A 112,415-nucleotide genomic window follows, 5' to 3' on the forward strand; every position below is an offset into this window, starting at 1 on the left:
GTGATCCCGGGCACCGGCTTCCTGCTCAACAACGAGATGGACGACTTCTCGGTGAAGGCCGGCGTGCCGAACGCCTTCGGCCTCGTCGGCGACGACGCCAACGCCATCGCGCCGGGCAAGCGCCCGCTGTCGTCGATGACGCCCACGATCGTCGTGGGCGACGACCAGATCGCGGTGCTCGGTACGCCGGGCGGCAGCCGCATCATCAGTATGGTGATCCAGGGCGTGCTGGCGCTGGATGCCGGTGCCTCGGCGCTCGAGGCTGCGGCCGAGCCGCGCGTCCACCACCAGTACCTGCCTGATGAAGTCTCGATCGAGAAGGACGCGCTGTCGCCGGAGCTTCGTGCCGGCCTCGAGGGCCGCGGCCACGTCATCAAGGAAGAGCCGCGCACCTGGGGGAACATGCAGGTCGTGACCTGGGACCTCACGGATGGTGATGTCGAAGCCGGCGCCGACCCGCGCTGGAAGACCGTCGGCAAGGGCAGCACGCAGGACGGAGGCATCTTCCGGTGAGTGCGACGAACGGCATCCGTCTTTGGTCGATCCTCGGCAATTCGCAGCGCCTCGACGGCGGCGCGATGTTCGGCAACGTGCCGCGGGCGATGTGGTCGCAGTGGATCGCGCCCGACGAGCAGCACCGCATCCCGTTGGCCTGCCGTGCGCTGCTGGCCAAGGGCCTCGCCGGCAAGACCGTACTGTTCGAAACCGGCATCGGCGCCTTCTTCGAGCCGAAGATGCGCGAGCGTTTCGGCGTGGTGGAACCGCAGCATGTGCTGCTGGATTCGCTGGCCGAGGCCGGCGTCTCGCATGAGGACGTCGATGTCGTCGTGCTCTCGCACCTGCACTTCGACCACGCCGGGGGCCTGCTGGCGCCCTGGGCCGAAGGCCAGCCGCCGCGTCTGCTGTTCCCGAACGCGACGTTCGTCGTCGGCGCCGCGCACTGGGCGCGGGCGAAGACGCCGCATCCGCGCGACCGCGCCAGCTTCATCCCGGAACTCGGCGCCCTTCTCGAAGCCAGCGGCCGCCTCGAAGTGGTCGAGGGCGACCACAGCCGTGCGCTCGGCGCCGCCGTGCGCTTCCACCACAGCGATGGCCACACGCCGGGCCTGATGCTGGCCGAGATCGTCGGCGAAGGCGGGCAGGGTGGCGTGGTGTTCTGCGCCGACCTCATCCCCGGGCGGCCGTGGGTGCACCTGCCGGTGACCATGGGCTACGACCGTTCGCCCGAGACGCTCATCGACGAGAAGCGCGGTTTCCTCGACGACATGCTGAAGCGCGACGTCCGGCTTTACTTCACCCACGACCACGGCTGCGCCATGGCGCGCGTGGCGCGCGACGACAAAGGCCGCTACGGCACCCGCGACGAGCTCCCGGTGCTCACCGGCGCGCCTTTGCCCCATTGACCGTTCCTCCCACCCAAGGATTCCCCATGCGCACCGCTCCGTTCCGCCTCGCCGCCGCGCTGCTGCTCTCGCTGTCCCTTTCGCCGCTGGCCTCGGCCGCGTCCTACGGGCAGCCGATGCCCGACGGTGACGCCATGCCGGTCACCGAGCTGCTCGCCCACGCAGAGCACCACAGCGGCCACACGATGAAGTTCAGCGGACGCATCACCCAGGTCTGCCAGGCCAAGGGCTGCTGGGTGATGCTCGACGCCGGCGGTACGGGCATCCGGGTGAAGACCGGGCACGAATTCTTCCTGCCGAAGGACGCCAGCGGCACCGCCGTGGTGTTCGGCGAACTGAAGCCGGTCGAGCTCAGCGCCGAGCAGGCCCAGCACTACAACGAAGAGAGCGGCGGTGGCATCGAAGCCGGTCGCGAGTGGCAGATCCTCGCCACGTCGATCGTCATCGAACCCTGATCCACTGCGGATTCCGCCCATCGAGTCTTGACCCATGCGTCCCGATCCCGTCCTCGCCCGCCGTCGCTTCCTCGCGCTCTCCGCGTCCACCGTCGGAGCTGCCGCGCTGGGGCTTTGGCCGTTCGGCCGGCTGCTCGCCCATGCGGGCCTGCCGGCGGGGCGTATCGCGGGCTTCGGCCCGCTGTCCCCAGTTGCTGATGCCACGACCGGCCTGCCGTTGCTGAAGCTGCCGGCCGGTTTCAGCTACCGCAGCTTCGGCTGGTCGACCACGCCGATGAGCGATGGACGGCCGACGCCTTCGCACCACGACGGCATGGGCATCGTGCATGCGGACGGTTCGCGGCTGACCCTCGTGCGCAACCACGAATGCGACGGTGATCGCGGCACCTTCGGCGACGCGCCGATGACCTACGACCCGGACGTCGACGGCGGCACCACCACGATGGTGTTCGATGCCGACAAGGGCGAATTGCTGGAATCCCGCGCTTCGCTGTCCGGCACGCTGCGCAACTGCTCGGGCGGCATCACGCCTTGGCACAGCTGGCTGTCCTGCGAGGAGCAGGTGCTGGACCGCGGCCGCGCCGTGTTCGATGAGCGCGTGGTCGACCTGAAGCACGCCCACGGCTTCGTGTTCGACGTGCCGTTCGACCGCGCCTCGAACGCCGAGCCGCTGGTCGCGATGGGCCAGCGCGTGCATGAGGCGGCGGCGGTGCACGAGGCGAGTGGCGATGTGTACCTGACCGAGGATGCTGATCCGTTTGCTGGCTTCTATCGTTTCGTCCCGACGGTGAAGGGTGAACTGGCCCGTGGCGGCACGCTGTGGATGCTCAAGGCCGAAGGTGCGGCCGACCTGCGCCGGGGCCATCGCAACGGCGACCGCTTCAAGGCGACGTGGGTGGCCATCGAGCATCCCGAGCGTGGCATCGGGCCATCGGGCAAGACGGACGGCAACGTCCGCGAGGGCCTGGCGAACGGCGGCAGCGCGTTCATCCGTCTGGAGGGCTGCTATGCACAGGGCGACACGATCTATTTCACGTCGACCAGCGGTGGCGACGCGAACAGCGGGCAGGTCTGGGCCTATGACGCCAAGGCCTCCGAACTGCAGCTGGTGTTCGAGTCGCCGGCGCAGGAAACCCTGTACTACCCGGACAACCTGGCGATGTCGCCGCGCGGTGGCCTGATCCTCTGCCAGGACAGCTACCGCAAGGAGGCGCAGTCGCTGTTCGGGCTGACACCGGAGGGCGGGCTGTTCCAGTTCGCCGAGAACAACGGCATCTACGAGAATTTCCACGGGCTCACCGGCGACTACTCCAACAGCGAGTTCGCCGGCGCCTGTTTCTCCCCGGACGGCCGCTGGCTGTTCGTCAACGTCTACACGCCGGGCTTCACCGTCGCCATCACCGGCCCCTGGAAGGAAGGATTGCTCTGATGATCACCGGCCTCTACGCCGCCCTGTGTGCGCTACTCATCCTCGCCCTGTCGTTCCGGATCGTCGGCCTCCGCCGTCGGTTGAAGGTGGGCATTGGTGATGGCGGCGATGCCGGGCTCGCCCGTGCCATTCGCGCCCAAGCCAACGCCGTCGAGTACGTGCCCCTGATGCTGGTGATGCTGCTGGTGGCGGAGAACAACGGCGCTGGCGTGGTGTTCGTCCACGTTTGCGGCGCGGGGCTGGTGCTCGCCCGCGTGCTGCACGCGGTGGGCCTCTCGGGTTCCGCAGGCACGAGCTTCGGGCGCTTCTGGGGCACGCTGGGCACGTGGATCCTGCTGCTGGTGCTCTCAGGCCAGCTGCTCTGGGGCTATTGGGCCGCGGTCCAAGCGAGCTGATCGCCGAATGGCATGAGGGCATGGGCCAGGCGCCTTTGCCCTCGCGTGATGTCCGGAGTGGAATAAGGGCCATCGCCGCATCGCCACCGTCCTTTGGGCGGTTCCTTCGCTGATGCGGCCGATCGAACCCGTTTCGAAGCCCCGGCCGTCGCTCGCCCCTCTCCCCCGGACCGCGTGGCGGCCGAGGCTTCGCTTTTTCCGGAGCCTCCGTGTCCCCGACCGCGCCCTCGGCCTCGCCGCCGTCCTTCCTCGCCCTCTCGCCCCTGCTGCTGTTCATCGCCTTGTTCTGCGGCGTCGGCTTCACGCTGACCGCGCTCGGCGAGGCCAACGCCTTCTACCAGCTTCCCGCCGCGGTGGCCCTGGTGCCGGCCTTGGCGCTGGCCCTGTGGCTGGCGCATCGCCGCGGCGCGCCGGCTTTCGATCGGCTCTTGGCGGGCATGGGCGACAAGGACGTGCAGCTGATGCTGCTGATCTTCCTGCTCTCCGGCGCCTTCACCGCGGTGAGCCGGGCCACGGGCGGTGTCGAGGCCGTGGTCGCCTTGGGCCTGTCGGTGATCCCGGCGGCGCTGATCCTGCCGGGCATCTTCCTGCTGGCCACGGCCATCGCGCTGGCGCTCGGCACCTCGATGGGCACGATCGCCGCCGTGGCGCCGATCGCGCTGGGCCTGGCCGATGCCGCCTCGCTCGACAAGGCCCTGGTGCTCGGCGCCGTGCTCAGCGGTGCCACCTGCGGCGACAACCTGTCGCTGATCTCCGACACCGCCATCGCGGCCGCGCGCTCGCAGGGCACCACCGTGCGTGCCAAGTTCCTCGAGAACCTCAAGTTCGCCGTGCCCGCAGCGCTGGGCACGCTCGTGCTGTTGGCCTTCGCCGGTGACGCGCAGCCCGTGCCCCCCGCCGACCCGCCGAGCGCGTGGCTCGCGCTGCCCTACGTCGCGGTGCTCGGGCTCGCCGTGCTCGGCGTGAACGTGCTGGCCGTGCTGGCCATTGGCGTGCTGCTGGCCGGCGCCTTCGGCCTCGGCTTCGCCGACTACGGCGTGCTCGGCTTCACTGCCGATGTCCACAAGGGCTTCCTGTCGGTCACCGACACCGTACTGGTCTCGCTGTTCGTCGCGGGCTTGGGCGCGTTGATCCGCGCCGACGGCGGCTTCGCGTGGTTCGTCGCCCGCATCGAGGCGCTGGCGCGTGGCCGCAAGGGCCCGCGCGTGGGCCAGCTCGGCATCGCCGGCCTCGTCGCCGGCAGCGACGCGCTGCTCGCGAACAACACGGTGGCGATCCTGCTGTCGGGGCCGATCGCCAAGGACATCGCCGCCGAGCACGGCGTGTCACCGGCTCGTGCAGCGAGCCTGCTCGACATCTTCGCCTGCGTCACCCAGAGCCTGCTGCCTTGGGGCGCGCAGATCCTGCTGGCGGCCTCGCTGGGCGGTATCTCGCCGCTGGATCTCGCTGGCAGCCTTCATTACTGCTGGCTGCTCGGCGGGCTGACGCTGGCGTGGGTGCTCTTCGAACGCCGCCGCTCAGGCGCCGAGGATCCCGCGCAGGTCGGAGAGGTACTTCTCCAGTGACCCCGTGTTGACAGCGACCACGCGCTCGCCGCGCTTCAGCAGGCCGCGATCGAGCAGCTGAGGCAGGGCCGCGAGGCAGGCCGCGCCCTCGGGGCTGATCCAATGCTGGCGCTCGCGCCATACGCGCTGCAGCTCGTCGGCAGTCTCGGCTTCGGATACCGCAATGGCTGCACCGCCACTGGCGCGGATGATCTGCAGCACTCGGAAATGCCCGACGCCGCCGGGCACGTTCAAGCCCGTCGAGATCGTCTTGCCGGCGGGCAGGGCCGTGGTGTCGTCGGCGCCCGCGTCGAACGCGCGCACGAGCGGCGTGGTGGCCTCGCTCTGCACGCAGTACATGCGTGGGCGCTTGGCGTCGATGAGGCCGAGCGCTTCGAGTTCGTCCCAAGCCTTCCACATGCCGAGTACCCCGGTGCCGCCGCCGGTGGGGTAGATCACGGCATCAGGCAGCGACCAGCGCGTGCTGTCGTCCTTGGGTTCCGCCATCTCGAGGCCGAGGGTCTTCTTGCCTTCGATGCGCCAGCCCGGCTCCTGGAAGGTGGCCACCGAGAACCAGCCCTCCGGGATGTAGCGCTCTTTCAGGAACGCACCGGCCTCGCGGATGGTCGGGCCGACCAGTTCGAGCGTGACGCGGCCCGGGTGCTTCTTCGCCGCCACGGCCACGCTGCCCATGATCGGCAGCGGCGTGTCTTCGGGCATCGCCACCACGACGTCGAGTCCGCCGGCCAGCGCGTAGCGCACCAGCGCATCACCCGCGTTGCCCTGCGTGGGCACAGCGAGTTTCTTCAGGCCCAGACGGCGCGCTTGCGCGACGGCCATGGCCATGCCGCGGTCCTTGAAGCTGCGCGTCGGGTTGCCGCCGAAGCCGGGCCAGTGCTGGCCTTCGTCCTTCAACCACAGCGACAGGCCCGCGGCCTTGGCCACCGCGTGGTCGCGGTAGTCGAGCTCGGGCGTGTGGCCTTCGCCGAGCGCGACGATGTGTGCGGCATCGTTCGGATCGGAGATGTCGAGGGCGAGCAGGCCGCCGAAGCGCCACAGGTCATTGCGGCGCGGGTCGTACCACGCGGCATCGGGTTTCTCGCGGGCGAGGCGCTCGATGTCGAGCACCATCTCGACCGGCCGACCATCGGCCGGGTCGAGATTCATCGGCACATCAGCGGAGTACTCGATTCCGGAAGCAAGGCCACGCAGGCAGCGAACGTAGGACATGACAGGGCGTACGTGGGGGAGGGCGCCAGAGTGTGCCTCAGGACGCCGACCACTCCGCGCGAAGAATCGCCGCCAGCGCCTCGCTGTCGACCGCCATCGCGTCCGCTTGCGCCGGTTGCGCGAGCAGCGCCGCGAACGCGGGCGGCACGGCGGGCGCGCTCGACAGCAGCGGGCCCACGACGTCGAGGAACTTGCTCGCGTGCGCGGTGGCGGCCACGGCCCAGTCGCGGGTGTCGCCGGCAGCGCGGAGGTCTTCGAGCACCGCGAGGCCACAGGCGGTGTGCGGGCAGGGCGCGACGCCGTGCCGGGCTTCGGCCGCGGCCACCGTCGCGCGGATGCGCGCGTCGTCGACGCGCTGCACGCGGATGAGCGAGCGCGCCGCGGCTTCGTCCCCGCCGGCCAGCCAGAACAGGCGCTCGACATTGCTCGGTGCACCGACGTCCATCGCGTTCGCCAGTGTCGGGATCGCATCGCGGCCGCGGTACGGCGCGCCGTCGAAGAACTCCGAGAGCGTCGGGTTCGCGTTGGTCGCCAGCACCACCTCGCCGATCGGCAGGCCCATCGAGCGGGCGATCAGTGCGGCCACGGCATTGCCCAGGTTGCCGCTCGGCACGATGAAGCCCAGCGGCCTGCCGTGGCGGCGCTGGAAGCGCAGCGCGTGCATGGCGTAGTAGCCCATCTGCGGCAGCAGGCGGCCGAGGCTGATCGAGTTCGCGGTGAGCAACGGCACCTCGGCACGCAGCGCGGCATCGCCCAGCGCCTGCTTCGCCAGCCGCTGGCAGTCGTCGAAGCTGCCCGCCACGCGCAGCGCGCGCACGTTGCCGCCGAACGCGCCGAGCGAATGTGCTTGTGCCGGCGAGACCTTGCCGTCCGGGTAGAGGATCAGCACGCGGAAGCCTTCGCGGCCGTGGAAGGCCGCGCCGACTGCGGCGCCGGTGTCGCCCGAGGTCGCGACGAGAACGGTCTGTATCGGCGCGTCCGGCGCGCGCAACGACGAGAGCGATGCCGCGAGGAAGCGCGCTGCCAGGTCCTTGAACGCGGCCGTCGGGCCGTGGAAGAGCTCCAGCAGGTGGTCGCCGCTGCCGCGCAGCGGAAAGAGCGGCACCTCGAAGCTCGCCGCTTCCGCGCACAGTGCATCGAGGCGCGCGGCGAGCGGGTCGTTGCCGAGCAGCGGCCGCAACAGCGCGGCGAGCGTGTCCGCAAGGCGCCCGTCGGGAATCGCCTCGATGTCGCGGGCATCGAGGCGCGGCAGGCGCTCGGGCACATAGAGGCCGCCATCGGGGGCGAGGCCGGCGCCGAGCGCGGCGCCGAAGGGCAGGGCGGGCGAGGCCCCGCGGGTGGAAACGAAACGCATCGGTCAGTCCTGGGAATCGACAAGGCCCGCGGCGGGTCCGGCCACGGGTGACACAAGAAGGGAGGTGGCGAGGCCGGCATCGGCGAAGGCGCGCTGCATGGCGGCGCCGCCGGCTTCGGCGGCCGAACGGCCGCGGAACCAGCCGAACACGCTGGGGCCGGCACCGGAGATGCTGCTGCCGAGCGCGCCGGCGTCCAGCGCTGCGCGCTTCACTGCGGCGAAGCCGGGGATCAGCGCGGCGCGCCGGGGTTCCACGAGCACATCGTCGAGCCCTTGGCGGACCAGCGCCTCGTCGTCGCGTTCGAGACCGAGCAGTAGCGCGGCGAGATGGTGCGTCTGCTTGACGATGCTCTGGATCGGGTAAGGCTCGGCCAAGGCGGCGCGGGCCACGCGCGTTTCCAACACGACGGCCGGATGCACCACGGCGGTGAACAGCCAGTCGGGTGCCCGCAGCCGCACCGGCGGCGCGCGCGCGGGGTCGAAGGCCGCGACGAGGCCGCCCAACAGCGCGGGGGCGATGTTGTCGCCGTGCCGGCTGCCGCTAGCCACGGCTTCGCCGTCCAGTGCGAAGGGGTAGAGCGCCTCCGCGGGCAGCGGCGCGTCGAGCAGGGCGTTCGCGGCGACCACGGCCGCGACGGCGGATGCCGCCGAGCCGCCCAGCCCCGAACCCAACGGAATGCCTTTGCGCAGCCGCACGGCGAAGCCGAAGGGCAGCGCCAGCGCTTTGCGCATCGCGATCAGCGCGGCGCCGGCGGTGTTGTCCTCGGCGCGCGCCGGGAGTGCGGTGACCACGCCTTCGATGCCTTCGATGCGCACCTCGGGCGCGTCGATGCGCCGGACCGTCGCGTGGTCGCGCCAGCCTTCGAGGCTGTGCCCCAGCAGATCGAACCCCGAACACAGATTGGCACTGCTGGCCGGCGCGAAGGCCGTTGCTTCGCGACGCGTCACAGCTTCGCCCCGAGATGTGCGGCGATCGCGAGGATGTCGCCGAACACGCCCGCGGCCGTCACGTCCGGGCCGGCGCCCGGGCCTTTCACCACCAGCGGACGCGTGTGGTAACGCGCCGTGTGGAAGGCGAACAGGTTGTCGGTGCCTTGGGCGGAGGCCGCCGGATGCATGGCCTCGACGGCGCGCAGCGCGACGGTGGCGGTGCCGCTGGCGTCCACTTCGGCGAGGTAGCGCAGCACCTGGCCCTGCGCCTTTGCCGCCGCGAGGCGCTCGGCCATCGGCGCATCGAACTCGCCGAGACGCTGCAGGAACTCGGGCAGCGGCACGTCGCGCAGTTGCGAGGGCACGAGGTTCTCGACCTCGACCTGGTCGAGCGACAGCGGCCAGCCCGCTTCACGGGCCAGGATGACCGCCTTGCGCGCCACGTCGGTGCCCGAGAGGTCGTCGCGCGGATCGGGCTCCGTGTAGCCGGCGGCGCGGGCCTCGGCCAGCAATTCGGAGAACGGCCGCGAACCGTCGTAGTGGTTGAACAGCCAGGCGAGCGTTCCGGAGAACAGGCCGGCGATGCTGCGCGGCACGTCGCCGGTGTCGATGAGGTTGCGCAGCGTCATCACCACCGGCAGGCCGGCGCCGACCGTGGCCTCGTAGCGGAAGCGCGCGCCGGATTTCGCACCGGCGCGATGCAGCGCGGCCAGCCGTTCGGAATCACCGCTGCCGGCGTGCTTCGAGGGCGTCACCACGTGGATGCCCTGCGCCAGCCAGCCCTCGTAGCGCTCGGCCATGTCGGCGCGGCCCGAGCAGTCGACGATCAGCGCGTGCGGGATGTGCTCGCTCTTCACGTGCTTCGCGAAGGCGTCGAGGTCGAGCGCCTCGCCGCGTTCGAGGTCGAGCGAGGCCAGCGTGGTGTCGGAACGCAGCATCTTCCGCGAGTTCGCCACCACGCGGATGCGCAGATCGAGCTGGCGCTCGCGCTTCAGGCGCGGCTGCGCTTCGAGGATCTGCCGAAGCAGGGCGCCGCCGACGTTGCCGGGGCCGATCAGGCCGATCGACACCGTTTGCGCGCTGAGCCAGAACGCCGTGTGCGCCACGCGCAGCGCGCGTTCGGCGTCGGCTTCGCGGACCGCCAGCGAGACATTGCGCTCACTCGAGCCCTGCGCGATGGCCCGCAGGCTGATGCCGGCCTTGGCGATCGCGCCGGAGAGCCGCGCGACGATGCCGGGCGTGCCGATCATCCCGTCGCCGACGGCCGCCAGCACGGCGAGGTCATGCTCCAGCGCGATGCCCTGCACGTGGCCGCCGGCGATCTCGTCGGCGAACTCCGCGCGCGCGGCGGCGAGGCCGGCCTCGGCCTGTTCGCGGCGCACCAGCGCGCAGATCGAATGCTCGCTCGAGGCCTGGGTGATCATCACCACCGAGACTCCGGCGCGATGCAGCGCGGCGAAGAAGCGCTCGGCGCTGCCGGGAACGCCCATCAGGCCCGAGCCCTGCAGCTCCAGCGCCGCAAGCCCGCGCACCAGCGAGAGCCCCTTGACCGGGTTCGCCGACGGCGCGGGGTTAGCCACCACGCGGGTGCCGGGCTTCTCGGGCTGACGCACGTCGCGCACGTTGAGCGCGATGCCGGCCGCCATCGCCGGGGCCAGTGACTGCGGATGCAGGGCCTTGGTGCCGAAGTAGGCGAGCTCCATGGCTTCCGCGTAGCTCAGCTCGGGCAGAACCACGGCCTCGGGTTCCAGCCGCGGATCGGCCGACATCAGGCCGTCCACTTCCTTCCAGATCGTGAGTTCCCGCGCCTTGAACAGCGCCGAGAACAGCGCCGCCGAGTAATCGCTGCCGTTGCGCCCAAGCGTGGTCGCGGTGCCGTCGGCGAGTCGCGCAAGGAAACCGGTGGCGACGAGGCTGGCTTGCGGGTGCGCGCGGCGCCAATCCGCCAGCGCGGCCTTCGTCGCCGGTTCGTCGAGGCGGGCGCCAAGCTCGCCATGGGTCACGACCAGCAGGCGACGCGCATCCAGCCACGCCCAGTCGCGCCCCAACACGGCGGCAAGCAATCGGCTCGACCACACCTCACCGGCGCCGCTGATACGTGCGGCCTGTCCGGCATCGGCGCGGCCGGCGCGCAAGTGCGCGAGGTCGGCTTCGAGTTCGGCGAAGTCGGCGTCGAGCAGATCGCCCGCGAGGCCGAGGGGCGCAAGCAGCGCGCGGTGCGCCGCAAGCAGGAAGGGCAGGTCCGCGTGGTCGCGGCCGGCCTGCGCACTCTTCAGCGCGGCGACCAGACGGTCGGTGGTGCCGAAGGTGGCCGAGACGATGGCGAGCTGCGGGCGCGGTGCACCCGACTTCAGCAGCGCGGCGGCGCGACGGAAGCCGGCGGCGTCGGACAGCGCGGCACCGCCGAATTTGTGGGCGTCAGGCGCGAGCGTCGCCGACCAGTGGGCGTCGGCGGGGGCATCAGCGAGAGGGGCGGCATCCATGAAGGCGACTCCTGGGAGGAGGCCGGTCTTGGATGGGAAACCCCGCGTCCGTGACCGGCGCGGGGTGGTGGATCAGTTCGGCCACCCCGGCCCTTTCGAGGTGCCGGTCGTGGTGGTGACACCCGCGACCGGCACGCGAATACCGATAACGCCGCCGAGGGCGGTCGTCGTGACGGTGAGCGTGAGCAGGTCGTGGCGCATGGCCCCACTTGAACCCGCCGCCGTTGCCTTTGTCAAGGCGGCGTCAAGCCGTTTCGTCTGAAACGACGCGATTCCGGCCGCCTTGCTTGGCGCGATACATCGCCGCATCGGCGCGGGCCAACACACCGGCGAAATCCGGATCCGCGTCGCGCATCTGCGCCACGCCGATCGAAATGGTGACACGCAGGCCGGGAACCACGTCGTCGAGATCCAAGGACTCGACACCGGTACGAAGGCGCTCGGCCACCTGCCGCGCGGCCGGCTCGGCCGTTTCCGGCAGCAGGCCGGTGAACTCCTCGCCACCGATCCGGCCCATGAGGTCGAGCTTGCGCAGCGTGCGCTGGCATTCGCGGCCCACGCGCTGCAGCACGGTGTCGCCGACCGCGTGCCCGTGCGTGTCATTGACCGCCTTGAAGTGGTCGATGTCGATGGCGAGCACGCAGAACGGTTGGGCGGTGAGCCGGGCCATCTTGAAGGCCTCGCTGCCGCGGTAGTCGGTATGGCGGCGGTTGGCGAGCCCGGTGAGCGGGTCGGTCATCGCCAGCAGGCGCAGTCGGCGGGCCTTGGCGATCTGGCGTGCCACCACGACGAGCAGGACGATCACCAGCACCACGGCCAGCGAGATCGCGGTCCACTGCCAGCGGCGTGCGGCGTTGAGGCCTTCGATTTCCTGCAGTCGCAGGGCTTCGCGGGCCTTCAGTTCGGCGTTCTCGACCTCGCGCCGCGACGCGTCGAACTGCTCGCGCATGAAGTCGGTGCGCTGCTCCGCGCGCAGGCGATCGTCGTTGGCGTGCGATTCGATGAAACGCCGCAGGTCGGCGACGGCGTCGGCTTCGCGTCCGAGTCGTTCCAGCAGCCGCGCGCGCTCGGGGAGCGCGAAGGCGAGGTAGCGGTCGTTGCCTTCCGTGGTCCATGTCGCGACCGCCCGGTCGAGCAGGGCCAGGGCTTCCGCATCCCGGCCGAGCCGGGCCATCGCTTGCCCACGCACCAGCGCCACCATGGTCGGATCTCCGGGGTCACCGGACTCGGCGAAGTCCGCTTCCGCCTGTTCGAGCGCCGCCAGCGCGCGGCGCGGCGCGCCGTCGTTGACCTCGACCCCGGCGAGCCCCACGCGGGCATACCCGCAGTCCGAATGGCTCTCTTGGTGTTGGCACAGCTCGATGGCGTCGGCGAGCATGCGCCGCGCCTCGTCATATCGCCCGCTCTCGTCGTAGAGGTAGCCGAGCTGCAGCAGGGAGACCATCTGGTACGCCCAGCGCGCGCGGATCTCCTCGTCCTCGAGGCTGCGTCGCAGGTACTCCTCCGCGCGCGCAGCCTCGCCCATGCGCCGGTAGGCGATGCCCACGTTCTGCAGGTTGGCGGCGATCGCGAACGGCTCGCCCGAATCGTCGAGCACGTCTTGGGCGGCCAAGGCATCGATCAACGACTTCGCGAATTCGCCCGAGAGGGAGTGCGCACTGGAGCGCAGTGAGAGCAGCTGCCCGAGCAACATCGGGTCATTGCTGCGTTCGGCCGCTTCCACGGCGGCGTCGTAGGCGCTCTCCACGATGGCCGTGTCCGTGCCAAGCGCGAGGTAGGCGGCGCGGCAGGCGTACAGCAGGGCGAGGCTGGTGGGGTCGGGCGAGGGTCGCGCCTGTTCGGCGGCCAGGAGCGTGTCGGCCTTGGCGAGGGCGGCCTTGCGATCGCGCTGTGCGGCACCGCAGGCCATCGCATCGAAACGGTGGCTCCGCAACGCGTCGTTGGCGGGCAAGGTGGCCCGCAGTGCTTCGACGGCGGCCGTGCCCTCCGCCGGCGTCGTGCCCATGCCCTCGCGCAACGCCTTGGCGAACGCGGCGTCGAAGGCGGCGGCCTGCGGTTGAGCGGGGCCATCGGAAGCCCACGCGGTTGCCGACGCAAGCAGCAGGCCGAGGGTCCATCCGTGGCGGAGCGTTCGGGGCATCGGTGGGCCGGCAGGATCGATGCGCGGATGATGAACGCTTCCCTCCTGAAAGCAAGACGCCCCGCGGGGGCGGGGCGTTGCATCCGGTCAATCCGCGTCCTGCGTCACGCCCTTCGGCGTGGCGCCGTGGTCAGGCGGCTTCGGCCTCGGCCAGGCGCGGCCCGTGCAGCAGGGCCTGGCGCACGGCATCGACGATCAGGTCGGACTCGGCGCTGGAGATGCCGAACACCGGGGTGAAGCGCAGGGAGTTCACGCCGCCGTGGATCACGTTGACCCCCTTCTCGCGGATGAACTCCTCGGTGCTGGTCGTGCCGTAGCACTTGAAGTGCGTGGCGATCTCGCAGGAGAACAGCAGGCCGGTGCCCTGCACCTTGGTGATCGTGCCGTGCGGCAGTTCGGCCTTCAGGGCTTCGAGCTTCGCGAGGAACTCGGCGCCGCGGGCACGGATGTTGGCGCGCAGCTCCGGCGTCAGCAGCGACAGCGTCGCGGTGGCGGTGTCCATCGCGCGCGGGTTCGCGGTCATCGTGTTGCCGTAGGTGCCGCGGCGGTAGAGGCCGGCGGTGCGCTCGGTGACGGCGAGGATCGACATCGGGAACTGCGCGGCGTTGAGAGCCTTGGAATAGGTCTCCATGTCCGGCGCCTCGAGGCCTTCGAAGCCCGGATAGTCGACGATCGAAAGCACGCCGTGGGCGCGGATACCCGCCTGGATGCTGTCCACCAGCAGCAGGGTGCCGTGTTCCTTGGTCAGGCGGCGGGCCTCGGCGTAGAAGGCCGGCGGCAGCGCGCGGCCCGGGTCGCCTTCGCCCATCACCGGCTCGATGAACATGGCTTCGAAGTACCAGCCATTGGCCTCGGCATCGGCGAAGGCTTGGCGCAGCGCATCGATCGAGTAGGGCTCGATGGTGATGAGCTGGTCGGCGTGGTGCTTGTGGCTGGCGAGGTGCTGGGCGTAGGTCTTGCGGCTGGAATCCGAGTACAGCGCCGGCAGCTCGGTGCGGCCGTGGAAGGCGCCCTTCACCGCGAGGCGCTTCACGCGCTTGCCGGCGTGGCGGCCGCCCGCGTCCGTGTGGAGCTTCGTGTTGACGTCCGCGATACGGCCGGCGAGCGAGACCGACTCCGAGCCGGAATTCAGCGCGAGGAACTTGGTGTAGGGGCAGCCGCCGCGGGTGTGGCCGATCTCGGCGCGCAGGGCGCGGTCAAGGCGCAGGTGGGAGAGGCTGGGCGTCATGATGTTCGCCATCACCTGCGGCTTGGCCATGGCCGAGAGCACGGCGAAGGGCGTGTGGCCGAAGCCGAGCATGCCGTAGCCGCCGCAGTCGTAGACCACCGCACCCTTGAGCGTGACCACCCACGGGCCGCGCGCGGCGACCGCGATGTACGGGTTCACCGCGTCGTCCGGGTAGAAGTTCAAGAAGCCGGCCTGGGCGATGCGCATCTGCTCGGCTTCGTCGAGTTCCAGCAGTTCGGGGAACTCGGCCTTGATGGCCTCGAAGGCCTCGAGCGCCGCATCGATCGCGGCGCCGAGCTGCGGGTGCGTGGCGCCGAAGCGCTCGATCACGTCGTCGGCGAGGCCGGTGGTGCGGACGTGGCCAGCGTGGGCGCGAAGCGGATGAAGGCGGGCGGCGAGGCTCATGGAAACTCCGGTCGGTGAAAAGAAAACAGCGCCGCGGCGGTGCGAGGCGCTGTTTTTCTCTTTGGGAACAACAACTTGGGTCCGATGCTAGCACCGGGCCCGAATGCCCGTAACCCCCGGTGTTTCAAACGCCTGTCACAGGCTCCGCCGCGGTGCTGGTCTCGGTGGCGACGTCCTCGTCGGGCACGAACTTCAGCACGTTGCCGTTGATGCAGTAGCGCTTGCCGGTGGGCGGTGGGCCGTCGTGGAACACATGCCCGAGATGGATGCCCGAGCTGGCGCTGCGCACTTCCGTCATCACGCCGGCGAGGCTGAGGTCGCCGTGATAGGTCACGGCGCCGGGCAGCGGCTGGAAGAAACTGGGCCAGCCGGTGCCGCTCTCGAACTTGGTGTCAGTGCGGAACAGCGGTGCGCCGGTGATCGGATCGACGAAGGTGCCGGGCCGGGTTTCGTCGAGATGCGAGCCGGTGAACGGCCGCTCGGTGCCGCTCTCGAAAGCGATACGACGCTGCTCCTCCGTCAGCAGGCGGAAGCCGAGCCATTGCCAGAACCGGGCCTTGTCGCCGTTGTATCCGGTGTAGCGCGAGACCTCTTTGCCGCTCTCAAAGAGGACGATGGTGGGCGTGGCGAAGAGGGGCTTCTCCAGCGCCCAGCCGTCGGGCTCGCGGGGGTCGAGCGTGTGCACGATCGGCACCGGCGACTGCCAGCCGTCGCTGATCTCGGCGCGGAACTTCGCGCAGAAGGCGCAGTCGGCGGCTTCGAATACGACCAGCTGGCGCGTGGCGTCGAGGTTGGCGCCGACGAGGCGTGTGGGCCGCGCATCGTTCGCGTCGGAAGGAGCGCTCGCCGCCGGAACCGCTGCGCCAAGACGGGCCAGCGCCGCGGCCGGGAACTTCACTCCGGTGCCGCCGAGGCCGCAGTAGCCGTCCGGGTTCTTCACCAGGTAGTCCTGGTGGTAGTCCTCCGCGGCGATGTAGCGCGTGAGCGGCTGGATCTCCGTGGTGATGGTGCCGTAGCCCTCGGCCGCCAGCGCCGTCTGGAACGCCGTCTTCGTGGCCTGCGCGATCCGCAGCTGGGCGTCGCCATGCGTGTAGATCGCGCTCCGGTAGTTGCTGCCCATGTCGTTGCCCTGGCGATCGCCTTGCGTGGGGTCGTGGTTCTCCCAGAAGCCGGCGAGCACGGCGGCGAGCGTGGTGGCGCGCGTGTCAAAGACAACCTTCACCACCTCGGCGTGGTTGCGCTTCTCGGTGAGCCCGAGTTTCCGCGCGCGTTCGGTGTTCAGCACGTCGCTGTAGGTGCCCGGCACCTCGCCGTTGGCATAGCCGCTTTCGACGTCGATGACGCCCGGCAGCGCGCCCATCCGGCGTTCCGCACCCCAGAAGCAGCCCATGCCCAGCACCACGGCGTCGAGATGCTCGCGCGGGACGTCCGGCTTCGGCGCCATTGCGCTGGCGAGCGCGGGCGTGACGGGGGCCTGGCCGCAGGCGGCGAGGGCGCCGGCGAGCAGGGCGGCAAGGGTGAGGCGGGTGGTGGAGGCGGTGTTCATGGTGATCCGGAGCAAGAGGGGCCGAACGTGGATTCGAAAGCCAAGGCGCCCGCGTTACAGCCAGCGGGATGACAGATGTCAGGGCATTCAGCTGACGCCCGCGACTGCGCGCGCAGCGTGAACGCGGCGAGGCTGTCGTCACGGAGGACCCTATGACCGCAACCCCATCTCCCATCGTCGCGCGCCTTGAGGGCGTCACCCACCGCTACGGCGGTCTCGTGGCGCTGGATGGCGTCGACCTCGACATCCATTCCGGGGAAGTCCTGGCCCTGCTCGGTGCGAACGGTGCCGGCAAGACGACCGCGCTCGGTTTGCTCACCGGCCTGCTTCGGCCGCAGCAGGGCCGCGTCGAGCTGTGCGGCGGGGATCCTCGGGCGGCCTCGTCCCGCCGTGCGCTGGGCGTGATGCTTCAGGAAGCCCGCTTGCCCGAGACCCTGCGCGTGGGCGAACTGGTCCGCCAGTTCAGTGCGGCTTACCCGAGCGCCCGTCCCGAAGCGGAAACGCTGGCCTTGGCCGGCCTCCACGGACTGGAGCGGCGGCCCTACGGCGCCCTTTCCGGCGGCCAGCAGCGCCGCGTGCAGTTCGCGCTGGCCATCTGCGGGCGGCCGCGCATCGTGCTCGTCGATGAGCCCACCACCGGCCTCGACGTTGAAGCGCGGCGCGCCTTCTGGGCCGTGCTGCGCGGGTTGCGGCTCGAAGGGGCGGCCCTCGTGCTGACCACCCACTACCTTGAAGAGGCTGATGCCCTGGCCGATCGCGTGGTGGTGATGCATGCCGGCCGCACGGTCGCGGAAGGCACGCCGATGCAGCTGAAGGCACGCAGCGGCGGCACGCGCGTACGCTGCCGCAGTGCCCTCGGTCTCGACGAGGTGCGGATGCTCCCCGGGGTCAGCGAGGCGCACCGCGAAGGGGAGCGGCTCGTCCTGCGCTGCAGCGATGCCGATGCGGCGATCCGTGCGCTGCTGCGCCGCGATCCAACGCTGGCCGATTTTCAGGTGGTTCCTGCCAGCCTCGAGGACAGCCTCCTCGAACTCACCCATCGGAGTGCCGCATGAGCGCGCAGGCCACATCGCTGTTTCGCCTTCAGGCCATCGAGACCGGGCACGCGCTGTTGCAGGTCTGGCGCCTGCCGGCTTTCAGCGTGCCGACGTTGCTGTTCCCGCTGATGTTCTATGCGCTGTTCGGCCTGCTGCTGCCATCGAAGACCGGGAACGCCGCGCCGGCGCACTACCTGCTTGCCACCTACGGCGCCTTCGCCGTGATCGGGCCGGCGCTGTTCGGATTCGGCGTTGGTCTGGCCCTCGACGAGGAGATGGGCTGGCTGCGCCTGAAGCGCGTGTCGCCCATGCCGATGGCGGTGCACTTCATCGCCCGCGTGCTTACCAGCATGGTGTTCGCGCTCGCCGTGGTGCTGGCGCTCAGCGCCCTCGCGGCGTTGGCCGGCGGCGTCAGGCTGGAGGCGTGGCGATGGCTGCTGCTGTGGGTGACGCTGACGCTCGGGGCCTTGCCGTTCTGCGCGATGGGGCTGCTGATCGGTTCGCTGGTGCCCGCGCGCGGGGCCGTCGCCGTGGTGAACCTCGTGTACCTGCCAATGTCGGTGCTCTCCGGCCTGTGGTTCCCGATCACGATGTTCCCCGAGGTGATGCAGCGCTTCGCCCTGGTGCTGCCCGCCTTCCACCTCGGCGATCTCGCCCTCACCATCGTTGGCCTGCGTGGCGCGAACGTGCCGCTGGGCATCGCCGCACTCGTCGGTTCGGGTGTGCTCTTCATCGCGCTGGCGCTGGCCGTGCAGCGTCGGCGCGCCCGCTAGACTGGCCGCCATGCGCACCTCATCGCCTGAAGCCACCGCCCGCGATCCCAACGCCGCCGCGCCGACGGCCACGCTCCGCGCCGCCATGGCGGCGGAGCCCGGCGATGCGTCGCAGCGCGCGTGGCGGCGCCTGAACCTCGTCTACCTGATCTTCGTCTTCCTGCCGCTGGTCTGGGTGGGCGAGGACCTGCCGCTCGCCGTCGGCCTCACTTTCGCAGCGCTGGCGGTGTTCCTGCCGATCTACTGGAAGAGTTTCCTCTTCGAGGGTCGCATGGGGCTGCTGGCGGCGCTGGCCATGGCGGCCACGGGCTTCGCGCTCACGCCCTGGAACCCCGGGGGCAACACGCTGCTCATCTACGCCTTCGCCTCGCTGGGGTTTTCGCAGCGCTGGCGGGTGGCCGTTGGGTTCGCCCTTACCCTGCTCGCCGTCTACGCCGGCTGGTTGTGGGTGCTTGCGATGCCGATGCCCTTCCTCGTCGCGCCGGGACTGATCGGCGGTGCGGTGCTGGCCGGTGCCATCCTCGGCAAGCGCGAGATGCAGCGCAACGAGCGCCTGCGGCTGACGCAGGCTGAGGTCGACCGCCTCGCCCGCGTCGCCGAGCGCGAGCGCATCGCCCGCGACCTGCACGACCTCCTCGGCCACACGCTCAGCGTCATCGCGCTGAAAAGCGAGCTGGCCCGCAAGCTGGCCGAGCGCGACGGTTCCGCCGCTGCGACGCACATCGGCGAAGTGGAGCAGGTGGCGCGCGACGCCCTGAAGCAGGTGCGCGAGGCCGTGAGCGGCATGCGCTCGGCGGAGCTCGCGAACGAACTCGTCAGCGCTCGACTGGCCGCGGTGGGGGCGGGCCTCGGGTTCGAGGCGCAGGTCGATCCGCTGCCGCCGCTCGAGGCCGCGCAGGAGAACGCGCTGGCCATGGGCCTGCGCGAAGCCATTACCAACGTGCTGCGGCATGCCCGTGCCGGGCAGGTACAGGTGCAGATCCGCCGGCAGGGGCGCGCCATCGAGCTCGAAGTGCAGGACGACGGCGCGGGAACGGTGGGGACGCCGGGCAACGGGCTCTCCGGCATGCGCGAGCGCGTCGAGGCCCTCGGCGGGCAGCTCATGGTCGATAGCGCCGTGGGTGCCGGCACGCGTCTCCGCCTGCTGTTGCCGCTGGACGGGACCGGTCGTCGAAGCTAGCGTCGCGGGATGATCCGCATCGTCCTCGCCGAAGACCAAGCCCTGCTGCGCGGCGCCCTGGCCGGCCTGCTCGCCCTTGAATCCGATATCGACGTCGTCGCCGAGGCCGGCGATGGCGACAGTGCGTGGAAGGCCGTGCAGCAGCACCAGCCCGACCTGCTGCTCACCGACATCGAGATGCCCGGCCTCACCGGCCTCGACCTCGCCGCCAAGGTGCAGGAGGCGAAGCTCGCCACCCGCGTCGTCATCGTCACTACCTTCGCCCGCGGCGGCTACCTGCGCCGCGCGCTCGACGCCGGCGTGCGTGGCTACCTGCTGAAGGACGCGCCCGTCGACAAGCTGGCGCAGGCACTGCGCGACGTCCATCGCGGCGGCCGCGCCATCGCGCCCGAGCTTGCCGTTGACGCCTGGCGCGAAGAGGTGGATCCGCTGACCGACCGCGAACGCGCCGTGTTGCGCCTTGCGGGTGACGGCCTCAGCTCGCAGGACATCGCCGAGAAGCTGCACCTCTCGAACGGCACCGTGCGCAACTACCTCAGCGAGGCGATCGGCAAGCTCGGCGCCGCGAACCGCGTCGAAGCGCATCGGCTCGCGCGGCAGAAAGGCTGGCTGTAGCGGCGCGGCGACGCGCGCCCGCCGTCAGCGCGGGAACACCACCACGTGGGCGAGGTCCGGGCGCACCTGGACGCGCTCGCCGATGGCGAAGCGGCGGTGGCTGGGCGCGAGGGCGCTGAGCTCGGTGCCGTCGTCGAGGCGCAGGCGATGGAGCGAGTCCGCGCCGTGGAAGGTGATGTCGACGACCACGGCCGGCGTGTCGCCCTCGCCGACGAGGACATCGTCCGGACGCAGAAGCAGCAGGCCTTCGCGGCCAGCATCGACGGGCAGGGCATCAGCGGGGCGCGGCACGGCCAGCGGGCCGAACGGGGAGTCCACGCGGTCCGCGTCGAGCCAGCGCACCGGCAACAGGCGGCCGTCGCCGACGAAACGGGCCACCTCGGCGCTGGCCGGACGGTGGTAGAGCTCGTAGCCCGGCGACCATTGCGCCAGCCGGCCGTCGAGCATCACGCCTACGGTGTCGGCGAAGGCGAAGGCTTCGTCCTGGTCGTGCGTGACGAGCAGCGCCGCCGTGCCTTCCGACTTCAGGAGCGCCCGGAGTTCATCGCGCAGCTTCGGGCGCAGATCGGCGTCGAGGCTGGAGAGCGGTTCGTCGAGCAGCAGCAGGTCGGGTTTCGGCGCCAGCGAGCGGGCCAGGGCTACGCGCTGCTGTTGCCCTCCGGAGAGTTCATGGGGATGGCGCGCGCCGAGGCCATCGAGGCCAGTGCGCGCCAGCAGATCGGCTACGCGGGCCTCGCGCTCTGCCCGAGGCCACGCTGAGAGGCCGAAGCCCACGTTCCCCGCCACGTCGAGGTGGGGAAACAGCGCGAGGTCCTGGAACACGAAGCCGACGCCGCGCTTCTCCGGCTTGAGGCCGGCGGCGTCGGTGCCGCGAAGGCGCACCACGCCCGCTTCGGCCGCGTGCAGGCCGGCGATCACGCGCAACAAGGTGGTCTTGCCGGTGCCCGAGGGCCCGAGGAGCGCGGCGATGCCGCCGCGCGCCAGTTCGAACGACACGCCCCCGAAAACGCGCCGGCCGCCGTGGGCGGCGGCCAGCGATTCGATCGAGAGCAGCGCTTCCGCCATCAGCGCATCTGGCTGGCGACGAAGTCCCAGTTGACGAGGTTCCAGAACGCCTCGACGTACTTGGCGCGGGCGTTGCGGTAGTCGACGTAGTAGGCGTGCTCCCACACGTCGCAGGTCAGCAGCGCGGTGTCGTTGCCCGTCAGCGGGGTGGCCGCGTTCGAGGTCGAGACCAGGGCCAGCGTGCCGTCCGGACGCTGCACCAGCCAGGCCCAACCCGAGCCGAAGGTGGTGAGTGCGGTCTGGGTGAACTGTTCCTTGAAGGCCGCGAACGAGCCGAAGGCCGCGTTGATGGCCTCGGCCAGCTTGCCCTTGGGCTCGCCACCACCGGCAGGCTTCAGGCAGTTCCAGTAGAAGGTGTGGTTCCACACCTGCGCGGCGTTGTTGAACATGCCGCCCTGCGACTTGCGGATGATGGCCTCGAGGTCGAGGGCTTCGAACTCCGTGCCGGCGATCTGCTTGTTGAGGTTGTCCACGTAGGTCTGGTGGTGCTTGCCGTAGTGGAAGTCGATCGTCTCGGCCGAGATGTGCGGGGCGAGGGCGTCGCGGGCGTAGGGCAGGGCGGGCAGGGTGATGGCCATGGGGCTCTCCGTGGGGATGGCGAACGGGCGATGCGACGGCGGGACCATCGCAAGGGCTAGAATTGTAGCCCTGCGGCACCGTCCCACGGTGCCAGCGTCGTGAAACCAGCGAGGAATCCCATGGCGGCGATGGAGCGGATCAAGGCCCAGCTCGAGGCCCATCCGATCGTGCTCTTCATGAAAGGCACGCCCGAGGTGCCGATGTGCGGCTATTCGAAGCGCGCCGTCGATGCCTTGCGCGCGGCGGGCGCCACGCGCCTGCACACCGTCAACGTCATGGCGGATCCCGAGATCCGGGCCAACCTGCCGCGCTATGCCGACTGGCCGACCTTCCCGCAGCTGTTCGTGCAGGGCGAGCTGATCGGTGGTGCCGACATCGTGGCCGAGCTGGCCGAGGCCGGCGAGTTGGCGCGCATCGTTGCCGAGGCCGAGGCCGCATGAGCGAGTTCGTCGCCTTCCCGACCGTGGCTCCGCGCCCCCTGAAGGACCGTGTGATCCTCGTCACCGGCGCCCACGGCGGACTTGGCGCGGAAGCCGCGAAGGCCTGCGCGCAGGCCGGCGCGACGGTGGTGCTGCTCGGCCGCAAGGTGCCGAAACTCGGCCGGGTCTACGACGCGATCAAGGCCCTCGGCCCCGAGCCCGCGCTGTATCCGATGGACCTCGCCGGCGCCGACCCTTCCGATTTCGAAACCCTGGCCGACACCGTTGCCCGTGAACTGGGGCGGCTCGACGGCGTACTCCATTGCGCCGCCGATTTCGCTGGCCTCACGCCGCTGGAAAACACCCCGCCCGAGCAGTTCGCCCGCCAGGTGCAGGTCAACCTCAACGCCCGCTGGTTCCTCACCCAGGCCTGCCTGCCGCTGTTGCGGAAGTCCCCCGATGCCGCGGTGGTCTTCGTGCTCGACGACCCGGCCCGCGTGCTGCGGCCTTATTGGGGGGCTTACGGCCTCACCCAGCTGGCGGGCGAGGGCCTCGTGCGGATGCTCCACGCCGAGACCGACACCACCACCGTGCGCGTCAGTGGCCTGCGCCCCGGCCCGATGAAGACGCCGCTGCGCAGCCGCGCCTTCGTCGACGAGGCCATGTTGCGCGTGCCCGGCCCCGAGGCCTACGCCGCTGCCTGCGTGATGCTGCTTTCCGCGGAGGGCGCCGCGCATCGCGGCAGCGTCCACGCGCCCACCGCCGCCGAGACGGCCACCGCCTGAGACCGCCATGCAGGATTCCAGCCTCCTCGCCGCCGCCATCCTGCTGTTCCTGATCCTCGACCCGCTGGGCAACGTCCCGGTCTTCCTGAGCCTGCTGAAGCCGGTGCCCGAGCACCGCCGGCGCCGGGTGCTGGCCCGCGAGCTGGTGATCGCCCTCGGCGTGCTGTTCCTGTTCCTGTTCTGCGGCCGCTACATCCTGGAGTTCATCAGCCTGCGGCAGGAGTCGGTGAGCATCGCCGGCGGCATCATCCTGTTCCTGATCGGCTTGAAGATGATCTTCCCGGCCCCCGAGGGCATCTTCGGCGACACGCCGGAGGGCGAGCCCTTCATCGTGCCCATGGCCGTGCCCCTGGTGGCCGGTCCCTCGGGCATGGCGGCCGTCATGCTGATGGGCTCTAAGGAGCCGGACCGCCTGCTGGACTGGAGCCTGGCCCTGCTGATCGCCTGGGCGGCCACGGCGGCCATCCTGTTCTCGGCCACCAAGCTGTACCGCCTGCTCGGACCCCGGGCCCTGACCGCCCTCGAGCGACTGATGGGCATGGTGCTGGTGGCCATTTCCGTTCAGATGACCCTCGACGGGATCGCCGCCTATCTGGGCCGCGCCGGCGGGTGATAACCCGCCCCGAACGACGGTCGCCGCGCGCCCCGCGGCGTCTCGCCGTTCAGTGAGATGACAGTCATCGAAACGTCATCTGGTCTCATTACGCTGTTAAACTGTCGTTAGGCTGTCATTGCCCATCCGAAGCCCGTCAGCAGCCGACGGCGGCCACAGCGAAGTCCTTCGCCGCATCGCGGCGGAACTCGTCATCCGGGGCGGCACGTGCCGCCATCGTCTGTCTCCGCAAGAAAAAACCAGAGCAGGTCCACACATGAATTATCGCAGCAAGGTGCGCTACTCGAAGCTCGCGCTCGGCTTGGCCATCGCCCTCGCCTCGGCGCCCGCCATGGCGCAGAACACGACCGCCAACATTGGCGGCCGCGTCACCGCGGCCAACGAGGCGATCGTCGCCGGTGCACAGGTCACGATCACGCACGTGCCGTCGGGCACGGTCTCGCAGGCCACGACCGACGCCAACGGCCGCTATGCCGCCCGCGGCCTCCGCGTCGGTGGCCCGTACCTCGTGACCATCACGAAGGACGGCCAGACCGAAACCATCGAGAATGTGTTCCTGCAGCTCGCCGAGACCACGCAGGTCAACGCCGAGATCGGCCAGGCCGAAGCCACGCTCGACACCGTCGAAGTGACCGCCGACAACCTCGGCTACTCGGTGTTCAGCTCGACCGCCGTCGGCGCCGGCACCACCGTCTCGCGCGAGCAGCTCGAGACCTTCGCCTCGATCCAGCGCAGCCTGCAGGATTACGCGCGCCTCGACCCGCGCATCTCGCAGACGGACAAGGAGCGCGGTGAGATCTCGGCCGGTGGCCAGAACACCCGCTTCAACAGCATCACCGTCGACGGCCTGAGCATCTCCGACTCGTTCGGCCTCGAAGCCAACAACCTGCCCACGATCAAGCAGCCGATCTCGATCGACGCCATCGAGGAAGTGCAGGTCAACATCTCGAACTACGACGTGACGCAGCGCGGCTACACCGGCGCGAACATCAACGCCGTCACCAAGTCGGGCACCAACGACTTCCGCGGCAGCGTCTACTACGTGTTCCGCGACGACAAGCTGTCGGGCGACCGCTACACCGCCTCGACCGACACGTACTTCGCTCCGCCGCCGTCGGAAGACACCACCGCCGGCTTCACCTTCGGTGGCCCGATCCTGAAGGATCGCCTGTTCTTCTTCGCCACCTACGAAGACACCAAGTCGACCCGCGTCGGCACCGAGTTCGTGCCGCTGGGCGCCAACGGCAGCCAGGTGTTCATCACCCCGGCCCAGATCGACGCCGTCCGCAGCCTGGCCCAGAGCCGCTACGGCATCGACATCGGCGCGGTGAACGCGCCGTCGCAGGTCGAGCTGACCGTCGAGGACATCCTCCTCAAGCTCGACTGGAACATCACCGACAACCACCGCGCCAACTTCCGCTACACCAAGACGGAAGAAAGCAACCCGATCTTCCCGGGCTTCAACACCACCAATCTCAGCCTGACCTCGCATTGGTACGCGCAGGACAAGACCATTGAAGCCTGGACGGCGCAGTGGTTCGGCGACTGGTCGGACAACTTCTCGACCGAGCTGCGCGCCTCGCGCCGCGAGTACTTCAGCGAGCCGATCAACAACAGCAACCTGCCGCAGATCGCCGTCCGCTTCCAGGGCGGCACGCCGCCGGCGGGCGTCAATGGCGGCAACCGCTTCCTGAACTTCGGTACCGAGCGCAGCCGCCACTTCAACCAGCTCGGCACCACCTCGGACGAGCTGTACTTCGCCGGCAACCTGTTCATGGGCGACCATGAGCTGAAGTTCGGCGTCGACTGGTCGAACCTCGACGTGTTCAACGCCTTCCTGCAGGACACGCGCGGCAACTACACCTTCGGCTGCCTCACGACCGCGGAGTGCGCCAACAGCTTCGAGTCGGGCCGCCCGCTCAACTACTCGGTGCAGGTCGGTCGTCCGGGCTTCGCCGTGGCTGACGGCGCCGCCAACTGGGAACTCGAGAACTTCGGCGCGTTCATCCAGGACACCTGGGCTGTCAACTACAACCTGACCATCGTTGCGGGCTTCCGCGTCGACCTCACCGGCATGCCGGCGTCGCCGGCGTTCAACGCCGCGGCCGCCGCTCCGATCGGCCCGACCGTCGTCACCTCGGGCCGTCCGCGCGCCACCGGTGGCTTCGGCCGCAACAACAGCAACACGCTGGACAGCGAGATCCTCTGGCAGCCGCGCGTGGGCTTCAACTACACCTTCGACAGCGACCGTCCGACCCAGCTGCGCGGCGGCGTGGGCCTGTTCCAGGGCGGCGCGGCCAATGTGTGGCTGTCGAACCCGTACTCGAACACCGGCGTCGTGACCCAGGTCATCGGTTGCGGCATCACCGGCTTCGCGGCCTGCCCGACCACCGGCACCGGCATCTTCACGCCGAACACCGGCGCGCAGCCGACGAGCTTCGCCGGCGCGGTGCCGGCTTCGAACGTCGACTTCCTGGACGAGAACCTCGATCAGCCGTCGGTGTGGAAGGCCAACCTCGCGCTCGAGCATGAGCTGCCGTGGTGGGGCGCCGTGCTGTCGGCCGAAGCGATCTTCACCCAGGTGGAAGACGGCTTCTACTACGACCACATCAACCTCGGCGCCCCGACGGCGACCGGCCGCGACGGCCGCCAGCTGTTCTGGAGCCCGGGTGGTTACAACACCGCCTGCTGGAACAGCAACGGTGGCTCGATCGTGGGCGGCACCTGCACCACGGCGGGCGGCGTCGTGTCGCGTTGGCAGAACAACGCCAACTTCGCCAACGTGCTCGTCGCGAAGCCGACGGACAAGGGCGGTGGCGAGAACTACACGCTGGCCATCAGCCGTGGCCGCCAGAACGACGCCTGGTCGTGGTCGGTCGCCTACAGCTACACCGATGCCACGGAAGTCAGCCCGCTGACCTCGTCGGTCGCCAATTCCAACTGGAACGGCACCAACGTGTTCAACCCGGGTGAGAACGTCGAGAGCCGCGCGAACTACCTGATCAAGGATCGCCTGATCGCCACGCTTGGCTTCCGCCACTACTTCTTCGACGGTTACGCCACCGACTTCGGCCTGTTCTACGAAGGCCGCAAGGGCAAGCCCTACAGCTGGACCTACATCAACGACCTGAACGGCGACGGCGTGGGCGGCAACGACCTGATGTACATCCCGACCGCGTTCGGTTCGGGTGAGGTCGTGTTCCGCGGCGGCGCGGCGGAAGAGCAGGCGTTCTGGAACATCGTCAACCAGTACGGCCTGAACCGCTTCGCTGGCAGCGTCGTCGAGCGCAATGTCGACTTCGCCCCGTGGGTGAACAACGTCGACATCCGCATCAGCCAGCAGCTGCCGGGCTTCATGAAGGACCACCGCACCGAGATCTCGTTCGACGTCCTCAACGTCGGCAACCTGATCAACAAGGAGTGGGGTCGCATCGAGGAAATCGGCTTCCCGCTGAACCGCAGCTTCGTGAACTACCTCGGTACGGACGCCTCGGGCCGCTACATCTACGGCCTCGGCACCTTCGAGAACGCGATCGTCCGCCAGAACCGCGGCGAGTCGCAGTGGGCGGCCCAGCTGACCCTGCGCTACCGATTCTGATCCATCGCTTCATCGCGTAACGCAAACGGCCGGGGAAACCCGGCCGTTTGCTTTGGTGCCGCCATCGATGCGAAGCCCGAGCGCCGCAGGGCTCCGGGCAAGCGCCTCAGGCGAAATCGGCGTCCAGCACGATGCGGTAGCGAGCCTTGCCGCTGTGCAGGCGTTCGAAGGCGTCGTTGATCTTCGACATCTGGAAGCGCTCCACCTGCGGCGCGATCTCGTGGCGCGCGCAGAACTCCAGCATCTGCGAGGTCGTGGCCGGGCTGCCCAGCGGCGATCCGCTCACGGACTTCTGCCCGCCGATCAGGGCGAACGCTGGCACGGGAACGGGCTCGAGCACCGCGCCGACGAAGTGCAGGCGACCGTTCGGCGCGAGGGCGCCGAGGTACGCGCCCCACGGCAGGGTGACGTTGGCGGTGACGAGGATGAAGTCGAACTTGCCGGCCTCCTTGGCCAGCGCCTTCGCGTCGGTGCTCACCACCGCGCGGTGCGCGCCGAGGCGGATGGCTTCCTCGTGCTTCGATTCGCTGGAGGTGAAGGCCGTGACCTCGCAGCCCCAGGCATTGAGGAACTGCAGGGCGAGGTGGCCGAGGCCGCCGATGCCGACCACGCCCACGCGGTCGGTGGGCTTGATGCCGAAGTGGGCGATCGGACCGAACACGGTAATGCCGCCGCAGAGCAGGGGGCCGGCGCTTGCGGCATCGACGCCCTCGGGGATGGGCGTGGCCCAGACCCAGTGCGCGCGCACGCGCTCGCCGAAGCCGCCGTAACCGGAGACGATCAGGCCGCTCGATTTGCCGCACACGTTGTGCTGGCCGGACAGGCATTGTTCGCAGGCCATGCAGCTGCTCTGGTACCAGCCGATGCCCACGCGGTCGCCGACCTTGACGCGCTTGGCTTCCGGTCCGACCGCGACGACGCGGCCGATGGCTTCATGGCCGGGCACCAGCGGGTAGCGGGCATTGCCCCAGTCGTTGTTGACCATGCTGAGGTCGGAATGGCAGAGGCCGCAGTGCTCCACCTGCACCTCGACGAATTCCGGCGGCAGTGGACCGGCGTCGTACTCGAAGGCCTGCAGGGCGCCCTTGGAGGCGGTGGCGGCGTAGGCACGGATGGGCATGGGCGTCACTCGTTGTGGGGACACGCGGGAGTCTGCGCCTCGCCGATGGCAATGCAAGCGACCCCGTGCCCCAGCTTCCGGCACTGGAGCCGTCGGGGCCGTCCGGTGACGCTTGTCGGAGTACCGCTGTTTTCCTTTTCGGGAGCCATGCGATGAAAATTCTGTTGGTCATGCTGGGCGTTGGCTTGGTGCTTCTGGTGTCGGTCGTCGTGCTGGCGAAGCGGCGAAGGGCGCCGGCGTCCCAGTCCGGCGGGCAGGCCGATGCCTTGCCAGCGATCGGCGCGACGAGTGCGTCCTGCGGCCGCGGAAGCGATGGCGCCTGCAGCGGCGACGGTGATGGCGGCGGAGGAGGCGGCGGGGACTGAACAGCGGGCGCGGCCCGGGCACGATGCCCCGCAGCCGCGCGTACAATCACGCCCCCGCGCCGCGAGGCGCCCGCTGGAGGGCCGGCCTGTCAAGCCGATCCGATGAAGAAGTCCGATTTCCATTACGACCTGCCGCCGGAACTGATCGCGCAGGCCCCGCTGGCCGAGCGTTCGGCCTCCCGCTTGCTGCACGTGCCCGCGTCGCCCGCCGCACTGGTCGACCTGCACGTGCGCGACCTGCCGTCGCTGCTGCAGCCCGGCGACCTGCTGGTCTTCAACGACACGCGCGTGATCCCGGCGCGCCTTTACGGGAAGAAGGCCACCGGTGGGCGCGTCGAGGTCCTGCTCGAACGCGTGACCGGCGCGCATGAGGTGCGTGCGCAGGTTGGTGCGAGCAAATCGCCGAAGCCCGACAGCACGATCACGCTCGACGACGGCACCGTGGTGACGGTGCTCGGCCGCGACGGCGAGTTCTACCGCCTGCGTTTCGAGACCACCGAGCCGCTGGAGAAGGTGCTGCTGCGTGCCGGCCGCATGCCGCTGCCGCCCTATATCCAGCGCGAGGCGGACATCAGCGACGACGAGCGCTACCAGACCGTGTTCTCGAAGCACGTGGGCGCCGTGGCGGCGCCGACCGCCGGCCTGCACTTCGACGAGTCCTTGCTCTCGGCCTTGCAGGCGCGCGGCATCGAGTTCGGGCACATCACGTTGCACGTGGGCGCCGGGACGTTCCAGCCGATGCGCGCCGAGCACGTGAAGGACCACGTGATGCACCGCGAGTGGCTGAATGTCGGCGCGGAACTGTGCCAGCAGATCCGCCAGACGAAGGCCCGCGGCGGCCGCGTGATCGCCGTGGGCACCACGGTGATCCGCGCGCTGGAGACGGCATTCCGCGACGGTGAGGTGCTGCCCTTCGCCGGCGACACACAAATCTTCATCACGCCGGGGCATCGCATCCGCTCGGCCGACGCGCTGTTCACCAACTTCCACCTGCCGGAATCGACGCTGATGATGCTGGTCAGCGCGTTCGCCGGCTTCGACCGGATCATGGCGGCCTACCGCCACGCGGTGCAGCAGCGCTACCGTTTCTTCAGCTACGGCGATGCGATGTTGCTGTGGCCTTCGGCGGAGGAGGGCGCATGAGCCGCATGACGTTCCAGAAGCTGGGCTCCGACGGCACGGCACGCCGCGGCCGGATCACTTTCCCGCGCGGCACCATCGAGACGCCGGCCTTCATGCCGGTGGGCACCTACGGCACGGTGAAGGCCATGCGGCCGGCCGAGGTCGAGGCGCTGGGTGCCGAGATCATCCTCGGCAACACCTTCCACCTGTACCTGCGGCCCGGCCTCGAGGTGATGGAAGCCCACGGCGGCCTGCACGGCTTCACGAAGTGGCAGAAGCCCATCCTCACCGACTCCGGCGGGTTCCAAGTGTTCTCGCTGGCGCACAAGCGCAAGATCACCGAGGCCGGCGTGACCTTCGCCTCGCCCGTGGATGGCCGCAAGGTCTTCCTTGGGCCCGAAGAGAGCATGCACATCCAGCGCGTGCTGGGCTCGGACATCGTGATGATCTTCGACGAGTGCACGCCGTACCCGGCCACCGAGAAGGTGGCCCGCGCCTCGATGGAGCTCAGCCTGCGCTGGGCCGAGCGCTCGAAGAAAGCCCACGAGGGCAACGACGCCGCGCTCTTCGGCATCGTGCAGGGCGGGGTTTACCCCGAACTGCGCACGCGTTCGGCGGAAGGGCTCAAGGCCATCGGCTTCGACGGTTACGCGGTGGGCGGCCTCGCGGTGGGCGAGCCCGCGGCCGAGCGCGAGCACACGCTGGAGGCCATCTGCCCACAGTTGCCCGAGGACAAGCCACGCTACCTGATGGGCGTGGGCAAGCCGGAGGACATCGTCGAGGCGGTGGCCCGTGGCATCGACATGTTCGACTGCGTGATGCCGACGCGGAACGCCCGTAACGGCCACTACTTCACCGATTTTGGCCAGGTGCGCATCCGCAACCAGAAGTACGAACACGACCTGCGCCCCATCGAGCCCGGCTGCGACTGCGCCACCTGCACGGGCGGCTTCACCCGCAGCTACCTGCGCCACCTCGACAAGTGCAACGAGATCCTGGGTTCGATGCTGGCCACCACCCACAACCTGCGCTACTACGTGCGGCTCATGGAGCGGATCCGGGTGGCCATCGAGCAGGGGCGGTTCGCCGAATTCCGTGAAGGCTTCTACCGCGCCCGGGAGGCCGGTGAGCCGGCCTGAACGCCCGCCGTGGCATACTTCGCGGCTGTTTGGCCTTCTGGAAGCCCCAAGCCCATGTCCCTGCTCGACCTGCTGATCCCCGCCGCCCACGCCCAAGCCGCCGCCGGTGCTCCCGCCCAGCCGAGCCCCTGGCCCAGCGTCATCATGCTCGGCGCGGTGTTCGTGCTGATGTACTTCATGATGATCCGCCCGCAGATGAAGCGGCAGAAGGAACACCGCCAGATGGTGGAAAAGCTGGCGAAGGGCGACGAGATCGTCACCAGCGGCGGCATCGCCGGCCGCATCGACGACGTCGGCGAGAGCTTCATCACCGTCGAGATCGCCGAAGGCACCAAGGTGAAGCTGCAGAAGGGCGCCATCAACGCCGTCCTGCCCAAGGGCACCTTGAAGTCCCTCTGATCGCCCCCATCACGCCGGCTTCATGCCGGCTTTTTGGTCGGCGCCCCGCCGGCCTGAAGTGACGCCATGCTCGAATACGCACGCTGGAAATACGTCGTCGCCCTGATCGTGCTGCTCGCCAGCACGCTTTACGCGCTCCCCAACCTCTACCCGCAGGACGCGGCGGTGCAGATCACCGCGAACCGCGGCTTCGCCGTCGACGACGCGCTCGACGCCCGCGTCGAGGCCCTGCTGAAGGACGCCGGGGTCGCGACGAAGTCGGTGCAGAAGGAAGGCGAGAGCCTGCTGGTTCGCCTCGATGCCGCTGACCAGCTGCGCGCCGCCGAGCTGCTGCGCCCCGCGCTGGAGCAGGGTTACACCGTCGCGCAGAACCTCGCGTCGACCGTGCCGGATTGGCTCGACATGTTCGGCGCCAGCCCGATGCGCCTCGGCCTCGACCTGCAGGGCGGCGTGCACTTCCTGCTCCAGGTCGACCAGAAGGCCGCCCTCGAGAAGCGCGAGAACAGCTACGCCGAACAGATCCGCGTGGTGCTGCGCGAGCAGAAGATCCCGTCGCAGGAAGTCACGGTTCGCCCGAACGACATCCTCGTGCGCCTCTCCCGCGCCGAGGACCTGTCCAAGGCGCTGAGCGTTGTCGCCGTGGACGCCCCCGAACTGCAGCTGCAGCCGCTCCGTGGCAGTGCCGGCCCAGGCTTCACCGCCAGCATCGCGCCGGCCGCGCTGCAGGCCCTGCTCACCGAGACCATCAACCAGAACGTTTCGATCCTGCGCAATCGCATCAACGCGCTGGGCGTGGCCGAGCCGATCGTCACCCGCCAGGGTGATTCGCGCATCGTCGTTCAGCTGCCCGGCGTGCAGGACACGGCCCTGGCCAAGCGCCTGATCGGCTCGACGGCGACGCTGGAGTATCGCGCCGCCCTGTTGACGGCCACCGACGCGATCGAAGCCGAACGCAGCGGCCGCGTGCCGCCGGAAGGCCGCATCTACTACATGCGCGAGCGCAATCCGGACGGCAGCCGCATCCCGGTGGTGCTGGCCAAGCGCGTGATCGCCGCCGGCGACCAGCTCGTGGCCGCCACCTCGATCACCGACCCGGAGTCCGGCACACCGGGCGTGTCGGTCACGCTGAACGCCTCGGCCGGCCAGCGCATGTTCGACTTCACCTCGCAGAACGTCGGCAAGCCGATGGCGGTGGTGTACATCGAGCGCGTGCCGGAAGTGCGCATCGTCGATGGCCAGGAAGTGCGCGGCACCAAGGTGACGGAAGAGATCATCAGCCTCGCTTCGATCCGCGGCGTGTTCAGCCGCAACTTCCAGACCACCGGCCTCGAGAGCCCGCAGGAAGCCCAGCAACTCGCCCTGCTGCTCCGTTCGGGCGCGCTGGCCGCGCCGATGGAGTTCGCCGAGGAGCGCATCATCGGCCCGTCGCTGGGCGCCGAGAACATCGCCCGCGGCCTCGAGTCGATCGCCGCCTCGTTCGTGCTCGTGCTCGTGTTCTTCGTCATCTACTACCGGATGTTCGGCGTCATCACCAACATCGCGCTGCTGCTCAACCTGCTGATGCTGGTTGCGGTGATGTCGATCGTCGGCGCCACGCTGTCGCTGCCCGGCCTCGCCGGCATCGCGCTCACCGTCGGCCTGTCCGTCGACGCGAACGTGCTGATCAACGAGCGCATCCGCGAGGAGCTTCGTGCCGGCAATACGCCGCTGAACGCCATCGCCACCGGCTACGAGAAGGCCGCCGGCACCATTGCTGATGCCAACGTCACCGCGCTGCTCGCTGGCATCGCGCTGTTCGTTTTCGGCACCGGCCCGGTGAAGGGCTTCGCCCTGTCGCTGATCATCGGCATCCTGACCTCGATGTACACCGCGGTGTCGGTGTCGCGCGGCGTCGCCACCCTCATCTACGGCCGCCGCCGCAAGCTGGCCGGCCTGGCGATCTGACCGGAGTTTCCCCGTGTTCCGACTCATCCCGTTCGATACGAACTACGACATCCTGCGCTGGCGCCTGCCGTCGCTGGCCATCGCCCTTGCGCTGATGGTCGCGGCCCTGGTGCTGATCCCGATGAAGGGCTTCAACTTCGCGCTCGACTTCACCGGCGGCACCGTCGCCGAGCTGAAGTTCGAGAAGGAACCCGACCTGGAGCGCGTCCGCGCGGCCCTCGAAGGCGCCGGCTACAGCAACCCGGTGGTGCAGACCTTCGGCGCGGCCAACGACATCGTGGTGCGCCTGCAGCCGCGCGAAGCCGAGGCGGGCGAAGCGGCGCTCCAGGAAAGCGCGGCGGCGACCGGTGGCGCGATCGCCGACCTGCTCGGCGAGCCCGGCAACAGCGTGACGGTCGTGCGCTCGGATTTCGTCGGCCCGCAGGTGGGCAAGGAGCTGGCCGAGAACGGCGTGTTGGCGATGTTCTTCGTGATCGTCGGCTTCCTCGTCTACATCACCTTCCGCTTCGAGTGGAAGTTCGCCGTGGCGGCCATCATCACGACCCTCCACGACGTGGTGCTGGTGGTGGGCTGGTTCGCGCTGACGCAGCACGAGTTCGACCTGATCGTGCTGGCCGGCGTGCTGTCGGTGATGGGCTACTCGATCAACGACACCATCGTGGTGTTCGACCGCGTGCGCGAGAACTTCCGTGGCCTGCACCATGTCAGCGCCAATGAGGTGCTGAACCGCTCGATCAACCAGACCCTTTCGCGCACGATCATCACCTCGGTGGTGGCGTTCCTGACCGTGCTGGCGCTCTACCTGTACGGCGGTGCGAGCCTCGAGGGCATGGCCGAAGCGCAGATGCTCGGCATCATCATCGGCACGCTGTCCTCGATCTTCGTGGCCTGCCCGCTGTTGATCTGGCTGAACGTCACCAAGCAGGACCTGCTGCCGAAGGCGAAGGACGACAGCGAGCTCGATCGCCGTCCCTGATTCGTTGCATGGTTTCGCATTCGAAGGCCGCGGAGCGATCCGCGGCCTTCGTCGTTCCGGGTACAGTGACGCCCTCGGCGCAGAGGGGAGCGAGGATGACGGGACGCTCGGCGTGGTCAGGTGGTTCGGAGCGATGGGGCGTGGCGCGGCGCTTGCCCGCGTGGCGGCATGCGCTCCGTGGCCTGGTCCTCGCGTTCGGTCTCATCGGCGTTGTTCCGTCGGTCTCTGCGTCGGTGGCCCCGGCGGCCCCGCTGATGTTCGAGCGCGTCGGCGACGTCGAGCAGGTGCCGGAAGGGGTCGTGACCGGCCTCGCGCAGGACGGGCAGGGCCTGCTGTGGATCGCCACCACCGGTGGCCTCGTGCGTTACGACGGCTACCGCTTTCGCCTCTACCAGACACAGCCCGACGACCCGTCCAGCCTTCCGGGCAACGTGGTGCGCGTGGTGCACCGCGCCCGCGACGGGCGCATCTGGGTGGGCACCGAGTCCGAGGGCGTGGCACGGTATGACGCCGCGACGGATCGCTTCGAACGCTTCGGCGAGGCGGAAGGCGTTCGCCTGCTGCCCATCCGTGCGCTGGCCGACGATGCCGAGGGCGGAATCTGGATCGGTTCGACGGGCGGCGGTCTGACCCGGCTCGATCCGAGCACGCGCCGCTCGGAAGTCTGGCGCCACGACCCGACATCGTCGATCTCCTTGCCCGATGACCGCATCTCGGCGATGCATGTCGATCGCGACGGCCATCTCTGGGTGGGGACCTGGCGGGGCCTCGTGCGACGCCGAGCGGGGACGGAAGTCTTCGAGCGGGTGCTTTCCGACGAGGGCGATCCACTGGGCTTCGCCAATGCGCGCATCCGCGCCATCGCCCAGATCGCGTCCGGTGACCTCTGGGTGGGGGCGCAGCAGGGCCAGGTCGCGGTGCTGCCCTACGCGGTGGTCACCGCTACCGGGGCGCCGTCTCCGGGGGTAGTGCGGCGCTGGTTGGGCACCGGCATCAGCTCGGTGGCCGAGCCGCTGCCGGGCGAGGTGTGGGTGGGTCACCCCGGCGGCATCGATGTGCATGCGGCGGAGGACGCGCGCTTGCTGCGGCCCATCCGCGCCGTGCCGGGCCAGGCCCTCGGGCTGGATCCGGCCGAGGTGCGCGCGCTGCTGGTCGACGACTCCGGCCTGCTCTGGGTGGGCAGCTTCGGTGGCGGCGTGCAGCGCACCGATCCGCGACCAAGGGGGCTGCTGAGCCGGCGCTACCAGCCCGGGGTCGATCCCGCGATGGCCCAGTTCAACGTGCTGACCATGGGCGAGGACAACGACGGCGGGCTGTGGCTCGGCTTGGCCGGCGTGGGCGTGGTGCGCATGGGCGCCGATCTCGCCTTGCGCGAGCTCCTGCGGCCGGGCGGCTCCGAGGCTGGTGCCTTCGAGGGCGACCAACCGTCGGGCGTGGCGGCCGGGGTGGATGGCAGCCTGTGGGTCGGGACCGAACGCGGGCTCTTCCTGCGTCGCAGCGGCAGGTCGGAATTCCAGCGCGTGGCGGGCCCCGAGTTCCTCGAGGGTTCGGCGGTGCGTCGCTTGTGGCCGGCTGCGGACGGCGGCCTCTGGGTGGGCACTGCCGATGGCCTGTTCGCCGTCGATGCCCAGGGCGGCACGCCGCAACGCATCGGCGACGCGGACGATCGGCGCGTCGAAGGCAGCGTCGAGGCAATGGCCTTCGATGCCGGCGGAGCGTGGGTCGGCGGCAGTTCCGGCCTGTTCTGGCTGGATACGGTGCAGCGGACGCTGCGCCGCGTCGAGACGCGCTTGGACGGCGAGGCGCACGCGTTCGACGTCAATGGGGTGCTCGTCGATCGGCAGGGCCGGCTCTGGGTGGATGCCGACGGACTGCACCGTGCCATCGGCCGGGCGGACGCTGCCGTCGATTTCGAGGCCATCAGCGCCCGCCACGGCGAGGGCGGCGTGAGCTTCGGCGCCAACCTGCTCGACGATGCGGACGGCCGGATCTGGAGCCAGCGCGCCCTCTACGATCCGGCCACGGACCGGTTCCGTCAGCTTTTGCCGATCGATGGCGCGCAGGTGGGCACGGGGTGGTTCCGCTCCTACGCCCGCTTCGGCGACGGCCGCCTGGCGTACGGCGGCCGCGAGGGCGTGCTGGTGGTGAGGCCGGAAGCCTTCGTGCCGTGGTCCTTCGCGCCACCGGTGGTGGTGACGGATGTCTACGTCGATGGCCGCCGACAGCCGGTCGGTCCGATGGCCGGCGAGTTCCGCGTTCCGGCCGGCGGGCGCGGATTCACCATCGAGTTCGCCTCGCTGGACTACAGCGCCGCCACGCGAAACCACCATCGCTATCGCCTCGAGGGCGTGGACCGGGAGTGGGTGGAGGCCAACCATGAGAGCCGCGTGGCCGCGTACGGCAACCTCTGGCCGGGGCGCTACCGCTTCTTCGTTCAGGGCGGCAATCGCAGCGGCGAGTGGAGCGAGGCACGGGAAGCCTTGACGATCGTCGTCGAGCCGCGCTGGTGGCAGACGCCCGCATTCGTGCTGCTCGCCTTCGCCCTCGCGGCCCTCGCGACCACCCTGCTGGTGCGCTGGCGCACGCGGGCCCTCGAGCGGGCACGCATGACGCTGGAGCAGGAAGTGGAGCGGCGCACGGCGGAGCTGCGTGTCCTGTCGGAAGCGCTACGCGTGCGGACCCGCGAGTTCGAGGAGGCCAGCCTCACCGACCCGCTCACGGGCCTGCGCAACCGCCGCTTCATGTCGCTGCAGATGGCTTCGGAGATGGCGCTCTGGGTCCGACGGAAGGCGCACCCGCCCGCCACCGAAGCGGCGAACGACATGGTGGTGTTCCTGATCGACGTCGATCACTTCAAGGCGGTCAACGACCGCCACGGCCACGCGGCCGGCGACGAACTGTTGCGCCAGTTCTCGGAGCGTCTGCGCGCCGTGTTCCGGTCGAGCGACCACCTGGTGCGCTGGGGCGGCGAGGAGTTCCTCGTGGTCGCTCGCGACACGCAGCGTGAGCGTGCGGCCGAGTTGGCGGAGCGGGTCCGCGATGCCATCGCCGGGGAGCCCTTCATCCACAACGGCACGCCACTGCCGCTCACCGCGAGCATCGGCTGGGCGCCGCTGCCGTGGGATGCAGCCTCGCCGCAGGCGCTGGGCTGGGAAGCGGTGGTGGCCTTGGCCGACCTCGCCCTCTACACGGTGAAGCAGGGGGGGCGGAACGGCTGGCTGGGCCTGCTGCCGAACGTCCCGCTACCGCCGGACGCCGACCTTGCGTGGGTGATGAAGCGCATGCCGAGGATGCTCACCTCCGGCGAGCTCCGTCTGGCGAGCAATCTCAACACCGACCGCCTCGCGCACCTGATCGCCTCGCAGGCGCGCTGAGGCGCGGCGCTCAGGCCGCGGCGTCGGGGTTCAGCGGCGGCGGCGCGAAGCTGGCGAGCCAGCCGGATTCCTGCACGGCCTTCTGCACGGCATCGACGACCTTCATCGAGCCGGCGATGCACTGGCCTTCGAACAGGATCTTCTCGTTGCGGCCCTTGAAGTCGCAGGCGCGGCCACCGGCCTCGCGCACCAGCAGGATGCCGGCAGCGATGTCCCAAGCCTTCACGCCGGCCTCGAAATAGCCGTCGGAACGGCCCGCGGCGACCCACGCCAGGTCGAGCGCCGCGGAACCGGTGCGGCGCACGTCTTCGGCGTCCTTCAGCAGCATCTCGATGCACTTCAGCTGCGGACCGATGCGCTTGCGCTCGCGCGGCGGGAAGCCGCTGATCAACACGGCGCCACCGATCTCGCGCTGCGTGTTGATGCGGATGCGACGGTCGTTGAGCACGGCACCGGCACCGCGCGAGGCGCAGAAAAGTTCGTTGCGCAGCGGGTCGTAGATCACCGCGTCGGTCGGCTCGCCGTTGTCCACGAGGGCGATCGAGACGCAGAAATGCGGGATGCCGCGCAGGTAGTTCGAGGTGCCGTCGAGCGGATCGACGATGAAGGTGTAGCGGCCCTTGCCGGTCTGGCCGGTTTCCTCGCCGAGGATGGCGTAGTCGGGGTAGGCGCGCTTGAGCTCGCGTATGATTTCGCGCTCGGCGAGGCCGTCCACTTCGCTGGCGTAGTCCTGGCGGGCCTTCTCGACGACGTTGAGGCTCTCGAGGCGCGACATGTTGCGCAGCAGGACGTTACCCGCGGCACGCGCGGCCTTGACCATGACATTGACGACAGGGTTCTGCATGCGCTGCCCGCCTCTTTCCGCTGGATTGTGTGAAGAACGATGGACCGGTCGTTGCCGGGCCGGCGCGGAGTTTAACCGATTCCCCGGAGGCAACCTTGCGCGCGCTTGAACGGGTCCGCATGGTGCTGGTGGGCACCCAGCATCCGCGCAACATCGGGTCTTCGGCCCGCGCGCTCAAGACCATGGGGTTCGGGGCGATGCACCTCGTGGCCCCGGAAAAATTTCCGCATCCCGACGCCTCGGCGCTGGCCGCGGGCGCCGATGACCTGCTCGACGGGGCATGCATCACCGCGACGCTGGCCGAGGCCGTGGCCGGCTGCACGCTGGTGCTGGGCAGCACCGCGACGCAGCGCGCCGTGCCGATGCCCGAGCTCACGCCTCGGGAGGCGGCCGTCCGGCTGCTGGAGGCCTCCCGTCACGGCGAGGTGGCCCTCGTGTTCGGCCCGGAACGCACCGGCCTCGAGAACGCCGAGCTGCAGCTCTGCCACGCATCCGTGTGCATTCCCACCGATCCGGACTTCAGTTCGCTGAATCTCTCGCAGGCGGTGCAGGTGCTGGCCTACGAGCTGCGCTTGGCCGCGATGGCCGAAGCGGGCGTGGACGCCGTGCGCGATCCGCTCGACGAGCGCCCGCCGGCCACGCACGACGAGATGGAGCGCTTCTTCGCGCACCTCGACGAAGCCCTACACGACATCGACTTCCACAAGGGCCGTAGCGGCATGACGGTGATGCGTCGACTGCGTCGGCTGTTCCTGCGCGCGGCGCCGGACGAGCGCGAGGTGCGCGTGCTGCACGGCATCCTCGCGGATGCGCAGCGCATGGCACGACTGGCCGGTGCCAAGAAGTCACAATAAACGTCAATCCGTGTCAGACTCGGCGGGTTACACGGTGTCAAGGCTGAGGATGGACGGGCGTAAACGGTTTCGTGCAGTCGCTGCGATGGTGTTCATGGCTTTGGCGCCTCTCGCCGCGGCCGATCCCGGCGTCCTCGTCCTCGGACGCATCAGCGACGATCCCCAACGGCATTACGACCAGCTGAAACCCTTGCTCGACTATGTCGTGCCGCGCATGGCCGACGTGGGCATCCGCGAAGGTCGCATCCTGATGGCGCGCGATACGTCGCGGATGACGAGCTACTTGCGCCACGGGCGCGTCGACTGGGTGACCGAGACCGCGGCCACCGGCCTCACCCTGATCAACCGCGCCAGCGCCCCGGTGCTGCTTCTGACTGAACGCAACGGCGTGAGCCATTACCGCTCGGTGGTCTTCGTCCGCAACGATTCGCCCATCCGGACGATCGGCGACCTGCGCGGCTATCGCCTGGCCTTGCAGAACCCGGGCTCGACAAGTGCCTACCTGCTGCCCGCGATCACCCTGCTCGATGCCGGCGTGCCGATGGAGATCCTGCCGTCGCCGACCGATCGTCCGCGCAGCGGCGGCGTCGGCTACGTCTTCGGCAACACCGAAGCCAACATCGCCACGTGGGTGATGAAGGGCGTCGTCGATGCGGGCGCGTTCAGCGACGTCGACTTCGCGGAGCTTCAGGAGCGCGATCCGCGCGCAGCCTCGCTGCGCGTCGTGGGCCGCAGCATGAGCGCGCCGAGGGCCATGGAGATCGTGCGCGCCGACCTCGATCCGCGCGTGCGCGACCGCCTGCGCACCGTCCTGCTGCAGGCCTCGGTCGACCCGGATGCCGCGCCCGCGCTGCGGCGCTTCTTCGGCACCACCCGATTCGTCGAACTGACGCCCGAGAATGCCGCGGCACTCGACGTGCTGTCCGAAGCCGCCCGCCGTACCCGGGAGGCGATCGAGTGACGTTCCGCTGGACCTTGCGCGCCCAAATGCTTGGCTGGGTCATGCTCTGCGTGGGCACGATGGCCTTGATCTTCGCCGGTTTGATCTGGCGCGAGCAGCGCAGCTTCGTGTCGATGCGGGAGGGCGGCGACGCCCTCGTCCTCGACGTGGTGCGCGATGGCTTGCAGCAGCGCGGTTCCGCGCTGGCCAACCAGCTCGCCAACGCAGTGGCCAACCCGCTGTACTTCCTCGACCTCGAGCGGATCGGCGAGTACGCACGCAACACCGGCCAGCAGGCCGACGTCGAATACGTGCTCGTCGCCGACGCGCAAGGCCGGATCGTGCATGACGGCAGCCGCGACATCGCGCGCTTCGGCGAGTCGCTGCCCGAACTCGCACCCGTGGGGGGCGCGCCCGCGGAGGCTCTGCGCGGCGGAATCGAGGCCCACTGGGCCGATGGCCTGCTGCACCTGAGCGCGCCGGTGCGCCTCGGCGAGCAGCGGGTGGGCTGGGTGCGGCTGGGGCTTTCGATGGACGAGGGCGCGCGCGCCGCCCAGGTCTGGAGCCGGACCGTGGAAACCCGGTTGGCGGAAACGCGTGCCGCCCACGTGCGCTGGCTGCTCGGCGGCCTGACCCTGATCGCGAGCTTCGGCCTGATCGGGTTGTATTCGTTGCGCCGGAACGTGCTGAAGCCGATCCGCGCCCTGGCCGAGGCGGCTCTCGCCGTCGAAGGGGGGCGCTACGCCGAGGCGCGGAACCTCGCGGCCCGCGACGACGAGATCGGCGACCTGACCAAGGTCTTCTCGCGCATGGCGGAGTCGGTTGCGCGCCACGAACGCGACATCCGCCGCATCGCCTACACCGATCCGCTCACCGGCCTCGGCAACCGGCTGGCCTTGAGCGAATCGCTGGAGTCGCGGCTGCTGACCCTGCAGGCCAGCAGTGGCGAGCTGGCGCTGATGTTCATCGACCTCGACGACATCAAGCGCGTGAACGACACCCTCGGCCACCATGTTGGCGACGAGCTGCTGGTCGACGTCGCCGCGCGCATCCGCAGCGCCTGCGCCGAGGAAGGCATCGACGGCGCGGAACTCGCACGCTTCGGCGGCGACGAGTTCGTGGTGCTGTTCCCCGAGGCGGACGTCCGCCAGCGCGCCGAGTCGCTCGCTGGTCGCATCCTCGCGGCGATCAGCGCGCCGCTCACCCTGCAGGATCGCGATCTCGTCGTCTCCGGCTCGATCGGCATCACGGTGTTTCCCGACGATGCCGCCTCGGCGGCGCAAATGGTGAAGAACGCCGACATGGCCATGTACCAGGCCAAGGCGGCGGGCAAGGGCTGCTTCCGCTTCTACTCGCTCGCGCTCGACGAGGAAGTGGAACGGCGCGTGCGCCTCGAGCACGACCTGCGCGGCGCTTGGGAGCGCGGCGAGATGAGCCTCGCGTTCCAGCCGATCTTCGACCTCACGGATGGGCGCGCGGTCGGCGCGGAAGCATTGTTGCGCTGGACGCATCCGGAGCTCGGCCTGGTGCCGCCTTCGATCTTCATCGGCATCGCCGAGGACAGCGGCCAGGTCGAGGTGATCGGCCACCGCGTGCTGGAGGAGGCGATGCGCGCGGCCACGCGCTGGCCCGTCCCGCACGGCACGCGCGCGCCGTTCGTGGCGATCAACGTCTCGCCCCGCCAGCTTTCGCTCGGCAACCTGCCGGAGACCGTGGAAGGCGCGCTGCAGCGCACCGGCCTCGATCCGAATCGCTTACACCTCGAACTGACCGAAACCGCCATCCTGCGCGACGAGGCCCAAGCCACCGCGGCGTTCACCCGCCTGCGCGCGCTCGGCGTCGGCGTCTGGCTCGACGATTTCGGCACTGGCTTCTCCGGGCTCTCGCACCTCCGCCGCGTGCCCGTCGACGGCGTGAAGATCGACCGGAGCTTCATCACCGACCTGCTGCGCGACCCGAACGACCTGGCCCTCACCAGCGGCGTCATCGCGATGGCGCATTCGCTCGGCGTGACGGTCGTGGCGGAGGGCATCGAGAACGTGGGGCAGCACGATCTGCTGCGCGAACGCGGCTGCCCGCTGGGCCAGGGCTTCTACCTCGGGCGTCCACTGCCCGCCGAGGACGTGGGCCGGCTGTTCGGCTGAGCGCCGCGACCGCCGCGCCGAAGGGCGCCGCCGCTCAGAACCAGGCGGCCACGCGCTCGCCGAAGCTGAGCAGCAGCTTGGCGACGTCGTCGACAAACAGTGCGACCAACAGCACCTCGATCACGCCGAGGGCCCACGCCATCGCCAGCGTCCGCCCATCGCGTTCGATCAGGGCCACCGCGAACACCAGCAGCACGAGGCCGAACGGGTAGTTGGTGAGCGGGATGGGCAGGGCCAGCAGCCCGCCGAGAACCACCAGCAACAGCCCACTGGTGGCCTTCGCCGCCGGGTGGTCGATCATCGCGGGCCAGCGCGGACGGCTCACGTGTTCCAGCCAGGCCAGAGGTCGCGCCAGCCGCACACGGAAGCGGTCCAGCGAAGCCGTGGACACCGGCCGCCGTTGGAGCCAGCGCGGCAGCCACGGGTGCTCGGCCTGGGCCAGCAGTTGCAGCCCGGCCAGTGAAACGAGCGGGCCGCTGATGGCACCGGCACCGGCGGGCAGCGGGAGGAAGGCAGGCAGGATGGCCAACAGCAGGAACAGCCCGAAAGCGCGCTCGCTGAAGGCGTCGAGCAGGTCGGCGAGGGGCAGGGTGCCGGGATGGTCGCGCGCGATCCGCTCGAACAGCCGCTGCGTGGTCAGCCCGTCATCCATGCGCCGCGGTCAGGCCTCGGCGCTTTCGTCGCGCTCAAGGCGCTCCACCAGCAGCTTGTCGATGCGGGCGCCGTCGCGGTCGATCACTTCGATGCGCCAGCCTTCCCAGGTGAAATGCTCGCCAGCGTCGGGGATGCGGCCGAACTGCGCCATCACCATGCCGGCGATGGTGTGGAAATCGTGGTCTTCCTCGCCGGGGAGTGCGCTGACGCGCAACAGCTCGCGCGTCTCGTCGCTGGGCAGGCGGCCGTCCACCAGCCAGCTGCCGTTATCGCGCTGCACGAGCAGCGGCTCTTCGTCGCTGGCCTCGTGCGGGGCTTGGCCGCGGCCCATCACGGCGCCGAGGAGGTCGCTGGCGGTGACGGCGCCGATCACTTCGCCGTATTCGTCGACGACGAGCGCCATCGTCTGCTGCTCTTCGCGGAAAATTTCCAGCAGGCGCATCGACTGCGTCGATTCCGAGACGAACAGCGCGGGCTTCAGCGTGGCGAACAGATCGACGCTGCCGCCCTGGCCGAGACGCCCGGTGAGGCTTTTCACTTCGAGGATGCCCAGCACCTCGGCATCGTTGCCGCGATACACCGGATAGCGCGAATACGGCGTCTCGCGCATGGTGGCGAGGTTGTCCTCGAGCGGCAGGTTGGCGTCGAGCCAGGTGATGCGCGTGCGCGGCGTCATCAGGCTGGCCGCGCTGCGGTCGCCGAGGCGAAGCACGCGGTTCACCATCGCCTGCTCGTCGGCATCGATGATGCCCTGCTCGTGGCCTTCGGCGACCAGCAGTCGGATCTCTTCCTCGGTGACGCGGTCGCCGTCGCTGCGATCGGCGCGCAGCAGCTTCAGCAGTAGCTTCGTCGACGTCGCGAGGATGAAGACGAACGGCTTGGCGACCATCGTCATCACGCCCATCGGCAGCGCGACGAGGGCGGCGATGCGCTCGGGATACAGCGTGGCGACGCGCTTCGGCACGAGTTCGCCGAACACGACCGACCCGTACAGGATCACCGCGAAGCTCACGGCGTAGGCGATCCACTCGGCCCACTTCGGGTCGAGGCCCGATTCGAGCAGCGGCGGGCGCAGGTGCACCGCGAAGGTCTCGGCGCCGAAGTGGCCGAGCAGCAGGCCGAGCAGGGTGATCCACACCTGCACCGAGGACAGGAAGCCGTCGGGATGCTCGGCCAGCTCCAGCGCCTTGCGCGCGCCGCGGCTCTCCTTCGCCAGCTGCTTGAGACGCCCCTTGCGCGAGGTCATCACGGCCATTTCGGACATCGCAAAGAAGCCGTTCGCGAGGGTCAGGACGATGATCAGCAGGAACTCGATCACGGGCGCGGCTCCGGGGTCAGCGCCAGGAATCGTCGCAAGTCAGGGTCGTCGGGCATGGTGGGGCGGGAGAGGGACGGGCGGGGAGTCTACCAATGGGGCTGGCGCCGGGCGTTACAGCAGGTCGCCGCCGGCCGAGAGCAGGCGCTCCATGCGATCGCCCTGGCCGCCGATCTCGAGGACCAAGCGGTCCAGTTCTGCGCCGTCGAGGCCGGCGTAGGGGCGGTTCTCGCAGAGCTGCAGGTAGGGCACGCCGTCAAGTTCGCCGATGGCCAGCCAGCCCACGCGGGAGTGCCAGTTGTAGGCGAGCATGCGGCGCGCGTCGATGCCGGTGATCGGCGCGATGATGGTGCTGGCGCGCAGCAGCCGGCGGCCGTCGTCGTCTTCGAGTTCGGCCAGGAACACGCTCTGGTGCCGCTTGCCGGCGTCCAGCGACAGTTCGACGCAGAGCACGTACGGGTCGTTGGTGGTGATACGGAAGTGCGACTGCACGTGGCCGCGGATCTGTTCGAAGTTCTGCATGGCGGGTTCCTTGGGTGCGGGTATCGTACCGCCATGACCATGACGACGAACGCCAAGGCCATCCTCGCGGTGATCCGCCGCATCCCGGCGGGCGAGGTGCGCGGCTACGGCGAGGTGGCTCGCGAGGCGGGCTTCCCTCGCGGTGCGCGGCTGGTGGCGCGGGTGCTCAGCGAGAACACCGACCCGGCACTGCCTTGGCACCGGGTGCTGCGCTCGGATGGGCGCATCGCGATGCCGGCGGACAGCCCCGGCTTCGCCGAGCAGTCGGCGCGGCTGCGTGCCGAAGGGGTGGTCGTGGAGAACGGGCGCGTCCGCAGCCCGCGGCGCACGGCGGCGGAAACGCTGGATGCCCTGCTTTGGGCGCCGCCGGCCGCGACGCGAACGAAACGCTGACGCCGGTATCATCCGGGCGTCTTCACCACTGCCCCGAGGGCCCTGTGCCGCGCCTGCCTCCCGTCACGCTGTACTTGTTGTGGATCCTGACCGGCACGTTCGCCCTGCAATGGCTGGTGGGCGAGCCGATGGTGCGGTGGTTCGCCCTGTGGCCGGTCGGCAGCGAAGGCTTCGGCGGCGGTGGTTTTCTGCCTTGGCAGCTCGTCACCTACGCAGCCCTGCATGACGACTTCATCCACCTGTTCTTCAACGCCTTCATGGTGTGGATGCTGGGGGCGATGCTGGAGTCGCAGTGGGGCACGCGCCGCTATGTGCAGTTCGTGCTGGCCTGCGTCCTCACCGCCGGCGCGGTGCACCTGCTGTTCGGACTCGCCGGTGTGTTCCCGCCCGGCCCGGCGCTCGGCATCTCGGGCCTCGCCTACGGCCTGCTGCTGGCCTACGGCCTGATGTACCCCAACCAGCAGCTGATGCTGCTGATCCCGCCGGTGCCGATCAAGGCGAAGTACCTGGTGATGATCCTCGCCGGGCTCGCACTGTTCATGGGCTTGAATTCGCCGGGCGGCGTGGCGCACTTCGCCCACCTCGGCGGCATGCTCGGCGCCTGGCTGGTGATGCGTTACTGGCGCGGCGATCCGCCGTTCGGCAAGCGTCGGCCGACGCTGCGCTCGGTGCGCTGAGGCAGGACAGCACGACCACGGCGCCGAAGCACGGCGTCGTGGCTTGGCGCGCTAGCGTCGCAGCAGCAGGAAATCCGGGCTGGTGATCAGCCGCACCGAGTCGAGGCGCGGGCGCGCGCCGGGCAGGGCGGCCAGCACGGCCTCGCGCTCGTCGCGCAGGGCCTGCACGTCGGACTCGCTGACGGCCGGGTTCACGCGGGCCAGCGATTCGAGGCGGGCGAGTTCGCCGCCCAAGCGCGTCTCGGCGAGTTCGGCTGCTTCGGCGATCACCGTCGCGGCATCGCGGCGAGCGCTGGTTTCGCAGGCGCCGAGCATCGGCGGCACGAGGCTGTTCATCACCTTGCGCATCGGCGAGAGGTCGAACTGGCGGTCGGACGCCTTCGCCACCGAATCGGGATCCGGCGCGAAATCGTCGCGGCGCTGCAGGCGCGTGTCGACGATGGCGCGCAGCGGCGTGGGCGGCAGGAAGCGCGCGATGTTGAGCTTGGCGTCGGTGATGCACTCGAGCACGTAGATGGCTTCGAGCAGCGCCGTGCGCGGTGGCAGCGTTTCGTCGATCAGCAGGCAGGCGTTGCCGAGCTCGGAACTCAGCATCAGGTCCTGCGCGCCGAGGATCAACGGGTGGTCGGCGCGCAGGTAGAGCAGGTCGTCGCGCGACAGGGCCAAGCGACGGTCGCAGGTGGCCTCGCGGGCGCCGCCCTTCAGCGCGTCGAAGCCGTCGACGGTGAGGTACTCCGGATCGAGCAGGAAGCGGCCTTCACCCAGTGGCTCGTTCTCGACGCCGAAGGCTTCGAGCAGTTCGAGCATGGCCTCTTGCGAGACGAGGTCGGCGTCGTCCTCGGCGAGGGCGGCGCGCAGTTCATCGGCCTCCGCACGCTGGCTGGCGCGTTCGAGCAGGCGGTCGCGGCCGCGGGCGATCTGTTCCGCGAGCTCGGCATGCGCGCCGCGGGTGTCGGCGATGAGCTGCTCGAGCGCGGGCTCGCGGCCGATGGGATCGGCTTCCGCCAGCGCGACGAGTTCATCGACGCTGCGACGCAGAAGCTCGCGGCCGTCCGGCACCACGCCGCGGAAGGCGTCGAGGCCTTCGTGGTACCAGCGCAGCAGCACCTCCTGCGCACTGCCGGTGACAGCGGCGGCGTGGATGTGCACGTCGCCGGGCTGGCCGATGCGGTCGAGGCGGCCGATGCGCTGCTCGAGCATGTCGGGGTGCAGCGGCAGGTCCCAGAGCACCAGATGCTGGGCGAACTGGAAGTTGCGGCCTTCGGCGCCGACTTCCGAGGCGATCAGCACACGCGCGCCGTCCGGGTCGGCGAAGAACGCGGCATTGCGGTCGCGCTGCAGCAGGTTCATGTCTTCATGGAAGCGCGCGACCGGCTGGCCCCAGCGCAGTCGCAGCGCCTCCTCGATGGCCTGCACCTTGGCGCGGGAGCGGCAGAGCACCAGCGCCTTCTCGCCGCCGAGCGCGTTCAGCGTCTCCAGCAGCCAGTCGAGGCGCGGGTCCTTGGCGTAGTCGTGCACCGGCTCCTCGTCGAGATCGCCGACTTCGAAGGCGAACTCGGCGCGCAGGCGGCCCAGCAGCTCGGAATCGTCGGTGGCGGGCAGCAGGTCGACGTGGGCGATGCGCTTCGGGAAACCACCGACCGCGGCGCGGCGGTTGCGCACCATCACGCGGCCGGTGCCGTGGCGGTCGACCAGCGCGTCGATGAGCACTTCGCGTGCGACAAGGTCGCCGGTTTCGATGGCGGCCAGCGTGGCGTCCAGCCATTCACGGTCGTTGGCGAACAGGTCGTTCAAGGCCTCGCCATCGGCGCGGGTGACGTCGCCGGCCTCGATGCGTTCGGCCAGCTGCGACAGCGCGACGAAGCGGTCGGATTCGGCGAGGAAACTCTTGAGGTCGGTGTAGCGCGCCGGATCGAGCAGGCGCAGGCGCGCGAAGTGCCCGCCGCGGCCGAGCTGCTCCGGCGTGGCGGTGAGCAGCAGCAGGCCGGGCACGCGCTTGGCGAGCGCCGCCACCAGCGTGTAACCGGGGCTTTCGAACTCGGGCGTCCAGATGAGGTGGTGCGCCTCGTCGACGAGCAGCAGGTCCCAGCCGGCCTGCACCAGCTGCTTCATGCGCTTGTCGTGCTCGGTGAGCCAATCCACCGAGGCGAGCACGAACTGCTCGTCCTCGAAGGGGTTGCTCGAGGGCTCGTTCATCTCGAGCGCCTCGCAGCGCTCCTCGTCATAGATGGCGAAGGGCAGGTTGAAGCGCCGCAGCAGTTCGACGAACCACTGGTTGACGAGGCTTTCCGGCGTCAGCACCAGCACGCGCTTGGCGCGGCCACTGGCGATCTGCTGCGCGGCGATGGCGCAGGCCTCGATGGTCTTGCCGAGGCCGACTTCATCGGCCAGCAGCAGGCGCGGCGTGCGGCGCGCGGCGGCGGTCTCGACCACGCGCAGCTGGTGCGGGATGAGGTCGACGCGGGCGCCCAGCACGCCCCAGCCAGGATGGCGGCGCGCGCGGGCCCGGAGGTCGAGCGTGCGGACGCGGCGTTCGAACTGGTCGTTGCGGTCGATGCGGCCGCTGATCAGGCGCTGGTCGGCCTTCGACACCGGTTGCTCGGCATCGAGCGCGCCTTCCATGAATTCATCGTTGCCGGCGCGGTACCAGACGAGGCCGGCGCGCTCTTCCACCGACTCGATGGCGATCTCCTTGCCGTCCATGCGCACGCGGTCGCCGGCGCGGAACACCGCGCGGACTAGGGGCGCGGCTTCGAGCGAGTACTGGCGCACGGTGCCGGAGGCGGTGAAGACGAGTTGCACGCTGCGGCCCGCGATGCGAAGCACGGTGCCGAGACCGAGCTCCGGCTCGGCGGACGAAAACCAGCGTTGACCGGGAACCAGAGCCATCAGCGCCACACCCCGATCGGGTTGGCGGCGCGCATCACGGCGCCCACGCGGCAGCCGTAGGTCTCGCCGAAAGCGGGCAATTGCGAGAGCGGGCCATTAACGCGGAAGGCGGCCGGCGCGTACGGCGAACCCTGCACCTCGGCGCGAAGCGCCTCGGTGGTCTGGGTCTTGGCCCAGAGGTTCGCCCAGGCGGTGAAGAAGGCCTTCTTCGTGTTGGCATCCGCCTGCGGCTGCGCCTTGGTGAAGGCTGCCCAGGCGAATTCGAGGCCAGCGAGGTCGGCTCGGTTCATCGGCAGGGTGCGTGCGCCATCGACGCGCAGGCCCGGTGCGGCCTGGAACCCGTTGTAGAGCGGGCCGAGCGCGGCACCGCGGTTGCCGGGCGTCAGGCGCTTGGCGAGTTCGTGGCCGACCAGTGCGCCCAGGGCGCCATAGTCGGCCGCGTCCGCCGTGGTGCCGGCGTCGCCGAGCAGGGGCGGCGAAAGGGCCGCGGCCGTGATGGCCAGCGTGTCGGTGCCGGTCAGCCACTGCACGGCAGGAACGCGAGCTGGCAGCGGATCGATGGCGAGGGGGCGGTCGGCGAGGATGCGACCCTCCGCCCAGCGCCCGTAACGCAGCAGGTTGCCGACATGGTCGTCGGCGCGGAACTCGAGGCCGGTCGCGTCGAAAGTGTTTGACCCGTTGCCCGCGATGTCGAAGCGCATGGCCTGCAGGCGCTGCGCGTCTTCGGTGGCTCCGGCCTTGCCCGCCATCTCGACGGCGGCGGCGCGCACGCCTTCAGCCAGTGCCAAGGCGCGCTGGCGGCGGGCCTCCGGCGCATGGCGGGCGTTGAAGGCCGCGTCGTTCAGGCCGCCGAGCGTGCGGCGCAGCAGGGTGTCCATGTGCTCCGCGCGCGACGGTGCCGCGGGCAGGCCGCGCAGGATCTGCGCGAAGAACCCGCCATGGGCGTTGCGGAAGGTGCCGCCGAGTTCCGGGGCGAAGCGGTTGAGCACGCGGAAGCGCAGGTACCACTGCAGGCGCTTGGTGTCGCGCTCCGCACTGGCGATCTGGCCGAGCGTGGCGAAGTAGGCCGGGCTGACGACCACGAGGTCTTCGCTGCGCGCACCGAGCTGCTTGAGCAGGTCGGCGAAGCCGAGGGCGATGAAGCGGCGGTCCTGCGCCCGCAGGGTGTCGCTGCTGCGGGCCTCCGGGCCTTCGCCGACCAGTGCCTGGGCGAGCTGGGTCTCGATCTGCAGCACGGCTTCGGAGGCCGGGCTGATTTCGGCGTCGGGCAGGCCGCTGGCGCGCAGCACCGCCTCGACATAGGTGCGGTACTTGCCGAGCAGCGTCCGCACTTCGGCGTCATTCGTCGTGTAGAAAGCCGGATCGATCAGTCCGAGGGCGGCCGGCACGGCGGCCAGCGGACGGCGGCCACCGTCAGTGGCTTCAAGGCGGACGAATTCAGCCATCGGTGCCACGCCGAGGGCGTGGTAGGCGGCACCCACCTTGGCGAGGTCGCGGGGGCGGCGCAGCTGGGCGAGCGGGGCCAACAGCGTCTGCACCGCCGCGGCGCTCTGGCGCTCCAGACCGGCCTCGTCCATGCCCGCGGCCCAGAAGGCCCCCAGCGTCTTTTCCTGATCGTTCTGCGGGCTGGTGGCCGCGGCGGCCAGCAGGGCGGCCTGCTTCTGCGCGGCGCTGGCGCCGAGTTCGGCCAGGCGGCTGCGCTCCGGTTGGGCGGCCGAGGCCGGGTTCGCCAACCGCCACGCATGGTTGGCGTGGCCGTTGAAGTCGGCGCAGGCCAGCGGCGCGGCGGGTGTCCGGGCGCCCCGGTTCTGCGCCGCGGCGGGGGAAAGGGCGAGGACGGCCACCGCGAGGGCGGCGGTCAGAGCGAGCGTGCGCATGGGCGAGCCGGATTCCGTGGGGGCGCAAGTTTACGCCGGTCGAACGGAGTCTCGACTCTTCACGCGGCAAGGATCGGGGATGCCTAGAATTTCAGAAATTCCTGAAACTACGTGAACGCCATGCTCAGTCCGCTGGTCCAGCGCTTCGTCCTCCACTTCGGCGAGATGGGCAGCCGCTGGGGCATCAACCGTACGGTCGGGCAGATCTACGCCCTGCTGTTCGTGAGCCCGAGGCCGCTCAACGCCGACGAGATTGCGGAAGGGCTGGCGTTCTCCCGTTCGAACGTCAGCATGGGCCTGAAGGAACTGCAGAGCTGGCGGCTGGTGAAGCTGCAGCACCTTCCCGGCGACCGCCGCGAATACTTCTCCGCCCCCGAGGACGTCTGGGCCATCTTCCAGACCCTCGCCGAGGAGCGGCGCAAGCGCGAGGTCGACCCGACCCTCTCGATGCTCCGCGACGCGCTGCTCGAATCCCCCGCCGACCCCGCCGACCGCCATGCGCAGGAGCGCATGCGCGAGATGCACGACCTGATCGAACTCACCACGGGGTGGTTCGAGGACGTGCGCGCCATGGACCAGGAGCGCCTCGTGGAGCTGATGAAGCTCGGCAAGAAGGTGGGGAAGCTGCTGGACGCCCGTGACCGCTTCATCGGAGGCAAGAGCCATGCTTGATGCACTCGACCCACTGCTGCTGGCCCGCATCCAGTTCGCGGCCAACATCAGCTTCCACATCCTGTTTCCCACCATCACCATTGCACTGGGCTGGGTGCTGCTGTTCTTCAAGTGGCGCTTCGGCCGGACCGGCGACGCGAAGTGGATGGACGCCTACGGCTTCTGGGTGAAGGTGTTCGCGCTGAGTTTCGCGCTCGGCGTGGTGAGCGGCATCACCATGAGCTTCCAGTTCGGCACCAACTGGCCGGGCTTCATGGAGCGCGTCGGCAACATCGCCGGGCCGCTGCTGGCCTACGAGGTGCTGACGGCCTTCTTCCTCGAGGCGACCTTCCTCGGGATCATGCTGTTCGGCTTCAAGCGCGTGGGCAACCGCATCCATACGCTGGCCACCTTCCTCGTCGCCTTCGGCACCACGATGTCGGCGTTCTGGATCATCGTGCTGAACTCGTGGATGCACACGCCGCAGGGCTTCGAACTGCGCGACGGCGTGGCGCACGCGACGGACTGGATGGCCATCGTCTTCAACCCGTCGATGCCCTGGCGTTTCAGCCACATGCTGGTGGCCTCGTTCCTCACCGTCGCCTTCCTGCTGGCGGGGCTCTCCGCCTACCGCTGGCTGCGCGGCGACCGTGCGCCGGCGGTGCTGGCAGCGATGCGAACGGGTGTGTTCATGGGCGCGTTGTTGATCCCGGTGCAGATCGTGCTGGGGGATTTCCACGGCCTGAACACGCTGAAGCACCAGCCGCAGAAGATCGCCGCCATCGAGGCGATCTGGGAGACCGAGCGCGGCGTTCCCCTGGTGTTGTTCGGGTTCCCCGATGAAGAGGCGCGAACGACGCATATGGCGGTGGAAGTGCCGAAGCTTGCCTCGGTCATCCTCACCCACGACCCGGACGGTGAACTGAAGGGGCTCAACGAGTTCGAAGGCAAGCACCCGCCGGTGGCGCCGGTGTTCTGGGCCTTCCGCATCATGGTGGGCATCGGCATGGCGATGCTGGCGGTTGGCTTCTGGGGCGCGTGGGTGCTGAAGCGCAAGCGCGAGCCGACGCCGTGGCTGTCGCGCGTTCTGGTGCTGATGACCTTCTCCGGCTGGGGCGCGGTGATCGCCGGCTGGTACACGACGGAGATCGGTCGCCAGCCTTGGCTGGTGCAGGGTGTGCTCACCACCGCCGATGCCGCGAGCGCGGTGCCCGCACCGATGATCGGACTGACGCTGGTGGGCTATCTCGTGATGTACGCGGTGCTGCTCGCGGCCTACATCAGCGTGGTCTTCTACATGGCCCGGAAGGCCGGCACGCGCGCGGAAACGCCGCAGGCCGAGGGGCCGGGCGTCGTGCCGTTCGCCGACGCTTCGTCGGGCCTGACGGCGAAGGAGGCTTGAGATGGGCACGATGACGATGACGGCGACGGTGGGGCTGATTACGACCATTCCCGATCTGTCCACGCCGGCCGGCTGGCTGCCCGTGGCCTTCACCGTGGTGATGGGCCTCGCGATGCTGGCCTACGTGGTGCTCGATGGCTACGACCTCGGTGTGGGCGTGCTGATGCGGCGCGCCAGTGACGAGGACAAGGACCGCATGGTCGCGTCGATCGGTCCGTTCTGGGATGCGAACGAGACCTGGCTGGTGCTCGGCGTGGGCATCCTGCTGGTGGCCTTCCCGATGGCTCACGGCGTGATCCTGCAGGCGTTGTACCTGCCGGTGGCGCTGATGCTGCTGGGCCTCACGCTGCGCGGCGTGGCCTTCGATTTCCGGGTGAAGGCCAAGGCACAGCACAAGGCGGCGTGGAACCGCGCCTTCTATGCCGGCTCGCTGATCGCGACGCTGGCGCAGGGCTTCATGCTGGGACAACTGGTGATGGGCTTCGAGGCTGGGTGGGGGGCGTTCGCCTTCGGCGTGCTGATCGGCGTCTGCCTCGTCGCCGGCTATGCGTTGCTCGGTGCGGGCTGGCTGATCATCAAGACCGAGGGCGCGCTGCAGCAGCAGGCGGTGCGCTGGGCGCGCGGCAGCCTGTGGCTCACGGCCTTGGGCATCGCCGCGGTGTCGCTGGCGACGCCGATGCTTTCCGAGCGGATCTTCGACAAGTGGTTCGCGCTGCCGTGGATCGTGCTGCTGATGCCGGTGCCGGTGGCCACGGCGGTGCTGTTCTTCGTGGTCGATCGAAGCCTGCGGCGGTTGCCCACGCGCCTCGCGGAGGGCAACGAGTACGGCGCCTGGGTACCGTTCGGCGGCGCCATTGGCATCTTCATGCTGGCCTTCTACGGCCTTGCCTACAGTCTGTTCCCGTATCTCGTGGTGGATCGACTGACCATCTGGCAGGCTGCGGCGGCGCCCGAATCGCTGATGATCATCTTCGTCGGCGCCTGCGTGGTGCTGCCGGTGATCATCGGCTACACGGTGTTCGCCTACCGCGTGTTTGGTGGCAAGGCACAGTCGCTCGACTACACATGACCGGAGCGATGCGGCAGTCTGCCGCTCGTCCTTCCTTCTCTCCCACACCAACCGCCCACGCCATGCGCCCGACGTCCGCCGCCCTCGCCACCGCTTTCGCCCTCATCCTTTCCGGCTGCCAGGCCGAAGCGCCCGCGGCACCGACCGCTCCAGAATCGTCCCCGGCGCCTGAAGCCCCGGCTCCGGCCGCGGCGGAACCCGCGGCCTCGGCCCACGTGGGCCTGATGGCGCACGAGCCGTGGTCGCGACCGCTCGCGCCCGGCGCCACGGTGGCTGCCGGCTACATGCACCTGATGAACCACACCGCGCAGCCGGAAACCCTGGTCGGCGCGCGCGCCGAGGGCGTCGGCCGCATCGAACTGCACGACATGGCCGAGGTGGACGGCGTGATGCAGATGCGCCCGATCGACGGCGGCGTGCCGCTGGTGGTCGACGGCATGGCGGCCTTCCAGCCCGGTGGCAAGCACCTGATGTTCATCGACGTCACCCGCTCGTGGACCGAGGGCGACGTGGTGCCGGTGACGCTGGTGTTCGAGAGCGGCACCGAGGCGGTCATCGATGTCGCCGTGACGGCGTCGAAGGGCGAGTCCTCCGGCGACGAGCACGCCCACCACTGAGGCCCGGGCGCAACGCGCTCGCGATTCACGGGAATTCACCGCGGGCGGCGAGGTCTGACGCCCGCTTGACGTCCGCCGCGGGGATACTCGGGCGGTTTTGTTCCCATCGCCGCTGCCTGTGCTCCGACCTCCACGCCCATGCCCGACCTTGCAGACCCTGCGCTGCCTCGCGCTGGGCGCTACGTGGGCGTGCCTTGGGCTCGTGCTGGCGGCGCAGGCCGCCGCCATTGCCCCCGAGCCGTCCGCGGAGGCCTGGCAGACGCTCAATGAACCCCGCTTCGAGCCGGTGCAACCGCCGGGAGCCCCGCTCGAGGGTCCGATCCGCGGCATCGCCGAGGACGCCGACGGTCTGATCTGGGCCGTGTCCGGCGCCACGGTGTGGCGCTGGGACGGCTACCGGGCGGTCCGCGCGCGGCTGCGGGCCGAATCCGTGGGCGGCGTCGAGGAATCACCGGTCATGCAGACGGTGCGGGCGGACGCCGAGGGTGAACTCTGGGCGGGTGCCGCGCGCGGGGTCTTCCGCATCGACCGTCGATGGCCATCCCAGCCGGCCCTGGTGCCTGTGCCGATCGCGGGAGAGCCGCCGTCGGTGCTCTACATCGATTTTCCCAAGGACGCTGCCGACGCCGTCCGTGCCTACTTCGGCACCGTGGGCGCGGTGCTGTCCCTGCAGCGCGATGGCGGCGTGCAGTCGATGCCGATCCCCGACGCCGGCCGGAACCGCCTTCACGCCTTGCGCGTGGACGCGGCCGGACGGGTGTGGGCAGGAACGACGTTCGGCCTGTTCCGGCGGTCGACGGACGCTTCCGGGCCGCGTTGGTTGCCGCAGGTGCTACCGGTGCCCGAGGCGCGGATCGCCGCGCTCGAGGCCGATTCCGACGGGCGGCTCTGGATCGGCACGGCGCACGACGGCTTGTACTCCTTGGAACCGGACGGCTCGGTGCGGGCCTGGGCCTGGCCTGACGGCGTCCAGATCCGGCCGCGCATCTTCGCGATGGCTGCGGTGCGGCCCGGGGAATTGTGGGTCGGCACCTTCGGGCACGGCGTGTGGTCGCTCGACACCGCGAACGGGGGCTGGACGCGGCTGCAGCACGACCGGTCCCGCCGCGGCAGCCTCGATGACGACAACGTCTGGACGCTGTTCGCCGATTCGCGGGGCTTGGGGTGGGTGGGCACCGCCACCGGCCTGCAATGGGGCAACCCCGGGCAACGCCAGTTCCTGAACCTGCCACTGGCCCCGGAGACGGATGCCCCGCAATCGCGGATGCGCGCGCATGGCCTGGCGCCAGCGGGGCAGGGCCTGTGGCTGGGCACGAACGCGGGCCGCCTGCGGCATGTGGGCGTCGCGTCGCCCCGAGAGACCGAAGCGTCCCTGGCGGCCCTCTGGGGCAGCGGGAGCGGACCCGCCGGGGCCATGGAACTGGTCGCGCCCATCGGCGCGGGGCGCTGGGTGCTCGGCAGCGACTGGCGCACCGTGCTGGCGGAGCCGGGACGCGATCGTGTGCGACCGCTGCAGCCCGCGGCGCGCGGGGGCGCCACGTACACCAGTGCCGTGGCGTCGTGGGACGGGGCCTGGTGGCTGGCCGGACCCGACGGCCTCTGGCGCGTCCCGCTCACGGACGACGGCGAACCCCGGCTCGACGAGGCGCGCAACCTGCTGGCCGATGCCGTGGGAGAGCGGCGAGTGTCCAGCCTGTTGGCGACGCCGGGCACCCTCTGGCTCGGCACGTGGAGCGGGCTCGCCCGCCTTGATCTGGGCGGCGACACCGTGCGCGCGGTGCCTGTGGCCGAGCTCGACGGCCACTTCCTCACCACGATGCTGGCCGATGCGCGGGGGCGGCTCTGGGTCGGAACCTCGGCGGGCGGCGTCTTCCATGCGCCGATGGCCGAGGTGGGCGCGGCCGAGGCGTGGGGTCGGATCGACGAAGCGAGCGGACTGCCGGGCAACAGCGTGGGCGTGCTGCTCGAAGATTTCGGCGGGCGCGTCTGGGCGAGCACTTCGCGGGGCTTGGCGCGCATCGATCTGTCATCCATGCGGGTGCGCGCCTTCCGTCCCGACCAGGGCGCTGCGGCCGCGCCCTACGTCCGCCGTTCCGGCACCGTCCTGCCCGGTGGCGAACTCGTCTTCGGTGGCACCGAGGCCCTCACCGTCGTTCTGCCCCAGACAGTTGTGGACCCCAGCCCTCGCGCCTTGCCCGACCTCGTGTTGACCGACATCGCCGCCAGCGAAGACGAGCCGTCGCCGCTGTTCGACCCGGCGACGTCGGACTCGCGCGCCCGGTTGCGCGTGCCGCCGGGCGTATCCCGCATCGCGCTGGAGTTCGCGGCCCCGGTGTATGTCGGGGCCGATGGCCTTCGCTACCGATACCGCCTGCAAGGCTGGGACGAGCGCTGGTCGGAGGTGGATGCCGGACACCGCGTGGCCGCGTTCACCCGCATCGCGCCCGGCAGCTACCGCTTCGACGTCGAGGTTGCCGAACCCGCCGGGCCTTGGCAGGACCGCGGCCTGTCGATCGACGTCGACGTGATCCCGGCCTGGCACCAGCATCGTGGGTTCCACGCCGCGCTCGTCCTGGCCCTCCTGACGGTCGTCGCCGGTGCAGTGCAGTGGCGGGCCCGCCTGCTGCGCGAGCGCGCCCGTGATCTGGAGCGCATGGTCGAAGCGCGCACCGCGGCGCTGGCCACCGCGAATGCCGAGCTCGAGCAGGCCCATCGCGCGGTGGAGGAGGCCAGCCTCACGGATCCGCTGACCGGCCTGCACAACCGCCGCTTCCTCTGGCGCCACATCGATGCCGACGTGGCCCTCGCGCTGCGCAGCCGCTATGGCGGCGACGAGAGCGGACGCGACCCCAGCGACCTGTTGTTCTTCCTCGTCGACATCGACCATTTCAAGCGCATCAACGACCAGCACGGCCACGCTGTCGGCGACCTCGTCCTGGTCGAGATGGGGCGCCGCTTGCGTAGCGTGTTCCGCGAATCGGACCACGTCGTGCGCTGGGGCGGCGAGGAGTTCCTCGGCGTCGCGCGTGGCGCGCAGCGCGAGGACGGGCCGCGCGTGGCCGAGCGGATCCGTGCTGCGGTGGCTGAAAGCCCGTTTCCGCTGCCCGGTGCTGGTGAGCTCGCGGTGCGATGTTCGGTGGGTTTCGCGGCGCTGCCGCTGGTGGCGGCCGACCACCACGCGTTCGGCTGGGAAGACACCGTGGCCATCGCCGACGAAGCGCTGTACGAGGCCAAGGCCGCCGGGCGCGACGGCTGGGCCGGTTTCGAGGAATCCGGCGAATCGGTCGATGCGCGCGATCTTGCCGCCCTCCGGCTGCGCAGCATCCGGGCCACGGCGGTTCGGGGCCTGGTGCTGAGGCGTTCGGCGCGCTGATCCCGGCGGAGCGCGAAGAAAAAACGGCCCGGCGAGGACCGGGCCGTTGGAGTCCGCCGGCACGAGGAGGGCCGGCGGAAAGGGGAGACGCACTTACCAGATGGCGATGCGCTGCGGTTCCGGACGCACCATCGGGTCGCCGTCCTTGCAGCCGAACGCCGCGGCGAAGGTCGGCATGTTGCTCGGCGCTCCGTTGGCGCGGAAGCGGGCCGGGGCGTGCGAGTCGGTCACGAGGCGGACGTTGAGTTCCTTGTCGGTGTAGTTGCGACGCCACACCGTGGCCCAGTTGCCGAAGAAGCGCTGGTCCTGCGTCAGGCCGTCGACCATCGGGTCGGCATAGCCCTGGCCCTGCGCGGCGAGCATGGCGGCGTGCGCCACCGTCAGGCCGCCGAGGTCGGCGATGTTCTCGCCCAGCGTCAGGTTGCCGTTGACGTTCTTGCCGGCCAGCGCCTCGTAGGCGTCGAACTGCTCGACCAGCATCGTCGTCTTGCCCTTGAAGCCTTCGGCGTCCGCCGGCTGCCACCAGTTGGCGAAGCTGCCCTTGGCGTCGAAGCGCGAGCCCTGGTCGTCGTAGCCGTGGATCATCTCGTGGCCGATGACCGCGCCGATGCCGCCGTAGTTCAGCGCCGGATCGGCCTTCGGATCGAAGAACGGCGGCTGCAGGATCGCCGCCGGGAACACGATCTCGTTCATCAGCGGGTTGTAGTAGGCGTTCACCGTCTGCGGCGTCATGCCCCACTCGCCGCGGTCCTTCGGCTGGCCGATCTTCGACATCGCATCGGCATGGTTGAACTTCGACGCGGCGATGATGTTGCCGACGTAGCTGTCGCGCGTGGTCGCGAGGCCCGCCCAATCGCGCCATTCGTCCGGGTAGCCGATCTTCGGCGTGAAGCTGGCCCACTTCTCGAGCGCCTTGGCCTTGGTTTCCGGCGTCATCCACTCGAGCGCCTCGATGCGCGCCTTCAGCGCGGCCGAGAGGTTGCCGACCAGGGTTTCCATCTGTGCCTTGCTTTCGGCCGGGAAGGCGACGTCGACGTACAGCTCGCCCAGCGCTTCGCCGACCGTGCCGTTGACGGTGTCGAGCACGCGCTTCCAGCGCTCCTTCTGCTCCTGCTGGCCGCGCAGCGTCTTGCCGTAGAAGGCGAAGTTCTGGTCGGCGAAGGCCTTGGGCAGGAAGGGCGCGAGGCCGTCGAGCGTGTGGAAGCGGAAGTAGGCCTTCCAGTCCTCCATCGGCACCGAGGCGAACATGCCGTCGAGGGTCTTGAAGAAGTCGGGGTTCGACAGCGAGAACTGCGCCGGGCGGGCCACGCCGTTGGCGTCGAACCAGGCGCCCCAGTCGAAGGCCGGCGTGATGGCGTTGGCCGCGTCGATGCTCACCGGGTTGTAGTACTTCGAGACGTCGCGCGAGAGCTCCTCGCTCGAATACGTCACCTTGGCCAATGCGGTCTCGATGGCGAGGACCTGCGCGGCCTGCGCGGCGGCGGTCGCTTCGTCGGTGCCAGCGAGCTTCAGCATCGCGGCGATGTGCGCCTGGTAGGCCTCGCGCTCGGCCTTGTGCGTGTCGCCTTCGTAATAGCTCTTGTCGGGCAGGCCGAGGCCGCCCGGCACGGCGTAGCCGATGACCTTCGAGCTGTCCTGGAAGTCGGATTCGCCGCCGAAGCCGACGAGGTTCATGCGGCCTTGGCTGGCCGCGTTGCGCAGGTAGGCGGGCAGGTCGGTCGGCGCCGCCAGCGCGTCGATCTCGGCCAGCAGCGGCTGGACGGGCGTGAGACCCGCGGCCTCGATGGCCGCCTCGTCCATGCCGGTGGCGTACAGGTCGCCGATGAGCTTGTGCGTTCCGGTGGCGGCGCTCATCGCGGCCGCGGCTTCGACGATCTGCTTCTGCGTGTAGAGCGAGCGCTCGGCGAGCATCTCGAAGCTGCCCCAGGTGGTGCGGTCGCCCGGCACCGGATTGGCGGCGAGCCAGCGGCCGTTGACGTGCGCGTTGAGGTCAGCGCACGCCGGGGTGGCCGGATCGAGATCGGTCTGGGCGAAGGAGGCCATCGGCGGCAGCAGGCTGGCGTCGATGCTCAGGCTGGGCGCGGCGGGTTCGACCGCGGCGGCGGCCGGCGGGGCCTCGGGTGCCTTCGAGCAGGCGGCAAGGAGGATCGTGCCGAGGGCGAGCGCCAGGGGCTTGAGGGCGGGCGTTTTCATGGATGACGGCTCAGGAGCGGGCTCAGGGCCCGGAAGGCCGCCATGCTGCGCCCGCGCCTCCGGGGGGACGTGTGCCGATCGTCATGACGCACCCTTCACGTCCATGACAAGGTGCGCGGCTTGCCATCCTCCTGTAACGCAAGCGCCACAGACTCCCGCGGATTCCCGCACCCGGACGTCCCGTGATGAAGCGCTCCACCGCCCTTGCCCTGTCGTCGATGGCCCTCGCCATCAAGCTCGCCCTCGTACCCGTGCACGCCCAGTCGCCGGCCACCGGCGCGGTCGTCCAGACGCAGCCGCGGGGTGCGGCGCAGGTGTGGGTTTACGCCTACCGGGCCGGCCAGCCGGCCTCGGGCGTGGAGGCCAAGCTCGGCGCCCGCGTGTTGGGTGTGACCTCGGCGCAGGGCGTGGTGGGCGGCGCCGTGACCACCGGCCCGCAGACGCTGATCGTCCGTGATGGCCAGCGCGAGGTCGCGATCGACCTCGATCTCGCCGCCGGCGAGCAGGTCCAGATCGCCCTCCAGTTCGTGCCGGGGCGCGCCCCGGCCTACACCCTGAAGAGCTCGGTCAAGGGCACGACCACGGTCGACCTGGCCGCGCGCGAGGCTGCAGCTGCCGCCGCGGCACAGGCCGCCCCGGTCACCGCCGGTGCCGATGCCGCTGCTCCGGCTGATGCCGAGGGTGCCGCGCCAGGCGGCACGGCCACGCTCGACGCGATCAACGTCGCCGGCGAAGCCGTGCGTGTCGATGACCAGGCGGCCTACGTCGACCTGGAGCGCATGTCGGTGTCGGTCGACGACACGCTCTCCATCGAACAGATCACCCGCGCCGGCGACAGCGATGCCGCCGTCGCCCTGCGGCGCGTGACCGGCCTCACGCTGGTCAACAGCCGCTTCATCTACGTGCGCGGCCTCGGCGAGCGCTACTCCTCGGTGCTGCTGAACGGCGCGTCGATCCCGTCGCCGGACCCGACCCGTCGCGTCATCCCGCTCGACCTGTTCCCGACCGACGTGCTCGAGGGCGTGGTCGTCCAGAAGACCTACACGCCGGACATGCCCGGCGAGTTCGGCGGCGGCACGATCCAGCTGCGCACCAAGGCGATCCCGCTGCAGCCCTTCTTCCGCGCCTCGGTGACGGTGGGTGGCGAGCAGGGCACGACCTACAGCGACGGCCTGCGCTACGAGGGTGGCAACAACGACTGGACCGGCCGCGACCGCGACGCGCGTGATCCCGACACGACGCTCGACGCCGTGCGCAACGCCGGTGGCTTCTTCGCGGGCCAGAGCTTCGGCAACCCGAACGGCTTCACGCCGGCCCAGATCGAAGCCGTGGGCGAGCGCCTCGCTGGCAACAGCAGCTACGACCCCTACACGACGGAGATCGGCCCGGACCTCGGCGCCTCGATCGCCGGCGGCCAGCGTTTCGACCTCAGCGACGACGTGCGTTTCGGCATGCTTGGTTCGGTGCGTTACTCGCAGCAGTGGGACACGCAGGAGGAGACGCGCCGCTACCTGCAGGCCAGCAACGCTGGCCTCGTCATCCGCGATGAGACGCAGCTGATGGGCACCACGCGCGAGATCGACCTCTCGGCCTTCAGCGTGCTCGGCCTCGAACTGGGCAGTGACCACCGCTTCACGCTGACCTCGATGCTGCTGCGCCAGACCGAGGACGAGGCCCGCGAGGAGACCGGCACCATCGACGCGCAGCAGCTGCAGCGCTACCGGCTGGAGTGGGTCGAGAATTCGCTGCTCAGCCACCAGCTGGCCGGCCAGCACCGCATCCCCTTCTTCGCCGAGATGGCCGATTTCGACTGGCAGTACACGGATGCCGCCGCCCGCCGCTACGCGCCGAACACCCGCCAGTTCCGCTTCAACTTCGACGACAACGGCCGTCGCACGCTCTCGCAGTTCGGCGAGAGCAACGAGCAGACCTGGGCCAACCTCGACGACGACTCGCGCTCGCTCGACCTCGGCTTCAAGGCGCCGTTCGCATTCAACGAAGGCGCCACCTACGGCACGGTCGACCTCAACGCCGGACGCACGCTCCGCGACCGCGACAGCTACATCCGCCGCTACGGCTTCGGGTTCCGCTTCAATGACGGCAACCTGTTCAACCAGGTGATCGGCCTGCCGGGCCTCGGCCAGATGCTGGTGCCGCAGTACATCGGCCCGAACGGCTTCGTGCTGCAGGAAGTGACCGCCGCCACCGACAACTACGTCGCCGAACAGCGCATCGACTACGTCGGCCTCGGCGTCGACGTCAGCTTCAATGATCGTTTCCGCATCAACGCCGGTGCCCGCTACGAGACCAACGACCAGTCGGTGAGCACCTTCTCGGTGCTGCAGGCCAACCAGCGCATCGACAGCCGCCTCGACGAGAGCGACGTGCTGCCGAGCTTCGGCGCCACCTGGATGATCGACGACGCCCAGCAGCTGCGCTTTGGCTGGAGCCGCACGCTGTCGCGGCCGGACTTCCGCGAGCTCTCGCCCGCGCCCTTCCTCGACCCGGTCCTCGACATCCTGACCTTCGGCAACCCGGACCTCGAGACGGCGAAGATCACCAACATCGACCTGCGCTGGGAGTACTACTTCTCGTCCGACGAGTCGCTGTCGGTGGCGCTGTTCCGCAAGGAGTTCGACAAGCCGATCGAGAAGCTGCTGCTGCCGGCCACCGGCTCGCTGCTGCAGACCTTGGCCAACGCCGAGTCGGCCACCAACCAGGGCATCGAGATCGACTACTTCCAGCGCATGGGCTGGGCCGACGGCTGGTTCGGCGACGTCGACATGGCCAACTGGTTCATCGCCGCGAACTACTCGTGGATCGACTCCGAGATCGTGCTCGACCCGACGCGCGCCGGCGTCAGCACCAACCTCAACCGTCCGCTGGAAGGCCAGTCGCCGTACGTCGCGAACCTGCAGCTGGGCTACAGCAGCCCGGAAGGCACGCATGAGACGGCGCTGTCGTTCAACATGGCCGGCGAGCGCATCGTGCAGGTCGGTATCGACACCCAGCCGGACGTCTACGAGCAGCCGGCGGGCCAGCTCGACTTCAACTGGAAGTGGCAGTTCGCCCGCGACTGGTCGAGCCGCGTCCGCCTGCGCAACCTGCTGGACCCGTCGGTCGAGTTCCAGCAGGGCAACATCAACATCCGCGAGTTCAAGCGTGGCCGCGAGATCGCGATCACGCTCGAGTGGTCGCCGAAGAAGGACTGATCAGAAGCCGACGACGAGGTTCGTGGTGAACAGGGTGTCGGTCTTCTCGATGCCCACCGGGACCTCGGTGGTGTGGCGCAGCTCGTAGCCGGCCTTGAGTGCGAGCCTCTCGCTCATCCGGACGCGCAGCGACAAGTCGTTCTGGATGAAGGTCGACCCGGAGCCCGTTTCGACCAGCACTTCGTTGGCGATGCGGGTCGTTGGCGAAAGTCGGTGCTTGAGGGTCAACGAGCCGCGGACGATCGCGTCGGTCTCGGCATCGAACGCGGTGAGCACCGGCGGCGTGCCGACCAGCGCGTCGATCGGCTGGAAGCGGCGCGCACCCGGGCCGATTTCAGCGAGCAGCGAGGTCGCCCTGCGGTCGATCAAGCGGTAGCCGACACCGAGCGAGGCGATGCTCTGGTACTCGTACGAGGCGAAGTCGTCGCTCTCGTGGCGCAGCGTGCCGAACAGGTAGGCGCGCCGGGTGAAGTCGTAGCCGAGCTTCAGGCCGGCCTCGTAGCGGTTGGCCGAAAGCTGGTCGTCGGATTCGGCGCGCAGCGCGGAGGCGTTGATACCGTAGAACCAGCGGTCCTCCTCGCGAAGGAAGGCGAACTTGCCGTTGATGGTCTCGCTGTCGGCATTGCCGCTGGCAATGGCAAGGCCGAATTCGGCCGTTCCCGACCAGCTGCGCTCCTCCTCGGCATGGGCAGCGAAGGGCAGGGCGGCGAGCAGGGCGAGGGCGAGGGACAGGCGCATCGGGGGTCTCCGGGTGAAGGCCGGCGCAGGCTAGGGGCGGAGCGCCGAATCCCGGATGAACCCGCACCGCCGGCCTGAAGCCCTATGCAGGCCCGGCGCAGCGGCCCCCGGGGTTCACAGCGCGTCGCCGGGGAGGTAGTCTGCACGGGCTACTCAGGACTCCCATGCGTATGACGCCCCGTCTCCTGACCGTGCAACCGATGCTCCATTGGTCCTTGCACCGTCGCCCTGCCACCGCTGTGTTGTGCCTTTTGCGCCGTCGCGGTGGCGCGTCTTCCGTGGGTTTCCGTCGATCCCTTCCCGTTCTGGCCCCCTTGGCCGGTCCGCCTGTTCCCGACGTTTCCCTTCACCCACGGAGTGCTCCATGCGCGTTCTTGCTTGCGACGGTATCCACGAAGACGGTTTGACCCTGTTCCGCGACGCCGGCTGGGAGGTCAAAGCCGTCGACGCCATCAAGGACCCCGGCACGCTCTCCCGCGCGCTGGCCGATGTCGACGTTCTGATCGTCCGCTCGGCGACCAAGGTGCCGGCCGAGGCCCTGGTGCACGCCTCCCATCTGCGCGTGATCGGCCGCGCCGGCGCCGGCGTCGACACCATCGACGTCGATGCCGCCACCGACCGCGGCGTCGCGGTGATGAACGCACCCGACGGCAACACCTTGGCCGCCGCCGAGCAGGCGCTGGCCCTGCTGTTCTCGCTGGCCCGCCACGTTCCCGCCGCTGACGCTGGCATGAAGGCCGGCCAGTGGCCGAAGAGCGGCCTCACCGGTTTCGAACTCGAAGGCAAGCGCCTCGGCGTGATCGGCCTCGGCCGCATCGGCGGCACGGTGGCGCGCAAGGCGCGCGGCATCGGCATGGAAGTGGCCGCGTTCGACCCCTTCCTGCCGCCGAATGCCGCTGCCAAGAGCGCCGTGCCGCTGATGGACCTCGACGCCTTGCTGGCCTGGGCCGACGTCATCACCCTGCACATCCCGCGCACCAAGGAAACCACCAACATCCTCAGCGCCGAGAAGCTGGCCAAGATGAAGAAGGGCGCGTACGTGATCAACGCCGCCCGCGGCGGCCTGATCGACGAGGACGCGCTGCTGAAGCTGGTCAATGACGGCCACCTCGCCGGCGCCGGCCTCGACACCTTCGCCACCGAGCCGCTGCCGGAGGATTCGCCGCTGCGCGCCTGCAAGAAGATGGTTCTCGCCCCGCACCTCGGCGCCAGCACCTCGGAAGCGCAGCAGGGCGTCAGCACCATCCTTGCGCGCCAGATCATCGACTTCATCAACACCGGCGCGGTTGCGGGCTGCGTCAACCTGCCGCCGCTGACCGCCGAAGCCGCCCGCGAGATCGGGCCGTGGATGCCGCTGATGACCGCGCTGGGCAAGCTCGCCGTGCGCCTGGTGCCGGCGCCGACGCGCCTCGACATCACCTACGCCGGCCGCACCGACAAGCTCGATGCCAAGCCGCTGACGCGCCTGCTCACCGCCGCGGTGCTGGGCACGGCCTCGGGCCGCGTCACGCCGGTGAACGCGCTGGCCGAAGCCGCGGCGCGCGGCCTCACGGTGGCGGAGACGGTGGGCGGCGACGGCGACGGTTTCGACCGCCTGCTGCGCGTGCGCATCACCGGCGTCACTGATGACGGCCAGGAGCGCACGCGCGAGATCGAGGCGACGCTGCACCGCGGCCCGCGCGTGGTGCGCTTCGACGGCGTCGAGATCGAGTTCGATCCGCTCTGCCCGGTGCTGCTGATGCGCAACGAGGACCGCCCCGGCATGATCGGCACCGTCGGCAGCCAGCTCGGTGCGTCGGGCATCAACATCGTGAACTTCGCGCTCGGCGCGGCCGGCGACGGCCAGGCCCGCGCGGCGATCACGCTGGACCGTCCGATGGACGACGCCCACCTCGCCACCCTGCGCGCCATCCCCGGCGTGCTCTCGCTGCAGCAGGTCTGAGCCATGCGCGTCCTGCTTGCACGCCACGGTGAAACCCCGTGGAACGCCGAAGGCCGCTACCAGGGCCAGATCGACATCCCGCTGTCGCCCGTCGGTGAACGACAGGCGGCCCTGCTGTCCGAGCGCCTCGCCGACGTCCGCATCACCCGCGCGGTGGCTTCGCCGCTGTCGCGGGCGCGGCGCACCGCCGAGGTCGCGCTGGGCGAAGGTCGTGCCGCGATGCTGGGGCTCGATGCCGAGCTGATGGAGATCGCCCACGGTACGTGGGAAGGCAAGCTCGCCAGCGAGATCCGCGCCGAGGACGGCGAACGCCTCGCGGCGTGGCGCGAGGCGCCGGAAACGGTGCTGATGCCCGGTCCCGGTGGCGAATCGCTGCCGGTGGTGCTGGAGCGCGCGTGGCGGGGCTTCGCCCGCGCCTGCGAGGGGCTCGGCGAAGACGACACCCTGCTGCTGGTCGCGCACGACGCGGTGAATCGCGTCATCCTCTGTCGCGTTCTCGGCATTCCGCTCTCGAAGGTCTGGGGTTTCCGACAGGCCCCGACCACGCTGAACCTGCTCGAAGGTCCCAGCGTCGAGCGGTTGGAAGTGGTGCGACTCAATGACTGTGCCCACCACACCGCGCTGTTCGGCGAGGCGGTGCATCGGGCGTTGTAGTTCAACCCAACCCCGCTTCCACGACCGGCACCGCCCAGCGCGGCACGCGGTCGAGCGCCTCGGGCGGCGGCCAGCGCAGCCGCCCGGCCTCGATGACGGCCACGAGGCGGGGCGCGCGCAGCGGCTTGCCTTCGGGCACCGCGGTCGAGTTGTCGAAGACCTGGATGCCGGCCGCGTGCGGCACGAGCCGCACGAGGTTGGCCATCGAGCCGAGCCAGCGCTCGCGGATCTTCGCGGCGGGGATGTCGTGGCCACCGTGGCGCACGCGCAGCGCCACGCGTTCGAGGTGGCGCGCCACGCTGTCGAGGCCGACGTACCAGACCAGCACGTCGTGCGTGCGCGCGGCCTCGACCAGCGTCGCGGTGACGGAGCGCCCGCCCAGCGTGGTCTCGAACGCGAAGCTTTCGCCTGCAGCAATGGCGGCTTTCAGGCGGCGTTGGCCTTCTTGCCATGCATCCGCGTCGGCCGATTCGCTGCTGCGGCCGGCGGCCTGCAGCGCGCGCGACCAGTCGTCCGGGTTGAACCAGGCCATGCCGGCCTCGCGCAGCACGGCGCCACCCAGCGAACTCTTGCCCCCGCCGTTGACGCCGGCGAGGACGTAGATCACCGGCCTCGGGTTCAGAACGCGTCCCCGGCGCGCGGCGGGGTGTCGATGCGGCCCTCGCGGGCGAAGGCGCCGCGCAGGCGATCGGCGGCGTCGGGCGTGCCCAGCGCGGCCAAACGCTCGTCGAAGCGGCGGGTCAGGCTGTCGAGCAGGGCCTGGTCGGCGGCCTCGGCGCGGGCGACGAGGGCCTCGTAGGCGGCGGGGTCGAGTAGCACGGCCTCGACGCGGTCGTGCGTGGTCAGGGCGAGCACGCCCTTGGCGCGCAGCCGGTCCTTCGCGGTGGCCCAGTCGCGGCGCACCGTGGTGGCGGGCAGGGGTTCGAGGGCGTAGGACGCGGCGTGGTCGCGGACCTGGGGCTTCATGGCGGGCACCTCACGCGGCAAGGCATGCCGCAGGGCCAATTTGCGCCTATCGTGCAATATGTGCAAGTGGCGCAGAAAGCGCCATCCGGTTCGGGTCACCCCGCCGGCCGTTGCTGGGTCTGGTGCGCCGGTCAACCACGGGACGGATGGTGCGTTGGATGAGGAGATCCTCCTCTCTGGATGCCCATGCGCTTCCTCGACTCCTCCCGGCCGCGGCGGCCGCAGCCCACGCTCGTCGCGGGCTTCGTCCTTGCCCTGTTCCTCGCCCTGCTCGCGATACCCGGCAGCGGGCTTCGGGCGCAGAACCCCTACCCGGCAGGGCTGAGCGACCAGACGATCACGGTCAACGGCGTGGTGCGCCAGTTCCGGGTGCATGTGCCTGCCGGCCTCACCGCGCCGCGGGCCGTGGTCTTCGTGCTGCACGGCGGCGGCGGTGAGGGCCTGGATGTCGCGCTGACCGGCAACCACCCCCTGTCGGTGTTCCGCACCGTGGCCGATCGCGAGGGTTTCGTCGTGGTCTACCCCGGTGGATTGCCGGCGGCGGACGCCACCGGAAAAGTCGGCTGGGTGGACTGCCGGGCCGACAACGAGGTGGCCAGCAACGCCGATGATGTCGGCTTCCTCAACGCCCTCGTGCAGCGCATCGGCACCGAGTACGGCCTCGACAGCCGCCGGTTGTTCATGACGGGCGGGTCGAACGGTGCGCAGATGACGCATGCCTTCGCGTTCCACCACGCCGACCGTGTTGGCGCCGTCGCCACGGGATCGGGCAGCCTGCCGCTCACGCCCAAGCCCGGCGCCTGCACCAGCGGCCCCAGCCGCCCATTGCCGATCCTGATCCTGCACGGAGATGCGGATACGCCCATGCCTTGGGCGGGCGGCTGTGTCGCCAACGTGGGAGGTAACTGCAACCGCGGCCGGGTGATCTCGGCCGAGGCCACGCGCGACCGTTGGCTGCAGATCAATGGCCTGCAGGGCGCGGTGCCGACGCAAGCCACGGTCGAGGTTGACGCCAACGACGGCGGCCCCGCGCAGCGGTTCGACTACGCCGGTACCACGCCCTTGCAGTGGTGGCGCCTCAACGGTGCCGGCCACACCACGCCCAGCCGCACCGTGCTGGTGGCTCCGAACCCGACGACGGGCATCCAGAGCCGCGATATCGAGTTCGCCGAGGTCGTTTGGGCCTTTTTCGCCAACCAGTTGCCGATCAACCTGACGGTGCCGGCGCAGCGCGGCTTCGTCGACGTAACGCTGTCAGGCCTTCGCGCCTTGCCCGGCGTGCAGTTCGCGGCATCGTCACTGTCGGCGCCGGTGGTGGGTGATCTCTCTTTGGGTGTGGATGCGGTGCCGCAGACGCCGTGGGACAACGGGCGCGTGGGCACGGCGCACGTGGTCGGTACGATGACCGGTCGTTCGGGCTCGGCGTTGGCATGGCAGGTGTTCGCCGAGGCCACGGGCCTGGGCGGGGATGTCGACCTGTACCTTGGCGAAGACCTCAACGGCGACGGCCAGCCGTCGGAGAACGAACTGCGCTGCACCTCGGCGATGAGCGCGGCGGGCGAGCGCTGCGAACTGCTGATCACCGTTCCTGCCGGTGGCACGGGCCGGTACTGGGCGATGCTGCACAACCGCGGGGCCTCGGCACAGACGGGTCGCCTGAGCCGCTATGAGGTGCCACTGCTGTCGAGCGACGGCAGCCTGGTCACGACGGCGCCGGGCATTCTTTCAGCCGGCGCGGCCTTCCCCCTGCGGGTGCAGTGGGACGACCCGACGCTGCTCAACGGCGAATCCCGCGTGGGCTACGTGCAGATGCAGCTGTCGGGCGCCACGCAGGCGGTGTTCCCGGTGAAGCTCACGCGCAATGCGAACGACAGCAGTGCGCTGGCCCTGGTCAGTGGCGAGGACCGCACGCTCCGTCTGGCGGGAAACGGCAGCCATGAGCAGTTGTTCATCGACGTTCCGGCGGGGGCGACACAACTGGCGGTGACGACCGCGAGCGCATCGAACGTGGACGTGTATCTGGCCCGCGTGCCGGCGCCGGTGGCGGGAAGTGCGGTGCCGGGCGTGGCCTTGGCACCACCGCGGAACCAGGCGCAGGCGAGCGGGACCACGCCGGGCGGGAACGAGAGCGTGACGGTGGCGAATCCGGCGGCCGGCCGCTGGTACGTGACGCCGGTGAACATGACGGCGTCGTCGGCGACGGTGGTGGTGCGGGCGACGGTGAGTGGCACGGCCCCGGTGGTTCGGCCGGGTGGCTACTACAACACCGGCCGGTCCGGGCACGGGCTGTTCCTTTACCCGGCGGGGGGCGAGTGGGCGGGCCTGTGGTACACCTACCTGCAAGACAGCACGCCGACGTGGTACTACCTGCAGGGTCCGGCGCCGGGTAGCAACGGGATCTGGCGGGGTGGGATCTACCGTGGCACCTGGGTGGGTGGCAGCCGCTTCCTGACGATCGTGGGCGAGGCGACAGCCACGCCGACGGGCGCGGATGCCTTCACCTTCAGCTACACGCTGGACGGGCAAATGGGCAGCGAGGCGTTCAGTGCGTTTGGTCGGGGCTGCCCGAGCATCGCCGGTGCGCCGGCGGACATCAGCCAGCATTACTTCGACCCGGCGCGGAGCGGGACGGGGTACAGCGCGCAGGTGCTGACGAGCCCGGGCCCCTACGAGTTCTATGCGACGTTCGCGTACGACGCGAGGGGTGTGGCACGTTTCCTGGTGGCGGAAGACGGCCCGAGCACGGGGGGCACGGCGAGTCTGGGGCTGGACCAGCTGACGGGCTTCTGCCCGACCTGCGAGCGGACGGGTTCACCGACGCGGACGCGGGTGGGCAGCTTGCAGCGGACGATCGGCGGTGGCCGTCTGACGGGCATCACGGTGAGTGCGGCGTTCGCGAACGGCGTGCCGGGTGCGTGGAATGCCACCGACACGCTGAGCATGCTGGACAGCCAGGGGCGCACGCAGGGCTGCCAGCCCTGACGGCCGCTTGGGGCCGCACCCGCGCTCGCGCCCGAAGATCCGCCTGGTATCGACCTCGCCCGGGGGGCGGCACATGCTTGACCGCCCCCTGGCCGACAGCCTCACCATGCAGGCTGTTTGAACGTCCTCCGCGCCATGAGCCCGTCATGAATCCCGTCCTTCGCATCGGCGTCCTGGGCGCTGCACGCATCGCGGCCTCGTTCTGCCAAGGTGTGGCGCCATCTACCGCGTTGCACGTCACCGCGGTGGCCAGCCGCAGCGCCGATCGCGCTGCGGCCTTCGCGCAGGCGAATGGCGTGCCGCGTGTTCGGCCCGATTACGACGCGTTGTTGGGCGATGCCGAGATCGATGCCGTCTACATCGCCCTGAGCAACGACCAGCACGTGCCTTGGGCCCTGCGGGCGCTGGCCGAGGGCAAGCACGTGCTGTGCGAAAAGCCCATGGCGCTCAGCGTGGATGACGTGGATCGCTTGCGGGCGGCTGCCGATGCGGCAGGCCGCGTGGTGATGGAGGCATTTCCTTACCGGTTCCAGCCACAGACCCTTGACCTGCTGACGCGCGTGCGCGGCGGCCAGATCGGGCGCTTGCGGCAGCTCTCGGGGATGTTCGGCTTCACGCTGCGGCGCGACGCCGACATTCGACTGGACCCGGCGCTTGGCGGTGGCTCCTTGTGGGATGTGGGCGTCTACCCGCTGAGCCTGATACGGGCTCTAGCCGGTGGTCTTCCTGCCACCGTACAGGCGAGCGCCGCGTGGGGGGGCACGGGGGTCGATCGTGCCTTGGCCGCAGTGCTGGTCTGGGACGACGGCCTGATGGCCACGTTGCAGTGCTGGTTCGATGCGGTGCCGCACCGGCACCTGCGCATCGTCGGCACTGAGAGCACGCTGGCCAGTGGGTTTTTCAACCACGTCGGGCCCGGCCAGGATTGGGTCGAGGTGGCCGAGGGCTACGACAGCCGGCGTGAGCCGGTGCCCCAAGGCAACGGGTTTCTTCTGGAGGCCGAGGCCTTCGCGGCCTTGGCGCGCGGTGAGGAGCCAAGGCCGCACTGGCCTACCTGGGCCGAAACCCGCGACACCACGCGCCTAGCTCAGGCCCTGTTGCGCAGCGCGACCGAAGGGCGGCCCATCGCGCCTTGAATTCGTGGGCTTGTGGCCGCTCCCGATCAAGGCACCGGCTTGCCGCGCGCGGCCTGCCGCACGGCGTACCACGCATCGGCCGGCAGCGGCTGCTCCACGGCGCGCGCGGCGTCGGCCAGACGCTCCTGGCGCGTTGTGCCCAGCACGACACGGGTGGCCGGCAGGCTGGCCACCCAGCGCAGCAGCAGGCTGGCGCGGTCGAGCCCGAAATCGCCAGCAATCGCGTCCAGCGCGCGGCCGCGCTCGTCGTCGGCCAGCAGCGCACCACCGCCGAGGGGCGACCAGGCCTGAACTTCCGATCCCGCGGCCCGGCTCGCGGCGTGCGTGCCGTCGTCCAGCGCCTGCGACGCGGCGGCGCTGAGTTCGATCTGGTGGGCCGACAGCGCCAGTTTTTCGGTGAACAGCGACATCGCCGCGGTAGGGAAGTTCGAGAGGCCGAAGGCTCCGATGGCGCCGCGCTCGCGTTGCCCAGCGACCCAGCCGGTGACGGCGTCGGCGTCCAAGCGCGGATCGAAGCGATGCAGCATGAGCGTGTCCACCCGCGCCACCCCGAGGTCGCGCAAGGTGCCGGCCAGTGCGGCGTCGAGGTGGGGCGGCGAGAGGTCGTAGTGCTGCACGCGCCGGGTGTTCCCCGGGCTGTCGGCCATCACGATGCCGACCTTCGCGACCAGATGCAGGCGCGAGCGAAGCGAACGGTCGTGGGCCAGCGCCGCGCCGACCAGCGTGTTCGTCGTGTGGCCGCCGTAGATGTCGGCGAGGTCCAGCGTGTCGATGCCGAGGTCGAGCGCGGCGGCGAGCAGGCGCGCCACTTCGGCGGGCGCGAGGCGTGCGCCCCAGTCGCCGAAGCGCATCGAGCCGAGGATCAGGGGCGGGGCGGAAGAGGGCATGCGCGTCCAACACGGGGAAGCCAGCGGCGATAATGGCGGCCCGCTTCGCCGCCGTGAACCCATGCCGCTTCCGCTCTCCGACTGGCTTCTCCGCATCCAGCAGCAGCACCCGCAGGCCATCGCCATGGGCCTTGAGCGGGTGCGCGCCGTCGCGGAGGCGATGCGCCTCGCGCCAAAGCCCGCGCCCTGCGTCATCACCGTCGGCGGCACCAACGGCAAGGGCAGCACCGTCGCCTTCCTCGAGGCCATCGCCCGCGCGGCCGGCCTCCGCGTGGGTACCTATACCTCGCCGCACCTGTGGCGCTTCAACGAGCGGATCCGCATCGACGGCGTCGAGGCTTCCGATGAAGCCATCGTCGCGGCTTTCGAGCGCATCGACGCCGCGCGCGGCGACACGCCGATCACCTATTTCGAATACGCCACGCTGGCGGCCTTCGACCTGTTCGAACGCGCCGGGCTCGACCTTGCCATCCTCGAAGTGGGCCTCGGCGGCCGGCTCGATGCGACGAACCTCGTCGACGCCGACGTGGCGGTCATCACCACCGTCGACCTCGACCACATGGACTACCTCGGCCCCGACCGCGAGAGCATCGGCGCCGAAAAGGCCGGCATCCTGCGGGCCGGGAAGATCGCCGTGTTCGGCGAGAAGGACCCGCCCAGCAGCGTGCTGCGCCGCGCCTACGCGCTGGGCACCATCGCCATCCGCGGGCACAGCGATTACCTCGTCGACCGCTTCGAGGACCACTGGGTCTGGCGCGAGCCGGGCTTCCAGCTCGCCCTGCCTTACCCGGCGCTGGCCGCGCCGGTACAGGTCGACAACGCCGCCGCCGCGGTCGCGGCGTTGCGGGCCTCGCCGCTCTCCATCGCCGACGAGGCCTTTGCCCGCGGGGTGGCCGAAGCCCGCGTTCCCGGCCGCCTGCAACGCATCGGTGAGTCGCCCGAGGTGGTGGTCGATGTCGCCCACAACCCGCAGGGCGCGCGCCAGCTCGCCGCGTGGCTGGCAGCGAATCCGAAGCCGACGGTGGCGGTGTTCTCGGCGCTGGGCGACAAGGACATCGAAGGCGTCGTGGCCTCATTGGTGCCGCACATCGCCGCCTGGCACCTTGGCCCGATCACCGACGCCGGCTCGCGGGGGCTTCCGGTCGAGGCGCTCGAAGCCCGTGTGCGGGCGGGCGGAGCGACGGCGGTCCACGCCCATGGGGCCCTCGATCACGCGCTCTGGGCGGCACGCGACGCAGCAGGTGAGGGCGGTCGGGTCCTCGTCTTCGGCAGTTTCCACACCGTGGCCGCGCTGGCGGGCGCCCCTGCCTGAACCCCGGCCCGCGGTCTAGCTGGGGCAGCGGTGGGGTGACCGCCTATAATTCCGTGTCCCCTCCGTTCGGAACCTCGATGGACGTCAAGGTCAAGCAGCGCCTCATCGGTGCGCTGGTGCTCGGTGCACTGGCGGTGATCTTCATCCCCATGATCGTCATCGGCCCCGAGTCGAAAGGCGCCGCCGATGCGGCCGAAGTGCCGATCACCGTGCCGGACGCGCCGGACGGCGAATTCGTCACCCGCGAGATCCCGCTGGGCCCGCCGGTCGCAACACCGACCCCGGTGGCCGAAGGCGTGACCGCCGCCGATCCGGCCGACCCGAATGCTCTCGCCACCGTTGATGCGACGGCCAACCTCGCGCCTCGTGTCGATGCCCTCGAGGCCGCCACCGCGGTGCCGGTCGACGCCGCCACCGGCGTGCCGACGCCGGCCCCGACGGCTCCTGCGCCGACCGCGGGTGAAGCGACGCCTGCCGCCGTGACGCCCGCGCCTGCTGTCGCCACGCCCGCACCAGCACCGGTCGCACCGCCGCCGGCGCCGGCGTCGGGGCCGGCTCCGGCTCCGGCCGCCCCGCCACCTGCCCCCGTGGCGCCGGCTGCGGTCGCGGCCGGCGACTACAGCGTCACTGCCGGAAGCTTTGGCACCCGAGCCAATGCCGACGCCCTGGTTGCGCGGCTGAAATCCTCCGGGCTGCCGGCCTACACCGAAGCCACGCAGGTGAACGGCCAGCCCGCCACTCGCGTCAAGGTCGGCCCGTTCGCCACCCGTGCGGCGGCCGAAGCCGCGCGCGTGCGCACGGCCGCGATCTCCGGTTCTGCGGCGGTCGCCACCGGCGACGCCGCGCCAGCGCCAGCACCCCAGGCAGCCGCCACCGCGCCGCGTCCCGCCGCGGAGGCCCCGCGCGCCACCGTCAGCGCCAGCGGCTTCGCCGTGCAGCTGGGCGCTTTCGCCAGTCAGGGCGATGCGCAGGCGCTCGTCGCCCGCGCCCGTGCCGCCGGCTTCGCCGCATTCGAACAGCGCGTGCCGACCGCCAACGGCGCCCTGTGGCGCGTGCGCCTCGGTCCCGCAGCCGATCGCGCCGAAGCCGAGCGCATCAAGTCGGACGCCGCCGCGAAGCTCGGCGTGTCCGGGATCGTCGTTCCGCACCCGTGACCGGCCTCGACACCGCCATCCTTGTTGTCATCGGGCTTTCAGCACTCCTTGGCGCCATCCGGGGGATGTTGACCGAGGTGCTGTCGCTGCTGGTCTGGGTGGCTGCGCTCTGGCTCACCGTCGCGTTCGGCGATGTCGCGGCGGCTGAATTCACCGGCATCGAAACGCCACTGCTGCGCGCTCTGGCCGGCTACGGCGCGACCTTCGCCCTGGTCGTGGTGGTCGGGAACATCGCCGTGTGGCTGTTGCGCACCCTGCTGCATGGGGCCGGGCTCTCAGGCACCGACCGTATGCTCGGCTTCGGCTTCGGCGCGGCGCGCGGCTACGCCATAGTGCTTGCCGTGGTGCTGCTGGTGTCGTTCACTCCGTGGTCGCGGGCCACCCTCTGGCGCGAATCCGCGCTGATGCCGGTGTTCACCGTGCCCGCCGGCTGGATCGTCGCGCAGTTGCCCGACGGTTCCGAGCTCGTGGCCTTTGCCGCCCCGGCCCTCAATGCGCTGCCGTCGATGGCCAACGACGGCCATGCCGCCATGTCGGACGCTGCCGACGCGACGGGCGCCGCGCCCGCCAGCACCTTGCCGCCAATCGCCGGTCTCGATATCGCGCACGCCGCGCAGTGGCTCGGCGTGATGCCGCAGGAAGGCAATCCCATGCTTCGCCAGTGGGCGGCGCAGGCCGGCCTGGGCGCGCCGTCCGGCGTGCCCGTCGCCGGCGATGCCGCGCGGATCGCGCCCGGCACATCGACCAGCGGCGACCCCGCGCGCGTGGGCGCTTCGGCGCTCGACGCGCCCTCGAGCGACCCCGCCAACACCCAGCATCCGAACCCGGAGTCCAACTGAATGTGCGGAATCATCGGCATCGTCGGCCGTAGCGACGTCGCGGCGCGTTTGTACGACGGCCTGACCGTGCTGCAGCACCGCGGCCAGGACGCCGCTGGCATCGCCACCGTCGACGGCTCGCGTTTCCGCCTGCACAAGGGCACCGGCCTCGTCAGCGACGTGTTCGCGAACGACGGCGTGCGCGAGCTCACCGGCCGCATGGGTATCGGCCACTGCCGCTACCCGACCGCCGGCTCGGCCGGCTCGGACGAAGCGCAGCCCTTCTACACCGGCGCGCCCTGGGGCATCGCCCTCGCGCACAACGGCAACCTGATCAACACCGAGGCCCTGCGCCGCGAGGTGTTCGAGCAGGACCGCCGCCACGTCAACACCGAATCCGATTCCGAAGTGCTGATGCACGTGCTGGCGCACGAGCTGGCCGAGCGCGGCGCGCTGATGCCGGCGTCGGCGCTGGCCGCCGTGGGCGCCGTGCACCGTCGCTGCAAGGGTGGTTACGCCATCGTCTCGTTGGTGTTGGGCCTCGGCCTCGTCGCCTTCCGCGATCCGAACGGCATCCGCCCGCTGGTGCTCGGCAAGCGCGAGACGCCCGAGGGCGACGAGTACGCGGTGGCCTCGGAGTCGGTCGCGCTCGATCTGTTGGGCTTCAAGCTGGTGCGCGACGTGAAGCCTGGCGAGGCGATCGTGGTCACCGCCGACGGCCAGCTGCATGCCGAGGTCGTGGCCGAGCCGGGCCGCTTCGCGCCCTGCATCTTCGAGTTCGTCTACTTCGCGCGCCCGGATTCGATGATCGACAACGTCTCGGTGCACAAGGCGCGCATGCGCATGGGCCAGAAGCTCGGCGAGAAGATCCTCCGCCTGCGGCCCGACCACGACATCGACACCGTCATCCCCATCCCGGATTCCTCGCGCGACGCCGCGCTGGAGATCGCCAACGTGATCGGCGTGAAGTACCGCGAGGGCTTCGTCAAGAACCGCTACGTGGGCCGCACCTTCATCATGCCGGGGCAGGAGCTGCGCACGAAGTCGGTGCGCCGCAAGTTGAACCCGATCCCGCTGGAGTTCCGCGACCGCGTGGTGCTGCTGGTGGACGACTCCATCGTGCGTGGCACCACCAGCCAGCAGATCGTGCAGATGGCGCGCGAGGCCGGAGCCAAGAAGGTGTACCTCGCCTCCGCCGCGCCGCCGGTGCGCCATCCGAACATCTACGGCATCGACATGCCGGCCGCCGAGGAACTGGTGGCGCATGGGCGCACCGAGGAAGAGATCCAGCGCCACCTCGGCTGCGACTGGCTGATCTACCAGGAACTGCCGGACCTCGAGGAAGCCGTGTCGGGCCCGAAGCACCGCATCAGCGGCTTCGATACTTCCTGCTTCTCCGGCGATTACGTCACCGGCGTGGCCGAGGGCTATTTCGACACGCTGAAGGGCGTGCGCAGCGACGCGGCCAAGGCCGCGCGCGGCTGATCGAGCACGCGGCGATGGGGCAGGGCGCCACCACGGGTCTTTACGCCGCGGCGGCCGACTGCCTCGCCACCGCCGATCCGCAGGCCAAGTGCGCGAAGACCCGCGTCTACGCAGCGGCCTTCTTCGCCGGCGCGTTGCCGCCCGAAGCTGATGCGCCGCCGCCGGAACCGATTCGATTCCCCGGCCGTCCCGAGCGCCCACGGCTGGTGCATCCGAAGCACCTGCCGAAGCGCGGGCTGGGCAGCACGGCGGGCCGCGCGGCCTTCCTGCACGCCATCGCCCACATCGAGCTCAACGCCGTCGACCTCGCTTGGGATGCGGTCTACCGCTTCCGCGAGTTTCCTGCCGATGTAGCTGCGGAATTCGCCGCCGATTTCGTCGGCACCGCCGACGACGAGGCGCGACATTTCCAGCTGCTGGCCGCACGGCTCACCGAGCTCGGCCACGCCTATGGCGATTTCGATGCGCATAACGGCCTGTGGGAGATGGCGGAGAAGACCGCGCAAAGCGCGCTGGCGCGTATGGCTTTGGTGCCGCGCGTGCTGGAAGCGCGCGGCCTCGATGTCACGCCCGGCCTGATCGAGCGTCTCCGTGGTGTCGGCGATGCCGAAAGCATCGCGGTGCTCGAGGTGATCCTGCGCGAAGAGGTGGCCCACGTGGCGGCCGGCTCGCGCTGGTTCCGCTGGTTGTGCGAGCGCGACGGATTGAAGCCGTGGCCGACCTTCGCGGGTCTGGTGCGCGCGCATGCCAGCCGCGCGGTGCAGGGCCCCTTCAATTGGGATGCACGCCGACGCGCGGGCTTCGACGACGAGGAAATCGCGGCGATCGAACGCGGCGAGCTGGCGCCGGGCTGATGGCCTTCAGGGGGCATCGTCGACACCGCAACAAACACAACAAGGTTCACGATCGCACACAGGAATAGTCAAATCCGGCGCGAGGACGATGGGCACCGGCGTGCACGCGCGCTAGCCTGCACGCACCCCCCTGCCAGAGCGAGCGTTCCGATGCGCTTCGATACCTCCGATCTCCTCGCCGCGACGACCCACGCTTCGGGCGACGGCGATGCCGACACCCGTCGCCGACTCAACGACACGCTGTTCGATGCCGCCGCGGACCGCCTGCGCCGCCTGCCGCCCGAGCGTTTCGAATCACTGGAGGAACTGCGCGCCACCGCGCAGGCCATCGCCGATGAAGCGCAGGCACATGGGCTGAAGGGCATCGACCACCTGCTCAGCAACGCTGATCTTTCCGCGTTCCACGCGGTGCAAGGCGCGCTTGACGACCCGGCCGCGCTGCGCGCTTACGTCGGCCGCGCTCAGTTCCTTGCCCATGCCGCGCGCGCCCGCAGCCTCGACGCGGTGGGCGACCGCCTGCGCGATACGCGCAACAGCGTCGTCGACAGTGCGGGCGGCCTGTGGAACGGCATCGTCCGTGGCCTCGACCAGAACGGCGACGGCAAGCTGGGCCTCGACGACGTCGGTGCGTTCTTCACCCGCACGCTCGACCAGAACGGCGACGGCAAGCTCAACCTCGCCGACGTCGGCGCGCTGTTCGACCAGACCGGTGATGGCAAGTTCGGCGTGGACGATGCCGTTGTGCTCGTCGGCGGCCTGCTGGGCGGGCGCCGCCGCTGAGGGTTTCGGCGGGCATCGGTCCGCCGGTTCGCGCCGGGGCATAAGCACATGCCCCGCCGGCGTTTCCGCCGCTGGAGCGGCGTGGATTGGAATGTCGGGCATGAATGTCCGGACTTTTCTCCAAATCCTTCCTGTGGCGGCTGTCGTTCTCGGACTGTCGTTCGGCTGTCACAGGGAATCTTCGGCGGATGGTGCGCCCCTCCCGGCGACCCGGACCGTCGAATTGCTCAACGCAAGCTACGACCCCACGCGCGAGCTCTATCAGGACGTCAACGCCGCGTTCGCCGCGCAGTGGAAGGCGAAGACGGGCGAGGACCTGCGCGTCCAGACCTCGCACGGCGGCTCCGGAAAGCAGGCCCGCTCGGTCATCGACGGCCTGCGCGCCGACGTGGTGACGCTGGCGCTCTCCGGCGACATCGACAGCATCGCCACCCATGCGCGCGCGCTGCCGGCGAACTGGCAGTCGCGGCTGCCGAACAACAGTTCGCCGTACACGTCGACGATCGTCTTCCTCGTCCGCAAGGGCAATCCGAAGGGCATCCGGGACTGGGGCGACCTCGCGAAACCGGGCGTGGCCGTGGTCACGCCGAACCCGAAGACCTCGGGCGGCGCGCGCTGGAACTACCTCGCCGCGTGGGCGTGGGCGCAGCGCGCGTTCGCCAACGACGAGGCGAAGATCCGCGCCTTCGTCGGTTCGGTCTATCGCAACGCGCCGCTGCTCGACACCGGAGCGCGCGGTTCGACCACGACCTTCGTGCAGCGGCGCATCGGCGACGTGCTGGTCGCGTGGGAGAACGAGGCGTTGCTCGTGCTGGCGCAGCCCGGCGGCGACCAGTACGAACTGGTCGTGCCGTCGTTGTCGATCCACGCCGAGCCGCCGGTGGCCTTGGTTGATCGGAACGTCGATGCCCGCGGCACCCGCGCGGTGGCGCAGGCCTACCTCGAATTCCTCTACACGCCGGCCGGGCAGGCGCTGGCCGCCAAGCACCACTTCCGCCCGTCGCGCCGCGAGGGGCTCGATCCGTCGCTGCTCGCGCCCTTCAAGCCGATCGAACTCGTCGATATCGCCCACTTCGGTGGCTGGGCGCAGGCCCACACGACGCACTTCGCCGAGGGCGGCGTGTTCGACCAGATCTTCCAGCCCGGGGCGCGTTGAGTCCGATGAGTGCCGTGATCGAACGAACGCCACTGGAGACGTCGTCGCCGGCAGCCGCCGGCGGTGGCAGCGCGTCGCGCCCGCGCTGGCGCGACCCGGTGCCGGGCTTCGGCCTCACGCTCGGCCTGTCGCTGGCGTGGCTGGGCGCGGTGATCCTGCTGCCGCTGGCCGCGCTGGTGTTGCGTAGTGTCGATCTCGGCCTCGGGGGTTGGTGGCAGCTGCTGCAGAGCGAGCGCGTCCAGCAGGCGCTGTGGCTGAGCTTTTCCACGGCCTTCCTCGCCGCCGGCATCGCGTCCGTGGTCGGCACGCTGATCGCCTGGGTGCTGGTGCGTTACTCGTTCCCGGGCCGGAGGCTGATCGATGCGATGGTCGACCTGCCGTTCGCCCTGCCCACCGCCGTGGCCGGCATCGCGCTGACGGCGCTGTATTCCGGGACGGGCTGGCTCGGGCAATTCCTCGAGCCGCAAGGCATCACGGTCGCCCAGCGCCCGGCGGGCATCGTGCTGGCCCTCGTGTTCATCGGTCTGCCGTTCGCGGTGCGCACGCTCCAGCCCATCCTCGAAACCGCTACCCGCGAGTTCGAGGAGGCCGCGGCCACGCTCGGGGCCTCGCGCTGGACCATCCTGCGACGGGTGGTGTTCCCGCCACTGCGGCCGGCCATCCTGACCGGCTTCAGCCTCGCCTTCGCCCGCGGCCTCGGCGAGTACGGCTCGGTGATCTTCATCGCCGGCAACATCCCCTTCGTCTCCGAGATCGCGCCGCTGCTGATCGTGATCCGGCTCGAGGAGTACGACTACGCCGGCGCCACCGGCATCGCCACGCTGATGCTCGCCATCAGCTTCCTCACCCTGCTGGCCCTGGGCCTGCTGCAGCGGAAGACCCGCCATGGCTGATCGCGCCCTCGACGAACCGCTGTGGCTGCGGGTGCTGCTGATCGTGCTGGCGGTCGGCCTGATGGCGGCCTTGGTGCTGCTGCCGCTCGCCGTGGTGATGGTGGAGGCGTTCGCCCAGGGCGTGCAGGCCTGGTGGGCGGCCGTCGATGAACCCGACACCCGCGCCGCCATCGCGCTCACGCTCACCGTCGCCGCCATCGCCGTGCCCTTGAACGCGGTCTTCGGCCTCGCCACCGCGTGGGCGGTGACGAAGTTCGAGTTCCGCGGCAAGCGCCTGCTGCTGGCCCTGATCGACCTGCCGTTCGCGATCTCGCCGGTCGTTTCCGGCCTCGTGCTGGTGCTGCTGTTCGGCGCGCACGGTTGGTTCGGCGCTTGGCTGCAAGCGCATGACATCCCGATCCTGTTCGCCACGCCCGGCATCGTGATGGCGACGGTCTTCGTCACCTTTCCCTTCGTCGCTCGCGAGCTGATCCCCTTGATGCAATCGCAGGGTCGCGATGAAGAGGAGGCCGCCGCTTCGCTCGGGGCGGGCGGCCTGCGCCTGTTCTGGCGGGTCACCTTGCCCAACATCAAGTGGGCGCTGCTCTACGGCGTGCTGCTCTGCAACGCCCGCGCGATGGGCGAGTTCGGCGCGGTGTCGGTGGTTTCGGGGCACATCCGTGGGCTCACCAACACCTTGCCCCTGCAGGTCGAGATCCTGCACGGCGAATTCCAGTTCCAGGCGGCCTTTGCGGTCGCGTCCCTGCTCACCCTGCTGGCCCTCGTCACGCTCGTGGCGAAGGCCTGGCTCGAACACCGCCATGGCGACGCGCTCGCCGCCGGCGCGCGGCACTGAGGAGACACCCATGCAACTCACGCTCGAAGGCCTGTCGAAGCGCTTCGCCAGCACCGTCGCCCTGGACCGCGTCGACCTCGCCGTCGGCAGCGGCGAATTGATCGCGCTGCTCGGGCCCTCGGGCTCGGGCAAGACGACCCTGCTGCGGGCCATCGCCGGCCTGCTGCCGGTCGATGCCGGCCGCATCCTCTTCGGCGACCTCGACGCCACGGCGCTCAGCCTGCGCGAGCGGCGCGTCGGCTTCGTGTTCCAGCATTACGCGCTGTTCAAGCACCTGACGGTCGCCGAGAACATCGCCTTCGGCCCGGAAAGCCAGCCGAGGAGCGAGCGACCGTCGAAGGCGGAGATCGCTCGGCGGGTCGAGGACCTGCTGGAGCGCATGCAGCTCGGCGGCTATGGCGGCCGTTACCCCGAGCAGCTCAGCGGCGGCCAGCGCCAGCGGGTGGCGCTTGCGCGTGCCCTGGCCATCCAGCCGCGCCTGCTGCTGCTCGACGAGCCCTTCGGTGCGCTCGATGCGAAGGTGCGCGTCGAGCTGCGGCGCTGGCTGCGCCAGGTGCACGACGACACCGGCCACACCACGCTGTTCGTCACCCACGATCAGGAAGAAGCGCTGGAGCTTGCCGACCGCGTGGTGGTGTTCAACGCCGGGCGCATCGAGCAGGTGGGCACGCCGGACGACGTGTACCGCCACCCGCAGAGCCGCTTCGTGTTCGACTTCATCGGCCGTGGTGGCCGCATCGACGGCGAGCTTGTGGCCGAGGGTTTTCGCGTTCCCGGCATCGACGCCGTCGTCCCGGTGGCTCGCCGCATCGGCGGTGCGCTCGGGCCCGCCGGCTTACACCTCCGGCCCTACGAGCTGCGCGTGGTCGACGACGGTGCCGGTCTCCCGGCCGAAGTGCGCGGCCTGCGGCGCATCGGCGCGCGCAACACCCTGGAACTTAGCGTGGCCGGGCAGGGTGGCGTGATCGAAGTCGACCTCGATGCGGCGCAGGCTTTGCCGCGCCGTGGCGAGCACGTTCGCCTGCAGCCGATCGGCGGCGTCGCGTTCGCGGGCTGAGGGGCCGTGCCGCGTTCAGCCGGACCGACTAGGCCGGCCGGCTCAGCGCGAAGCCATCGCGATCGACGCGCAGCACCGAGCCCTGGTCGTACCAGTCGCCCAGCACGATGCGCTGGCCGGTCCGGCCGTCCGGCAGGTTCACGGAATGCATCGCCGGCCGATGCGTATGGCCGTGGATCAGTCGCCGCACGCCGTAGAAAGCCATCACGCGTTCGACTTCGGCGGGCGTGACGTCGCCGATGCTCTCGTCACGGCCGGACTGCGCCGCGGCGCTGGCGGCGCGGGCCTGTGCGGCGAAGGCGCGACGCGCGGCCAAAGGCTGTGCGAGGAAGCCTTGCTGCCAAGCCGGATCGCGCACTTGGCGGCGGAAGCCTTGGTAGGCCACGTCGTCGAGGCAGAGCAAGTCGCCGTGCATCAGCAGCGTCGGTTCGCCGTCCAGCAGGATGACCGCTGGATCGGGCAGCAGGGTCCAGCCGGCGCGTGCCGCGTAGTCGGAACCGACGAGGAAATCGCGGTTGCCGCGCAGGAAGGCTACCGGGATGCCGGCGTCGCGCAGCGTGCGCGTCGCCGTGGCCACACGGTTCGCGATCTCGCCGTCGTCGTCGTCGCCGAGGAAGGCTTCGAACAGGTCGCCAAGCAAGTAGACCGCCTCGGCCTCGCGCGCCTCGCCGGCGCAGAACGCTTCGAATTGCGCCGTCGTTTCCGGCCGCGATTCGTCGAGATGCAGGTCGGACAGGAACAGCGTCGTCATTGCGCCGTACCGGGCAGCCGCACGGCACGCTCGATGACGATGGCCTGGTTCGGCACGCGCGAAGGGAACGGGCCCTGCGCGCCGGTCTCGGCCTTGCGCATCGCGTCCACCACGTCCATGCCCTCGACCACGCGTCCGAAGACGGCGTAACCCGCCCCGATGTCGTTGGCCGGGTCCACCGGGTCGAACTGGGGGTTGTCGACGACGTTGATGAAGAACTGCGCCGTCGCCGAATCCCGGGTGTCCGGCCGGCGTGCGGCGGCGATGGTGCCGCGCAGGTTGTTCAGGCCGTTGCCGGCTTCCAGCGAGACCGGGGCGCGCTCCGGCTTGGGCTGCAGGTCGGGCGTGAAGGCGCCGCCCTGGACCAGCAGGTTGGGCACCACGCGATGGAAGATCGTGCCGTTGTAGTGGCCCGATTCCACGTAGGCGAGGAAGTTCGCCACCGTCTGCGGGGCCTTGCCCGGGTCGAGCTCGAGCACGATGCGCCCGGCGCTGGTTTCGAGCGCCACGCGCTCCATCGGCACGGCCGGCGCAGTCGGCGCGGGAAGCGTCGGCGCGGCGGCCGGCACGGCCAGGGTGAAGGCGGGCAGGGCGGCCAGCAGCAGGGCGGCAAGCATCAGGCGCATGGATCGGCCTTGGGTGTGAAGACGGGGATGTGGGGATTATGGGGCCCGCCACTCGACGTACACTAGCGCCCCTCGCGCCGGCCCCCTGCCGGCGCGTTCCCGTTTCCGACCCGGCCGCACCCATGACCTGTCGCACCCGCTTCGCGCCCAGCCCCACCGGTTACCTGCACATCGGCGGCGCCCGCACCGCGCTCTACTGCTGGCTGGAATCGCGCAGCCGCGGCGGCCAGTTCGTGCTGCGCGTCGAGGACACCGACCAGGAGCGCAGCACGCCGGAAGCGGTGCAGGCGATCCTCGACGGCATGGCTTGGCTGGGGCTGAACCCCGACGAGGGCCCGATCTACCAGACCCACCGCCTCGAGCGTTACCGCCAGGTGGCCTCGGAGCTGGTGCAGGCCGGCAAGGCCTACTACGCTTACGAGACCAAGGACGAGATCCAGGCCGCGCGCGACGCCGCGATGGCAGCCGGCATCAAGCCGCGCTATTCGGGCAAGTACCGCACCGAGAACGCGCCCTACCGTGACGACCCGAACCGCGTCATCCGCTTCCGCAATCCGGAAGGCGGCAGCGTGGTCTTCCACGACGCCGTGAAGGGCCGCATCGAGTGGGCCAATGCCGAACTCGACGATCTGGTGATCGAGCGCTCGGACGGCTTTCCGACCTACAACTTCGCCGTGGTGGTCGACGACCTCGACATGCAGATCACCGACGTGATCCGCGGCGACGACCACGTCAACAATACCCCGCGCCAGATCAACATCTACGAGGCCCTGGGCGCCAAGGCCCCGCGCTTCGCCCACCTGCCGATGATCCTTGGGCCCGACGGCACCAAGCTCTCGAAGCGCCACGGCGCGGTGAGCGTGATGCAGTGGCGCGACGACGGCTACCTGCCGCACGCGCTGCTGAACTACCTCGTGCGCCTCGGCTGGAGCTACGGCGACCAGGAGATCTTCTCGATTGCCGACATGGTGCGGCTGTTCCGCGTCGAGGACGTCAACCACAGCGCCTCGCGCTTCGACCGCGACAAGCTCGACTGGCTGAACCAGCACTACTTCAAGACCGACGATCCCGCCGCGACCGCCGCGCACCTCGAATGGCACCTGCGCGACCAGGGCATGGACCCGACCCGCGGCCCGAAGACGACCGAGGTCGTCGTGGCGCTCGCCGAGCGCTGCAAGACCCTGAAGGAAATGGCCGAGCGCGCCCGCGTCTGGTACGCGCCGCTCGCCGAGTACGACAGCGCCGCCGTCGACAAGCACCTCGTCGAGGGCGCCGCCGCGCCGCTGGCCGACGTCCGCACCCGCATTGCCGCGCAGGCCGACTGGTCGCCTGCCGCCGTGCAGCAGAGCCTCGCCGACACCGTGGCGGCGCTGGGCATCGGCATGGGCAAGCTGGCGCAGCCGCTGCGCGTGGCCATTACCGGCACCCAGGTGTCGCCGTCGATCGACCACACCGTCTACCTCGCGGGTCGCGACGAGGCGTTGAAGCGCATCGACGCCGCGCTGCAGAAGATCGCCGACCGCGCGCCCTGACCGCGGGCTTCGCGCTAGGCTGTCGCCCATGGCCACGGAACGCCCGCACGCCCACGCCGACCATGACTGCGCCCACCCCGAGCTGCACACGCACGGGGCGGGCGAGTTCGTCCTTGCCGTCGAGAAGGCCTGCCGCGAGCGCGGCCTGAACCTCACGCCGATCCGCGCCGAGGCCCTGAAGCAGATCGCCGAAGCCGGCAAGCCGGTGAAGGCCTACGACCTGTTGGAGCGCATGCGCGGCGGGCCGGGCGCGTCGGCGCCGCCGACGGTCTATCGCGCGCTGGATTTCCTGCTCGAGAACGGCTTCATCCATCGCCTCGTCTCGATCAACGCCTTCCTCGCCTGCCACCACCCGCTGGCCGGGCACGTGGTGCCGATCCTCATCTGCAAAGCCTGCGAGAGCGCGCAGGAGCTCGAGGACGAAACGTTGGCTGCGCAGCTCGATGCGCTCGCTCGCGCGCAGCGCTTCGAGCCGGCCTCGTCCTACCTCGAAGTGCTGGGCGTGTGCGCGCGTTGCGCCGGGAAGGCCGCGGAATGAGGCCGGTCACCGGAGGCGCGCTCGGCACCGCGTCGACCTTCCGTCTTCGCATCGCCGTGTTGGCCGCCCTCGCCACCCTGGCGGCGGCGATGCCGCTGGCGGCCGCGCCGCAGGATTTCCCCGCCGAATCGCCGCGCGCCGCCACGCCGGTGGGTCCGAAGCCACCGCCGTTGATCGCCGCGCCCACCTCGCCGGACGACGAGGCCACCGGCGAGCTGATCACGCCGTTCCAGATGCTCGACCGCTTCGTGCTGCCCGGCACGCGCCAGCGCCTCTCGTGGCGCCCGCCGGACGGCATCGGTCGCGGCGAGCTGCCCAGCCCCATCACTGTGCTGCACGGTGCCAAGCCGGGCCCGGTGCTCTGCCTGATCGCCGGCATCCACGGCGACGAGTTGAACGGCATCGAGGTCGCGCGTCGCATTGGCGACGAAGTGGACGCCACCCGGCTCAACGGTACGCTCGTCGTGGCGCCGATCGTCAACGTCTTCGGCTTCACCCGGAACAACCGCTACCTGCCCGACCGCCGCGACCTCAACCGGCACTTCCCCGGCACGCGCAGCGGCAGCATCGCCTCGCGGCTGGCGCACGGGTTCTTCAACGACATCGTGCGGCGCTGCGACGCGCTGGTCGACTTCCATACCGGTTCGTTCCAGCGCAGCAACCTGCCGCAGATCCGCGCCGACCTCACCAACCCCGAGGTGCTGGAGTTCACTCGCGGCTTCGGCAACACCCTCGTGCTGCACAGTCCGGGCACCCGCGGCATGCTGCGCCTCGCCGCGGTGGGCACCGGCATCCCGGCCGTCACTTTCGAGGTCGGTGCGCCACACTTCCTCGAGGAAGAGCACATCGCGCCCGCGGCCGATGCCATCCGCGCGCTGATGCACCGCATGGCGATGCTGGAGTCGGAAGAGCATGCCGGCGACGACGCCGATGCCACGCCGATCTACCAGGATTCGAGCTGGGTGCGCACCAATGCCGGCGGCTTCCTCTTCAGCGAAGTGCAGCTCGGTCAGACGGTGAAGCCGGGCCAGTCGCTGGGCTACGTCGTCGATCCGATCACCAGCCGTCGAACCGAGATCCTCGCGCCGTTCCCCGGGCGCATCCTCGGCATGTCGCTGAACCAGCAGGTTCTGCCGGGCTATGCGGCCTTCCACATCGGCAAGCTCAGCGGCGAGCAGCAGGCGGTGGCCGATGCCGCTGAAGCGCTCGCGCGCCGCCAGCCCGAAGCCGAGGACATGGACGAGGATCCGTCCGAACGCCCGGACGCCGAGTCCGGCACCGAGGAAGAGCGCGAGGAGTAAGGCGCTCGCGTGTTCCCGGCAGGATGAGCAAAGAAAAACCCCGCCGGAGCGGGGTTTTTCTTTGCCAGGTTGGCGCGGAGGATCAGAAGAACACGCGGAGGCCGGCGCTGAAGTTGCGGCCCATCAGCGGGGCCACGTCCTTCAGGAAGGACGTATGCAGGCGGGCTTCCTCGTCGGTGAGGTTGCTGCCCTGCACGTAGGCTTCCCAGCCGAAGGTCTGCGTGTCCCAGTGGTAGGCGACCTGCGCATTGACCAGGGTGAAGCCGTCCGTCGCGGTCTCGCCCGCGGCCACGTCGTCCTGCGAGCGGTAGCGCACGGCACCGAGGCCGGCGCGCCACGCGTCGAGGCTCCAGCCGAGGTCGAGGCCGAGGCGGCCCGGAGCGATGCGCGGCAGGTTGCCGCCGGCATCCAGTTCAGCGCTCACGCCGTCGGCGAAGCCGCGCAGCGTCCACGTGCCGTTCGCGGCCTCGGCCAGCGTGACGGTGCCTTCGATCTCCCAGCCGCGGAACTCGGCGTCCGCCTGCGTCCACACGCGCACCGGCAGGTCGTCGATCTCGAGGCCGGTGTCGGCGAGGTAGATGAAGTCGTCGAAGCGCGTCTGGTAGATCGCGGCGCGGCCCTCGAAGCGGTCGCCGTGCAGGTGCACGCCGAACTCGGCGCGGTCGGCCGTCTCGGTGTCGAGGAACGGGTCGCCGATCTCGTAGGTCGAGGTGGCGACGTGCGTGCCTTCGGCGAACAGTTCCTCGGCGCCCGGCGCGCGCTCGGCGCGGTCGAGGTTCAGCGTCAGGTGCCACAGCTCGGCCGGGGCCCAGCGCAGGCCGATCGAGCCGCTGTTGGTGTCGAAATCACGCTCGACGAGCCCGTCGACCATCCCGACGTCGATGCGGTCGTGGCGCGCGCCGAGTTCAAGCTTGAAGGCGCCGAATTCGCGCTCCTGCATAACGAACAGGCCGCGGTCGCGGCTGGTGCTGGCCGGAACGAAGGCCTCGTCGCCGAGGGCTTCGAAATCGCGGTCGCTGTACTGCAGGCCGACGGCGCCATTCCAGCCCCAGATCTCGTTCTGCACGGCTTCAAGGCGGGCTTCGCTGGCTTCGTTGATGAAGCGCGTGCCGATCTCGGCGCCTTCGAACTCGACGTGCTCGTACTCGTTGAACGTGGCGTGCAACGCAACCTGCTTCAGCGGGCCGAGGTCGTTCACGCCGAAGCGGACGTCCGAGCGGTCCTGGTCGAGTTCGATGCGGACGCCGCCTTCTTCCTCGCCGCCGTGGGCATGGCCGCCCGGGATGCCGTAGTCGGTGCCGTAGTTCGACAGCGCGCCGCCGAAGAAGACGCGGTCACCGATGTAGGCGAAACCACCGGCCAGCGAGCGGCTGTTGGTGGCCGAGTTTTCCAGCGTGCCGCGCTCGAAGTTCGCCGGGTTCTCGCCTTCGGCGATTTCCTCGGCGCGGTAGTCGGCGGAGTAGACGTAGTCCGGCACGTCGATGTCGGCGGTGTCGCGCAGCAGGCCATCGATGTGCCATGCCCAATTGCCGCTGCCGCCATCGAGGCGGACCAGGCCAGCCTTCTCGTCGTTGCCCGTGCCCGTGCGCAGCTCGGCGCGGCCGGAAACGAAGCGCTCGCTGCGCTCGGTCGGGATGCGGTGGTCGACGACGTTGACGGCGCCACCGATGGCGCCATTGCCGAAGAACAGGTTGGCGGGACCCTTCAGCACTTCGATGCTGTCGGCGAGGAAGGGCTCGATGGAGACTGCGTGGTCGACGCTGACGGTGGAAACGTCCAGCGTGGACAAGCCGTTCGCCAGCACCGAGACGCGCGCACCGTCGAGGCCGCGGATGATCGGGCGGCCAACGCCGGGGCCGAAGTGGCTGCTCTGGACGCCGGGCAGGGAGGCGACCGTTTCGCCCAGCGTGCCGCTGCGGCGGTCGTCGAGGGCGACGCCGGCGAGGACGTCGACCGGACGCGCGAGTTCGTCGAGCGCGGTGTCGAGCGGACTGGCAGTGACCTTCACCTCGTCGAGCTTGCGGGCTTCCTCGCGTGCGGCCTGCGTGGCATGCGGATGGGACGCGTCGGCGGCGAAAGCCGGTGCGGCAAGCGCGGCAGCGACGGACAGGGCGAGGGCGGAACGCACAAGCGATCGGGTCATGAACGGCATCCGGGTGGAGTGGGGTAGTGAAACGGGGGTTTAACCCCTGATGTTATAGTATTGCGTCTCTAGCTCAACCCGTCCCGGAAGTCATGCCGCGCTCCCTCCCTGCTACGAACCCGTCCGCGGAAGCGCGCGGGCGCTGGTACGACCGGCTTGGCGCGACGGCAGCCACCCTGTGCGCGGTGCATTGCGCCGTCCTCCCGCTGGCCATGGCCTTTCTCCCGGCACTCGGCCTCGAGTTCCTCGCCTCGCACGCGTTCGAGGGCTTCTTCCTGGCCTTCACCACCGTGTTCGCCGTGCTTTCCGTGGGCCACAGTCTTCGCGCGCACGGCCGCTTCTTTGCCTGGCCGCTGCTGCTCACCGGGCTGGCGATCCTGTTCGCGGAGCGCTTCGTCCCGGCGATTCACGACCATGCCCTGCTGCATGCGCTGACGATGACGACGGCGGGGACGCTCGTGGCGGTAGCGCACTTGCTGAACCTGCGCCTCGCGCACGGGCAGGCGGCCGAGGTCGCCTGTGAAGCCCATGCGCATGCCCATGACGCTGGTGCTACACTCCCGCCCCTTTCCGATCAACCCCACAAGCATTCAGGAGTGTCCCATGGGTAAGGGTGACCGCAAGACCGCCAAGGGCAAGCGCTACAACGCGTCCTATGGCAACGCCCGTCCGCACCAGTCGGTCGTCAAGGCCGGCACGACGGCCGTGAAGGCCGCCCCGGCCAAGGCGCCGGCCGCGAAGAAGGCCCCGGCCAAGAAGGCTCCGGCCAAGAAGGCTTCGGCCTGATCGCCACGGGCCGGGCCCCGAGCCCGGCCGGATGCGGCGCCTGCTCCTAGGTGCCGCCATGAACGCCCCGCCTCGCGCGGGGCGTTTGCGTTGAGGGGAAACGGTTCCTAAAGTCGCCGGCACCCCCCTCGCACGGAGACTGCCGATGACGCGCTGGACGATGCTTTCGATCACCACACTCGCCCTGTCCGGCCTCGTGGCCTGCGGAGGCTCGCCATCGGGCGATTCGTCGACCGCCGCTCCGGAGGCGGATGTGGCAGCCGCCCCGGCCGCCGCCGTGGTCGATCCCGAATTCGAACAGCTGAAATCGGTGACGCCGGTGGACGCCTGCGCCTGGCTGCCGGCGGAGAAGCTGGCCGCGGTCTACCCGGATCTGGTGTTCGAGCTGGTGCAGAAGGTCGAACCCCGCATCAGCGGCTACGTGTGGGACTCGCGCTGCACCTACAACGCCGGCGTCGGCACCATCGAGTTCGCCAAGAACGCGCCGACCCACACCGTGGAAATCTTCGTCGCGACGCCGGTTTCGGAGGCGAAGGCCCTCGCCAACCTGGCCTCGCGACGCGAACTTGCCGCCACCACGATGAATTTCCAGCCGCAGCCTTCGCTGGGTGAGCAGGCTTACAGCACCAGCGAAACCGGCGTGGGCACGATCTACTTCGTCAAGGGCGCGAGCGAAGTGCAGATCAACGTTTCCGAACTCCGCACGCCGAATCCCGAGAAGATCCAGAAGGCGATCACCCTCGCCCAGTCGCTCTGAGGGCGATCAGGCGCCGTTCGCGGGCACGCGGCGTCCGGCGGACCAGAGCGCCGCCGGCCTCATGGCGCCCAGCCAGTAGCAAAGCTCGGCCGGGTGCCGCACTGGCCACAACGCGAGGTCGGCGCGCAGGCCGGCGGTGATGCGCCCGCGGTCGGTCAACCCCAGCGCGGTGGCGGCGTGGTGGGTCGCGCCGCGCAGGGCTTCTTCCGGCGTCAGGCGGAAATGCGTGCAGGCCAGCGACATCGCGAGCGGCAGTGAGCGCAGGGGCGAGGTGCCCGGATTCAGGTCGGTGCTGACCGCCATCGGCACGCCGTGGCGTCGGAACGCTTCGATCGGCGGCTGCTTCGTTTCGCGCAGGCAGTGGAAGCTGCCCGGCAGCAGCACCGCCACCGTGCCGGCCGCGGCCATCGCCGCGACGGCGTCCTCGCTGGTGTATTCGACATGGTCGGCCGACAGGCCGTGGAACGCGGAGACCAGCGCGGCACCGCCGCCGTCGCTGAGCTGGTCGGCGTGCAGCTTCACCGGCAGGCCCAGCGCCCGCGCGGCCTCGAAAACGCGGGTGGTCTGCGCGGCGTCGAAGCCGATGCGTTCGCAGAAGGCATCGACGGCGTCGACGAGCCCCTCGGTCTCCAGCGCGGGCAGCCAGTCGACGAGCGAGGCCACGTAATCGTCGGCGCGGCCGGCGTATTCCGGCGGCACGGCGTGGGCGCCGAGGAAGGTAGTGCGGATCGTGATGCCGAGCACCTCGCCGATGCGCCGCGCGACGCGCAGCATTTTCGCTTCGTCGGCCAGCGTCAGGCCGTAACCGGACTTGATCTCCAGCGTGGTGCAGCCGCTCGCCACCAGCGCTTGCGCGCGTGGCAGCGATTCGCGGAGCAGCGCATCCTCGTCGGCGCCTCGCGTGGCACGCACCGTCGAGAGGATGCCCCCGCCGGCCTTCGCGATGGCTTCGTAGCTCACGCCGTTCAATCGCTGCTCGAATTCGCCCGCGCGGTCGCCGGCGAACACGAGGTGGGTGTGGCAGTCGATGAGCCCGGGTGTGAGCAAGGCCTGCTGGCCGTCGACCGGTTCGAGGCCACGATGCTCGTCGGCCAAGGCGTCGAGCCGCCCGGCCTGCGCGATGCGGCCGTCGACGACCGCGACGGCGGCGTCTTCGATGGGCGCATAGGCTCCGGTGCCGTCGAGCGTGACGAGGCGGATGTTGCGCAGCAGGAAGGTCGAATGCGCCACGATGGAGTTCGATCGATGCGGAAGTCGCGAGCATACCGGCGCAGGCTTTAGCATGTGGGCCTCCCGACGCGAGCCGATCCGATGACCCTGCTGCAGGCCGATGCGCTGTTCGATGGACGCCAGTGGCGCACCGATGCCGCGCTGACGGTCGATGTCGCTACGCATGCGGCCTGGGTGGTGCCGGGTATCGCCAACCTGCATTCGCACGCCTTCCAGCGGGCGATGGCGGGCCTCACCGAGCGCCAGCAGTCGGACGCCGACAGCTTCTGGACCTGGCGCGAGTGGATGTATCGCTTCGCGGCCACGCTGTCGCCGGACGACGTGCATGCCATTGCCCGCCAGCTCTACATCGAAATGCTGGAGGCCGGGTTCACCAGCGTGTGCGAGTTCCACTACCTGCACCACGACGTCGACGGCCGGCCCTATGCGCGGCCGGCGGCGATGGCCGAGGCGATCCTCGCCGCGGCGCAGTCCGTCGGCCTCCGCCTCACCCTGTTGCCCGTGCTCTACCAGCGCGGCGGTTTCGATGGCCGCGCGCTCTCCGAGCGCCAGCAACGCTTCGGCCATGGCACCGATGCGTTCGTGCGCCTCGTCGACGACCTGCGCCGTGCGTCATCGGCGACGCCGGGCGTGCGCGTCGGCGTGGCCTTCCACAGTCTCCGTGCCGTGACGCTACCGACGATGCGCGAGGTGCTCGCCGCCCTCGACGAGCCGGGGATGCCGGTGCACCTGCACATCGCCGAGCAGCAGGCGGAAGTGGCCGATGGCTTGGCGACGCACGGCCGGCGCCCGGTTCAGTTGCTGCTGGACGAGATGCCGGTCGATTCGCGATGGACCCTGGTGCACGCGACGCACCTCGATGAAGCGGAAGTCCATGGCGTCGCCGCCAGCGGCGCCAACGTGGCCATCTGCCCGACGACGGAAGCGAACCTCGGGGATGGCCTGTTCCCGCTGCGTGCCTTCCTTGCGGCGGGCGGGCGCTATGGCGTCGGTTCGGACAGCCATGTGTCGGTGTCGCCCATCGAGGAGCTGCGCTGGCTGGAGTACGGCCAGCGGCTGGTGGAACAGAAGCGCAGTCGCGCCCTGCTGGGCCCGGGCAGCAATGCCGAAGCCATGCTGCGCGCCGTCGCGGCCTCGGCGGCGGCATCGACCGGACAGGCCGTCGGCGTGCTCGACGCGAGTTCGGCCGTGGACGCGCTGGTGCTCGATGCCGAGGCGCCGGCGATGGTGGGCGCCACCTACGAGGACGTGCTGGATCGCTGGGTGTTCTGCGGCAACCGTCCGCTGGTTCGCGATGTCTTCGTGGCGGGGCGGCGCGTGGTGGCCGAGGGCCGCCATCCGCAGCGTGAATCGGCGGCCGCCGCTTACGCAGCCACGCTGCGCCGTCTGCTGTCGGCCTGAGCGCCGCGCACCAGCGCCTGTCCGGCGGCGATGACGTCGCTGAGCACGCCGGCAGCGGTGATGTCGGGCCCCGCGCCCGGGCCGCCCAGCCACAGCGGCCGTTCGTGCTGTAGATCGGTCTCGATGCGCACGAGGTTTTGCCCGGCGGGCAGGGTGGCGAAGGGCGAGGTGGCGTCGAGCTCGCGCAGGGCGATGCGCGCGCCCGACGCATCGACTTCGGCGAGGATCGTCCAGCGCGTGCCCGCCGCCTTGGCGCCGGCGATGCGCGCGGCCCAGCGAGCGTCCTCGGCGTCGAGATGCGCGGCCCAGTCGTCGGGATGGGTGGCGGCGCACTCGGCGAACGGCGTCACCGACACCTCGTGCGGCTCGAGGGCGAAGCCGGCTTCGCGGGCCAACACCAGCAGCTTGCGCACGAGATCGTCGGCACGCAGGTCCTCGCCGGCGTCCGGCTCGGTGTAGCCGAGCGATTGCGCTTCGGCGAGCGCGGCGGAGAAGCGCTGGCCGCCATGCAGGCGCTCGAGCAGGAAGCTCAGCGAGCCGGAGAGCACGCCCTGGATGGCGCGCACGCCCTCGCCGCGCAACGCGAGGTCGCGCAAGGGGCCAAGGATCGGGATGGCCGCGCCCACCGTCGTTTCGAAGCGATACGGGGCGCCGCTGGCCGCGGCGGCCCGCTGGATCTGACGGTAGAACGCGAGCTCGCGGGCGTTCGCACGTTTGTTGGCCGTGGCGATGCCGAGGCCGCTGGCGAGCCACTCGGGGTAGCGGGCCGCGATGGCGTCGCTCGCCGTGCAGTCCACCACCAGGGCCGGCGCCTGCCGCGGCGACTGCAGGTGCGCGAAGAGGGCCTCGATGGCGTCCTCGCGGCGCGGCTTCAGGGTGGCGTCGAGCTCCGTGGGCGCGAGGCCTTCGAGGTCGTAGGCGAACCCCCGGCGGTCGAAAGCGGCGAGCAGTCGAAGGTCGATTCCCGCGCGCCGGGCGATGGCGGCGTGCTGTTCGGCCAGGCGCCGGCGGAACGCGCTGCCCACCTGTCCCCGGGCACCGATCAGCACGAGGTCGAGACGGGAGGCCGGGCGGGTGCCCGACGGGGAGGGGAGGCGGGAGAGCGGCATCGCGGGTGCTCCAGATATCGTTCAATCAAGATGAAGCGATATATACACCTCGTCCACTGACGATTTGGCATAAGCGGCGTCCGCCCCTCGGCACGCAGGGCCGAGTCCGGTTCACGCCCGATGGACCCGGTGGTTCAAGGTCGCAGGCATAATTTTCACTTTGTTGAATGGACGGCTCGCCGTGCTCCTGCCTTTCCTCCTCGCCTCGCCCTTCGTCGCCGCCTTGTTGCTCGCGCTGATGCCGCGGGCCGGCCGCGCGATGTCGGCGGCGTTGGCCGGCGGTGGCGCGGTCCTGGGCCTCGTGGCGCTGTTCGCGCTGGCCCCGGCGGTGTTCGGTGGCGAGGTGCCGCGCTTCTCGGCCCCTTGGCTGCCGGAGATCGGCCTCGCGTTCTCGCTGCGACTCGACGGCTTCGCGTGGATGTTCGCCTTGCTGGTGCTGGGCATCGGCGCGCTGATCGTCCTCTACGCCTACTGGTATCTCGCCGACGACGACCCGCCGCAGCGCTTCTTCGCCAGCCTCGCCCTCTTCATGGGCGCGATGCTCGGGGTGGTGGTCGCCGGCAACCTGCTGCTGCTGGTCGTGTTCTGGGAGCTCACGTCCATCGCGTCGTTCCTGCTGATCGGGTTCTGGAATGGCGAGCGCGCGGCGCGGCGCGGTGCCCGTATGGCCCTCGCGATCACCGGCGCCGGTGGGCTCGCACTGCTGGCCGGCGTGCTGATGATCGGCCGCATCGTTGGCAGCTTCGAACTTGACGTGGTGCTGGCCTCGGCCGCGCAGATCCAAGCCCATCCGCTCTATGTCCCGGCGCTGCTCTGCGTGCTGTTGGGCGCGTTCACGAAATCGGCGCAGTTCCCGTTCCACTTCTGGCTGCCGCACGCCATGGCGGCGCCCACGCCGGTCTCGGCCTACCTGCACTCCGCCACGATGGTGAAGTGCGGCGTGTTCCTGCTGGCGCGCCTGCATCCGGCCCTGGCCGGCAGCGACGAGTGGTTCCTGATCGTCAGTAGCGTCGGTTTGGCCACCTTGCTCATCGGCGCCTTCATCGCGATGTTCCAACAGGACCTCAAAGGGTTGCTGGCCTACTCGACCATCAGCCACCTCGGCCTCATCACCCTGCTGTTCGGCCTGGGCACCGAGATGGCCCTCGTGGCCGGCGTGTTCCACATCCTCAACCACGCCACCTTCAAGGCCAGCCTGTTCATGGCGGCCGGCATCATCGACCACGAGACCGGCACCCGCGACTTCCGCCGGTTGAATGGCCTGGCGAAGTACATGCCAATCACCGCGGCGCTGGCCATCGCCGCGTCCCTGGCCATGGCCGGCGTGCCGCTGTTCAACGGCTTCCTGTCGAAGGAGATGTTCCTCACGGAGACGTTGAACGTGCCGACGGTCGCCGGCCTCCACCTGCTGATCCCCGGCCTCGCGGTGCTGGCAGCGGCGTTCTCGGTGGCCTACTCGATCCGCTTCATCCATGACGTGTTCTTCGGCGGCGAACCGAAGTGCGTCAAGGGCACGCCGCACGAGCCGCCGCGCTTCATGCGTGTGCCGGTGGAGGTGCTGGTGCTGATCGTGCTGGCCGTGGGCCTGCTGCCGAACCTCACCATCGGCGAGCTGCTGGCCGTGGGGGCGCAGGGCGCGCTCAACGCCCCATTGCCGGAATACAAGCTTGCGATCTGGCACGGATTCAACGTTCCGTTGCTGATGAGCGTGATCGGACTCGTGGGTGGCGTAGCGCTGTGGGCCTTCCTGCACCGCATCGGTGCGCTGCGCGCCGACCCTCGCGCTTCGTTCGGAAAGCGTGCGTTCGACGCCAGCCTCGACCTGCTCGTGGCCGGTGCCGGACCCATAACCCGCGCATTGGAGAGCGGCCGCCTCCCGGCCTACCTCGGTTGGACCTTGGCGGCGACGGTCGCTGCTGGCGCGGTGGCCTTCGCAGGCGAAGGCGCTTTCGGTGCGCGCGAGACGCTGCCCGCCGGGCCGGGCGCCTGGGCACTGTGGGTGGTGGTCGTCATCGCGACGCTCGCGGCGGCGTTCGGCTTCCGCCAGCGTCTGCTCGCGGTGCTGGTCGTCGGTGCCATCGGCCTCGCGGTCTCGCTGGCCTTCGTGTTCCTGTCGGCGCCGGACCTGGCGTTGACCCAGTTGATGGTGGAAACGCTGTCGATCCTGCTGATCCTGCTGGCCTTGCGCTACCTGCCTCAGGCCTCGCCGCCGGAGCGTGCGCCGTTGCGAAAGGGCCTCCACGCCGCGCTGGCCCTTGCGGGCGGCGGCATCGTCGGCGCGTTGGCCTACGCGATGATGACCCAGCCGGTGGCGTCGATCTCGGAGTACTTCCTGCGCACCAGCCAGAGCGAAGGCGGTGGGCTGAACGTGGTGAACGTGATCATCGTCGACTATCGCGCGCTCGATACGCTCGGCGAAATCGCGGTCGTGGGCATCGCCGCGCTGATCATCGCGGCCCTGTTGCGGAACGCGCGTCCGCAGCCCGAGGTCGCCGTCCCGGCATTGCCCGAGGCGCCTTCGCTGATGCTGCAGCTGGTGGCGCAGTGGCTGTTGCCGCTGGGCCTTGCGGTCTCGCTGTACTTCTTCCTGCGCGGCCACAATGCGCCGGGCGGCGGCTTCATCGCTGCCCTGGTGTTGGTCGGCGTGGTGTTCCTGCAGGCCATGGGCGGCGGCCGCGCGTTGGCCGAGCGGCAGTTCCGCAACGACTGGACGGCGTGGATCGGCGTCGGGCTGCTGTTCGCGGCCGTCACTGGCCTTGGCGCCTTCGCGTTCGGCCATCCCTTCCTCACCAGCAGCACGCCCTATGTCGAACTGCCGATCCCGGTCGTTGGCGAATGGTTGGGCAAGGTGCCGTTCGCCAGCGCCATGGGCTTCGACACCGGTGTCTACGTCACGGTGGCGGGTGCGCTGCTGCTGGTGCTGTTCCTGCTGACCCGCCTGCATCGCCCGGAGGGCAAGCGATGAGCCTTGAATTCCTGTTCGCCTCGGGCATCGGCGTGCTGGCCGCCGGCGGCTTCTGGCTGCTCCTGCGCGCCCGCACGTTCGATGTGATCCTCGGGCTCACCCTGTTGTCCTACGCCGTGAACCTGTTCCTGTTCGCGGCGGGGCGATTGGCGCCCGGGCGCACGCCGCTGTTGAAGGACGGCGTGGCGCCGCTGCTGGCGAACCACACCGACCCGCTGCCGCAGGCGCTGGTGCTGACGGCCATCGTCATCAGCATGGCGATGACGGCCGTGATGCTGGTGATGGCGATGCAGGCGCGCGTGGCCAATGCCACCGACCATATCGACGGCCGGGAGCCGCGCGCATGAGCGGCATGGCTTCGCACATCGCCGTGCTGCCGGTGGTCGTGCCACTGCTCACCGGCGCAACGCTCGTGGTGTTGCATCGCTCGCCGCTGGCTTTCCGCCGCGCCCTGTCGCTGATCGCGACGCTGATGCTGGGCCTCGTGGTGCTGGGCCTCGGCCTCGCCGTCGAGCACCAAGGGCTCGTGGTGTACCAGGTGGGCAATTGGCCCTCGTTCGCCGGCATCGTGCTGCTCGCCGATCGGCTCGCGGTGCTGATGCTCGGCCTGCTGGTGCTGCTCGCCTTCGCGAGCCAACTCTTCGCCGGTGGCGGCGACGATGCCCGCGGTGCCCATTTCCACGCGCTGTTCCAGTTCCAGTTGATGGGCCTGTGCGGCGCCTTCCTGACGCACGACCTGTTCAACCTGTTCGTCTTCTTTGAGGTGTTGCTCGCGGCCAGCTACGGCCTGCTGCTGCACGGGCAGGGTGGCGAGCGCCTGCGGCAGGGCCTGCACTACGTGGTGTTGAACCTGGTCGCGTCGGCCCTGTTCCTGTTCGCCGTGGGCGTGCTGTACAGCGTGCTGGGCACGCTGAACATGGCCGACCTCTCCGCGCGGATCGCCACTCTGCCCGAGGCGCAGCGCCCGCTGGTCGAGGCTGGTGGTTGGCTGCTGCTGATCGTCTTCGCGTTGAAGGCCGCGCTTCTGCCTCTGTACTTCTGGCTGCCGCGAACCTACGCCTCGGCCTCGGCGCCAGCCGCGATCCTGTTCGCGATCATGACCAAGCTCGGCATCTACGCCGTCATCCGCGTGTACGGCCTGTTGTTCGGCGCCGACGCGGGGACGCTCGCCGGCTTCGTGCAACCGCTGTTGTTCTGGGCGGGTGCCGGTACGGCCACGCTTGCCGCGCTGGGTGCGCTGGCATCGCCCACGCTGCGCGGCCTGCTCGGGTATCTCGTCGTCGGATCGGCCGGCGTGCTGTTCATGGCGCTCGGCCTCGGCACCGACGTGGCGCTGGCCGCCGGGCTGTACTACCTGGTGCATTCGACGCTCGTGGCGGCCGCGTTTTTCCTCCTGGGCGATTGGGTGCGTCGCCATCGTGACGGTGGCGATGCGCTCGGACGCGTGGCGGCAATGGCGCGGCCCGCGTGGCTGGGCGGCTTCTTCTTGGTGCTGGCGATGGCCGCCGCGGGCCTGCCGCCGTTCGGTGGCTTCCTCGGCAAGAGCCTGCTGCTCGCCTACGCCGTGCCTGAGGGCGTGACCATCGTGCTGTGGAGCGTGGTCCTCGGCACCAGCCTGCTGAACCTGCTCGCCCTAGCGCGGGCCGGCAGCCGGCTGTTCTGGCAGACGCCGGCGGTGGCGACCGCCCGCAACGCCGCGCCCCAGCCGCCGTCGCCCGCCCTCGGCGAACGCGTCGCTATGCTGGTGCTGGTCTTCGGCCTCATCGTCACCACCGTGATGGCGTCCGACCTCACGCGCTACGTGGCCGGCAGTGCGGCCCAGTTGTCCGATCCCGCCACCTATCGCGAGGCCGTGCTCGGCCGCGATCCGCTGCCCACGACGGTGCCCCGCTGATGCGCGCCTTGATTCCCCATCCCGTCAGCAGTCTTGCCGTCGCGGTCCTGTGGCTGTTGCTCAATGGCCTGTCGAACGGCCAACTCGTGCTCGCCGTGCTGTTCGCGCTGGCGCTGCCGCGCCTGTTGCCTGCGCCGGCGATTCCTTCGCCGCGCCTCGCCGCACCGGTGGTCGCCGCCAAGCTGGCGCTGGTCGTGCTCTACGACATCGTCAAGGCCAACCTCGAGGTTGCCGTCCGCATCCTCGGCCCCGAATCGCGCATCCGCCCGACCTTCGTCTGGGTGCCGCTCGACATCGCCTCGCCGCAGGGCATCGCGGTATTCGCGTCCATCATCACGATGACGCCGGGCACGCTGAGCTGCGAAGTGAGCGAAGACCGGCGCTGGCTGCTCGTGCATGCCTTCCATGCCGATGACGCTGAGGCCGTCGTTGCAGACGTGAAGTCGCGCTACGAGGCGCCGCTGAGGGAGATTTTCCGATGATCACCGCCACCGTGCTGCCCTGGGTGGGCGGCGCCTTCGCCGTGGCCCTGCTGCTGGCGTTCTTCCGCCTGCTGCGTGGGCCGTCCCTCGTCGATCGGGTACTCGCGCTGGACACGCTGTACGTCAACGCGCTCGCCCTGCTCATCGTGCTCGGCATCGCGCTGGGCGACCCGGTGTACTTCGAGGCCGCATTGCTGATCGCGGTGTTTGGCTTCGTCGGTACCGTGGCGGCGTCGCGCTACCTGCTGCGCGGGAGTGTCGTCGAATGAGCCCGATGCCGTTCTGGTTGGATGTGGTCGTTGCGGCCTTGCTCGTGGCCGGCGCGGCCTTCGCGCTGGTCGGTGCCTGGGGCCTCGCCAAGCTTCGCGACTTCATGAAGCGTCTCCACGGGCCGACGAAGGCCAGCACCCTCGGCATCGGCCTCTCGCTGATTGCCTCGATGGCTTGGTTCGCCTGGCATGGTGGCTTCACCGGCCGGGAGTTCCTGGTGACGCTGTTCGTGTTCCTCACGGCGCCGGTGTCGGCGCACCTGCTGGTCAAGGCGGCCATGCGCAGCGAACCGTCGGCGGTGCCGCCGCGGCGGCCCGAAGCGCGCGACTGAGGCGGGCCCGCCGGTCCGGTCGAGGTGGCGGGCGCGCTCGCCTACAATCGGCGCCTTGATTCCGTCACGGACGCCCGCCATGGCCACGCCCCGCCACGATCCTTCCCGCGTCATCCGCGCCCCGCGCGGCAGCGCGCTGCGCTGCAAGAGCTGGCTCACCGAAGCGGCGCTGCGCATGCTGATGAACAACCTCGATCCGGACGTGGCCGAGGACCCGACCTCGCTGGTGGTGTACGGCGGCATCGGCCGCGCGGCCCGCGACTGGGCCAGCTTCGACACCATCGTCGAGGTGCTCGAGCGCCTCGAGGACAACCAGACCCTGCTGGTGCAGAGCGGCAAGCCCGTGGGCGTGTTTCCCACGCACCCCGATGCGCCGCGCGTGCTGCTCGCCAACTCCAACCTGGTGCCGCATTGGGCCACGTGGCAGCACTTCAACGAACTCGACGCCAAGGGCCTCGCGATGTACGGCCAGATGACGGCCGGCTCGTGGATCTACATCGGCTCGCAGGGCATCGTGCAGGGCACTTACGAGACGTTCGCCGAGATGGGGCGCCAGCACTTCGGCGGCGACCTCACCGGCAAGTGGGTGCTCACCGCGGGTCTCGGCGGCATGGGCGGCGCGCAGCCGCTGGCCGCCACCATGGCCGGTGCCAGCATGCTGGCCATCGAGTGCCGCCAGAGCAGCATCGACATGCGCCTTCGCACGCGCTACGTCGATGAGCAGGCCACCGATCTCGACGACGCGCTGGCACGCATCGAGCGTTACTGCGCGGAAGGCAAGGCGCGCTCCGTTGCGCTGCTCGGCAATGCCGCCGAAATCCTTCCGGAACTCGTGCGTCGCGGCGTGCGTCCGGATGCCGTGACCGACCAGACCTCGGCCCACGATCCGCTGCACGGCTACCTGCCGGCCGGCTGGACGGTGGAGCGATGGCTCGACGAGCAGAAGCACGCGCCGGAGCGCGTCGTCGAAGCGGCCAAGCATTCGATGCGGATGCACGTCGAAGCGATGCTGCACTTCGAAGACCAGGGCATCCCGGTCTTCGACTACGGCAACAACATCCGCCAGATGGCCAAGGAAGCCGGCTGCGTTGATGCCTTCGACTTCCCGGGCTTCGTGCCGGCCTACATCCGCCCGCTGTTCTGCCGCGGCATCGGCCCCTTCCGCTGGGTGGCGCTCTCCGGTGATCCGGAGGACATCGCCAAGACCGATGCGAAGGTGAAGGAACTGATCCCCAACGACCCGCACCTGCACCGCTGGCTCGACATGGCGAAGGAGCGCATCGCCTTCCAAGGGCTGCCGGCACGCATCTGCTGGGTGGGCCTCGGCGACCGCCACCGCCTCGCGCTCGCGTTCAACGAGATGGTGCGGAACGGTGAACTGAAGGCGCCGATCGTGATCGGCCGCGACCATCTGGATTCCGGCAGCGTGGCCAGCCCGAACCGCGAGACGGAGGCGATGCTCGACGGCTCGGACGCCGTGTCCGACTGGCCGCTGCTCAACGCGATGCTCAACGTGGCCGGCGGCGCGACCTGGGTGTCGCTGCACCACGGCGGCGGCGTGGGCATGGGCTTCTCGCAGCACAGCGGCGTGGTGATTGTGGCTGATGGCACGGAAGCTGCCGAAAAGCGCCTCGGTCGCGTGCTTTGGAACGACCCCGGCACGGGTGTCATGCGCCATGCCGACGCGGGCTATGACATCGCCAAGGCCTGCGCGAAGGAAAAGGGCCTCGACCTGCCGATGCTGGGTTGAGGGCCCCGGCCCGCCGCGTTCGCGGCGGGCGGCAGCGGGCTCAGGCGCCGCGCTTCGGCGCGGCTTCGCCGTCGAGCAGCTTCTCGACGCGGGCGAACACTTCGAAGCGCGAGAAGGGCTTCTTCATGAAGTCGTCGGCGCCGATGCGCTGGGCGTAGAACTGCTCGGTCGCCTGTTCGTTGCCGGACATCATGATCACCGGGATGTCCTTGCTGATCGGGTCGCGGCGGATGCGGCGCAGGGCCTCGAAGCCGTTGATGCCCGGGAGAACGATGTCGAGGAAGATGATCTCGGGCGGATTCGCTGCGATCTTGGCGAGGCCGCCCTCGGCGTCGCCGGCCGTATCGAGCTGGTAGCGATTCTGCAGCAGCATGCGTGCCAACGCGGCCGTGACGGTGGCGGAGTCGTCGATGATCAGGGCGCGGGTGCCCTCACGCGCGTTGCGGCGGTCGTGCAACCGGCGCTCGATACCGTTGGGCACGGCGCGGGTTTCGTTTTCGAGCTCGGAGCGATTGACGGCGTCTTCTGGGTTGCCCGTCGGCGTGGACTGGGCGAGGAAGCGCTTGAGGCGGTCGATCAGGCTCACTGGGGGCTCCGCAAGATGACGACAGCAGGCTCGCACATGCGGTCGTCGGGGTGAAGCGGTCCGGGGTAGGAAAACACCCCGGCGGAGCGTCAGCGCTTGGCCTTCTTCGCGGCCTTCTTCGCCGGAGCCGCCTTCTTGGTGGGGGCCGCCTTCTTGACCGGAGCTGCCTTCTTGGCCGGAGCCGCCTTCTTGGCCGGAGCCGCCTTCTTGGCCGGAGCCGCCTTCTTGGCCGGAGCCGCCTTCTTGGCCGGAGCCGCCTTCTTGGCGGGGGCCGCCTTCTTGGCCGGGGCCGCCTTCTTGACCAGAGCCGCCTTCTTCGCGGCCGGGGCCCCGAGGTAGGCGAGGACCTCGTCGGAATGGCCGTCCGGGCTCACTTTCGGCCACACCTTCTCGATGCGACCGCTGGCGTCGACGACGACGGTCGCGCGGGCCACACCCATGTAGGTCTTGCCGTACATGCTCTTCTGCACCCACACGCCGATCGCCTTGAGCAGCGTCAGCTCGGGATCCGCGAGCAGCGGGAAGTTCAGCTGGTACTTGGCGGCGAACTTCTGGTGCGAGGCATCGTTGTCGGCGGACACGCCGAACACCGGCACCTTGATGCCGGTGAAGCGGGGGAGGTTGTCGCGGAAACCGCAGGCTTCCGTGGTGCAGCCCGGCGTGTCGTCCTTGGGATAGAAAAAGAGCACGAAGCGCTGGCCGCGCAGGCTTTCGGCGCTGACCAGTCGGCCGTCACTGGCCTTGAGCGAGAAGTCCGGGATCGAAGCACCAACGTCCAGCATGGTCACACCCTCGGGAGCGGAAACGACTCCCGATTATGCCTTGTCACGCGCCATTCAGGCACCCGTCCGGGTCAGCGGGCCGCGGCCTCGCGCACCGGGATGGGCACGTTGCACAGGTCGATGTGGCCGGCCTTGCGCAGGTACCAGGCGTCAGCGCGGTTCCGCCGGGCTTCCACCAGGGCTTCGAAGCTCGCGCTGCCGGTCTCCATCACCTGTAGGCGTGGGCGCTGTGCTTCGGGCAGGGCCGAGGCGAGGGCGATCCGGCGGATCGGGGTGCGCAGCGCGGGTTGGGTATAGAACCCGCCCGGCGCGAGGCTGCGCGGAATGGCGGACAGCCTGTGCATGCCGTCGAGCACGCGGCCCACGCTGGTGATGTTGAGGTCGAGCTGGCGCGGTGCCTGCCCGGTGACGACGTAGAGCTCGGTACCGTTGCTCGAATCCGGCGCGTTGCCGCGGCCGGCGCCGACGGTGGCATAGCAGTGCGCCAGCCACTGCGTGCCCGCCTGCGGATCGCGGCCCACCGGGAAGCCGGCGCTGAAGCCGACCTGGGGCGCCCAGCCGTCCACGTCAGGCAGGCGGGTGAAGGCCAGACCGTCGCGGATGCGGGTGCTGAACTCGGCGGGCAGCGCGGCCTTCGCCGCGCCCAGCGGCTTCGCCTTGGCCGGGTCCTCGCCGTTGGCATCGCCCCACTGCACCACGAAGTTGTCCTGCGAGCGGTTGATCGTCAGGCCGTCGAAGTAGCCCTCGCGCGCCAGCGTGCGCAGGTTCGCGACGTGCTCGGGCGCGTGTTCGGGCGAGAGCTCGATGACGACCGGGCCGGTCTCGAGCGTCATGACCAGCAGGTTGTCAGGATCGGGCGTGCGCCAGTGGTCCGACGGCGCCGCGGCGATGATCTCGTCCATGGTGCGCGGCGGTGCCGCGGGCGTGGCGGCCGTTGCCGACGAGGCCAGGGCGAGAAAAACGAGGACAGCGGTGGGATGGCGCATGGTGGGCTCGTCGACGGGGACGCGCCGATTGGGCCGCACTCCGCCGCCGGGTTCAAGCCTCGCGCAAGATCGAAAGCTGTTCGCGCCACTCGGCGAGCACGCGTTCCCAGTGCGTGCGGTCGGCGAACTGCGGGAAGGCGACGGGAAAGGCCGGGTCCTCCCAACGCCGCGCGATCCAGGCGTGGAAATGCACGATGCGCAGCGCGCGCAGCGCCTCGACCAGCGCCAGTTCGCCGCGATCGAACTCGCAGAAGCGCTCGTAGCCCACCATCAGGTCGGTGAGCTGGGTTTCGCGTCGGCGCGGTTCTGCATCGAGCAGCATCCACAGGTCCTGCACCGCGGGCCCGGTGCGGGCGTCGTCGAAATCCACGAGGTGCGGGCGGTCGTCGCGCCAGAGCACGTTGCCCGGGTGCAGGTCGCCGTGCAGGCGCCGCTGGATGGCACCCTCGGATTCGGCGAAGCGTTCCTCCACCGCTTCGAGCAGGGCGCTGCCCACGTCCTCGAAGCTGTCGTGCAGCGCGGGTTCGATCCACGAGCCATCGAGCAGGGTGTCCAGCGAGGCCCAGCCGAGGGTGTCGATGGCGAGCGCCTCGCGGTGGCGGAACGGCGTGCGCGCTCCGACGGCGTGCAGGCGGCCGAGCGTTTCGCCCAAGGCCAGACGCACGTCCGCGCGGTCCATCTCCGGTGCGTGGCCGCCCTGCAGCGGGAACAGGGCGAAGCGCAGCGTGCCGTGGGCGTGCAGCGTCTCGCCGGCGAAGTCCAGGGGTGGCACCACCGACAGGCCCTCGTCGTGCAACTCGCGCACGAACGCATGCTCCTCGCGGATCTGCGCGTCGCTCCAGCGCGCCGGGCGGTAGAACTTCGCGATGACCGGCGCCGAATCCTCGAGGCCGACGCGCAGCACGCGGTTCTCGTAGCTGTTCAGCGCGAGCACCCGGCCATCGGCCTGCAGGCCCAGCGATTCGACGGCGTCGATCACCGCTTCCGGTGTCAGCGTCCGGAAGTCGGCGGTGCCGGTCACGCGCGCTCCAGCGCCGTGGCTTGACCGGCCAAGGCCGGCGACAGCCAGCAGTGCTGACCGAGGAAGGTGAATCCCACGCGTTGCAGCGAACGGCGATAGGCCTTGGCCGGGCGGGCGATGAAGGCGTCGAAGTCGCCCTGCACATCGTCGCCGGCGGTGTCATCGGCGGTGTACGTCTCGATGAAGGCGACGCCGCCGCAGAGCTCGGCGAGGCCGGGCAGGCCGGCCTTCAGCTCGCCGTCGGGCACGTAGTGCAGCACGTCGGCGCAGACCAGCAAATCGACGGGCGGGCAGGGACGCAGCGCGGCGAGGTCACCGAAGCGTGCCCAATGCAGGTTGCGCGTGCGACCGAAGCGCCGCACCGCGTATTCGCTGCCGTCGAGGCCGAGGTACTGCAGCCCCGGGCGCATCGCCAGCAGCGGCGCACGCCAATGGCCTTCGCCGCAGCCCACGTCGAGCACCGTGCGCACGCGCCGTCCGAGGAAAACTTCAGCCGAAGCCACGGCCAGCGCGACGGTGCGCTCGAGCTGCGAGCGCGAGGCCTTGCTGCCATCGGCCTGGCGATACCAGCGGTCGAAATAGGCGCGGTCGTAGGTCTTCAAGGGGCGCTCCCTGCGCGGCGGGCCGGCAGTGTAGGGCAGGGTGACTACCGGCACATCCACTAGAGCGGAGTTGGCACTAGTGTGGCCTCAACAGTACTGAGGAGGGGCCATGACCGACCTCGACGCCCAACGCCGCAAGTTCGACAAGGAGCTCGCCACCGGCACGGTGGCCCTCGTGCTGCTGGCCATCCTTGGTCGCGACGGCGAGCCGATGTACGGCTACCAGATCGCCAAGCGCTTCGAGCAGGCCGACGAGGCCGCCCTGGCGGGCAAGCAGAGCACGCTCTACCCGGTGCTCCGCAACCTCGCCGCCGCCGGCCTGCTGGACAGCTGGATCGAGCCATCCGACGCCGGCCCGCCGCGCCGGTACTACCGCATCACCGCCAACGGCCGCCTGGTGCTCGACCAGTGGGTGGCGAGTTGGCGCAGCACCCGCCAGATGGTGGACCGCGTTCTTGAAGGGGAAGAGCAATGAGCCTGCCGACCACGATCAACCAGTACCTCGACCAGCTGCGAAGCGAACTGTCCGCCGCCGACCCGGCGCTGCTGCAGGACGCGCTCTACGATGCCGAGGAATACCTCCGTTCCGAACTCGCGGCGCACCCGCGCGAAGGGGAGGAGGCGCTCATCGCGCGCATCGCCTCCACCTACGGCCGGCCTGCCGAAGTCGCGGACATCTACCGCGACACGGAAGTCACCGTGAGCCGCGCGCTGCGTCCGCCGCCGCCGAAGCCGCGCGAGTCCTCGCTCGGCCGCTTCTTTGGCGTGGTGTCCGACCCGCGCGCCTACGCGGCCCTGCTGTACATGCTGCTGTCGGTGCTCACCGGCGTCTTCTACTTCACCTGGGCGTCCGCGGGACTGGCGCTGTCGCTGGGCCTCTCGCTGACGATCATCGGCGTGGCCTTCTTCATCCTGTTCATGGCGACAGTGCGCGTGCTCTCCCTGGTGGAAGGCCGCATCGTCGAGGTGATGCTCGGCGAGCGCATGCCGCGTCGCCCGGCCTACCCGGCGCCGTCGAACGGCATCCTCGAGCGCATCGGCCAACTGTTCACCGACCCGCGCACCTGGGGCACGCTGATCTACCAGGTGCTGATGTTGCCGCTCGGCATCATCTACTTCACTTTGGCCGCGGTGCTGCTGGCCATCGGTGTGACCTTGGCTGGCACGCCGCTGCTTGCGCTGCTGAGTGCCGGGACGATCATGATCGGGCCCTTCACCGGCGATGAGCTCGGCGCGTTGTCGATCCCGGTGTTCGCGGTGACGTCGGCCTTCGGCATCCTGCTGCTGTTCGTCACCCTGCATTTGGCCCGCGGCGTGGCCCACGTGCACGGTGCGATCGCCAAGCACCTGCTGGTGAAGTGGGGCGAGTGAACCGCGCCCCGCGACATCCGGAGCTCAGGCCGCCAGCAGCGCCTTCGCGATGCCCCAGCCGCCCTGCACCAGCAGGGCGCTGAGGGCGAGGAGGGTGATCACGAAGCCCGCGCCACGCCGCTGCGCATCGCGGGCGTACATCACGGCGTAAAGCACGCGACCCACCAGCCAGAGCGCACCGAAGCCGGCCGCCCAGGCCGGGTCGCCGTAAGCGCCGGCAAGCCACAGCGCCGGCAGGAACATCACGCTGGCCTCCAGCGTGTTCATCTGCACGCGGAACACGCGTTCGAAATCGGGATGGCCGGTCGTGGCCGGTGCCTTCACCCCATGGCGCCCACGGGCCATGCCGACGGCGAACATGCAGGCGCTCATCAGCAGGACGGTGAGCAGCGAAACAAGGGCGATCCAAGGCGACATGGCCGGCTCCGGTAGGGACGCCACAGCCTACGCGAGCTAGAGTGTCGCGCCCCTTCCGAGTGATGCCCGATGGCCGCTTTGCGCCCGCTCCGACGTCCATACGCCGATCCCGGTATCGCGCCCGTGCAGCGCCGCGAGCTCTGGGCGTGGGCGGGATTCGACTTCGCCAATTCCGGCTACACCACCGTCGTCATCACGGCCATCTTCAGTGCCTATTTCGTCGGCGTGGTGGCGGGCGATGCCGGCTGGGCGACGTTCGCGTGGACGGCGGCGCTTTCGGTGTCCTATCTGCTGGTGATGGCCATGGCGCCGCTGCTCGGGCTCTATGCCGATGCGCACGCCTGCAAGAGAAAGCTGCTGTTGGCCACGACCGCGGTCTGCAGCCTCGGCACGGCGGCGCTGTGGCTCTGCGGGCCGGGTGATGTCGCGCTCGCCTTGGTGCTCATCGTCATCACCAACACCGCGTTCGGCACCGGCGAGAACCTGATCGCGGCCTTCCTGCCGGAGCTGGCGGACGACGAGGGCATGGGCCGCCTTTCCGGCTACGGCTGGGCGTTCGGTTACTTCGGCGCGGTGCTGCTGCTGGCGGCCTGCCTGTGGTGGGTGCAGGGCGCCGCAGTGCGGGGCAGCGACACCGGCACGGCGGTGCGAGACACGATGCTGCTCACCGGGGCCACGGTATTCCTCGCGGCCCTGCCGACCTTCCTGCTGCTGCGCGAGCGCATCGTGGCGACGCCGCGGGCTTTCGTCGCCCTCTGGCGCGAATCGCGGCAGCGCTGGCGCGGCATCCTCGGAGGCGCGAGCGACCTGCCGCAGCTCGGCCGCTTCCTCGCCTGCATCGTCGCTTACCAGGCTGGCGTTGGCACGGTGATCGCCGTCGCCGCCATCTACGCCCAGCAGGCCCTCGGCTTCACCACCGCGGAGAGCATCACGCTGATCCTCGCGGTGAACATCACCGCCGCCGTGGGTGCGATGGCGTTTGGCCAGCTGCAGGACCGTATCGGGCACCGCAACGCGCTGGCGCTCTCGCTGCTGGGCTGGCTGGTGGCCATCGGCCTGTTGGCGCTCTCTGAGGCCCGCCCGGTGGTCTGGGTGGCGGCCAACCTCGCTGGCGTCTGCATGGGGGCCAGCCAGTCAGCGGGACGGGCCCTCGTGGGCTACCTGTGCCCGCCGCGACGCGAAGCCGAGGTGTTCGGCCTCTGGGGCCTCGCTGTGAAGGCGTCGATGGTGCTCGGCCCGCTGGCCTATGGCGCCATCAGCTGGGTGGCCGGCGGGCGTCACGCCCTGGCCATGCTGGCCACCTCCGGATTCTTCGTCGTCGGGCTGATCCTGCTGTATCGAGTCGACGTGGCCCAGGGGCGGCGCGAAGCCCTCGGGACCGGGCCGGCCGCCCCCCCGGTGAAAGCTGGGTGACATCGATTGCGTCCGGGGCTGTCAATTCCCGTCAAACGCGCTACATTCGATGCCGTCCATTCGCAAAAGAGGGTCGGCCATGCAGATCACGCTCCGTGGTAGCGCGCTTTCCCTCGCATCGACCGCCATGGACGACCGTGAAAACGTCCGCCTGCCCGCGCTGCCCAGCGCACGCGAACTGCGTCGGGCGCGCCTGATCCGCCACCTCTCGCGCCGCCAGCTCGGTTTCCTCGCGCTGCACATGGCACTGGGTGTGTTCGGTTGGTCGGCGCTGGCCTTGGCCGGTTGGGGCGCTTACGCACTCATCCGCTGAGCGCGCTCGCTTCGCCCTGCTGCTGCAGGGACCACATCGCCGCGTAGCGGCCTTTCGACGCCAGCAGTTCGGCATGCGTGCCGCGCTCGATGATCCGTCCGCCATCCATGACCAGGATCTGGTCGGCGTCCATGATCGTCGACAGCCGGTGGGCGATCACCAGCGTGGTGCGCCCGACGGCGATGCGGTCGAGTTCCGATTGGATCGCGCGTTCCGACCGTGAATCGAGCGCGGATGTCGCTTCGTCGAAGATCAGGATGGCGGGATTCTTCAACAACGCGCGGGCGATGGCGACGCGCTGCTTCTCGCCGCCGCTGAGCTTGAGCCCGCGCTCGCCCACCTCGCTGTCGTAGCCGTCGGGCAGTGACTTGATGAAGGCATCGATGTGCGCGGCCTGCGCGGCCGCCTCCACTTCGCCGTCGCTCGCCTCCGGGCGCCCGTAGCGGATGTTGTAGCGGATGCTGTCGTTGAACAGCACGGTGTCCTGCGGAACGATGCCGATGCTGCCGCGCACCGAGCCCTGCGTAAGCTCGCGGAGGTCGTGGCCGTCGATCTCGATGCGGCCTTCCTGCACGTCATAGAAGCGGTACAGCAGGCGGGCCAGCGTCGATTTGCCGCTGCCCGAATGGCCGACCACGGCGACCGTCTGGCCCGGGGCGATCTCGAAATCCACGCCGTCGAGGATGGTGCGGCGCGGGTCGTAGCCGAAGCGCACGTCGCGGAAGCGCACGCGGGGCTGCGTCGTCACCAGCGGCTTCGCGCCCGCGCGGTCCTGCACGTCGAGGTTCTCGTCGAGCAAGCCGAAGAGCCTCTCGATGTTCGTCAGCGCCTGCTTCACCTCGCGGTACATCATCCCGAGGTAGTTCAGCGGCGCCGACAGCTGCAGCAGGTAGGCGTTCACCAGCACGAGGTCGCCGATGGTGAGCTCGCCGGCCACCACGCCCGAGGCCGCGCGCCACATAAGCGCGGTGACGCCGATCGAAACGATCGCCGCCTGCCCGAGGTTGAGCACGCCCAGCGTCTTCAAGCTCTGGACGGTGGCTTCCTCGACGCGCTGCAGGCTGCCGTCGTAGCGCCGGGCTTCGTGCTCCTCGTTGTTGAAGTACTTGACGGTCTCGTAGTTGATCAGGGCGTCGACTGCGCGCGTGCTGCTCGCCGACTCGGCATCGATCGCCGCGCGGTAGTAGCGCGTGCGCCACTCGGTGACGCGGAACGTCCATGCGGAATAGACGACCAGCGTCGCCAGGGTGATGACGGCGAAACCCCAGTCGTACAGGTAGACCAACACGGCCGTGACCAGGACGACCTCGATGATCGTCGGCAGGATGGTGTAGAGCGTCCAGTCGAGCAGGTCGGAGATCGCCGTGCCGCCGCGTTCGACGTCACGCGCGATGCCGCCGGTCTTGCGTTCGAGGTGGAAGCGGAGGCTCAGCGCGTGCAGGTGCCGGAACACCTTCAGCTGGACGGTGCGCGCGCTGCGCGCCATCACTCGGGCGAAGACGATCTGCCGGAGTTCGGTGAACATCGTCGACGCGAGGCGGGCGCCGCCGTAGGCCAGCAGCAGGCCGACGGGCAGGGCGAGTAGCGTTGCCGGCACATCCAGGCCATCGACGATGCGCTTCATCAGCATCGGGATGCCGAGCAGCGTGACCTTCGCCGCGATCAGGCAAAGCAGGGCGGCCGCGATGCGGCGCCAGTAGGGCTTCAGGAAAGGCAGCAGGTCGGCCAGCACCTGCCGCACGGTGCCGTCGCCGCGTCGGGGGGCATCGACCGGCGCGTGGCCTTCGATCGATGGGGCGTTGTCGGGGGTGGGGGCGCTCATGCCGGCATTGTCGCGTGCGCCGGGCCGTCGTGGCGACGAAGCGCCGTAGAATCGGCCGATGACTTCGACCGCCACTGCGTCCCGCGCACGCCTCGCCTTCGTGCTCGGGGCCTTGGCCATGTTCGGCCCCTTCTCGATCGACACGGTGTTCCCGGCGTTCGGCGCGATGGCGCAAGACCTCGGCAGCACGCCGGTGGCGGTGCAGCAGACGATCAGCAGTTACCTGCTCGGCTACGGCCTGATGTCGCTGTTCCATGGCGCCATTTCGGATGCCGTGGGGCGGCGCCCGGTGATCCTCTGGGGAACGGCACTGTTC

Annotated in this window: 98 protein-coding genes (1 of these 98 running past the window's edge); 64 read left to right on the forward strand and 34 right to left on the reverse strand. The window is 70.0% G+C overall.

Features of this window, described 5'->3' with window-relative positions:
• The 6 genes from ACIQ6S_RS04430 to ACIQ6S_RS04455 form a co-directional block, all read left to right on the forward strand.
• The coding region (locus ACIQ6S_RS04430) for a gamma-glutamyltransferase (RefSeq protein WP_397607300.1) at positions 1 to 513 on the forward strand (513 nt) is incomplete at its 5' end.
• 14 nt (positions 514 to 527) lie between these two features.
• Positions 528 to 1,403, forward strand: a complete 876-nt coding sequence (locus ACIQ6S_RS04435) for an MBL fold metallo-hydrolase (RefSeq protein ID WP_397607415.1) — start codon at positions 528 to 530, stop codon at positions 1,401 to 1,403.
• 26 nt (positions 1,404 to 1,429) lie between these two features.
• Positions 1,430 to 1,858: a DUF4920 domain-containing protein gene (locus ACIQ6S_RS04440; protein ID WP_397607301.1), complete on the forward strand. Its 429-nt coding sequence runs from the start codon at positions 1,430 to 1,432 to the stop codon at positions 1,856 to 1,858.
• A gap of 34 nt (positions 1,859 to 1,892) precedes the next feature.
• Positions 1,893 to 3,287 carry an alkaline phosphatase PhoX gene (locus ACIQ6S_RS04445; protein WP_397607302.1) on the forward strand — a complete coding sequence of 465 codons (1,395 nt, stop codon included), beginning with the start codon at positions 1,893 to 1,895 and terminating at the stop codon, positions 3,285 to 3,287.
• Positions 3,287 to 3,682: an MAPEG family protein gene (locus tag ACIQ6S_RS04450; protein WP_298344862.1), complete on the forward strand. Its 396-nt coding sequence runs from the start codon at positions 3,287 to 3,289 to the stop codon at positions 3,680 to 3,682. Before ACIQ6S_RS04445 ends, ACIQ6S_RS04450 begins: the two co-directional genes overlap by 1 nt.
• A 209-nt stretch (positions 3,683 to 3,891) precedes the next feature.
• Positions 3,892 to 5,247, forward strand: a complete 1,356-nt coding sequence (locus ACIQ6S_RS04455; RefSeq protein WP_397607303.1) for a Na+/H+ antiporter NhaC family protein — start codon at positions 3,892 to 3,894, stop codon at positions 5,245 to 5,247.
• Here ACIQ6S_RS04455 and ACIQ6S_RS04460 read toward each other — a convergent pair.
• From ACIQ6S_RS04460 to msrA, 8 genes are all read right to left on the reverse strand, one after another.
• The gene (locus ACIQ6S_RS04460) at positions 5,200 to 6,456 is read right to left on the reverse strand and encodes a threonine synthase (protein ID WP_397607304.1); all 1,257 of its coding nucleotides are present in this window, start codon (positions 6,454 to 6,456) and stop codon (positions 5,200 to 5,202) included. The two genes, ACIQ6S_RS04455 and ACIQ6S_RS04460, sit on opposite strands and share 48 nt — an antisense overlap.
• 37 nt (positions 6,457 to 6,493) lie before the next feature.
• Positions 6,494 to 7,810, reverse strand: a complete 1,317-nt coding sequence (thrC, locus tag ACIQ6S_RS04465; RefSeq protein WP_397607305.1) for a threonine synthase — start codon at positions 7,808 to 7,810, stop codon at positions 6,494 to 6,496.
• A 3-nt stretch (positions 7,811 to 7,813) separates the two neighbouring features.
• On the reverse strand, positions 7,814 to 8,758 hold the full coding sequence (locus ACIQ6S_RS04470; protein WP_397607306.1) for a homoserine kinase: 945 nt from the start codon (positions 8,756 to 8,758) through the stop codon (positions 7,814 to 7,816).
• Positions 8,755 to 11,223, reverse strand: a complete 2,469-nt coding sequence (gene thrA, locus ACIQ6S_RS04475) for a bifunctional aspartate kinase/homoserine dehydrogenase I (RefSeq protein WP_397607307.1) — start codon at positions 11,221 to 11,223, stop codon at positions 8,755 to 8,757. Before thrA ends, ACIQ6S_RS04470 begins: the two co-directional genes overlap by 4 nt.
• A gap of 72 nt (positions 11,224 to 11,295) precedes the next feature.
• Positions 11,296 to 11,424, reverse strand: a complete 129-nt coding sequence (locus tag ACIQ6S_RS04480) for a hypothetical protein (protein WP_397607308.1) — start codon at positions 11,422 to 11,424, stop codon at positions 11,296 to 11,298.
• A gap of 43 nt (positions 11,425 to 11,467) precedes the next feature.
• Complete coding sequence (locus tag ACIQ6S_RS04485) at positions 11,468 to 13,363, reverse strand: diguanylate cyclase (protein WP_397607309.1); 1,896 nt, start codon at positions 13,361 to 13,363, stop codon at positions 11,468 to 11,470.
• A gap of 130 nt (positions 13,364 to 13,493) precedes the next feature.
• Positions 13,494 to 14,996, reverse strand: a complete 1,503-nt coding sequence (locus ACIQ6S_RS04490; protein WP_397607310.1) for an aminotransferase class III-fold pyridoxal phosphate-dependent enzyme — start codon at positions 14,994 to 14,996, stop codon at positions 13,494 to 13,496.
• 124 nt (positions 14,997 to 15,120) lie between these two features.
• The gene (gene msrA, locus ACIQ6S_RS04495) at positions 15,121 to 16,542 is read right to left on the reverse strand and encodes a peptide-methionine (S)-S-oxide reductase MsrA (RefSeq protein ID WP_397607311.1); all 1,422 of its coding nucleotides are present in this window, start codon (positions 16,540 to 16,542) and stop codon (positions 15,121 to 15,123) included.
• Between the two features lie 152 nt (positions 16,543 to 16,694).
• Here msrA and ACIQ6S_RS04500 point away from each other — a divergent pair, with 152 nt between their 5' ends.
• Genes ACIQ6S_RS04500 through ACIQ6S_RS04515 form a run of 4 tightly spaced genes read left to right on the forward strand, consistent with a single transcriptional unit; the run spans position 16,695 to position 20,147 of the window.
• On the forward strand, positions 16,695 to 17,597 hold the full coding sequence (locus ACIQ6S_RS04500) for an ABC transporter ATP-binding protein (protein WP_397607312.1): 903 nt from the start codon (positions 16,695 to 16,697) through the stop codon (positions 17,595 to 17,597).
• Positions 17,594 to 18,352 (forward strand): ABC transporter permease, encoded by a 759-nt coding sequence (locus ACIQ6S_RS04505; protein WP_397607313.1) that lies wholly within the window; start codon positions 17,594 to 17,596, stop codon positions 18,350 to 18,352. Before ACIQ6S_RS04500 ends, ACIQ6S_RS04505 begins: the two co-directional genes overlap by 4 nt.
• A gap of 10 nt (positions 18,353 to 18,362) precedes the next feature.
• Positions 18,363 to 19,532, forward strand: a complete 1,170-nt coding sequence (locus tag ACIQ6S_RS04510; protein ID WP_397607314.1) for a sensor histidine kinase — start codon at positions 18,363 to 18,365, stop codon at positions 19,530 to 19,532.
• Between the two features lie 9 nt (positions 19,533 to 19,541).
• Complete coding sequence (locus ACIQ6S_RS04515; protein WP_397607315.1) at positions 19,542 to 20,147, forward strand: response regulator; 606 nt, start codon at positions 19,542 to 19,544, stop codon at positions 20,145 to 20,147.
• A 24-nt stretch (positions 20,148 to 20,171) separates the two neighbouring features.
• Here ACIQ6S_RS04515 and ACIQ6S_RS04520 read toward each other — a convergent pair whose 3' ends face one another.
• On the reverse strand, positions 20,172 to 21,212 hold the full coding sequence (locus tag ACIQ6S_RS04520; protein ID WP_397607316.1) for an ABC transporter ATP-binding protein: 1,041 nt from the start codon (positions 21,210 to 21,212) through the stop codon (positions 20,172 to 20,174).
• Entirely contained in the window at positions 21,212 to 21,790 is a 579-nt protein-coding gene (locus tag ACIQ6S_RS04525; protein ID WP_297867277.1) for a superoxide dismutase, read from the reverse strand. The genes ACIQ6S_RS04520 and ACIQ6S_RS04525 overlap by 1 nt, the downstream gene beginning before the upstream one ends.
• Before the next feature lie 120 nt (positions 21,791 to 21,910).
• Between ACIQ6S_RS04525 and grxD the strand changes: the two genes are divergently transcribed.
• From grxD to ACIQ6S_RS04545, 4 genes are all read left to right on the forward strand, one after another.
• On the forward strand, positions 21,911 to 22,231 hold the full coding sequence (gene grxD / locus ACIQ6S_RS04530; RefSeq protein ID WP_297877579.1) for a Grx4 family monothiol glutaredoxin: 321 nt from the start codon (positions 21,911 to 21,913) through the stop codon (positions 22,229 to 22,231).
• Entirely contained in the window at positions 22,228 to 22,995 is a 768-nt protein-coding gene (locus tag ACIQ6S_RS04535) for an SDR family NAD(P)-dependent oxidoreductase (RefSeq protein ID WP_397607317.1), read from the forward strand. Before grxD ends, ACIQ6S_RS04535 begins: the two co-directional genes overlap by 4 nt.
• A gap of 7 nt (positions 22,996 to 23,002) precedes the next feature.
• Entirely contained in the window at positions 23,003 to 23,608 is a 606-nt protein-coding gene (locus ACIQ6S_RS04540) for a YhgN family NAAT transporter (protein ID WP_397572036.1), read from the forward strand.
• Positions 23,609 to 23,864: 256 nt separating this feature from the next.
• The gene (locus tag ACIQ6S_RS04545) at positions 23,865 to 27,206 is read left to right on the forward strand and encodes a carboxypeptidase regulatory-like domain-containing protein (protein ID WP_397607318.1); all 3,342 of its coding nucleotides are present in this window, start codon (positions 23,865 to 23,867) and stop codon (positions 27,204 to 27,206) included.
• A 106-nt stretch (positions 27,207 to 27,312) separates the two neighbouring features.
• On the opposite strand, the gene ACIQ6S_RS04550 is transcribed toward ACIQ6S_RS04545, so the two are convergent.
• A complete protein-coding gene (locus tag ACIQ6S_RS04550; RefSeq protein ID WP_397607319.1) occupies positions 27,313 to 28,326 on the reverse strand; it encodes an NAD(P)-dependent alcohol dehydrogenase in 1,014 nt (337 codons plus the stop codon).
• A 467-nt stretch (positions 28,327 to 28,793) separates the two neighbouring features.
• Between ACIQ6S_RS04550 and queA the strand changes: the two genes are divergently transcribed.
• The 6 genes from queA to ACIQ6S_RS04580 all read left to right on the forward strand — a co-directional run bounded on the left by queA (position 28,794) and on the right by ACIQ6S_RS04580 (position 37,645).
• Positions 28,794 to 29,834, forward strand: coding sequence for a tRNA preQ1(34) S-adenosylmethionine ribosyltransferase-isomerase QueA (queA, locus tag ACIQ6S_RS04555; RefSeq protein ID WP_397607320.1), 1,041 nt, complete (start codon positions 28,794 to 28,796; stop codon positions 29,832 to 29,834).
• On the forward strand, positions 29,831 to 30,952 hold the full coding sequence (gene tgt, locus ACIQ6S_RS04560; protein ID WP_397572041.1) for a tRNA guanosine(34) transglycosylase Tgt: 1,122 nt from the start codon (positions 29,831 to 29,833) through the stop codon (positions 30,950 to 30,952). The genes queA and tgt overlap by 4 nt, the downstream gene beginning before the upstream one ends.
• A 54-nt stretch (positions 30,953 to 31,006) precedes the next feature.
• The gene (gene yajC, locus ACIQ6S_RS04565; RefSeq protein WP_397607321.1) at positions 31,007 to 31,351 is read left to right on the forward strand and encodes a preprotein translocase subunit YajC; all 345 of its coding nucleotides are present in this window, start codon (positions 31,007 to 31,009) and stop codon (positions 31,349 to 31,351) included.
• 66 nt (positions 31,352 to 31,417) lie between these two features.
• Positions 31,418 to 33,295, forward strand: coding sequence for a protein translocase subunit SecD (secD, locus tag ACIQ6S_RS04570; RefSeq protein ID WP_397607322.1), 1,878 nt, complete (start codon positions 31,418 to 31,420; stop codon positions 33,293 to 33,295).
• Between the two features lie 13 nt (positions 33,296 to 33,308).
• Positions 33,309 to 34,271, forward strand: a complete 963-nt coding sequence (secF, locus tag ACIQ6S_RS04575; protein WP_397607323.1) for a protein translocase subunit SecF — start codon at positions 33,309 to 33,311, stop codon at positions 34,269 to 34,271.
• 95 nt (positions 34,272 to 34,366) lie between these two features.
• On the forward strand, positions 34,367 to 37,645 hold the full coding sequence (locus ACIQ6S_RS04580; protein WP_397607324.1) for a diguanylate cyclase: 3,279 nt from the start codon (positions 34,367 to 34,369) through the stop codon (positions 37,643 to 37,645).
• A gap of 10 nt (positions 37,646 to 37,655) precedes the next feature.
• Here the strand turns inward: ACIQ6S_RS04580 and ACIQ6S_RS04585 are convergent, their stop codons facing one another.
• A complete protein-coding gene (locus ACIQ6S_RS04585) occupies positions 37,656 to 38,489 on the reverse strand; it encodes an inositol monophosphatase family protein (RefSeq protein WP_397607325.1) in 834 nt (277 codons plus the stop codon).
• Positions 38,490 to 38,584: 95 nt separating this feature from the next.
• Between ACIQ6S_RS04585 and ACIQ6S_RS04590 the strand changes: the two genes are divergently transcribed.
• The 3 genes from ACIQ6S_RS04590 (at position 38,585) to ACIQ6S_RS04600 (ending at position 42,427) form a co-directional block, all read left to right on the forward strand.
• On the forward strand, positions 38,585 to 39,343 hold the full coding sequence (locus ACIQ6S_RS04590; protein WP_397607326.1) for an RNA methyltransferase: 759 nt from the start codon (positions 38,585 to 38,587) through the stop codon (positions 39,341 to 39,343).
• A 94-nt stretch (positions 39,344 to 39,437) separates the two neighbouring features.
• Positions 39,438 to 40,304 carry a phosphate/phosphite/phosphonate ABC transporter substrate-binding protein gene (locus tag ACIQ6S_RS04595; protein WP_397607327.1) on the forward strand — a complete coding sequence of 289 codons (867 nt, stop codon included), beginning with the start codon at positions 39,438 to 39,440 and terminating at the stop codon, positions 40,302 to 40,304.
• Positions 40,301 to 42,427 carry a putative bifunctional diguanylate cyclase/phosphodiesterase gene (locus ACIQ6S_RS04600; protein WP_397572049.1) on the forward strand — a complete coding sequence of 709 codons (2,127 nt, stop codon included), beginning with the start codon at positions 40,301 to 40,303 and terminating at the stop codon, positions 42,425 to 42,427. The genes ACIQ6S_RS04595 and ACIQ6S_RS04600 overlap by 4 nt, the downstream gene beginning before the upstream one ends.
• Before the next feature lie 34 nt (positions 42,428 to 42,461).
• Here ACIQ6S_RS04600 and ACIQ6S_RS04605 read toward each other — a convergent pair whose 3' ends face one another.
• From ACIQ6S_RS04605 to ACIQ6S_RS04615, 3 genes are all read right to left on the reverse strand, one after another.
• Positions 42,462 to 43,079, reverse strand: a complete 618-nt coding sequence (locus ACIQ6S_RS04605) for an exopolysaccharide biosynthesis protein (RefSeq protein WP_397607328.1) — start codon at positions 43,077 to 43,079, stop codon at positions 42,462 to 42,464.
• A gap of 9 nt (positions 43,080 to 43,088) precedes the next feature.
• Positions 43,089 to 44,399 (reverse strand): hemolysin family protein, encoded by a 1,311-nt coding sequence (locus ACIQ6S_RS04610; protein WP_397607329.1) that lies wholly within the window; start codon positions 44,397 to 44,399, stop codon positions 43,089 to 43,091.
• Positions 44,400 to 44,510: 111 nt separating this feature from the next.
• Positions 44,511 to 44,918 carry a hypothetical protein gene (locus ACIQ6S_RS04615; RefSeq protein ID WP_297867259.1) on the reverse strand — a complete coding sequence of 136 codons (408 nt, stop codon included), beginning with the start codon at positions 44,916 to 44,918 and terminating at the stop codon, positions 44,511 to 44,513.
• A gap of 33 nt (positions 44,919 to 44,951) precedes the next feature.
• Between ACIQ6S_RS04615 and ACIQ6S_RS04620 the strand changes: the two genes are divergently transcribed.
• Positions 44,952 to 45,311: an MGMT family protein gene (locus tag ACIQ6S_RS04620; RefSeq protein WP_397607330.1), complete on the forward strand. Its 360-nt coding sequence runs from the start codon at positions 44,952 to 44,954 to the stop codon at positions 45,309 to 45,311.
• Between the two features lie 44 nt (positions 45,312 to 45,355).
• Positions 45,356 to 45,988: a rhomboid family intramembrane serine protease gene (locus ACIQ6S_RS04625; protein ID WP_397607331.1), complete on the forward strand. Its 633-nt coding sequence runs from the start codon at positions 45,356 to 45,358 to the stop codon at positions 45,986 to 45,988.
• Positions 45,989 to 46,039: 51 nt separating this feature from the next.
• On the opposite strand, the gene rapA is transcribed toward ACIQ6S_RS04625, so the two are convergent.
• Both rapA and ACIQ6S_RS04635 read right to left on the reverse strand, forming a co-directional pair.
• On the reverse strand, positions 46,040 to 48,877 hold the full coding sequence (gene rapA / locus ACIQ6S_RS04630) for an RNA polymerase-associated protein RapA (protein WP_397607332.1): 2,838 nt from the start codon (positions 48,875 to 48,877) through the stop codon (positions 46,040 to 46,042).
• The gene (locus tag ACIQ6S_RS04635) at positions 48,877 to 50,754 is read right to left on the reverse strand and encodes a M13-type metalloendopeptidase (RefSeq protein WP_397607333.1); all 1,878 of its coding nucleotides are present in this window, start codon (positions 50,752 to 50,754) and stop codon (positions 48,877 to 48,879) included. The genes rapA and ACIQ6S_RS04635 overlap by 1 nt, the downstream gene beginning before the upstream one ends.
• 120 nt (positions 50,755 to 50,874) lie before the next feature.
• Here ACIQ6S_RS04635 and ACIQ6S_RS04640 point away from each other — a divergent pair, with 120 nt between their 5' ends.
• From ACIQ6S_RS04640 to ACIQ6S_RS04660, 5 genes are all read left to right on the forward strand, one after another.
• Complete coding sequence (locus ACIQ6S_RS04640) at positions 50,875 to 51,426, forward strand: GbsR/MarR family transcriptional regulator (protein WP_397607334.1); 552 nt, start codon at positions 50,875 to 50,877, stop codon at positions 51,424 to 51,426.
• The gene (locus ACIQ6S_RS04645; RefSeq protein WP_397607335.1) at positions 51,419 to 52,807 is read left to right on the forward strand and encodes a cytochrome ubiquinol oxidase subunit I; all 1,389 of its coding nucleotides are present in this window, start codon (positions 51,419 to 51,421) and stop codon (positions 52,805 to 52,807) included. The genes ACIQ6S_RS04640 and ACIQ6S_RS04645 overlap by 8 nt, the downstream gene beginning before the upstream one ends.
• A gap of 1 nt (position 52,808) precedes the next feature.
• A complete protein-coding gene (locus ACIQ6S_RS04650; RefSeq protein WP_397607336.1) occupies positions 52,809 to 53,876 on the forward strand; it encodes a cytochrome d ubiquinol oxidase subunit II in 1,068 nt (355 codons plus the stop codon).
• 62 nt (positions 53,877 to 53,938) lie between these two features.
• Positions 53,939 to 54,493, forward strand: coding sequence for a copper chaperone PCu(A)C (locus ACIQ6S_RS04655; RefSeq protein WP_397607337.1), 555 nt, complete (start codon positions 53,939 to 53,941; stop codon positions 54,491 to 54,493).
• A gap of 148 nt (positions 54,494 to 54,641) precedes the next feature.
• The gene (locus ACIQ6S_RS04660) at positions 54,642 to 57,866 is read left to right on the forward strand and encodes a diguanylate cyclase (protein ID WP_397607338.1); all 3,225 of its coding nucleotides are present in this window, start codon (positions 54,642 to 54,644) and stop codon (positions 57,864 to 57,866) included.
• Between the two features lie 93 nt (positions 57,867 to 57,959).
• On the opposite strand, the gene ACIQ6S_RS04665 is transcribed toward ACIQ6S_RS04660, so the two are convergent.
• Positions 57,960 to 60,059 (reverse strand): M13 family metallopeptidase, encoded by a 2,100-nt coding sequence (locus ACIQ6S_RS04665; RefSeq protein WP_397607339.1) that lies wholly within the window; start codon positions 60,057 to 60,059, stop codon positions 57,960 to 57,962.
• A gap of 185 nt (positions 60,060 to 60,244) precedes the next feature.
• On the opposite strand from ACIQ6S_RS04665, the gene ACIQ6S_RS04670 reads away from it, so the two are divergent.
• Positions 60,245 to 63,271 carry a TonB-dependent receptor domain-containing protein gene (locus tag ACIQ6S_RS04670; protein WP_397607340.1) on the forward strand — a complete coding sequence of 1,009 codons (3,027 nt, stop codon included), beginning with the start codon at positions 60,245 to 60,247 and terminating at the stop codon, positions 63,269 to 63,271.
• Here the strand turns inward: ACIQ6S_RS04670 and ACIQ6S_RS04675 are convergent, their stop codons facing one another.
• Entirely contained in the window at positions 63,272 to 64,009 is a 738-nt protein-coding gene (locus tag ACIQ6S_RS04675) for a YdiY family protein (RefSeq protein WP_397607341.1), read from the reverse strand.
• A gap of 364 nt (positions 64,010 to 64,373) precedes the next feature.
• Between ACIQ6S_RS04675 and serA the strand changes: the two genes are divergently transcribed.
• The gene (gene serA / locus ACIQ6S_RS04680) at positions 64,374 to 65,951 is read left to right on the forward strand and encodes a phosphoglycerate dehydrogenase (RefSeq protein ID WP_397595640.1); all 1,578 of its coding nucleotides are present in this window, start codon (positions 64,374 to 64,376) and stop codon (positions 65,949 to 65,951) included.
• 3 nt (positions 65,952 to 65,954) lie between these two features.
• A complete protein-coding gene (locus ACIQ6S_RS04685) occupies positions 65,955 to 66,605 on the forward strand; it encodes a histidine phosphatase family protein (protein ID WP_397572066.1) in 651 nt (216 codons plus the stop codon).
• 1 nt (position 66,606) lies between these two features.
• On the opposite strand, the gene ACIQ6S_RS04690 is transcribed toward ACIQ6S_RS04685, so the two are convergent.
• Positions 66,607 to 67,212: an AAA family ATPase gene (locus ACIQ6S_RS04690; RefSeq protein ID WP_397607342.1), complete on the reverse strand. Its 606-nt coding sequence runs from the start codon at positions 67,210 to 67,212 to the stop codon at positions 66,607 to 66,609.
• Between the two features lie 11 nt (positions 67,213 to 67,223).
• Positions 67,224 to 67,571, reverse strand: a complete 348-nt coding sequence (locus ACIQ6S_RS04695; protein ID WP_297867243.1) for a hypothetical protein — start codon at positions 67,569 to 67,571, stop codon at positions 67,224 to 67,226.
• Positions 67,572 to 67,757: 186 nt separating this feature from the next.
• Here ACIQ6S_RS04695 and ACIQ6S_RS04700 point away from each other — a divergent pair, with 186 nt between their 5' ends.
• Together ACIQ6S_RS04700 and ACIQ6S_RS04705 are read left to right on the forward strand one after the other, a co-directional pair.
• Positions 67,758 to 70,553 (forward strand): alpha/beta hydrolase family esterase, encoded by a 2,796-nt coding sequence (locus tag ACIQ6S_RS04700; RefSeq protein WP_397607343.1) that lies wholly within the window; start codon positions 67,758 to 67,760, stop codon positions 70,551 to 70,553.
• Between the two features lie 146 nt (positions 70,554 to 70,699).
• Positions 70,700 to 71,689, forward strand: coding sequence for a Gfo/Idh/MocA family protein (locus tag ACIQ6S_RS04705; protein ID WP_397607344.1), 990 nt, complete (start codon positions 70,700 to 70,702; stop codon positions 71,687 to 71,689).
• Between the two features lie 26 nt (positions 71,690 to 71,715).
• Here the strand turns inward: ACIQ6S_RS04705 and ACIQ6S_RS04710 are convergent, their stop codons facing one another.
• Positions 71,716 to 72,576, reverse strand: coding sequence for an aldo/keto reductase (locus ACIQ6S_RS04710; protein WP_397607345.1), 861 nt, complete (start codon positions 72,574 to 72,576; stop codon positions 71,716 to 71,718).
• A gap of 61 nt (positions 72,577 to 72,637) precedes the next feature.
• Here ACIQ6S_RS04710 and folC point away from each other — a divergent pair, with 61 nt between their 5' ends.
• The 10 genes from folC to ACIQ6S_RS04760 all read left to right on the forward strand — a co-directional run bounded on the left by folC (position 72,638) and on the right by ACIQ6S_RS04760 (position 82,920).
• Positions 72,638 to 73,888, forward strand: a complete 1,251-nt coding sequence (gene folC / locus ACIQ6S_RS04715; RefSeq protein WP_397607346.1) for a bifunctional tetrahydrofolate synthase/dihydrofolate synthase — start codon at positions 72,638 to 72,640, stop codon at positions 73,886 to 73,888.
• A gap of 77 nt (positions 73,889 to 73,965) precedes the next feature.
• Positions 73,966 to 75,042 (forward strand): SPOR domain-containing protein, encoded by a 1,077-nt coding sequence (locus ACIQ6S_RS04720; RefSeq protein WP_397607347.1) that lies wholly within the window; start codon positions 73,966 to 73,968, stop codon positions 75,040 to 75,042.
• A complete protein-coding gene (locus ACIQ6S_RS04725) occupies positions 75,039 to 75,881 on the forward strand; it encodes a CvpA family protein (protein ID WP_397607348.1) in 843 nt (280 codons plus the stop codon). The genes ACIQ6S_RS04720 and ACIQ6S_RS04725 overlap by 4 nt, the downstream gene beginning before the upstream one ends.
• Positions 75,882 to 77,345 (forward strand): amidophosphoribosyltransferase, encoded by a 1,464-nt coding sequence (purF, locus tag ACIQ6S_RS04730; protein WP_397607349.1) that lies wholly within the window; start codon positions 75,882 to 75,884, stop codon positions 77,343 to 77,345.
• Between the two features lie 14 nt (positions 77,346 to 77,359).
• Positions 77,360 to 78,199, forward strand: coding sequence for a ferritin-like domain-containing protein (locus tag ACIQ6S_RS04735; RefSeq protein ID WP_397572075.1), 840 nt, complete (start codon positions 77,360 to 77,362; stop codon positions 78,197 to 78,199).
• Positions 78,200 to 78,349: 150 nt separating this feature from the next.
• Positions 78,350 to 78,979 (forward strand): XVIPCD domain-containing protein, encoded by a 630-nt coding sequence (locus ACIQ6S_RS04740; RefSeq protein ID WP_397607350.1) that lies wholly within the window; start codon positions 78,350 to 78,352, stop codon positions 78,977 to 78,979.
• 100 nt (positions 78,980 to 79,079) lie between these two features.
• On the forward strand, positions 79,080 to 80,135 hold the full coding sequence (locus tag ACIQ6S_RS04745) for a sulfate ABC transporter substrate-binding protein (protein ID WP_397607351.1): 1,056 nt from the start codon (positions 79,080 to 79,082) through the stop codon (positions 80,133 to 80,135).
• A 98-nt stretch (positions 80,136 to 80,233) separates the two neighbouring features.
• The gene (cysT, locus tag ACIQ6S_RS04750; protein ID WP_397607416.1) at positions 80,234 to 81,028 is read left to right on the forward strand and encodes a sulfate ABC transporter permease subunit CysT; all 795 of its coding nucleotides are present in this window, start codon (positions 80,234 to 80,236) and stop codon (positions 81,026 to 81,028) included.
• Positions 81,021 to 81,863 (forward strand): sulfate ABC transporter permease subunit CysW, encoded by an 843-nt coding sequence (gene cysW, locus ACIQ6S_RS04755; RefSeq protein WP_397607352.1) that lies wholly within the window; start codon positions 81,021 to 81,023, stop codon positions 81,861 to 81,863. The genes cysT and cysW overlap by 8 nt, the downstream gene beginning before the upstream one ends.
• Positions 81,864 to 81,873: 10 nt before the next feature.
• Positions 81,874 to 82,920 carry a sulfate/molybdate ABC transporter ATP-binding protein gene (locus tag ACIQ6S_RS04760; RefSeq protein ID WP_397607353.1) on the forward strand — a complete coding sequence of 349 codons (1,047 nt, stop codon included), beginning with the start codon at positions 81,874 to 81,876 and terminating at the stop codon, positions 82,918 to 82,920.
• Positions 82,921 to 82,948: 28 nt separating this feature from the next.
• Here ACIQ6S_RS04760 and ACIQ6S_RS04765 read toward each other — a convergent pair whose 3' ends face one another.
• Both ACIQ6S_RS04765 and ACIQ6S_RS04770 read right to left on the reverse strand, forming a co-directional pair.
• Positions 82,949 to 83,671, reverse strand: coding sequence for a UDP-2,3-diacylglucosamine diphosphatase (locus tag ACIQ6S_RS04765; RefSeq protein ID WP_397607354.1), 723 nt, complete (start codon positions 83,669 to 83,671; stop codon positions 82,949 to 82,951).
• Positions 83,668 to 84,297 carry a peptidylprolyl isomerase gene (locus ACIQ6S_RS04770; RefSeq protein ID WP_397607355.1) on the reverse strand — a complete coding sequence of 210 codons (630 nt, stop codon included), beginning with the start codon at positions 84,295 to 84,297 and terminating at the stop codon, positions 83,668 to 83,670. Before ACIQ6S_RS04770 ends, ACIQ6S_RS04765 begins: the two co-directional genes overlap by 4 nt.
• Positions 84,298 to 84,419: 122 nt before the next feature.
• Here ACIQ6S_RS04770 and gltX point away from each other — a divergent pair, with 122 nt between their 5' ends.
• Genes gltX through ACIQ6S_RS04785 form a run of 3 tightly spaced genes read left to right on the forward strand, consistent with a single transcriptional unit; the run spans position 84,420 to position 87,668 of the window.
• Positions 84,420 to 85,829, forward strand: a complete 1,410-nt coding sequence (gltX, locus tag ACIQ6S_RS04775; protein ID WP_397607356.1) for a glutamate--tRNA ligase — start codon at positions 84,420 to 84,422, stop codon at positions 85,827 to 85,829.
• Positions 85,830 to 85,857: 28 nt separating this feature from the next.
• Positions 85,858 to 86,367 carry a Fur family transcriptional regulator gene (locus ACIQ6S_RS04780; RefSeq protein ID WP_297867227.1) on the forward strand — a complete coding sequence of 170 codons (510 nt, stop codon included), beginning with the start codon at positions 85,858 to 85,860 and terminating at the stop codon, positions 86,365 to 86,367.
• A complete protein-coding gene (locus ACIQ6S_RS04785; RefSeq protein ID WP_397607357.1) occupies positions 86,364 to 87,668 on the forward strand; it encodes a succinylglutamate desuccinylase/aspartoacylase family protein in 1,305 nt (434 codons plus the stop codon). The genes ACIQ6S_RS04780 and ACIQ6S_RS04785 overlap by 4 nt, the downstream gene beginning before the upstream one ends.
• 82 nt (positions 87,669 to 87,750) lie before the next feature.
• Here the strand turns inward: ACIQ6S_RS04785 and ACIQ6S_RS04790 are convergent, their stop codons facing one another.
• On the reverse strand, positions 87,751 to 89,820 hold the full coding sequence (locus ACIQ6S_RS04790) for a TonB-dependent receptor (RefSeq protein ID WP_397607358.1): 2,070 nt from the start codon (positions 89,818 to 89,820) through the stop codon (positions 87,751 to 87,753).
• A gap of 83 nt (positions 89,821 to 89,903) precedes the next feature.
• On the opposite strand from ACIQ6S_RS04790, the gene ACIQ6S_RS04795 reads away from it, so the two are divergent.
• From ACIQ6S_RS04795 to ACIQ6S_RS04805, 3 genes are all read left to right on the forward strand, one after another.
• The gene (locus tag ACIQ6S_RS04795) at positions 89,904 to 90,422 is read left to right on the forward strand and encodes a MerC domain-containing protein (RefSeq protein WP_397595623.1); all 519 of its coding nucleotides are present in this window, start codon (positions 89,904 to 89,906) and stop codon (positions 90,420 to 90,422) included.
• The gene (locus tag ACIQ6S_RS04800; RefSeq protein WP_297866804.1) at positions 90,415 to 90,597 is read left to right on the forward strand and encodes a 30S ribosomal protein THX; all 183 of its coding nucleotides are present in this window, start codon (positions 90,415 to 90,417) and stop codon (positions 90,595 to 90,597) included. Before ACIQ6S_RS04795 ends, ACIQ6S_RS04800 begins: the two co-directional genes overlap by 8 nt.
• Positions 90,598 to 90,742: 145 nt before the next feature.
• Positions 90,743 to 91,354 (forward strand): hypothetical protein, encoded by a 612-nt coding sequence (locus tag ACIQ6S_RS04805; protein ID WP_397607359.1) that lies wholly within the window; start codon positions 90,743 to 90,745, stop codon positions 91,352 to 91,354.
• A gap of 6 nt (positions 91,355 to 91,360) precedes the next feature.
• Here the strand turns inward: ACIQ6S_RS04805 and hutI are convergent, their stop codons facing one another.
• A complete protein-coding gene (hutI, locus tag ACIQ6S_RS04810; protein ID WP_397607360.1) occupies positions 91,361 to 92,584 on the reverse strand; it encodes an imidazolonepropionase in 1,224 nt (407 codons plus the stop codon).
• 81 nt (positions 92,585 to 92,665) lie between these two features.
• Between hutI and ACIQ6S_RS04815 the strand changes: the two genes are divergently transcribed.
• The gene (locus ACIQ6S_RS04815) at positions 92,666 to 93,985 is read left to right on the forward strand and encodes a formimidoylglutamate deiminase (RefSeq protein ID WP_397607361.1); all 1,320 of its coding nucleotides are present in this window, start codon (positions 92,666 to 92,668) and stop codon (positions 93,983 to 93,985) included.
• Here ACIQ6S_RS04815 and ACIQ6S_RS04820 read toward each other — a convergent pair.
• On the reverse strand, positions 93,949 to 95,094 hold the full coding sequence (locus ACIQ6S_RS04820) for a hypothetical protein (protein ID WP_397607362.1): 1,146 nt from the start codon (positions 95,092 to 95,094) through the stop codon (positions 93,949 to 93,951). The two genes, ACIQ6S_RS04815 and ACIQ6S_RS04820, sit on opposite strands and share 37 nt — an antisense overlap.
• A gap of 187 nt (positions 95,095 to 95,281) precedes the next feature.
• Between ACIQ6S_RS04820 and ACIQ6S_RS04825 the strand changes: the two genes are divergently transcribed.
• The 7 genes from ACIQ6S_RS04825 (at position 95,282) to hutU (ending at position 102,786) form a co-directional block, all read left to right on the forward strand.
• A complete protein-coding gene (locus ACIQ6S_RS04825) occupies positions 95,282 to 98,059 on the forward strand; it encodes a monovalent cation/H+ antiporter subunit A (RefSeq protein WP_397607417.1) in 2,778 nt (925 codons plus the stop codon).
• Positions 98,056 to 98,406, forward strand: a complete 351-nt coding sequence (locus ACIQ6S_RS04830; RefSeq protein WP_397607363.1) for a Na+/H+ antiporter subunit C — start codon at positions 98,056 to 98,058, stop codon at positions 98,404 to 98,406. Before ACIQ6S_RS04825 ends, ACIQ6S_RS04830 begins: the two co-directional genes overlap by 4 nt.
• A complete protein-coding gene (locus ACIQ6S_RS04835; RefSeq protein WP_397607364.1) occupies positions 98,403 to 99,953 on the forward strand; it encodes a monovalent cation/H+ antiporter subunit D in 1,551 nt (516 codons plus the stop codon). The genes ACIQ6S_RS04830 and ACIQ6S_RS04835 overlap by 4 nt, the downstream gene beginning before the upstream one ends.
• The gene (locus tag ACIQ6S_RS04840; protein ID WP_397607365.1) at positions 99,953 to 100,435 is read left to right on the forward strand and encodes a Na+/H+ antiporter subunit E; all 483 of its coding nucleotides are present in this window, start codon (positions 99,953 to 99,955) and stop codon (positions 100,433 to 100,435) included. Before ACIQ6S_RS04835 ends, ACIQ6S_RS04840 begins: the two co-directional genes overlap by 1 nt.
• Positions 100,432 to 100,704: a K+/H+ antiporter subunit F gene (locus tag ACIQ6S_RS04845; protein WP_297866794.1), complete on the forward strand. Its 273-nt coding sequence runs from the start codon at positions 100,432 to 100,434 to the stop codon at positions 100,702 to 100,704. Before ACIQ6S_RS04840 ends, ACIQ6S_RS04845 begins: the two co-directional genes overlap by 4 nt.
• A complete protein-coding gene (locus ACIQ6S_RS04850) occupies positions 100,701 to 101,036 on the forward strand; it encodes a Na+/H+ antiporter subunit G (RefSeq protein WP_397574133.1) in 336 nt (111 codons plus the stop codon). Before ACIQ6S_RS04845 ends, ACIQ6S_RS04850 begins: the two co-directional genes overlap by 4 nt.
• A 79-nt stretch (positions 101,037 to 101,115) precedes the next feature.
• Positions 101,116 to 102,786 (forward strand): urocanate hydratase, encoded by a 1,671-nt coding sequence (gene hutU, locus ACIQ6S_RS04855; protein WP_397607366.1) that lies wholly within the window; start codon positions 101,116 to 101,118, stop codon positions 102,784 to 102,786.
• A gap of 40 nt (positions 102,787 to 102,826) precedes the next feature.
• Here the strand turns inward: hutU and ACIQ6S_RS04860 are convergent, their stop codons facing one another.
• The 5 genes from ACIQ6S_RS04860 to ACIQ6S_RS04880 all read right to left on the reverse strand — a co-directional run bounded on the left by ACIQ6S_RS04860 (position 102,827) and on the right by ACIQ6S_RS04880 (position 106,763).
• Positions 102,827 to 103,372, reverse strand: a complete 546-nt coding sequence (locus ACIQ6S_RS04860) for a PleD family two-component system response regulator (protein ID WP_397607367.1) — start codon at positions 103,370 to 103,372, stop codon at positions 102,827 to 102,829.
• A gap of 89 nt (positions 103,373 to 103,461) precedes the next feature.
• A complete protein-coding gene (locus ACIQ6S_RS04865) occupies positions 103,462 to 104,154 on the reverse strand; it encodes a peroxiredoxin (protein WP_397607368.1) in 693 nt (230 codons plus the stop codon).
• Between the two features lie 71 nt (positions 104,155 to 104,225).
• Complete coding sequence (locus ACIQ6S_RS04870) at positions 104,226 to 105,140, reverse strand: peptidylprolyl isomerase (protein WP_397607369.1); 915 nt, start codon at positions 105,138 to 105,140, stop codon at positions 104,226 to 104,228.
• A gap of 52 nt (positions 105,141 to 105,192) precedes the next feature.
• Positions 105,193 to 106,161: a serine/threonine protein kinase gene (locus ACIQ6S_RS04875; protein ID WP_397607370.1), complete on the reverse strand. Its 969-nt coding sequence runs from the start codon at positions 106,159 to 106,161 to the stop codon at positions 105,193 to 105,195.
• Positions 106,158 to 106,763: a class I SAM-dependent DNA methyltransferase gene (locus ACIQ6S_RS04880; protein ID WP_397607371.1), complete on the reverse strand. Its 606-nt coding sequence runs from the start codon at positions 106,761 to 106,763 to the stop codon at positions 106,158 to 106,160. The genes ACIQ6S_RS04875 and ACIQ6S_RS04880 overlap by 4 nt, the downstream gene beginning before the upstream one ends.
• 109 nt (positions 106,764 to 106,872) lie before the next feature.
• Here ACIQ6S_RS04880 and ACIQ6S_RS04885 point away from each other — a divergent pair, with 109 nt between their 5' ends.
• Entirely contained in the window at positions 106,873 to 107,238 is a 366-nt protein-coding gene (locus tag ACIQ6S_RS04885; RefSeq protein WP_297866787.1) for a PadR family transcriptional regulator, read from the forward strand.
• Positions 107,235 to 108,134 (forward strand): sensor domain-containing protein, encoded by a 900-nt coding sequence (locus tag ACIQ6S_RS04890; RefSeq protein WP_397607372.1) that lies wholly within the window; start codon positions 107,235 to 107,237, stop codon positions 108,132 to 108,134. The genes ACIQ6S_RS04885 and ACIQ6S_RS04890 overlap by 4 nt, the downstream gene beginning before the upstream one ends.
• A gap of 24 nt (positions 108,135 to 108,158) precedes the next feature.
• On the opposite strand, the gene ACIQ6S_RS04895 is transcribed toward ACIQ6S_RS04890, so the two are convergent.
• Positions 108,159 to 108,551, reverse strand: a complete 393-nt coding sequence (locus ACIQ6S_RS04895; protein WP_397607373.1) for an MAPEG family protein — start codon at positions 108,549 to 108,551, stop codon at positions 108,159 to 108,161.
• 69 nt (positions 108,552 to 108,620) lie between these two features.
• Here ACIQ6S_RS04895 and ACIQ6S_RS04900 point away from each other — a divergent pair, with 69 nt between their 5' ends.
• Both ACIQ6S_RS04900 and ACIQ6S_RS04905 read left to right on the forward strand, forming a co-directional pair.
• Positions 108,621 to 109,964, forward strand: a complete 1,344-nt coding sequence (locus tag ACIQ6S_RS04900; protein WP_397607374.1) for an MFS transporter — start codon at positions 108,621 to 108,623, stop codon at positions 109,962 to 109,964.
• Positions 109,965 to 110,043: 79 nt separating this feature from the next.
• Entirely contained in the window at positions 110,044 to 110,277 is a 234-nt protein-coding gene (locus ACIQ6S_RS04905) for a hypothetical protein (protein ID WP_397607375.1), read from the forward strand.
• On the opposite strand, the gene ACIQ6S_RS04910 is transcribed toward ACIQ6S_RS04905, so the two are convergent.
• On the reverse strand, positions 110,267 to 112,099 hold the full coding sequence (locus ACIQ6S_RS04910; RefSeq protein WP_397607376.1) for an ABCB family ABC transporter ATP-binding protein/permease: 1,833 nt from the start codon (positions 112,097 to 112,099) through the stop codon (positions 110,267 to 110,269). The two genes, ACIQ6S_RS04905 and ACIQ6S_RS04910, sit on opposite strands and share 11 nt — an antisense overlap.
• Positions 112,100 to 112,157: 58 nt before the next feature.
• Here ACIQ6S_RS04910 and ACIQ6S_RS04915 point away from each other — a divergent pair, with 58 nt between their 5' ends.
• Positions 112,158 to 112,415 carry the 5' end (the start) of a multidrug effflux MFS transporter gene (locus ACIQ6S_RS04915; protein ID WP_397607377.1) on the forward strand. Its footprint extends 960 nt past the window's final position, so the window shows 258 of its 1,218 coding nt (coding positions 1-258); it begins with the start codon at positions 112,158 to 112,160; the stop codon falls past the right edge of the window.

This window comes from Silanimonas sp., from assembly GCF_044377035.1.
Lineage (GTDB): Bacteria > Pseudomonadota > Gammaproteobacteria > Xanthomonadales > Xanthomonadaceae > Silanimonas.

Coding starts and splice junctions, on each gene's coding strand:
- ACIQ6S_RS04440 (WP_397607301.1), top strand. CDS start 1,430: ATGCGCACCGCTCCGTTCCGCCTCGCCGCCGCGCTGCTGCTCTCGCTG.
- ACIQ6S_RS04445 (WP_397607302.1), top strand. CDS start 1,893: ATGCGTCCCGATCCCGTCCTCGCCCGCCGTCGCTTCCTCGCGCTCTCC.
- ACIQ6S_RS04450 (WP_298344862.1), top strand. CDS start 3,287: ATGATCACCGGCCTCTACGCCGCCCTGTGTGCGCTACTCATCCTCGCC.
- ACIQ6S_RS04460 (WP_397607304.1), bottom strand. CDS start 6,456: ATGTCCTACGTTCGCTGCCTGCGTGGCCTTGCTTCCGGAATCGAGTAC.
- thrC (WP_397607305.1), bottom strand. CDS start 7,810: ATGCGTTTCGTTTCCACCCGCGGGGCCTCGCCCGCCCTGCCCTTCGGC.
- thrA (WP_397607307.1), bottom strand. CDS start 11,223: ATGGATGCCGCCCCTCTCGCTGATGCCCCCGCCGACGCCCACTGGTCG.
- ACIQ6S_RS04480 (WP_397607308.1), bottom strand. CDS start 11,424: ATGCGCCACGACCTGCTCACGCTCACCGTCACGACGACCGCCCTCGGC.
- ACIQ6S_RS04485 (WP_397607309.1), bottom strand. CDS start 13,363: ATGCCCCGAACGCTCCGCCACGGATGGACCCTCGGCCTGCTGCTTGCG.
- ACIQ6S_RS04490 (WP_397607310.1), bottom strand. CDS start 14,996: ATGAGCCTCGCCGCCCGCCTTCATCCGCTTCGCGCCCACGCTGGCCAC.
- msrA (WP_397607311.1), bottom strand. CDS start 16,542: ATGAACACCGCCTCCACCACCCGCCTCACCCTTGCCGCCCTGCTCGCC.
- ACIQ6S_RS04500 (WP_397607312.1), top strand. CDS start 16,695: ATGACCGCAACCCCATCTCCCATCGTCGCGCGCCTTGAGGGCGTCACC.
- ACIQ6S_RS04505 (WP_397607313.1), top strand. CDS start 17,594: ATGAGCGCGCAGGCCACATCGCTGTTTCGCCTTCAGGCCATCGAGACC.
- ACIQ6S_RS04510 (WP_397607314.1), top strand. CDS start 18,363: ATGCGCACCTCATCGCCTGAAGCCACCGCCCGCGATCCCAACGCCGCC.
- ACIQ6S_RS04515 (WP_397607315.1), top strand. CDS start 19,542: ATGATCCGCATCGTCCTCGCCGAAGACCAAGCCCTGCTGCGCGGCGCC.
- ACIQ6S_RS04520 (WP_397607316.1), bottom strand. CDS start 21,212: ATGGCGGAAGCGCTGCTCTCGATCGAATCGCTGGCCGCCGCCCACGGC.
- ACIQ6S_RS04525 (WP_297867277.1), bottom strand. CDS start 21,790: ATGGCCATCACCCTGCCCGCCCTGCCCTACGCCCGCGACGCCCTCGCC.
- grxD (WP_297877579.1), top strand. CDS start 21,911: ATGGCGGCGATGGAGCGGATCAAGGCCCAGCTCGAGGCCCATCCGATC.
- ACIQ6S_RS04535 (WP_397607317.1), top strand. CDS start 22,228: ATGAGCGAGTTCGTCGCCTTCCCGACCGTGGCTCCGCGCCCCCTGAAG.
- ACIQ6S_RS04540 (WP_397572036.1), top strand. CDS start 23,003: ATGCAGGATTCCAGCCTCCTCGCCGCCGCCATCCTGCTGTTCCTGATC.
- ACIQ6S_RS04545 (WP_397607318.1), top strand. CDS start 23,865: ATGAATTATCGCAGCAAGGTGCGCTACTCGAAGCTCGCGCTCGGCTTG.
- ACIQ6S_RS04550 (WP_397607319.1), bottom strand. CDS start 28,326: ATGCCCATCCGTGCCTACGCCGCCACCGCCTCCAAGGGCGCCCTGCAG.
- queA (WP_397607320.1), top strand. CDS start 28,794: ATGAAGAAGTCCGATTTCCATTACGACCTGCCGCCGGAACTGATCGCG.
- tgt (WP_397572041.1), top strand. CDS start 29,831: ATGAGCCGCATGACGTTCCAGAAGCTGGGCTCCGACGGCACGGCACGC.
- yajC (WP_397607321.1), top strand. CDS start 31,007: ATGTCCCTGCTCGACCTGCTGATCCCCGCCGCCCACGCCCAAGCCGCC.
- secD (WP_397607322.1), top strand. CDS start 31,418: ATGCTCGAATACGCACGCTGGAAATACGTCGTCGCCCTGATCGTGCTG.
- ACIQ6S_RS04580 (WP_397607324.1), top strand. CDS start 34,367: ATGACGGGACGCTCGGCGTGGTCAGGTGGTTCGGAGCGATGGGGCGTG.
- ACIQ6S_RS04585 (WP_397607325.1), bottom strand. CDS start 38,489: ATGCAGAACCCTGTCGTCAATGTCATGGTCAAGGCCGCGCGTGCCGCG.
- ACIQ6S_RS04595 (WP_397607327.1), top strand. CDS start 39,438: ATGGCTTTGGCGCCTCTCGCCGCGGCCGATCCCGGCGTCCTCGTCCTC.
- ACIQ6S_RS04605 (WP_397607328.1), bottom strand. CDS start 43,079: ATGGATGACGGGCTGACCACGCAGCGGCTGTTCGAGCGGATCGCGCGC.
- ACIQ6S_RS04615 (WP_297867259.1), bottom strand. CDS start 44,918: ATGCAGAACTTCGAACAGATCCGCGGCCACGTGCAGTCGCACTTCCGT.
- ACIQ6S_RS04620 (WP_397607330.1), top strand. CDS start 44,952: ATGACCATGACGACGAACGCCAAGGCCATCCTCGCGGTGATCCGCCGC.
- rapA (WP_397607332.1), bottom strand. CDS start 48,877: ATGGCTCTGGTTCCCGGTCAACGCTGGTTTTCGTCCGCCGAGCCGGAG.
- ACIQ6S_RS04635 (WP_397607333.1), bottom strand. CDS start 50,754: ATGCGCACGCTCGCTCTGACCGCCGCCCTCGCGGTGGCCGTCCTCGCC.
- ACIQ6S_RS04640 (WP_397607334.1), top strand. CDS start 50,875: ATGCTCAGTCCGCTGGTCCAGCGCTTCGTCCTCCACTTCGGCGAGATG.
- ACIQ6S_RS04645 (WP_397607335.1), top strand. CDS start 51,419: ATGCTTGATGCACTCGACCCACTGCTGCTGGCCCGCATCCAGTTCGCG.
- ACIQ6S_RS04650 (WP_397607336.1), top strand. CDS start 52,809: ATGGGCACGATGACGATGACGGCGACGGTGGGGCTGATTACGACCATT.
- ACIQ6S_RS04655 (WP_397607337.1), top strand. CDS start 53,939: ATGCGCCCGACGTCCGCCGCCCTCGCCACCGCTTTCGCCCTCATCCTT.
- ACIQ6S_RS04665 (WP_397607339.1), bottom strand. CDS start 60,059: ATGAAAACGCCCGCCCTCAAGCCCCTGGCGCTCGCCCTCGGCACGATC.
- ACIQ6S_RS04670 (WP_397607340.1), top strand. CDS start 60,245: ATGAAGCGCTCCACCGCCCTTGCCCTGTCGTCGATGGCCCTCGCCATC.
- ACIQ6S_RS04675 (WP_397607341.1), bottom strand. CDS start 64,009: ATGCGCCTGTCCCTCGCCCTCGCCCTGCTCGCCGCCCTGCCCTTCGCT.
- serA (WP_397595640.1), top strand. CDS start 64,374: ATGCGCGTTCTTGCTTGCGACGGTATCCACGAAGACGGTTTGACCCTG.
- ACIQ6S_RS04685 (WP_397572066.1), top strand. CDS start 65,955: ATGCGCGTCCTGCTTGCACGCCACGGTGAAACCCCGTGGAACGCCGAA.
- ACIQ6S_RS04695 (WP_297867243.1), bottom strand. CDS start 67,571: ATGAAGCCCCAGGTCCGCGACCACGCCGCGTCCTACGCCCTCGAACCC.
- ACIQ6S_RS04700 (WP_397607343.1), top strand. CDS start 67,758: ATGCGCTTCCTCGACTCCTCCCGGCCGCGGCGGCCGCAGCCCACGCTC.
- ACIQ6S_RS04705 (WP_397607344.1), top strand. CDS start 70,700: ATGAATCCCGTCCTTCGCATCGGCGTCCTGGGCGCTGCACGCATCGCG.
- ACIQ6S_RS04710 (WP_397607345.1), bottom strand. CDS start 72,576: ATGCCCTCTTCCGCCCCGCCCCTGATCCTCGGCTCGATGCGCTTCGGC.
- folC (WP_397607346.1), top strand. CDS start 72,638: ATGCCGCTTCCGCTCTCCGACTGGCTTCTCCGCATCCAGCAGCAGCAC.
- ACIQ6S_RS04720 (WP_397607347.1), top strand. CDS start 73,966: ATGGACGTCAAGGTCAAGCAGCGCCTCATCGGTGCGCTGGTGCTCGGT.
- purF (WP_397607349.1), top strand. CDS start 75,882: ATGTGCGGAATCATCGGCATCGTCGGCCGTAGCGACGTCGCGGCGCGT.
- ACIQ6S_RS04735 (WP_397572075.1), top strand. CDS start 77,360: ATGGGGCAGGGCGCCACCACGGGTCTTTACGCCGCGGCGGCCGACTGC.
- ACIQ6S_RS04740 (WP_397607350.1), top strand. CDS start 78,350: ATGCGCTTCGATACCTCCGATCTCCTCGCCGCGACGACCCACGCTTCG.
- ACIQ6S_RS04745 (WP_397607351.1), top strand. CDS start 79,080: ATGAATGTCCGGACTTTTCTCCAAATCCTTCCTGTGGCGGCTGTCGTT.
- cysW (WP_397607352.1), top strand. CDS start 81,021: ATGGCTGATCGCGCCCTCGACGAACCGCTGTGGCTGCGGGTGCTGCTG.
- ACIQ6S_RS04760 (WP_397607353.1), top strand. CDS start 81,874: ATGCAACTCACGCTCGAAGGCCTGTCGAAGCGCTTCGCCAGCACCGTC.
- ACIQ6S_RS04765 (WP_397607354.1), bottom strand. CDS start 83,671: ATGACGACGCTGTTCCTGTCCGACCTGCATCTCGACGAATCGCGGCCG.
- ACIQ6S_RS04770 (WP_397607355.1), bottom strand. CDS start 84,297: ATGCGCCTGATGCTTGCCGCCCTGCTGCTGGCCGCCCTGCCCGCCTTC.
- gltX (WP_397607356.1), top strand. CDS start 84,420: ATGACCTGTCGCACCCGCTTCGCGCCCAGCCCCACCGGTTACCTGCAC.
- ACIQ6S_RS04780 (WP_297867227.1), top strand. CDS start 85,858: ATGGCCACGGAACGCCCGCACGCCCACGCCGACCATGACTGCGCCCAC.
- ACIQ6S_RS04785 (WP_397607357.1), top strand. CDS start 86,364: ATGAGGCCGGTCACCGGAGGCGCGCTCGGCACCGCGTCGACCTTCCGT.
- ACIQ6S_RS04790 (WP_397607358.1), bottom strand. CDS start 89,820: ATGCCGTTCATGACCCGATCGCTTGTGCGTTCCGCCCTCGCCCTGTCC.
- ACIQ6S_RS04795 (WP_397595623.1), top strand. CDS start 89,904: ATGCCGCGCTCCCTCCCTGCTACGAACCCGTCCGCGGAAGCGCGCGGG.
- ACIQ6S_RS04800 (WP_297866804.1), top strand. CDS start 90,415: ATGGGTAAGGGTGACCGCAAGACCGCCAAGGGCAAGCGCTACAACGCG.
- ACIQ6S_RS04805 (WP_397607359.1), top strand. CDS start 90,743: ATGACGCGCTGGACGATGCTTTCGATCACCACACTCGCCCTGTCCGGC.
- ACIQ6S_RS04815 (WP_397607361.1), top strand. CDS start 92,666: ATGACCCTGCTGCAGGCCGATGCGCTGTTCGATGGACGCCAGTGGCGC.
- ACIQ6S_RS04820 (WP_397607362.1), bottom strand. CDS start 95,094: ATGCCGCTCTCCCGCCTCCCCTCCCCGTCGGGCACCCGCCCGGCCTCC.
- ACIQ6S_RS04830 (WP_397607363.1), top strand. CDS start 98,056: ATGAGCCTTGAATTCCTGTTCGCCTCGGGCATCGGCGTGCTGGCCGCC.
- ACIQ6S_RS04835 (WP_397607364.1), top strand. CDS start 98,403: ATGAGCGGCATGGCTTCGCACATCGCCGTGCTGCCGGTGGTCGTGCCA.
- ACIQ6S_RS04840 (WP_397607365.1), top strand. CDS start 99,953: ATGCGCGCCTTGATTCCCCATCCCGTCAGCAGTCTTGCCGTCGCGGTC.
- ACIQ6S_RS04845 (WP_297866794.1), top strand. CDS start 100,432: ATGATCACCGCCACCGTGCTGCCCTGGGTGGGCGGCGCCTTCGCCGTG.
- ACIQ6S_RS04850 (WP_397574133.1), top strand. CDS start 100,701: ATGAGCCCGATGCCGTTCTGGTTGGATGTGGTCGTTGCGGCCTTGCTC.
- hutU (WP_397607366.1), top strand. CDS start 101,116: ATGGCCACGCCCCGCCACGATCCTTCCCGCGTCATCCGCGCCCCGCGC.
- ACIQ6S_RS04865 (WP_397607368.1), bottom strand. CDS start 104,154: ATGCTGGACGTTGGTGCTTCGATCCCGGACTTCTCGCTCAAGGCCAGT.
- ACIQ6S_RS04870 (WP_397607369.1), bottom strand. CDS start 105,140: ATGCGCCATCCCACCGCTGTCCTCGTTTTTCTCGCCCTGGCCTCGTCG.
- ACIQ6S_RS04885 (WP_297866787.1), top strand. CDS start 106,873: ATGACCGACCTCGACGCCCAACGCCGCAAGTTCGACAAGGAGCTCGCC.
- ACIQ6S_RS04890 (WP_397607372.1), top strand. CDS start 107,235: ATGAGCCTGCCGACCACGATCAACCAGTACCTCGACCAGCTGCGAAGC.
- ACIQ6S_RS04895 (WP_397607373.1), bottom strand. CDS start 108,551: ATGTCGCCTTGGATCGCCCTTGTTTCGCTGCTCACCGTCCTGCTGATG.
- ACIQ6S_RS04900 (WP_397607374.1), top strand. CDS start 108,621: ATGGCCGCTTTGCGCCCGCTCCGACGTCCATACGCCGATCCCGGTATC.
- ACIQ6S_RS04905 (WP_397607375.1), top strand. CDS start 110,044: ATGCAGATCACGCTCCGTGGTAGCGCGCTTTCCCTCGCATCGACCGCC.
- ACIQ6S_RS04910 (WP_397607376.1), bottom strand. CDS start 112,099: ATGAGCGCCCCCACCCCCGACAACGCCCCATCGATCGAAGGCCACGCG.